This is a genomic window from Sandaracinomonas limnophila (assembly GCF_004005965.1).
Lineage (GTDB): Bacteria > Bacteroidota > Bacteroidia > Cytophagales > Spirosomataceae > Sandaracinomonas > Sandaracinomonas limnophila.
Map to the genome: position 1 here is coordinate 230,685 of NZ_SACY01000003.1, position 115,343 is coordinate 346,027.

General features: G+C 36.0%; 103 protein-coding genes and 2 tRNA genes (2 of these 105 cut by a window edge). 44 read left to right on the forward strand and 61 right to left on the reverse strand.

The features are described 5' to 3' along the window. The 8 genes from EOJ36_RS07135 to EOJ36_RS07170 form a co-directional block, all read right to left on the reverse strand. Window positions 1-2,546, reverse strand: the 5' portion of a protein-coding gene (locus tag EOJ36_RS07135) for a PQQ-dependent sugar dehydrogenase (RefSeq protein WP_127803817.1). The gene continues 292 nt to the left of window position 1, outside the view; the window shows 2,546 of its 2,838 coding nt (coding positions 1-2,546); it begins with the start codon at window positions 2,544-2,546; the stop codon falls past the left edge of the window. A 131-nt stretch (window positions 2,547-2,677) separates the two neighbouring features. After that, window positions 2,678-3,895: a DUF3570 domain-containing protein gene (locus EOJ36_RS07140; protein ID WP_127803819.1), complete on the reverse strand. Its 1,218-nt coding sequence runs from the start codon at window positions 3,893-3,895 to the stop codon at window positions 2,678-2,680. 14 nt (window positions 3,896-3,909) lie between these two features. Further along, a complete protein-coding gene (locus EOJ36_RS07145; protein WP_127803821.1) occupies window positions 3,910-4,128 on the reverse strand; it encodes a DUF4266 domain-containing protein in 219 nt (72 codons plus the stop codon). Then, entirely contained in the window at window positions 4,125-5,069 is a 945-nt protein-coding gene (locus EOJ36_RS07150) for an FAD:protein FMN transferase (RefSeq protein WP_238944433.1), read from the reverse strand. Before EOJ36_RS07150 ends, EOJ36_RS07145 begins: the two co-directional genes overlap by 4 nt. Then, window positions 5,066-5,497, reverse strand: a complete 432-nt coding sequence (locus EOJ36_RS07155; protein WP_127803823.1) for a thioredoxin family protein — start codon at window positions 5,495-5,497, stop codon at window positions 5,066-5,068. Before EOJ36_RS07155 ends, EOJ36_RS07150 begins: the two co-directional genes overlap by 4 nt. Continuing rightward, entirely contained in the window at window positions 5,497-6,054 is a 558-nt protein-coding gene (locus EOJ36_RS07160) for a Rieske 2Fe-2S domain-containing protein (RefSeq protein WP_127803825.1), read from the reverse strand. Before EOJ36_RS07160 ends, EOJ36_RS07155 begins: the two co-directional genes overlap by 1 nt. 104 nt (window positions 6,055-6,158) lie before the next feature. Continuing rightward, on the reverse strand, window positions 6,159-7,595 hold the full coding sequence (locus EOJ36_RS07165; protein WP_127803827.1) for an amidohydrolase: 1,437 nt from the start codon (window positions 7,593-7,595) through the stop codon (window positions 6,159-6,161). A 50-nt stretch (window positions 7,596-7,645) separates the two neighbouring features. Further along, window positions 7,646-8,074: a CBS domain-containing protein gene (locus EOJ36_RS07170; RefSeq protein WP_127803829.1), complete on the reverse strand. Its 429-nt coding sequence runs from the start codon at window positions 8,072-8,074 to the stop codon at window positions 7,646-7,648. Window positions 8,075-8,239: 165 nt separating this feature from the next. On the opposite strand from EOJ36_RS07170, the gene EOJ36_RS07175 reads away from it, so the two are divergent. The 4 genes from EOJ36_RS07175 to EOJ36_RS07190 are packed head-to-tail and all read left to right on the forward strand — an operon-like array spanning window position 8,240 to window position 12,855. Beyond that, window positions 8,240-9,499 (forward strand): MFS transporter, encoded by a 1,260-nt coding sequence (locus tag EOJ36_RS07175; protein ID WP_127803831.1) that lies wholly within the window; start codon window positions 8,240-8,242, stop codon window positions 9,497-9,499. Between the two features lies 1 nt (window position 9,500). Continuing rightward, the gene (locus tag EOJ36_RS07180; RefSeq protein WP_127803833.1) at window positions 9,501-10,448 is read left to right on the forward strand and encodes a carbohydrate kinase family protein; all 948 of its coding nucleotides are present in this window, start codon (window positions 9,501-9,503) and stop codon (window positions 10,446-10,448) included. A 5-nt stretch (window positions 10,449-10,453) separates the two neighbouring features. Continuing rightward, window positions 10,454-12,397, forward strand: a complete 1,944-nt coding sequence (locus tag EOJ36_RS07185) for an alpha-amylase family glycosyl hydrolase (protein ID WP_127803835.1) — start codon at window positions 10,454-10,456, stop codon at window positions 12,395-12,397. Next, entirely contained in the window at window positions 12,397-12,855 is a 459-nt protein-coding gene (locus tag EOJ36_RS07190; protein WP_127803837.1) for a DUF1569 domain-containing protein, read from the forward strand. Before EOJ36_RS07185 ends, EOJ36_RS07190 begins: the two co-directional genes overlap by 1 nt. A 28-nt stretch (window positions 12,856-12,883) precedes the next feature. Here EOJ36_RS07190 and EOJ36_RS07195 read toward each other — a convergent pair whose 3' ends face one another. From EOJ36_RS07195 to EOJ36_RS07210, 4 genes are all read right to left on the reverse strand, one after another. After that, window positions 12,884-13,600, reverse strand: a complete 717-nt coding sequence (locus EOJ36_RS07195; RefSeq protein ID WP_127803839.1) for a peptidase associated/transthyretin-like domain-containing protein — start codon at window positions 13,598-13,600, stop codon at window positions 12,884-12,886. 143 nt (window positions 13,601-13,743) lie between these two features. Further along, window positions 13,744-14,574 (reverse strand): phosphatidate cytidylyltransferase, encoded by an 831-nt coding sequence (locus EOJ36_RS07200; RefSeq protein ID WP_238944434.1) that lies wholly within the window; start codon window positions 14,572-14,574, stop codon window positions 13,744-13,746. 4 nt (window positions 14,575-14,578) lie between these two features. Then, window positions 14,579-14,773 (reverse strand): hypothetical protein, encoded by a 195-nt coding sequence (locus EOJ36_RS07205; protein WP_127803841.1) that lies wholly within the window; start codon window positions 14,771-14,773, stop codon window positions 14,579-14,581. 103 nt (window positions 14,774-14,876) lie between these two features. Further along, entirely contained in the window at window positions 14,877-15,788 is a 912-nt protein-coding gene (locus EOJ36_RS07210) for a CPBP family intramembrane glutamic endopeptidase (RefSeq protein WP_164847865.1), read from the reverse strand. A 75-nt stretch (window positions 15,789-15,863) separates the two neighbouring features. Between EOJ36_RS07210 and dusB the strand changes: the two genes are divergently transcribed. The 3 genes from dusB (at window position 15,864) to EOJ36_RS07225 (ending at window position 18,671) form a co-directional block, all read left to right on the forward strand. After that, window positions 15,864-16,850, forward strand: a complete 987-nt coding sequence (gene dusB, locus EOJ36_RS07215; protein ID WP_127803844.1) for a tRNA dihydrouridine synthase DusB — start codon at window positions 15,864-15,866, stop codon at window positions 16,848-16,850. Window positions 16,851-16,937: 87 nt separating this feature from the next. Continuing rightward, window positions 16,938-18,164, forward strand: coding sequence for a DUF2851 family protein (locus EOJ36_RS07220; protein ID WP_127803846.1), 1,227 nt, complete (start codon window positions 16,938-16,940; stop codon window positions 18,162-18,164). 84 nt (window positions 18,165-18,248) lie between these two features. Then, on the forward strand, window positions 18,249-18,671 hold the full coding sequence (locus EOJ36_RS07225; RefSeq protein WP_127803848.1) for a QcrA and Rieske domain-containing protein: 423 nt from the start codon (window positions 18,249-18,251) through the stop codon (window positions 18,669-18,671). Window positions 18,672-18,733: 62 nt separating this feature from the next. Here EOJ36_RS07225 and EOJ36_RS07230 read toward each other — a convergent pair. From EOJ36_RS07230 to EOJ36_RS07240, 3 genes are all read right to left on the reverse strand, one after another. After that, window positions 18,734-18,804 (reverse strand) — tRNA-Gln (locus tag EOJ36_RS07230). Window positions 18,805-18,906: 102 nt separating this feature from the next. Next, entirely contained in the window at window positions 18,907-19,788 is an 882-nt protein-coding gene (gene fabD / locus EOJ36_RS07235) for an ACP S-malonyltransferase (RefSeq protein WP_127803850.1), read from the reverse strand. A gap of 113 nt (window positions 19,789-19,901) precedes the next feature. Continuing rightward, a complete protein-coding gene (locus EOJ36_RS07240) occupies window positions 19,902-22,775 on the reverse strand; it encodes a T9SS type B sorting domain-containing protein (protein ID WP_127803852.1) in 2,874 nt (957 codons plus the stop codon). Between the two features lie 151 nt (window positions 22,776-22,926). Here EOJ36_RS07240 and EOJ36_RS07245 point away from each other — a divergent pair, with 151 nt between their 5' ends. The 12 genes from EOJ36_RS07245 to EOJ36_RS07300 all read left to right on the forward strand — a co-directional run bounded on the left by EOJ36_RS07245 (window position 22,927) and on the right by EOJ36_RS07300 (window position 34,427). Beyond that, window positions 22,927-23,592 carry a succinate dehydrogenase cytochrome b subunit gene (locus EOJ36_RS07245; RefSeq protein WP_127803854.1) on the forward strand — a complete coding sequence of 222 codons (666 nt, stop codon included), beginning with the start codon at window positions 22,927-22,929 and terminating at the stop codon, window positions 23,590-23,592. A 21-nt stretch (window positions 23,593-23,613) separates the two neighbouring features. Continuing rightward, window positions 23,614-25,593 (forward strand): fumarate reductase/succinate dehydrogenase flavoprotein subunit, encoded by a 1,980-nt coding sequence (locus EOJ36_RS07250; RefSeq protein WP_127803856.1) that lies wholly within the window; start codon window positions 23,614-23,616, stop codon window positions 25,591-25,593. 19 nt (window positions 25,594-25,612) lie between these two features. Continuing rightward, a complete protein-coding gene (locus EOJ36_RS07255; RefSeq protein ID WP_127804421.1) occupies window positions 25,613-26,359 on the forward strand; it encodes a succinate dehydrogenase/fumarate reductase iron-sulfur subunit in 747 nt (248 codons plus the stop codon). 48 nt (window positions 26,360-26,407) lie between these two features. After that, the gene (locus tag EOJ36_RS07260) at window positions 26,408-27,001 is read left to right on the forward strand and encodes a thymidine kinase (RefSeq protein ID WP_127803858.1); all 594 of its coding nucleotides are present in this window, start codon (window positions 26,408-26,410) and stop codon (window positions 26,999-27,001) included. Next, complete coding sequence (locus EOJ36_RS07265) at window positions 26,994-27,449, forward strand: YkgJ family cysteine cluster protein (RefSeq protein WP_127803860.1); 456 nt, start codon at window positions 26,994-26,996, stop codon at window positions 27,447-27,449. The genes EOJ36_RS07260 and EOJ36_RS07265 overlap by 8 nt, the downstream gene beginning before the upstream one ends. 54 nt (window positions 27,450-27,503) lie before the next feature. Continuing rightward, window positions 27,504-28,424 carry an ROK family protein gene (locus EOJ36_RS07270; protein ID WP_127804423.1) on the forward strand — a complete coding sequence of 307 codons (921 nt, stop codon included), beginning with the start codon at window positions 27,504-27,506 and terminating at the stop codon, window positions 28,422-28,424. Window positions 28,425-28,590: 166 nt separating this feature from the next. After that, complete coding sequence (locus tag EOJ36_RS07275) at window positions 28,591-28,827, forward strand: acyl carrier protein (protein WP_127803862.1); 237 nt, start codon at window positions 28,591-28,593, stop codon at window positions 28,825-28,827. 105 nt (window positions 28,828-28,932) lie between these two features. Next, window positions 28,933-30,180, forward strand: coding sequence for a beta-ketoacyl-ACP synthase II (gene fabF / locus EOJ36_RS07280; protein ID WP_127803864.1), 1,248 nt, complete (start codon window positions 28,933-28,935; stop codon window positions 30,178-30,180). Window positions 30,181-30,185: 5 nt separating this feature from the next. Continuing rightward, window positions 30,186-30,929, forward strand: a complete 744-nt coding sequence (rnc, locus tag EOJ36_RS07285) for a ribonuclease III (protein WP_127803866.1) — start codon at window positions 30,186-30,188, stop codon at window positions 30,927-30,929. Window position 30,930: 1 nt separating this feature from the next. After that, window positions 30,931-31,848: a hypothetical protein gene (locus tag EOJ36_RS07290; RefSeq protein WP_127803868.1), complete on the forward strand. Its 918-nt coding sequence runs from the start codon at window positions 30,931-30,933 to the stop codon at window positions 31,846-31,848. Between the two features lie 61 nt (window positions 31,849-31,909). After that, entirely contained in the window at window positions 31,910-33,862 is a 1,953-nt protein-coding gene (locus EOJ36_RS07295; RefSeq protein ID WP_127803869.1) for a helix-hairpin-helix domain-containing protein, read from the forward strand. A 76-nt stretch (window positions 33,863-33,938) separates the two neighbouring features. Then, window positions 33,939-34,427, forward strand: coding sequence for a hypothetical protein (locus EOJ36_RS07300; protein WP_127803871.1), 489 nt, complete (start codon window positions 33,939-33,941; stop codon window positions 34,425-34,427). Here EOJ36_RS07300 and kdsA read toward each other — a convergent pair whose 3' ends face one another. Genes kdsA through EOJ36_RS07320 form a run of 4 tightly spaced genes read right to left on the reverse strand, consistent with a single transcriptional unit; the run spans window position 34,428 to window position 38,211 of the window. Then, window positions 34,428-35,237, reverse strand: a complete 810-nt coding sequence (gene kdsA / locus EOJ36_RS07305; RefSeq protein WP_127803873.1) for a 3-deoxy-8-phosphooctulonate synthase — start codon at window positions 35,235-35,237, stop codon at window positions 34,428-34,430. It lies immediately after the preceding gene. Window position 35,238: 1 nt separating this feature from the next. After that, a complete protein-coding gene (murB, locus tag EOJ36_RS07310; protein WP_127803875.1) occupies window positions 35,239-36,267 on the reverse strand; it encodes a UDP-N-acetylmuramate dehydrogenase in 1,029 nt (342 codons plus the stop codon). Between the two features lies 1 nt (window position 36,268). After that, window positions 36,269-36,997, reverse strand: coding sequence for an ABC transporter ATP-binding protein (locus EOJ36_RS07315; protein ID WP_127803877.1), 729 nt, complete (start codon window positions 36,995-36,997; stop codon window positions 36,269-36,271). Next, entirely contained in the window at window positions 36,994-38,211 is a 1,218-nt protein-coding gene (locus EOJ36_RS07320; protein ID WP_127803879.1) for a bifunctional 3,4-dihydroxy-2-butanone-4-phosphate synthase/GTP cyclohydrolase II, read from the reverse strand. The genes EOJ36_RS07315 and EOJ36_RS07320 overlap by 4 nt, the downstream gene beginning before the upstream one ends. 77 nt (window positions 38,212-38,288) lie before the next feature. Between EOJ36_RS07320 and EOJ36_RS07325 the strand changes: the two genes are divergently transcribed. Further along, on the forward strand, window positions 38,289-38,993 hold the full coding sequence (locus tag EOJ36_RS07325) for an ABC transporter ATP-binding protein (RefSeq protein ID WP_127803881.1): 705 nt from the start codon (window positions 38,289-38,291) through the stop codon (window positions 38,991-38,993). Here EOJ36_RS07325 and EOJ36_RS07330 read toward each other — a convergent pair. Genes EOJ36_RS07330 through EOJ36_RS07340 form a run of 3 tightly spaced genes read right to left on the reverse strand, consistent with a single transcriptional unit; the run spans window position 38,990 to window position 41,894 of the window. Beyond that, entirely contained in the window at window positions 38,990-39,763 is a 774-nt protein-coding gene (locus EOJ36_RS07330) for an amidohydrolase (protein WP_127803883.1), read from the reverse strand. The genes EOJ36_RS07325 and EOJ36_RS07330 overlap by 4 nt on opposite strands. Window positions 39,764-39,769: 6 nt before the next feature. Beyond that, window positions 39,770-41,125 carry a DUF4270 family protein gene (locus EOJ36_RS07335; RefSeq protein ID WP_164847866.1) on the reverse strand — a complete coding sequence of 452 codons (1,356 nt, stop codon included), beginning with the start codon at window positions 41,123-41,125 and terminating at the stop codon, window positions 39,770-39,772. Then, on the reverse strand, window positions 41,094-41,894 hold the full coding sequence (locus tag EOJ36_RS07340) for a glycogen/starch synthase (protein ID WP_127803887.1): 801 nt from the start codon (window positions 41,892-41,894) through the stop codon (window positions 41,094-41,096). The genes EOJ36_RS07335 and EOJ36_RS07340 overlap by 32 nt, the downstream gene beginning before the upstream one ends. Window positions 41,895-42,025: 131 nt before the next feature. Between EOJ36_RS07340 and EOJ36_RS07345 the strand changes: the two genes are divergently transcribed. From EOJ36_RS07345 to EOJ36_RS07355, 3 genes are read left to right on the forward strand one after another with little or no spacing between them, the layout of a single operon-like run. Then, window positions 42,026-43,018, forward strand: coding sequence for a lysylphosphatidylglycerol synthase transmembrane domain-containing protein (locus tag EOJ36_RS07345; protein ID WP_164847867.1), 993 nt, complete (start codon window positions 42,026-42,028; stop codon window positions 43,016-43,018). After that, on the forward strand, window positions 43,002-43,487 hold the full coding sequence (gene rfaE2 / locus EOJ36_RS07350) for a D-glycero-beta-D-manno-heptose 1-phosphate adenylyltransferase (protein WP_127803891.1): 486 nt from the start codon (window positions 43,002-43,004) through the stop codon (window positions 43,485-43,487). The genes EOJ36_RS07345 and rfaE2 overlap by 17 nt, the downstream gene beginning before the upstream one ends. Window positions 43,488-43,546: 59 nt before the next feature. Then, a complete protein-coding gene (locus tag EOJ36_RS07355; protein WP_127803893.1) occupies window positions 43,547-44,236 on the forward strand; it encodes a zinc metallopeptidase in 690 nt (229 codons plus the stop codon). Between the two features lie 62 nt (window positions 44,237-44,298). On the opposite strand, the gene EOJ36_RS07360 is transcribed toward EOJ36_RS07355, so the two are convergent. Continuing rightward, the gene (locus tag EOJ36_RS07360) at window positions 44,299-46,005 is read right to left on the reverse strand and encodes an amino acid permease (RefSeq protein ID WP_127803895.1); all 1,707 of its coding nucleotides are present in this window, start codon (window positions 46,003-46,005) and stop codon (window positions 44,299-44,301) included. A gap of 91 nt (window positions 46,006-46,096) precedes the next feature. Here EOJ36_RS07360 and EOJ36_RS07365 point away from each other — a divergent pair, with 91 nt between their 5' ends. Further along, the gene (locus EOJ36_RS07365) at window positions 46,097-47,092 is read left to right on the forward strand and encodes a glycosyltransferase family 2 protein (RefSeq protein ID WP_127803897.1); all 996 of its coding nucleotides are present in this window, start codon (window positions 46,097-46,099) and stop codon (window positions 47,090-47,092) included. Here the strand turns inward: EOJ36_RS07365 and EOJ36_RS07370 are convergent. Next, on the reverse strand, window positions 47,089-47,310 hold the full coding sequence (locus tag EOJ36_RS07370) for a PspC domain-containing protein (protein ID WP_127803899.1): 222 nt from the start codon (window positions 47,308-47,310) through the stop codon (window positions 47,089-47,091). The genes EOJ36_RS07365 and EOJ36_RS07370 overlap by 4 nt on opposite strands. A gap of 112 nt (window positions 47,311-47,422) precedes the next feature. On the opposite strand from EOJ36_RS07370, the gene EOJ36_RS07375 reads away from it, so the two are divergent. Beyond that, entirely contained in the window at window positions 47,423-47,617 is a 195-nt protein-coding gene (locus EOJ36_RS07375) for a cold-shock protein (protein WP_127803901.1), read from the forward strand. Between the two features lie 105 nt (window positions 47,618-47,722). Here the strand turns inward: EOJ36_RS07375 and lysS are convergent, their stop codons facing one another. Beyond that, a complete protein-coding gene (lysS, locus tag EOJ36_RS07380) occupies window positions 47,723-49,438 on the reverse strand; it encodes a lysine--tRNA ligase (RefSeq protein ID WP_127803903.1) in 1,716 nt (571 codons plus the stop codon). A 185-nt stretch (window positions 49,439-49,623) separates the two neighbouring features. Between lysS and EOJ36_RS07385 the strand changes: the two genes are divergently transcribed. After that, entirely contained in the window at window positions 49,624-51,108 is a 1,485-nt protein-coding gene (locus tag EOJ36_RS07385) for a Do family serine endopeptidase (RefSeq protein WP_317125904.1), read from the forward strand. Window positions 51,109-51,250: 142 nt separating this feature from the next. Here EOJ36_RS07385 and EOJ36_RS07390 read toward each other — a convergent pair whose 3' ends face one another. After that, a complete protein-coding gene (locus EOJ36_RS07390; RefSeq protein ID WP_127803905.1) occupies window positions 51,251-52,231 on the reverse strand; it encodes a pyruvate dehydrogenase complex E1 component subunit beta in 981 nt (326 codons plus the stop codon). Window positions 52,232-52,373: 142 nt separating this feature from the next. Between EOJ36_RS07390 and aroB the strand changes: the two genes are divergently transcribed. Further along, a complete protein-coding gene (aroB, locus tag EOJ36_RS07395) occupies window positions 52,374-53,402 on the forward strand; it encodes a 3-dehydroquinate synthase (protein WP_127803907.1) in 1,029 nt (342 codons plus the stop codon). 1 nt (window position 53,403) lies between these two features. On the opposite strand, the gene gatC is transcribed toward aroB, so the two are convergent. Genes gatC through EOJ36_RS07415 form a run of 4 tightly spaced genes read right to left on the reverse strand, consistent with a single transcriptional unit; the run spans window position 53,404 to window position 55,748 of the window. Beyond that, a complete protein-coding gene (gene gatC, locus EOJ36_RS07400) occupies window positions 53,404-53,691 on the reverse strand; it encodes an Asp-tRNA(Asn)/Glu-tRNA(Gln) amidotransferase subunit GatC (RefSeq protein WP_127803909.1) in 288 nt (95 codons plus the stop codon). Next, the gene (locus EOJ36_RS07405) at window positions 53,681-53,869 is read right to left on the reverse strand and encodes a hypothetical protein (protein WP_127803911.1); all 189 of its coding nucleotides are present in this window, start codon (window positions 53,867-53,869) and stop codon (window positions 53,681-53,683) included. The genes gatC and EOJ36_RS07405 overlap by 11 nt, the downstream gene beginning before the upstream one ends. A gap of 1 nt (window position 53,870) precedes the next feature. Further along, the gene (gene gltX / locus EOJ36_RS07410; protein ID WP_127803913.1) at window positions 53,871-55,370 is read right to left on the reverse strand and encodes a glutamate--tRNA ligase; all 1,500 of its coding nucleotides are present in this window, start codon (window positions 55,368-55,370) and stop codon (window positions 53,871-53,873) included. 3 nt (window positions 55,371-55,373) lie between these two features. Beyond that, the gene (locus EOJ36_RS07415; RefSeq protein ID WP_127803915.1) at window positions 55,374-55,748 is read right to left on the reverse strand and encodes a Rid family detoxifying hydrolase; all 375 of its coding nucleotides are present in this window, start codon (window positions 55,746-55,748) and stop codon (window positions 55,374-55,376) included. Window positions 55,749-55,816: 68 nt separating this feature from the next. Here EOJ36_RS07415 and EOJ36_RS07420 point away from each other — a divergent pair, with 68 nt between their 5' ends. After that, window positions 55,817-56,716, forward strand: a complete 900-nt coding sequence (locus EOJ36_RS07420) for a DMT family transporter (RefSeq protein ID WP_164847868.1) — start codon at window positions 55,817-55,819, stop codon at window positions 56,714-56,716. 173 nt (window positions 56,717-56,889) lie between these two features. Here EOJ36_RS07420 and EOJ36_RS07425 read toward each other — a convergent pair whose 3' ends face one another. After that, window positions 56,890-57,984: a chorismate mutase gene (locus EOJ36_RS07425; RefSeq protein WP_127803919.1), complete on the reverse strand. Its 1,095-nt coding sequence runs from the start codon at window positions 57,982-57,984 to the stop codon at window positions 56,890-56,892. A 114-nt stretch (window positions 57,985-58,098) separates the two neighbouring features. Between EOJ36_RS07425 and EOJ36_RS07430 the strand changes: the two genes are divergently transcribed. The 3 genes from EOJ36_RS07430 to EOJ36_RS07440 are packed head-to-tail and all read left to right on the forward strand — an operon-like array spanning window position 58,099 to window position 60,596. Next, window positions 58,099-59,274: a proline dehydrogenase family protein gene (locus tag EOJ36_RS07430; RefSeq protein WP_127803921.1), complete on the forward strand. Its 1,176-nt coding sequence runs from the start codon at window positions 58,099-58,101 to the stop codon at window positions 59,272-59,274. After that, a complete protein-coding gene (locus tag EOJ36_RS07435; RefSeq protein WP_127803923.1) occupies window positions 59,271-59,858 on the forward strand; it encodes a lipoprotein signal peptidase in 588 nt (195 codons plus the stop codon). The genes EOJ36_RS07430 and EOJ36_RS07435 overlap by 4 nt, the downstream gene beginning before the upstream one ends. A gap of 3 nt (window positions 59,859-59,861) precedes the next feature. Next, window positions 59,862-60,596 (forward strand): sulfite exporter TauE/SafE family protein, encoded by a 735-nt coding sequence (locus EOJ36_RS07440; protein ID WP_127803925.1) that lies wholly within the window; start codon window positions 59,862-59,864, stop codon window positions 60,594-60,596. Window positions 60,597-60,676: 80 nt separating this feature from the next. Here EOJ36_RS07440 and EOJ36_RS07445 read toward each other — a convergent pair whose 3' ends face one another. From EOJ36_RS07445 to lhgO, 14 genes are all read right to left on the reverse strand, one after another. Next, a complete protein-coding gene (locus tag EOJ36_RS07445) occupies window positions 60,677-61,279 on the reverse strand; it encodes an OmpH family outer membrane protein (protein ID WP_127803927.1) in 603 nt (200 codons plus the stop codon). A gap of 23 nt (window positions 61,280-61,302) precedes the next feature. Continuing rightward, window positions 61,303-61,866, reverse strand: coding sequence for an OmpH family outer membrane protein (locus EOJ36_RS07450; protein ID WP_262707593.1), 564 nt, complete (start codon window positions 61,864-61,866; stop codon window positions 61,303-61,305). 12 nt (window positions 61,867-61,878) lie between these two features. Continuing rightward, window positions 61,879-64,521, reverse strand: a complete 2,643-nt coding sequence (gene bamA, locus EOJ36_RS07455; protein ID WP_238944436.1) for an outer membrane protein assembly factor BamA — start codon at window positions 64,519-64,521, stop codon at window positions 61,879-61,881. 25 nt (window positions 64,522-64,546) lie between these two features. Next, a complete protein-coding gene (locus EOJ36_RS07460; RefSeq protein ID WP_127803930.1) occupies window positions 64,547-65,296 on the reverse strand; it encodes an isoprenyl transferase in 750 nt (249 codons plus the stop codon). A 74-nt stretch (window positions 65,297-65,370) separates the two neighbouring features. Then, window positions 65,371-66,069 carry a DUF6089 family protein gene (locus EOJ36_RS07465; protein ID WP_127803932.1) on the reverse strand — a complete coding sequence of 233 codons (699 nt, stop codon included), beginning with the start codon at window positions 66,067-66,069 and terminating at the stop codon, window positions 65,371-65,373. Beyond that, entirely contained in the window at window positions 66,035-66,997 is a 963-nt protein-coding gene (locus EOJ36_RS07470) for a hypothetical protein (protein ID WP_127803934.1), read from the reverse strand. The genes EOJ36_RS07465 and EOJ36_RS07470 overlap by 35 nt, the downstream gene beginning before the upstream one ends. A gap of 60 nt (window positions 66,998-67,057) precedes the next feature. Next, on the reverse strand, window positions 67,058-68,200 hold the full coding sequence (locus EOJ36_RS07475) for a 2-isopropylmalate synthase (protein ID WP_127803936.1): 1,143 nt from the start codon (window positions 68,198-68,200) through the stop codon (window positions 67,058-67,060). A 226-nt stretch (window positions 68,201-68,426) separates the two neighbouring features. Then, window positions 68,427-69,428, reverse strand: a complete 1,002-nt coding sequence (gene ilvA / locus EOJ36_RS07480; protein ID WP_127803938.1) for a threonine ammonia-lyase IlvA — start codon at window positions 69,426-69,428, stop codon at window positions 68,427-68,429. A gap of 61 nt (window positions 69,429-69,489) precedes the next feature. After that, window positions 69,490-70,533: a ketol-acid reductoisomerase gene (ilvC, locus tag EOJ36_RS07485; RefSeq protein WP_127803940.1), complete on the reverse strand. Its 1,044-nt coding sequence runs from the start codon at window positions 70,531-70,533 to the stop codon at window positions 69,490-69,492. Window positions 70,534-70,571: 38 nt separating this feature from the next. Next, on the reverse strand, window positions 70,572-71,105 hold the full coding sequence (gene ilvN / locus EOJ36_RS07490) for an acetolactate synthase small subunit (protein WP_127803942.1): 534 nt from the start codon (window positions 71,103-71,105) through the stop codon (window positions 70,572-70,574). A gap of 8 nt (window positions 71,106-71,113) precedes the next feature. After that, window positions 71,114-72,847 (reverse strand): biosynthetic-type acetolactate synthase large subunit, encoded by a 1,734-nt coding sequence (ilvB, locus tag EOJ36_RS07495; RefSeq protein WP_127803944.1) that lies wholly within the window; start codon window positions 72,845-72,847, stop codon window positions 71,114-71,116. Between the two features lie 94 nt (window positions 72,848-72,941). Continuing rightward, on the reverse strand, window positions 72,942-74,618 hold the full coding sequence (gene ilvD / locus EOJ36_RS07500) for a dihydroxy-acid dehydratase (RefSeq protein WP_127803946.1): 1,677 nt from the start codon (window positions 74,616-74,618) through the stop codon (window positions 72,942-72,944). 121 nt (window positions 74,619-74,739) lie between these two features. After that, window positions 74,740-76,485: an ABC transporter ATP-binding protein gene (locus EOJ36_RS07505; protein ID WP_127803948.1), complete on the reverse strand. Its 1,746-nt coding sequence runs from the start codon at window positions 76,483-76,485 to the stop codon at window positions 74,740-74,742. Window positions 76,486-76,580: 95 nt separating this feature from the next. Then, window positions 76,581-77,780, reverse strand: a complete 1,200-nt coding sequence (gene lhgO / locus EOJ36_RS07510; RefSeq protein ID WP_127803950.1) for an L-2-hydroxyglutarate oxidase — start codon at window positions 77,778-77,780, stop codon at window positions 76,581-76,583. 50 nt (window positions 77,781-77,830) lie between these two features. Between lhgO and EOJ36_RS07515 the strand changes: the two genes are divergently transcribed. From EOJ36_RS07515 to EOJ36_RS07530, 4 genes are all read left to right on the forward strand, one after another. Beyond that, a complete protein-coding gene (locus EOJ36_RS07515; protein WP_127803952.1) occupies window positions 77,831-79,027 on the forward strand; it encodes an anhydro-N-acetylmuramic acid kinase in 1,197 nt (398 codons plus the stop codon). 8 nt (window positions 79,028-79,035) lie between these two features. Then, window positions 79,036-79,752, forward strand: coding sequence for an RluA family pseudouridine synthase (locus tag EOJ36_RS07520; protein WP_127803954.1), 717 nt, complete (start codon window positions 79,036-79,038; stop codon window positions 79,750-79,752). Window positions 79,753-79,763: 11 nt separating this feature from the next. Continuing rightward, window positions 79,764-79,835: transfer RNA gene (locus EOJ36_RS07525), tRNA-Arg, on the forward strand. A 104-nt stretch (window positions 79,836-79,939) separates the two neighbouring features. Next, window positions 79,940-81,070, forward strand: coding sequence for a glycosyltransferase family 4 protein (locus EOJ36_RS07530; RefSeq protein ID WP_127803956.1), 1,131 nt, complete (start codon window positions 79,940-79,942; stop codon window positions 81,068-81,070). A gap of 8 nt (window positions 81,071-81,078) precedes the next feature. On the opposite strand, the gene EOJ36_RS07535 is transcribed toward EOJ36_RS07530, so the two are convergent. Further along, window positions 81,079-82,245: a helix-turn-helix domain-containing protein gene (locus EOJ36_RS07535; protein WP_127803958.1), complete on the reverse strand. Its 1,167-nt coding sequence runs from the start codon at window positions 82,243-82,245 to the stop codon at window positions 81,079-81,081. Window positions 82,246-82,274: 29 nt separating this feature from the next. Then, window positions 82,275-83,006, reverse strand: a complete 732-nt coding sequence (locus EOJ36_RS07540) for a glycosyltransferase (protein ID WP_164847869.1) — start codon at window positions 83,004-83,006, stop codon at window positions 82,275-82,277. A 171-nt stretch (window positions 83,007-83,177) separates the two neighbouring features. On the opposite strand from EOJ36_RS07540, the gene uxuA reads away from it, so the two are divergent. The 3 genes from uxuA to EOJ36_RS07555 are packed head-to-tail and all read left to right on the forward strand — an operon-like array spanning window position 83,178 to window position 88,371. Then, window positions 83,178-86,366, forward strand: coding sequence for a mannonate dehydratase (gene uxuA / locus EOJ36_RS12080; protein WP_317125905.1), 3,189 nt, complete (start codon window positions 83,178-83,180; stop codon window positions 86,364-86,366). 1 nt (window position 86,367) lies between these two features. Next, on the forward strand, window positions 86,368-87,126 hold the full coding sequence (locus EOJ36_RS07550) for an SDR family NAD(P)-dependent oxidoreductase (RefSeq protein WP_127803962.1): 759 nt from the start codon (window positions 86,368-86,370) through the stop codon (window positions 87,124-87,126). Further along, on the forward strand, window positions 87,127-88,371 hold the full coding sequence (locus tag EOJ36_RS07555; protein WP_127803964.1) for an MFS transporter: 1,245 nt from the start codon (window positions 87,127-87,129) through the stop codon (window positions 88,369-88,371). Window positions 88,372-88,474: 103 nt separating this feature from the next. On the opposite strand, the gene EOJ36_RS07560 is transcribed toward EOJ36_RS07555, so the two are convergent. From EOJ36_RS07560 to EOJ36_RS07570, 3 genes are read right to left on the reverse strand one after another with little or no spacing between them, the layout of a single operon-like run. Further along, window positions 88,475-90,610: a DUF4954 family protein gene (locus EOJ36_RS07560; RefSeq protein WP_127803966.1), complete on the reverse strand. Its 2,136-nt coding sequence runs from the start codon at window positions 90,608-90,610 to the stop codon at window positions 88,475-88,477. Next, on the reverse strand, window positions 90,607-90,999 hold the full coding sequence (gene gloA2, locus EOJ36_RS07565) for an SMU1112c/YaeR family gloxylase I-like metalloprotein (RefSeq protein ID WP_127803968.1): 393 nt from the start codon (window positions 90,997-90,999) through the stop codon (window positions 90,607-90,609). Before gloA2 ends, EOJ36_RS07560 begins: the two co-directional genes overlap by 4 nt. Before the next feature lies 1 nt (window position 91,000). Then, window positions 91,001-92,110 (reverse strand): glycoside hydrolase family 130 protein, encoded by a 1,110-nt coding sequence (locus EOJ36_RS07570; protein WP_127803970.1) that lies wholly within the window; start codon window positions 92,108-92,110, stop codon window positions 91,001-91,003. Between the two features lie 21 nt (window positions 92,111-92,131). On the opposite strand from EOJ36_RS07570, the gene EOJ36_RS07575 reads away from it, so the two are divergent. Continuing rightward, a complete protein-coding gene (locus EOJ36_RS07575; RefSeq protein WP_127803972.1) occupies window positions 92,132-93,346 on the forward strand; it encodes a BaiN/RdsA family NAD(P)/FAD-dependent oxidoreductase in 1,215 nt (404 codons plus the stop codon). 46 nt (window positions 93,347-93,392) lie between these two features. Continuing rightward, window positions 93,393-94,118 carry a sugar transferase gene (locus EOJ36_RS07580; protein ID WP_127803974.1) on the forward strand — a complete coding sequence of 242 codons (726 nt, stop codon included), beginning with the start codon at window positions 93,393-93,395 and terminating at the stop codon, window positions 94,116-94,118. 72 nt (window positions 94,119-94,190) lie between these two features. Here the strand turns inward: EOJ36_RS07580 and glmS are convergent, their stop codons facing one another. Next, a complete protein-coding gene (gene glmS, locus EOJ36_RS07585; protein ID WP_127803976.1) occupies window positions 94,191-96,026 on the reverse strand; it encodes a glutamine--fructose-6-phosphate transaminase (isomerizing) in 1,836 nt (611 codons plus the stop codon). Between the two features lie 205 nt (window positions 96,027-96,231). Here glmS and EOJ36_RS07590 point away from each other — a divergent pair, with 205 nt between their 5' ends. Beyond that, a complete protein-coding gene (locus tag EOJ36_RS07590; RefSeq protein WP_127803978.1) occupies window positions 96,232-98,073 on the forward strand; it encodes a glycoside hydrolase family 13 protein in 1,842 nt (613 codons plus the stop codon). After that, window positions 98,074-98,448 carry a DUF7793 family protein gene (locus EOJ36_RS07595; RefSeq protein WP_127803980.1) on the forward strand — a complete coding sequence of 125 codons (375 nt, stop codon included), beginning with the start codon at window positions 98,074-98,076 and terminating at the stop codon, window positions 98,446-98,448. On the opposite strand, the gene EOJ36_RS07600 is transcribed toward EOJ36_RS07595, so the two are convergent. From EOJ36_RS07600 to xylA, 3 genes are read right to left on the reverse strand one after another with little or no spacing between them, the layout of a single operon-like run. Then, window positions 98,445-99,110 carry a DNA alkylation repair protein gene (locus EOJ36_RS07600; protein ID WP_127803982.1) on the reverse strand — a complete coding sequence of 222 codons (666 nt, stop codon included), beginning with the start codon at window positions 99,108-99,110 and terminating at the stop codon, window positions 98,445-98,447. The two genes, EOJ36_RS07595 and EOJ36_RS07600, sit on opposite strands and share 4 nt — an antisense overlap. Next, window positions 99,107-101,830 (reverse strand): glycosyl hydrolase, encoded by a 2,724-nt coding sequence (locus EOJ36_RS07605; protein WP_127803984.1) that lies wholly within the window; start codon window positions 101,828-101,830, stop codon window positions 99,107-99,109. Before EOJ36_RS07605 ends, EOJ36_RS07600 begins: the two co-directional genes overlap by 4 nt. 11 nt (window positions 101,831-101,841) lie before the next feature. After that, window positions 101,842-103,170 carry a xylose isomerase gene (gene xylA / locus EOJ36_RS07610; RefSeq protein ID WP_127803987.1) on the reverse strand — a complete coding sequence of 443 codons (1,329 nt, stop codon included), beginning with the start codon at window positions 103,168-103,170 and terminating at the stop codon, window positions 101,842-101,844. Between the two features lie 109 nt (window positions 103,171-103,279). Here xylA and EOJ36_RS07615 point away from each other — a divergent pair, with 109 nt between their 5' ends. Beyond that, window positions 103,280-105,619 carry a M1 family metallopeptidase gene (locus EOJ36_RS07615; protein ID WP_127803989.1) on the forward strand — a complete coding sequence of 780 codons (2,340 nt, stop codon included), beginning with the start codon at window positions 103,280-103,282 and terminating at the stop codon, window positions 105,617-105,619. A gap of 88 nt (window positions 105,620-105,707) precedes the next feature. Here the strand turns inward: EOJ36_RS07615 and EOJ36_RS07620 are convergent, their stop codons facing one another. From EOJ36_RS07620 to EOJ36_RS07630, 3 genes are read right to left on the reverse strand one after another with little or no spacing between them, the layout of a single operon-like run. Next, window positions 105,708-106,445, reverse strand: a complete 738-nt coding sequence (locus tag EOJ36_RS07620; protein WP_127803991.1) for a sulfite exporter TauE/SafE family protein — start codon at window positions 106,443-106,445, stop codon at window positions 105,708-105,710. Window position 106,446: 1 nt separating this feature from the next. Then, window positions 106,447-107,262, reverse strand: a complete 816-nt coding sequence (locus EOJ36_RS07625; RefSeq protein WP_127803993.1) for a phytoene/squalene synthase family protein — start codon at window positions 107,260-107,262, stop codon at window positions 106,447-106,449. Continuing rightward, entirely contained in the window at window positions 107,255-108,724 is a 1,470-nt protein-coding gene (locus tag EOJ36_RS07630) for a phytoene desaturase family protein (RefSeq protein WP_127803995.1), read from the reverse strand. Before EOJ36_RS07630 ends, EOJ36_RS07625 begins: the two co-directional genes overlap by 8 nt. Window positions 108,725-108,885: 161 nt before the next feature. Here EOJ36_RS07630 and EOJ36_RS07635 point away from each other — a divergent pair, with 161 nt between their 5' ends. Continuing rightward, window positions 108,886-111,219 (forward strand): TonB-dependent receptor, encoded by a 2,334-nt coding sequence (locus EOJ36_RS07635; protein WP_127803997.1) that lies wholly within the window; start codon window positions 108,886-108,888, stop codon window positions 111,217-111,219. Here EOJ36_RS07635 and EOJ36_RS07640 read toward each other — a convergent pair. The 4 genes in view from EOJ36_RS07640 to EOJ36_RS07655 are tightly spaced (at most 15 nt apart) and all read right to left on the reverse strand, a layout consistent with a single transcriptional unit that may run on beyond the window. Then, window positions 111,209-112,621: a murein hydrolase activator EnvC family protein gene (locus tag EOJ36_RS07640; protein ID WP_127803999.1), complete on the reverse strand. Its 1,413-nt coding sequence runs from the start codon at window positions 112,619-112,621 to the stop codon at window positions 111,209-111,211. The genes EOJ36_RS07635 and EOJ36_RS07640 overlap by 11 nt on opposite strands. A gap of 2 nt (window positions 112,622-112,623) precedes the next feature. Beyond that, on the reverse strand, window positions 112,624-113,484 hold the full coding sequence (locus tag EOJ36_RS07645) for a DUF4292 domain-containing protein (protein WP_127804001.1): 861 nt from the start codon (window positions 113,482-113,484) through the stop codon (window positions 112,624-112,626). 15 nt (window positions 113,485-113,499) lie between these two features. Then, window positions 113,500-115,206: a tetratricopeptide repeat protein gene (locus EOJ36_RS07650; RefSeq protein ID WP_127804003.1), complete on the reverse strand. Its 1,707-nt coding sequence runs from the start codon at window positions 115,204-115,206 to the stop codon at window positions 113,500-113,502. Between the two features lies 1 nt (window position 115,207). Then, window positions 115,208-115,343, reverse strand: the final stretch of a protein-coding gene (locus EOJ36_RS07655) for a hypothetical protein (protein WP_127804005.1). Its footprint extends 884 nt past the window's final position; 136 of the gene's 1,020 nt are visible here — the last part of the coding sequence; its start codon lies beyond the right edge, outside the window; the stop codon is at window positions 115,208-115,210.

Consider the following 115,343-nt stretch of genomic DNA (forward strand, 5'->3'; position numbering starts at 1 on the left):
GTTGTTTTTCCAATTACAGGACCATTTGGAGAATCAATTCTAATTTCAACTACACCACCTGCTGCTGAAGTTCTTGCTTGTGCAGAAGCCCCAATTTCAAATGATGAGATACCGGTTAAATCAATTGCTTTATACATCAAATAAGGATTTTTACCCACCATGTTTGTAGAACGCATAGGAGTAATTAATTGCTGAATTCCACTTGTTACATCTGCTTTTTCAACATCCATTTTTGGATTTCTCAACATAACCCACTTCTCAGTCTGAGCAGAAGGGATTTTGTTTTTACCTTTATCCATGTAAGTTGCACGAATTACATACACACCTTTAGAATTTGTAAACTTAGCAGGAACCTTCAAATCTAAATCGCCTTTCAAAGCAATTTTATTCGAAGCTTGCGCCTCTCCTAAACTCATTATGTATTCTACCATTAATTTAGTATCTGCCTTAGTTAAAGAAGGGTGCGCGCTCATTGCATGCTCTCCCCAAACTCCAGATCCACCTGTAATGATTTTATTACTTAATTGTTCTACAACATTTTGACCTTTATATTTCTCTGCAACTTCTTTGTAAGCTGGCCCTACCGAGCGAACTTCTTTCAAGTGACAAGATTTACAGTCATTTTTGTTGATCAATTTCAAACCAGCGGCAGCAAATAAATCTGAATCAGCTTTACGGTGAGATTGAGACATTTCAATTGGATCGTAGGTATCAGGAATATAATCTAAAGTTGTAGCTACAGACTCCTCTCCTATTTCTTTTCCTAAACTGCCATCTTCTTTATCAGTAACTTTTACTTGATAATTAATTTTCTTGTTTGGCATGTAGAATGTCTGGTTTGCACCTTGTAAATCTACATCTACCTGTGGAGGCTCATTACCTGCCAATAATTGAAGAGCCGCCACATTACTCAATCCTTTAGGATCTTTCACAGTCAACACTACCATGTACTTACCAGCTGTTGTCAAATTTAAGTTCGCCTTTTCACCAGTTAAACTTTTAACCAACTTCCCATCTTTTTTAACCGTCCAAGTATAAGTTAATTTATCACCATCGTAATCTTTTGAACCTTCTGCAGATAATGTTGTACTCATTGGCAAAGAACCTTGTGTTTTGCTAGCACCTGCAACTGCCACTGGCTTACGGTTTCCACCTTGGTATTCTACCTTAACAATCCTAGCATTATCGTTTCCTTTGAACCATGCAGAACCATATTCTAACACATATAAATCGCCATCTGGACTAAATTTCATATCAATTGCACTACCAAAAGAAGTATTTGGCATGAAACGCTCCATTGACTTATAATTTCCATTTTCATCTAAGGTGATCGACATAATCCAGCCACGCATAAACTCAATGGCTAACCATTTGTTCTCGTAATAGGCTGGAAATGCACGTTTTGCATTAGGAAAATCCGAACGGTGATAAACAGGTCCACCCGTTGCACTTCTACCCGAAGCACCTACTAATGGGAATTCCTCAGACAATCCATACGGATAATAAATCATGGCACCTTGTGCAGGAGGTAATTCTCTTAAACCTGTGTTGTTTGGAGAATCGTTAATTGGATGTGCTGCATCAAACTTTGGACCAATAGCCAATGTTTCGAAGTTCACATCGTTATATGCTTTGTTATTACCGATAAAATATGGCCACCCGAAGAAACCAGGACCTTTTGCTTGGTTAAACTCATCGTATCCTCTTGGACCTCTTTCGTTGTCTACAGAAGCATCTGGACCAACTTCTCCCCAATAGATATAACCTGTTTTCGAGTCAACACTTACTCTCCAAGGATTACGGTGTCCCATGGTGTAAATTTCAGGCTTTGTTTTTGGAGTGCCTGGAGCAAATAAGTTACCCTTTGGAATGGTATAAGAACCATCTTTTTCAGGATGGATACGTAAAATCTTTCCTCTGTAATCATTTGTATTTGCCGCACCACGTTGATCATCCCAATAAGCCTGACCTGGACGCTCATCGATTGGAGCATATCCGTCTGAATTACTGTTTGAAGTATTGTTACCAACAGTCAAGAATAAGTTTCCTGAATTATCGAAAACCATTCCACCACCTGTATGGCAACATTCTTCACGTTGAACAGGAACATTTAACATCACTTTTTCTGAGTTAAGAACCAATTGCTCGTCTTTGTATTCCATACGAGATAACACGTGGTTAGTCTCTGTTGGATGTGCATAATACACATAAACCCAATTGTTGGTTTTAAAGTTTGGATCAGCTACAATACCCATCAAACCCTCTTCTGCTTCACGTACCTGACCTAAACGGTTTTTGTATTTCGTATTCGTATTGATATGTCCAACAACTTTCGTTTCCTTCGTTTCTGGATCATATTGTTTTACATCTCCTTTTCTTTCAACAAAAAGAATTTTTCCTCCTGTGATAAAAGTAAACTCCATAGGCTCATCCAGTTTTTCAACCAAAACGGATTTAACGAAACGATTTTCGTCTGGTGCTTGGGCTAAAATAACTGATGATGTAGAAAATAATAAGGCACTGATTGCCAGTAATTTTTTCAGCATAGTTCTAGATTTAATTGTTAATTTACAAAAATGATACAATAAGAGGAGAAATGAAAATGATTTATCCTGAAAAACTACCAATTGTCAAAATTTTGCTACGAAATACAAAAAAAATAGTCCATTTGAATGGACTATTTAATTTTTATTTGCAAACTGACGCTGTGCCCAACCATCCCATTTGACCTGTGATAATACCCATAGCGCAATTCCATCGAATTCCAATTCACCACTTTAGCTATACCACCCGGAGGTGCCATTCGAACTCCCATTCCAACAAATTCGGAAATGAAAGTCGACAAATCATAATCCGAGGTATAATACGTTTCATTGGCATCGTGCATTCCATATTTGTTAAAATACTTGGAGGCCGTTTGATTATTTACCCGGTAAAAAGGCATTACTGAAAAGAAAGGGCTAATTTTATAAGGAATTTCTAAATTGGCCGTATGAGCCACCATTCCCCAATTGTCGATATAAAAACGATAAAAACCTCTTACAACAACCTTATCACCTGCAAAATAGCTTAAACGAAGTCCAACAGGGAGTTTGATTTTTGTACTTGGTAATTTCTCAGTGGTATGATTTCCATTTGTAAAATACACCCGGTGAAATGGAGTACTTAGTAATCCTTCTTGATAACCCGGTTCAATAATCCCCATTACTTGCAAGCGCTGATTAATAACCTGAGCAATGGAAAAGGATCCAGAAAAGGTATTCCTTGGTTTGTAGGCTATACCCGCCTGATCACGATGTGCACCAGATGGATAATCAGCTGGTCGCAGTTCAGAAGGTAAAATACACATATATGTATCTAAATAGGCTGAACCTTTCAAAGCATATTCAGTATTTTTATCCTTCGACAAAAAAGTTATTCCTCCATTAAATCCATGTGAACGATAATCATACTCAGTTGAAAATGCATAGCCTAAAGATTTAGTAGTTCGGGTAACATCGTCTTTAACCGACCAATTGATACTTGGATAAATATGGGTATCTTCTTTAGATGCGGATGACTTTGTTAATGGATCAATATTGTCTGAAGAAGCTGATGTATATCGATCAATATTAAAATCAACATTCAACGTATGCAAGCGATTGTATCTGTCTAATTTGGAAAATGTAATATCGAATGAATTGGCCAAATCGGTCAATTTTTCTGTTCCTATTCCTCCTGTAATGGCTGAATTATTACCATCTTGAAAATAGTAACCTGTTACAATATTTGCCTCCTCGAATTTTAATTTTCTCGATTTATAATTTGTTGTGTCGCCGTAATACGTACTTAATTGAGCTTTTCCTGCATGAAGAAAACTAGCATATAGTCCAATGGCTAAAATAACTTTTTTCATTTCTACAGGATTAATTAATTACAACCACAGCCTCCGCCACTTTTTCCCCCATTGGCTCCCGAAGCACCCTCTCGATATAGGTAAAATGCTTGTTCAAACTTTTCGCTTTTACGCGACGACAATTCCATGTCTGAATCGTTGATTCGGCTTTTTTGGTATTCCTTTACACTGGTACATGAACTAGCTACAGCTAGCAAACCAACAAAAGCTAAACCAAACTTGATTGTTTTCATATCTTTTCGGGTTCAAAAATCTTAGAATTTAAATTCTTAGTGGTATATAAATTATTTTGATCATCTATAATTACAGCTGCAATCCCATTCAATTGGTTTAGCATATTCAATCCATCTTGAATTCCCATTACAGCAATTGGGGTGGTTAATGCATCCGCTAATTCTGCAAAAGGCGCCAAAACCGTTACTGATTTTACACCTTTTACGGGATAACCGGTTTTAGGATCAATGGTATGTGAATATTTCTCTCCTTCTATCCAAACGAACTTTTCATACGTGCCTGAGGTTGCCACTGCATAATTTTTCAAAGGAATTTGGGCGATGATTTCCTCTGGAGCATCTGGATTAGCCAAAGTAATCTTCCAATCATTTCCATTTTCATCCTTCCCCCAACAACATAAATCGCCTGAAGCATTTACAATACCATTTTCAAAACCTTTAGCAATCAATAATTTTTTGGCTTGGTCTGCGGCATAACCTTTTCCTATTCCTCCAAACCCAATTCTCATGCCTTCTTTTTTTAGAAAAACGGTCTTTTCTGCAGAATTCAACTCTATGTTTTTAAAATTTATCAATTCTACTGCCTTTTTTGCATCCTTTGGATGAGGCAATTGAGTCATTTCTCTATTAAAATTCCAAAAATCTTTGTCCAATGATCCATAACTCAAATCAAAAGCCCCTTCAGTTAAATTAGAAATTTTTTCAGCACGAACCATTAATTGGAAAAACTCCTCTAATACTTTAACGGGAGACTTACCTGCATTCAAATTAATTTGATTGGTTATACTCGATTCGCTAAAAGTGGTAAATAAGGCTTCAATTCGTTTGATTTCATTCACGGCCTCCTCTAATGCTTGATTTGCCAATTCCTCATCTTCTCCAACTACTCCTAAGATGAAGCGGTTACCCATCAAACGTTCTTTTCGCCTAAAAATTCTCATTTAGAGCTTTCTATTTCTTGAAGGAATTTGGAAATATTGGGTTGAAACCCCTCCCATTTGTGAAGAACTTTTCCATCGGCATTAATCAATACCGTAAGAGGAAATTTTCCATCCTGGTTGTATTTTTCAGCCATTAAATCGTTTTTGGCCTGTTGCGATTTTTCCAATTGATTTTTTTTCAAACGAGGAAAATCTGCTCGAACCAACACCAATTTTGGGCCTGCAAAAGTTTTGAATGTTTCAGACTCAAACACCTCTTTTTTCAACTGAATACATGGTCCACACCAATCGGAACCAGAAAAATTCAATAAGATTAATTTATTTTCTGCTTTGGCAGTTTTTTGGGCTTCCGCAAAATCATTCCCCCAACCCTCGCCACCACCTAGCACCTGAAAACTAACAAACAATACCAATATAAATGCTTTCATTAGGCTGTAACTGATAAAATATTTCCGTTTACTTGTGTTTTATAAACTGTCAAACTCGACCGAGCAACAGTGTTTAATGTCTGTCCATTAAGTGCAAATCTTGCACCGTGGGCAGTACAAAAATATTCTGTTTTATTTAAAATGATTTGTCTTTTAGGCTCATGCGTACACACTACTGAAGCAGCCACATAGGCTCCAGCAGTTGTTTTACCCACAACATACATATTATTTACAATGATATACCCTCCAGCTGTTTTCAAATTACTTGCAGCAGATGAATTTAAATCTATAGAAACTAATGCATTTACAGAAGGAGTCGTTGGTGTCGTGGGTGTGGTGGGTGTGGTTGGCGTTGTAGGAGTAGTTGGAGTAGTAGAAACATTCACCGGAGAAGTTGAACTCAAATCCGAAACAGTATCTCCATTTGTATTTACTACCAATGCATTTACATTAAAATCTTCATTTTGTGTACAACTTCCTAAAACAGCCATTAATGCAGGACCAGTAAATCCAACTTTTTTCAAAAACTCATACCTGCTATACTTATCTTTTTTCATAGGGTTAATTTCAATTCTTCAAAAATATACAAATTAAAGTTAAGCCAAAATACATGTTGACCAACTGAATAGAAGAATAGATGAAACTAACCAATTTGATGACTTTAATCTCTATAGTTAAGTGCTGGTTTTCGGTTACCAAGTAAAGATTCATATTTGAAATCAGGTCCTCTTCTTGAATCCAGTTCCTCTTTGGCTTTTTTCAAAACTTCTGGAGATTGAAATAAATCGATTGCAGTAGAAGCAATTGTTTTTGCAGCTACCATCATTCCCTTTTTACCAATACTCATTCCACCTGCAGCAACTGCCTGCCAACTATGAGCTGAAGTACCAGGCACCCAGGTAGCAGTACCAAGGCCAACTGTTGGCACTGTCCAACTCACATCGGCCACATCAGTAGATCCACCACCACTTGGGTCTGGTCGGCCTAAGTAGGTTTGTTGCGTACTGTTTAAATCAACTTTTTGCATTCCAGGGGTTTGCTGAATGGTTTTTGCAAATTCCATTTCTTTGGCGTCCAATGAATAACCACCTACTTGTTTCAAATTATCACCCATTACTTTCACTAGGGCATCATTTGGTAAAACTTCATATACTCCCCCTATCAATTCCACTTCATATCGAGTACTTGTACCTAAAGTCGCCCCTTCAGCAGCCTTTTCAATACGGCTCCAAACATCTTTTACTACATCTCTTTTTGGAGAACGCACATAGTAATAAACCTCTGCAAAATCTGGCACAATATTAGGAGCCTTTCCTCCATTTGTAATAACATAATGTATACGCGTTGAACTTGGCACATGCTCACGCATTAGGTTTGCCATGTAATTCATTGCCTCCACAGCATCCAAAGCAGAACGACCCATCTCTGGTGATGCTGCTGCATGTGAAGCTAATCCATAAAATCTAAATTTCCCTGCTTTATTGGCTAATGAAGATGTACTAGCAACCGTATTTTCATCATTCGGATGCCAATGCAACATCGCATCTACCCCGTTAAATAAGCCAGCACGCACCATGTATACCTTGCCAGAACCCCCTTCTTCAGCAGGACAACCATATACCTTTATTGTACCTTTTTGACCCGTTTCTTTCATCCACTCTTTCACGGCAATCGCAGAGGCTACAGAGGCAGTTCCAAATAAATGATGTCCACAGGCATGTCCGCCAAGTCCTCCTACGGATTTTTTTTCAGGAATTGAGTCTTGCGACATCCCAGGTAGCGCATCATATTCAGCCATAATTCCAATGACTGGTGAACCTGATCCAAAACTTGCTACAAAGGCAGTTGGTATTTCGGCTACTCCTGATTCAACTGTGAATCCGGCATTTTTCAAGGTTTCCTGCAATAAATTTGAACTTTGTTTTTCCTTGTACCCTACCTCAGCAAAGTTCCATATCTTTTTGGAAATTTGTCCATAAAAGGCAGATTTATTGTCTAAATTTTTAAGCACTTTCGCTTTTGGCGACTGGGCATAAATTGAGCTAATTATAAAAAATAGACAAAAAGCAAATGAATTAATAAACTTCAAGTGTTTCATAATTTAGTTTAGATGAATTTAAAAAGACAATTTAACCAGATTTTTCAAATTTACATCTGAATATAATTTTTTAAATGTTCTATTGTTTCCAGGTGGCCTTTGATCGTAATGGTTATTAGGTCATTAATAGATACAATTTGAAGGAATATACCATTTTCCACAACGGGCAAATAACGAATATGTCGATCCGACATAATAATCATACACATTTCAACGGTCGTTTCACTGTCAATTGCAGGCAAATCAGTGGTCATAATTTCTTCAACAGAAGCGTCTATGGAGCTCTTTCCCATTAAAATCACTTTCCTAGCATAATCACGTTCAGTAAAAATGCCAAGATAAGTAGAACCATTCATAACAATTACAGAACCAATATTATGCGTTTGCATCAATTGCAAAGCCTCAATAACTTTCGCGCGAGGAGAAATACTAATCACCGGCTTGCTTTTAGAAGCTAAAATATCTTTAACCTTTTTCATATTAAATGAGATTTAAATGGTGAAAAATGAAATACTCATAAATATAGTAAAAAACAGCCTATAACAGTTTGATTCCCAAAATTGAATTATTTAAATTTAATTTTGAATAAAACCTTACCTGTGAAACTTTCTAAACCTTCTTTAAGCTTTAGCCAAATAATCAATATGAATGTTGGTTTTTTTGGCATACAATATTCCTTTGGACTTCAACAAAGTGCTATTAATCCCATTTACGATTTCCTAGGAGCTAGCCCAGATCAAATACCTATTTTAAACATTGCTGGTCCTGTAACCGGACTGCTCGTTCAGCCTATCATTGGTGCATGGAGCGACCGTACCTGGCACCCGAAATGGGGCCGCAGAAAACCATTTTTCTTAGTAGGCGCATTATTATGTAGTCTCTGTCTGTTATTATATCCATTCAGTTCAAGTCTATGGATGGCCGCCGGATTATTGTGGGTTTTAGATGCAGGCAATAATACTGCCATGGAGCCCTACAGAGCTTTTGTTGCAGACAAATTAAATGAGGACCAACAAGGTACAGGCTTTCAAATGCAAAGTTTTTTTACAGGGTTGGGACAAACCTTGGCTAATTTATCCTTGTTTATTTTTCCATTAATATTTGTAGGAAAAACAGGATCCTTACCCACCTGGGTATATGCATCCTTCTTTTTAGGTGCCATTTGTTCGGTTGGAACCATATGGTGGAGCATGAAAACTACTCCAGAAATTGAACCCGATGCAGCTGAATTGGAACATATTAGAGCAAATAAATTAAGTCCTTCTGGCTCCATTAAAGAAATTTTTAGTGCCATTTTAGAAATGCCAAAAGTTATGTGGCAATTAGCCTTGGTTTATTTATTTCAGTGGTATGCACTATTCTGTTATTGGCAAAACTCCTCAAAAAGTATAGCACTTTCGGTTTGGAATGTTACCCCAAAAGATAATCCAAAATTATATGAAGAGGCCGTTTCTTGGACTGGATTAGTCAATGGTTGGTACAATATTGTCACTTTTTTAACTGCCTTAATTTTGGCGCGCTATGCACAAAAACATGGTGCAAAAATGGTTCACATGGTTTGCTTATTATTAGCAGCCATTGGCTTCATTACTTTCCCAATGATTGGTGACAAAAATTTGTTATTTTTTGCCATCACAGGTTTTGGAATAGGCTGGGCAAGTATGATGGGAATCCCTTATTTGTTAGTTGTAAATGACATACCAAAGGAACGCTATGGGGTTTATATGGGCATTATCAACATGATGATCGTCATCCCAATGATTCTTCAAAACCTAACTTTTGGCTATATATTAAAGAATTTCTTAGGAAATGATTCCCGTAATGCCATTACCTTTGCAGGTGTGTTGTTGCTTTTAGCATGTATCGCAACGAGTAGAATTAAATCAAAAAGTATAAAAAATTGATATGAGTGTATTGTGTATTGGCGAGGCCTTGATAGATATGATCTGTACCGACAAAGGAAGTTCGCTTTCAGAAGGTCAAAATTTCTTAAAAAAACCTGGAGGAGCTCCCACCAATGTTGCAGCAGCCATTGCCGCCTTGGGTGGATATGTTAGCCTTAGTGCGAAAGTTGGTGATGATCCATTTGGAAAACAACTGGTAGAGGTAATGAAAGATTTTGGGGTAAATACAGACCATGTGCATTTGGACAAGGACAATTTCACAACCTTTGCTTTTGTATCCTTGATGTTGGACGGTGAAAGAGATTTTGTTTTTAACCGTGGAGCAGATGCACATTTAAATAAAGCAGATATTCAGAAAATAGATCTAAACGACTTTTCAATTATTCACTTTGGCTCAGCCACCGGATTCTTGGAAGGAAGCTTAAAAGAAGCCTATTATTATTTATTAAAGGAAGCGAAAAAAGCAAACAAAACCATTAGCTTTGACCCCAATTATAGGCATTTACTTTTTGGAGATAAGCAAGATCTTTTTATCAATTGTTCCCAGGACTTTCTAAAAATTGCCGATTTCACTAAATTAAGTGATGAGGAGGCGATTTTAATCACAAGAACAAAGACATTGACAGAAGCAACTGAAGCTTTGCTGAAAACTTGTCCAGGTGTATTTGCCATAACTCTTGGAAAAGATGGTACTTTATTAGGTTTTAAAGGTCAAACGATTACCATTGGTTCAATTCCTATTCAGGCAGTTGACACCACGGGTGCAGGAGATGCATTTGTGGGTGCTATTTTGTATCAATTAGATCAATTAAATAAAAAGCCAAATGACCTTTTAGAAGAGGAATGGAAAAATTTAGTTCAAAACGCCAACAAAGCTGGTGCCAGAACTTGCGAATTTCTTGGGGCAATGGAGGCCTTTAAACATTTAAATAATAGCATTTTTAATTAGATATCGTGTATAATATTACCCTAACACAACATTTACAAGGTCTTGCTAAAAAATTCAAACTTGGAAAAACGGCAAATGACCAACAATTCCTAACACATTTCATTGCTAACATCGATGAAATTCAGGCCATATTTCACATGATTTATGGCCAACATCCAAATTATTCAACTTTTTTTGAACAGCTTTTGGAAAGCATTTTTGAGACTCATGCTGCAAGAAGTAAAGCATTGAAGGAAAGAGATGAAGAAAAGGCTAAGCAAGGATTTTGGTATTTAAGTAACCAATTGATGGGTATGAGCCTTTATGTTGACCGCTTTGCCGGAAGCTTAAAAGGAATGAAATCTAAATTAGATTATCTTGAGAATTTGGGAGTAAATTATTTACACCTAATGCCCATTTTTGAAAGTCCAGAAGGTGAATCAGATGGTGGATATGCAGTTTCTGACTTCCGGAAAGTAGATAAGCGATTTGGCTCAAATAAAGACTTGATCGATCTGCAAAAAGAATTACAAGCCAAAAACATGTATTTGATGATTGATATTGTGCTAAATCACACTTCACATCACCACGAATGGGCTAAAAAAGCAAAAGCTGGCAACAAAGAATATCAGGATTATTTTTATTTCTATGATGATAGAAAAATCCCAGACCAGATGGATGAAACCATGCCTGAGATTTTTCCAGAAAGTAGTCCTGGTAGTTTTACTTATATACCAGAAGCTGACAAATGGGCCATGACAGTATTTCATCATTACCAATGGGATTTAAATTACACAAATCCGAAGGTATTCTTGGAAATGCTTTCAAACGTATTCCATTATGGCAATTTGGGTGTAGATGTATTGCGAATTGATGCACCCGCTTTCATTTGGAAGGAAATGGGTACCACTTGTCAGAATTTACCCAAAGCACACAAATTACTTCAATTAATTAAATTATGTACGGAAGTTGCCACTCCAGGAATGGCGCTGTTGGGAGAAGCAATTGTAGCTCCAGCCCAAATCATGGAGTATTTTGGAACTGGTAGATTTGTAAATCACGAATGCGATGTTGCCTACAATGCGACTCAAATGGCGGTCCAATGGGATGCATTGGCTACTGGCGACACCCGAATTATGTTGGCTGCCCAACAAGAATTACAGAAAAAACCATTGGGGGGAACATGGATCACCTATACCCGTTGTCATGACGATATTGGATTGGGATACGACGATTACATGATTGAACAGGCAGGTTTTACTCCCTATTTGCATAGACATTATTTAAAAAATTATTACGGAGGTATTCAAACTGATTCTCCTGCAGCAGGAGCTTTGTTTGCAGTGAATCCGAAAACGAATGATGCAAGAATCTCTGGCTCATTGGCTTCCTTGTGCGGTTTAGAAAAAGCAAAAGCAGACAAAGACAGCAAAAAGATTCAGGAATCCATTCAAAAAATCATTTTAATGCAAGCCCAAAGCTTCCTTTTAGGTGGTATTCCAATTATTTTTTACGGAGATGAGGTTGGCTATGAAAATGATTACTCCTACTTAAAAGATGCTGGAAAAAGTTATGATAACAGATGGATGCATCGCCCTATTATTGATTGGAAAAAAAATGCTCTTGCGGAAAAAGAGGGAACCTTCGAAAATCAAATTTTTTCAGCCACCCAAAAATTAATTCAAATCAGAAAACAATTTGAAGCTTTCGGTGATTACAAAAACATTGAATGGTTGCATTCTCATAACAAATCGGTTGTTGGATACAAAAGAACCTTGCGAAAGGAAACATTTATTTGCTTATTCAATTACAGCAATCAAGATCAGGGTTTAACCTATTATGTTTTTGAAGAAAATGGAGAAAAACCCAAAAAGGTAAAAGACCTTTGGACCAACAAAAATATTACTATTTCCTATGATCACGACCACTTAAATTTCAAACCTTACCAATTCTATATCTTTAAATTATAATGGCACTTCCTAACATTTTTTCAAAAGAAGTTTGTGATTCAATTATTCAAAGACTCAATCAAATACAACCCGATTCAAAACCTAATTGGGGTACAATGAATGCGTCTCAGATGATGGCTCATTGCTGTGTGACCTACGAAATGGCATTTGAAAACATTCACAAACAACCTCCTGCAATCGTTCGATTCTTCTTGAGAAAATTTGTAAAGCCAATGATTGTCAATGAAAAAAAGTATGGCAAAAATCTTAAAACGGCAAAAGAATTCATCATTGCAGACGATAAAGAATTTGACAAGGAAAAAACAAGACTAATTGCCTACATCAATAAAGCGAAAGATTTAGGACCTGAATATTTTGAAGGAAAGCCTTCATTAATCTTTGGAAAGCTTACAAGTGTTGAGTGGAATAATATGTTTATTAAACACTTGGAACACCATTTGGAGCAGTTTGATGCATAATAAACGCGCTATGCGCGTTTATTATTATCTAATTTTCAACTTTTAATTTATTCAGGTATTCCTTCGTAGTCACATTCTCCTTCGGAGCCAATTTATAAGCCTCCTGGTAGTCCTTACGTTTTAAATCCCCATTCTTGATAGATTTCAAAAAGCTCATCCATGCAAATGGATTGGTTAAGGAAAGATATGCGTTATTGTAGAAATTCTTATTGGCTAGATTATAAACCATTTGATCTGAAAAATTCCTAAAATTGGCTGCAGAACCCATCCCAGCTTGCATGGCCATAATTTTTAAATCTGATTTATCTAAGTTTCTGTTGGCATTATCACGCATTTTTTGATTAGGTAATTTCATATCCAAAAATGCTTGTTTAAATTCCGATTCGTCCGAATGTCGATATACCTTCACCTCTGCCAACATAGTGGATTCTTCCTCCATTTTTATAACTGTCTGATGGATCTGCTCATTATCTTTTGGAACGATGTACATTTTCTTTTTAAAACCTACATAAGAAAAAACCAAGGTATCGCCAGGAAAAACCTGCATCTCTACAACACCCAAATTATCTGAAATAGCACCGCGACCAGCTACTGGATTATACAAATAGGCCAAAGGCAAATATTCAGCATTACGGGATGACACCACTCTTGCTTGAAAAAATACAGTTTTATCTTGTCCTTGGGACATCACATCTGAAATACCAAACAAGAAAAAAAACGTAAAAAGTACAAGCCAAAATTTCATACTGCAATTTGACAAAAAATCGAATTCAAAGTGATTAAAAATTGTTAATGTTTGTTAGCATTTAAAAATTCCTATTTTCCTATATTCCTATTTTCCTATATTCCTATATTCTAAAATTCTTAGATTCTTACATTCTCATGCTCTTAAACCAACTTCAATAAAGCAATTATAAATGGAATAGATAACAATAAGCCATCAAAACGATCTAGAAAGCCTCCATGTCCTGGAATGGTGTTTGCAGAATCTTTAATATTTATACTTCGTTTAAATAGAGATTCAACCAAATCTCCATAAGTACCCGCTACTACAATAATCACACCAATTGATATCCATTCGATTAAGGTATAATTGGTAAAAAACTTACCCAAAATAAAGGCGACTAGCATAGCAGAAACAAATCCCCCGATGCTACCTTCCCAAGATTTTTTGGGAGATACCCGCTCAAATAATTTGGTCTTACCGAATTTAGTCCCGGCAAAATAAGCCCCAGAATCACTTGCCCAAAGTAAAAACAAACATCCCAAAATAATTTGTGGATCATAGTTTTCATTTTTAACAAATGCCAAAACCGTTAATAAAGCAAAAGGAAGGGCCACATAAATTAAGCCTAAAAACGTGTAGGCAATATTTTGAAATGGATTTACATCTTGCTTTTTATATAATTTTATAAAAAATATTAGTGTTAATAAGGGAGAAAGGATGTAATAATTTTGATAAGCCAAAACCCCTTTTTCAATAAAAAAGGTCAACAAATGCATCACAATTCCACAAAAAGTACCAAAAAAGGTTAATGGCAAATTCCCTTCCATAGAACCGATTAATTTATAAAATTCTAATTGAGCTAAAGCTCCAATGATTAAGAACAACCCTAAAAAAGTATAATCACTAAATTGTATGCAAAAAATTAAAAATGGAACTGCAATTACTGCGGCAATTACCCTTTGCATCAAATTTGACATATCCTTTAATCCCATAAATCTATTTTTCTAAATATTCTTTCGCCAGATCAGCCTCCTGATTTGGTACCAATAATTCTCCAAAACCTATTTGATAGCCGCTTATTTTTTTATTCAAAACAATTGCATCAATTGCACAATTTTCCTTTAAATTTATTTTTAACATCTCTAAATGCTCTAAGCTCTCAGATTTTGCAACTACAGTCCAGTTATTCATTCTAATTGTTAATGGTTAATTGTAAATTGTTAATGGTTAATTGTAAATTGTTAATTAAAAATATGAATTCATAACTCATAACTCATAACTCATAACTCATAACTCATAATTTATAATTATAAAGTCTTCTCACATAAAACACCACCAATACCAAAGAAAGCACAACCATATAATATTCTGAATTAATTGTGCCTGATAAAGGATCTGTATCAATAATTTTTTGCTGGTACAAATAAGAAGATACAACACCTAGGGCATTATTAAAAAAATGGCATATAATAGGAATCCACAAATTTCTGTACCAAACATAAAGATAACCAAAAAAGGCACCTAATAATACTCTAGGGAAAAATCCTAAAAATTGAAAATGTATAAAACTAAAAATAATGGCTGTTGACCAAACAGCTACATGACTATTCAGCGAATACTTTTCAATGATATTTTGTAAAACTCCTCTAAAAAATAATTCTTCACCTAGAGCAGCTAGAAAACCAATTGTCATCAAACCTAAGACGAAATCTACGGGGGTTTCAAAATTCAACAAAGTTTGTGTTACCTTGTCCATCGCCAATTCCTGGGTTTTCATCCAAACCTCTAAAGTGTGATAACCTGCGGGTAAAGCAATATTTTTATTTAAATTTATGATAAACTCCATCAAGGGCATCCCTACAATTAAAGCAACTACCGACCACACATAAATATGCCATGAAACTTGTGTATTCGGTGACAAATCAGAAAGAGTCTGTTTCAAACGATATTTATTATACGCCCAAGCCGACCCAACAAAAGTACCTAAGGAAGTAAACCATTGCATAGCCATAAAGGCTCTAGAACCATGATTAAAAGAATTAGGATCTTGAATAAAATTCATTAAAACTGCCTGTAATTTAGCAGGATCTGAACCTGATTTAATATTTAATTCTAGGATAAAGACAGACGCAAACATGCCAAAAAACTGTCCAATAAATGCCCCTAAAATTAGAAATCCTGCTAAAACGAAAAGTTTAGATATCATTTCTAGCATTCGAAATCCTAAAAAATTGTTATTTTCTCCCATATTGCTCGTAAATTTACGGAATTTTTGAAGAGTATGGTAAAAATTGGTCAGATAGAGCTTGGAGAGTTTCCCTTATTGCTTGCCCCAATGGAGGATGTTTCAGATCCGCCCTTTCGTGCAGTATGCAAATCCAATGGTGCAGACCTCATGTATACCGAATTTATTTCTTCAGAAGGACTCATCAGAGACGCTGCTAAGTCAGTTCAAAAATTAGATATTTTCGACTACGAAAGGCCCATCGGAATACAGCTTTTTGGAAGCAATATTGAAACCATGGCTGAATGTGCCAAAATTTCAACCGCAGCAAATCCTGATTTAATCGACATCAATTACGGATGCCCAGTCAAACAAGTGGCTTGTAAAGGTGCTGGTGCAGCATTGCTTCAGGACATCCCAAAAATGGTAGCTATGACCAAAGCTGTTGTTGATTCAACCCATCTACCCGTTACTGTTAAAACTCGATTGGGTTGGGATGATTCTACAAAAAACATTGAAGATGTTGCCGAGCGCTTACAAGATATTGGCATAAAAGCATTAACCGTTCACGGAAGAACTCGAGTTCAAATGTATAAAGGTGTTGCCGACTGGACGCTCATTGCTAAAATTAAAGATAATCCTAGAATCAACATTCCCATTTTCGGTAATGGAGATATAGATTCTCCCGAAAAAGCATTGGATTACAAAAACAAATTCGGAGTAGATGGTATTATGATTGGCAGAGCTTCAATTGGTTATCCCTGGATTTTTAATGAAATCAAACATTTTCTAAAAACCGGTACCCATTTACCTGCCCCGAATTTAGAAGAACGCATAAAAGTCTGTTTACAACATTTAGAATTTTCCATCAAGTGGAAAGGTAACCACGGTGGAATCGTAGAAATGAGAAGACATTATGCTAATTATTTCAAGGGATTAGACCATTTCAAACCTTTTAGAGCTCGACTAGTTACAGCTCCTACTTTTGAAGAAATCTTAGATATCGTGGAGGAGGTCCGAAATTACTATCAAGAACCAGCCTAGTTTTATCAACAAATTGGTAATTTTTCACGGTTCATTATTTTATCAGACAACTTTTAAAAATCCATTTTAGATTGTGTCTAAAAAAGGATGAACGAAGAATTGTTGTATAAAATTTGGCAAGGAAAAAAAATATTAGAATTACCCCTTACCACCCAATCAGGCGAAAGCATACAAATTTTAAATGCAGGGTCTAGAAATCTCTATTCTGGACCAGATTTCTTGGAAGCAAAAATTAGACTAGATAATACAGAATGGCAAGGTTCTGTTGAAATTCATGTTAAAGCCTCCGACTGGAATTTACACAAACACCAAACTGATCAGGCCTACTTAAATGTAATTTTACATGTAGTATGGGAAAATGACCAAGATATTTTCGACGAAATCGGCTATAAAATCCCTTGTCTTTGTTTAAAAAAATTTATTGCCAACCCTAATGATTTCATTTCCAATTCGAACAGTTCCTTTATATGTCTGCAACTTTTAGCAGATGTACCTTTTAAGTATTTAGAAGTAATGAAAGAAAACTGTTTGCAAAAAAGGTTGGCCGAAAAAACATCTGGGGTCCAAAAACTTTGGGAATCAAATCAAAAAAATTGGGAAGAAACTCTTTACCAAACTTTAGCCAAAGCAATGGGATTTCAACAAAATGCAGAACCCATGTTACGATTGGCACAATCAATTCCTTTGTCATTAATTTACAAATACCGCGATTCAAACCTACGAATACAAGCCTTATTTTTTGGAATGGCGGACCTCATTGAACTTTTTCCAGAAAAACATTTAATTGAAAAACTACAAAACGAATTTAATTTTTTGAAAATTAAACATCAATTATCTGACAATTTTATCAATAAATCTCATTGGAAATATTTCAAATTAAGACCACACAATTATCCAAACATTCGAATATTTGAATTGGGTAAATTATTACAAAACAATGTAAATTTACTATCATTTTTTCTTGATATTCAGGAGCTGAAATCCTTGAAAATATTTTTTGAAGTGCATTCTAAAAACAAATCAAAACCATTTGGAGAACAAGCATTCAAAAGCATTTTACTAAACGCAATCATTCCCATTTTACTACTTTATGGCAAGCACAAAGGAAATATGAGTTATGAGAAAAGAGCTATGGATTGGTTAAACCAATTAAAACCTGAAGAACATTTTATCGACAAAGAATTTACCAAAATCGGATTTCCACCAAAAAATGCTGCAGATTCCCAAGCATTTATTTTTTGGTGGAAAAATTATTGTCAATTAGAAAGATGTTTACAATGTGAGGTAGGAAAGTTTTTGTTTTCAAAAAGCTAAATTATCTTCATGAAAACAGATTTTATCTACTTGAATATTTTAATCAAATAAAAAATTGTAATATGCTAAAAATTAAACCTTCCCATGGATAACAAAATTAACAGAAACGAATTTTTAAAAAATTTAGGCTTTAGAGGTGCCTCTTTAGTGGCCCTGTATTGTACAAGTAAAGGATTAAGTTCTTGTTCAAGCGATAATACAGTTGTGCCAGCTAGTGTAGATTTAACAGTTGATTTAAGCACCACCACTGCACTCGCAAATACAGGAGGATACACCATTGTATCAAATGTTGTTATTGCAAATACGGGAAATGGAAATTACGTAGCAGCGTCGATTACTTGTCCCCACGAAAACAAAAATGCCATCAAATATCAAGGTTCCTCCTTCTATTGCCCAGAACACGGAGCCACATTTTCAACCAATGGCACATGTACCAATGGAATTACTGGAAAAGCCTTGAAAATTTACACTGTAACCAAAAGCGGAAATACATTAAAAATCACTTAGATTTTTTTTAAAAACTTTATAAAACAAAAAAGCCTCAGAATTATCTGAGGCTTTTTAATTTGTTGACCTACCAGGACTCGAACCTAGAACGACTGAACCAAAATCAGATGTGTTACCATTACACCATAGGTCAATCACAAATCGAGTGCAAAAATAAGACCTTTCGGCTAAATTATCAAATACAGAAGCAAAAAAATCGAATTATTTATCGACAATTCTGCTAAACCCTTGAATTTTAGTTTATTTCAGCAGAAGAAACTAAAGCCTCCGCATTTATTTTCTTTACTAATCCTTGTAATACCTTACCCGGACCACATTCGATAAATTCCGAAGCTCCGGCAGCAACCATGGCCTCCACAGATTGTGTCCACAATACTGCACCCGTTAATTGATCAATTAAATTCTTTTTAATTGTTGTTGGATCTTGCGAAGGCTTAGCATTTACATTTTGAAAAATAGGACAAACAGGTGCCATAATTTCAGTTTGTTCTATCGCTGCTGCCAATTCAACACGCGCTGGCTCCATATAGGGCGAGTGAAAAGCTCCACCTACAGGTAATGGCAAAACACGTTTTGCTCCTGCAGCCTTTAATTCCTCCCCTACCTTTTCAATCCCATCTACACTTCCCGAAATAACAACTTGTCCCGGACAATTAAAATTAGCAGCAACAACAGCACCATTCGACTTCGCACAAATCTCTTGAATCGTCGCATCAGGTAGGCCCAATACAGCAGCCATCGTACTTTTTTGAATTTCACATGCTGCTTGCATTGCTAATGCACGCTTTGAAACCAAACGTAAACCATCCTGCCAAGACAAAGCCCCTGCTGCAACCAATGCAGAAAACTCCCCAAGGGAATGTCCCGCAACCATATCAGGCTTAAAATCTTTAGCCAATTTGGCAACTAATACCGAATGTAAATAAATGGCTGGCTGAGTAACTTTTGTTTGTTTTAATTCTTCATCTGTTCCCTCGAACATAATTTTTGACAATGAAAATCCTAAAATTTCATCTGCTTCCTGTACAATAGCTTTTGCTAAATCTGAACTTTCGTACAAATCCTTTGCCATCCCTGAAAATTGTGATCCCTGACCGGGAAAAATATATGCTCTCATTGATAATTATTAATTGTTAATTGTTAATTGTTGGTTGTGGATGGTTGATGTTCCCTGAGCTTGTCGAAGGGGCTCACCTGCTCACTCGCTAACTTGCTCACAAAATAACTATCTTACTTAACAAGCTCCACCCACCCTTTTATTACTTTTCTCTTTTGGTTTTCATCTAAAACATCAAAATCTACCTGACATTCATAAAAGTAGGTAGCAGCAGGCATTAATTTCCCAGATTTATTCTTACCATCCCACACAAAACCATTTATTGACCCAGAATAATCATACACTTCTTGGCCGTACCTATCAATTATTTTACAAGTAAGCTGGCTGACAAATTTTGGACAACGCATAGGTAACCATGTATCGTTTAATCCATCTCCATTGGGGCTAAACAAGTTTGGGAGCTCAAAATTCGCACAATTTTCCAAACATACCAAATTACTCAGCGGACTTTCCTTCTTCCCTATATTCACTGCAGAAACCGCATAACAACCTCTAATCCCATCTGTTTTTATATGTTGGTAAAAGGTATTTTGGGTAGAATCAATTTTAACGAACTTTCCTGAAGGGCTAGCTTTATAATAAATCCTATACAAAGTAACATTTGGATCACAAGTACTTGAACTAACAGGTTTCCAGCTCAAATTATTCGTAAATTTATCATAAACACAGTTGGATACTTTTTCCATCAATGCACAATCTTGATTATCTACTGTCAAAACCGGGGCACATGGTGCCAAATTGGGATCCACGGGATTATCGGGATCTGTATTACCACCATTTGTTCCCCCTCCTGCTGTAAAACAAACCTTTTGAGAGGCATTTACCAATCGAACATTGGTCAATAATTGTTGATAGGTACCAACGGTTTCTACAATATAACAATAAGTAGAATCTTTTTTAAAAGTATAGTCTGTAGCACCATCTTGGGTAAAATAATCCTTGCCATTATCGGTAAAGGTAAAAGTATTTGCACCTGCCACTGAAACTTCAGAGATTTGATTATAAACTCCCGATTTTCTTGGATATTCCCTGTAAATTCGATGCAATTGGTATTCATTATTCCAAGGTGAATCTACAATCCAGGCTAAATTTATTGCCGTACTACTTGTACTTTGTCCATATAAATAAACATTTCCTCCTGGAATGGTATTTTCCATTAAAACGGGCTTACCATTATCTGTGTAATAAAATCCTACTTTGTACGAATAAATTTTATTCTGAGTATTTACTCCAATATCTACAAAACTTGTGTCAGAAATTGCTGGTTTGATTTGTGCAGGTAATAGAGCTGAAACATTTTTAAAAACATTATTTGAATTACCATCTGCTCGTTGAACTTGGTAAAAATAAGGGCCTTTAAAGATAGTAGTATCCAATTTAAATGGTCGTGACCATCTAATCAGCAACTCACCTGTGGTGGCATTGGTTTTGGTTACCGAAACATTTGTAAGAAGCGGAGTTGAAGAAGGTATAAAAATACAAGATGAATTAGACATCGGACTCACATCCTCTACTCCATTTTTGTAGGAAAACACAACAACGGCTACGTACACGTAATTTTTATTGTTTTGAATTGCCTTATCCTCATATTGTGTTTCTGTACTTTTTAAACGTGCCAATTCCGAAAATCCACTTAAATTCATACCAGTTCCACAGCTTGTATTAACTGCTTCTTGGCAATTTCCTTGTTTTTTATAAAGTACAATTTCAGCATTTAACAAATTACAACTGTAGGCATCCCAACTAATTAAAACGGATTTTGCGCTTGTTTTTACGGCGGAAACAAGGTTTTTTAAGGAAGGTGCCAAAACTTTTATTTTCCAAATTTTGCTATCTACTAATTTATCAACCTCATTATTGAATGCAGGTGGATTATCTGTCACCTTAAAAAAGACATCATAAGCCTCTTTTCTGATATGGTAGCAATTAGTTTGCCAGTCAAAATTTCCTTTGGCAGTTCCAACGGTTTGGTTAGCTAAAACAGTAAAGGTTGCATAGGTGGGTTTAACTGCATAAACAGTATCAATTTGATATACATTTCCTGTTGACGACAAGGATAATGCATCTATTCGATTTGTTTTGGAGGGGGAATCTTGGGCAGTAATGGTACCGGTTACCCGTGTACCCGCCACCACACAACGATCGGCAGGAATAGTAATTTTGGGCGCTCGATTATCTGAATCTTTTACCTCAATTTGCATATCGCGTACAGTTTCAGAAATTTTAACACCATTTCTCCACTCTTCCACAATAAATGCACAATTGTATAATCCTACCACATGAGGAGAATCCCAAATTAAATCACCTGTTTTGGAATTTATCGTAAAAGTTGAAAGGGAATCGTTGGGCTGCTTAAACCCTGGAGCCATAATTCCTCTATTTTGACCTGTACAAACGGATTCATCTCCTGTTTTAGATACTGTTAAACGATAAGCCAAGCTATCCCCTTCCGCATCAACTGCGTTGGCATTATGTATAAAAGGTTGACCAACAACTGCAGTAAGATCTACTGCGGGATTCAATAATAAAGGTGTTGAGTTTTGACCTAATCCGGAATTAATTGAAAATGAAGTTTCTACATAAAAAGGAACTTCTACCGACCGCGTAATATTTAATACCCCTTCATTTCGATTGGGAATAGCCACAGAAACCTTATAGGCTAAAGATGCCGCAGGATATGTATAGGTATATTTATAAATATTTTTCATGGTCCCATTTCCAATGGAAACAGGTGTATTACAACATCTAGGCACCTTAACAATACCCGAACCATCACCAAAACAAAAGTTAACTGTGTTTTGCTCCTGGTTAGCTGGATTATTCTCGGTGTAGGTTGTTAAGGTAAATTCAAATGTTAAAGTTTTGTCCGAAACACGCTTAACCGTAATTTCTCCACCTTTTAAGTGAGTGGCAAAATTGGGAATACTAATTAGCGTTCCAATTAAAACAAAAAGTAAAAATGAATATTTTTGAATTTTAGCGGACATGTTTTTGATTCAGATTTTTGAATTTACTATCAAAAAACGAAAAAATTTAAAAAATCTTCAATTTTTGATGAATTAAATTTGATAGACAAGGTTTTGAATTGTAGTTTTGATGTCAAATTTTAAAATTCAAACTCAATAATAAATTTTAACTATGTCTTGGTTAACTAAATCGCTCGGATCCTCCTTAGGGAAAAAGCTATTGATGTCCCTTACCGGATTATTTCTAATTAGCTTTCTATTGGTTCACTGCACGCTGAATGCCCTGGTCTTTTTACAAGATGGAGGTGAAACTTTCAACAAAGCCGCTGAATTTATGGCGACTAACCCTGTCATCCGTACCATGGAAATTGTTTTATTTTTAGGATTAATCGTTCACATGGTGGATGGTTTAAGACTTCATTTTGAAAACAAATCGAAAAGACCTGTTGCATATGCCGTAATCAATGGTAAAAACAGCACTTGGTACTCTCGTTCAATGGGTTTACTTGGCACATTATTATTATTGTTTTTGGTGATGCACCTTTCTCATTTTTGGTTCAATGCACGTATTGCGGGTACTATTCCAGAACAAATGACGATGTTTGAAAAAATGAAAGAGGTGTTTGTAAGCCCAATTCCTGTAATTGTTTATGTAATTGGATGTGGTTCATTAGCTTACCATTTAATGCATGGATTTCAAAGTGCGTTCCAAACCATTGGTTGGAATCATCCCAAATACATGCCAACTATTAAATGCATTGGTAATATTTATGCAATTGTAGTTTCCTTAGTTTTTGCTGCAATGCCAATTGCTTTTCATTTAAACTTGATTAAATAATCCTCAGCCGATACAATTGATATGACAAAAATAGATGCTAAAATCCCGGAAGGCAATCTTGCCGAAAAATGGACCAAATATCGTTCAAGCGTACCTTTAGTAAACCCTGCTAACAAAAGAAATCTAGAAGTAGTAGTGGTTGGCTCTGGATTAGCTGGTGCTTCTGCTGCAGCTTCTTTGGCTGAATTAGGCTATAAAGTAAAGGTATTTTGTTTCCAAGATTCTCCACGTCGTGCGCACTCAATTGCTGCACAAGGGGGTATTAATGCTGCAAAAAATTACCAAAACGATGGGGACTCAACTTATCGTTTGTTTTATGATACAATTAAAGGTGGTGATTACCGTGCTAGAGAAGCAAACGTTCATCGTTTAGCAGAGGTTTCAGGTAACATCATCGACCAATGCGTTGCACAAGGTGTTCCGTTCGCTCGTGAATATGGCGGATTACTTTCAAACCGTTCATTCGGTGGTACGCAAGTTCAACGTACATTTTATGCTGCGGGACAAACTGGTCAACAGTTACTTTTAGGTGCTTATTCTGGCTTACAACGCCAAGTAGGCATGGGTACGGTTGAAATGTATACTCGCCATGAGATGTTGGATGTTGTTATTATCGACGGAAAAGCTCGTGGTATTATTGCACGCGATTTGGTTACAGGTAAATTAGAAAGACATTTCGGACACGCTGTATTATTATGTACAGGTGGTTACGGAAACGTATTCTATTTATCAACCAATGCGATGGGCTCAAACGTAACAGCAGCTTGGAAGGCACATAAAAAAGGTGCATTCTTCGCAAATCCTTGTTACACACAAATTCACCCAACTTGTATTCCAGTTTCAGGAGATCATCAATCGAAATTGACTTTGATGTCTGAATCTTTGAGAAATGATGGACGTATTTGGGTTCCAAAAAAACAAAATGACCCACGTAAGGCAAATGATATTCCTGAAGACGAAAGAGATTATTACTTAGAAAGAAGATATCCTGCTTTTGGTAACTTAGTTCCTCGTGATATCGCTTCTCGCGCTGCAAAAGAAAGATGTGATGCTGGATACGGTGTGGGAACATCAAAAATGGCTGTTTACTTAGATTACGCTGCTGCTATTGTTCGTTACGGTAAAGCAGAAGCTAATAAGAGAAATATCCATAATCCTTCAGACGAAGAAATTAATGTAATGGGTAAGGAAGTTGTAGCTGAAAAGTACGGCAACTTATTCGATATGTATAAGCAAATCACTGGTGAAGATCCTTACGAAGTGCCAATGCGTATTTATCCTGCAGTTCACTATACAATGGGTGGACTTTGGGTAGATTACAATTTGATGACTACCGTTCCAGGACTTTACGCTTTAGGTGAGGCTAACTTCTCTGATCACGGTGCAAACCGTTTAGGAGCATCTGCCCTAATGCAAGGTTTGGCAGATGGTTATTTTGTAATTCCTTACACAATTGGTAATTACTTAGCATCTGAAATCAGAACTCCAGCCATTTCAACTGATTCTGAGGCATTCGTTGCTGCAGAAAAAGCAGTTAGCGACCAATTGAACCAATTGATGAACATCAAAGGTTCTAAACCCGTTGATTATTTCCACAAAAAATTAGGAAAAATCATGTGGGACAAATGTGGTATGGCAAGAAATGAAGCTGGTTTGAAAGAAGCTATCCAAGAAATTCAAGCGCTTCGTAAAGAATTCTGGCAAGACGTTCGAATCCCTGGTGAATTAGACAACTTAAATCCTGAATTAGAAAAAGCTGCTCGTGTGGCTGATTTCTTAGAATTAGGAGAATTGATGTGTAAGGATGCTTTAAACAGAAACGAAAGCTGTGGAGGTCACTTCCGTGAAGAATTCCAAACTGAAGAAGGAGAGGCACTTCGTGACGATGAAAATTATGCTTATGTGGCTGCTTGGGAATTCAAAGGCGAATCAGAATTCGAATTACACAAAGAAGAATTGAAATACGAAAACATTAAAATTGCTCAAAGATCTTATAAATAATACAACCATGGAAGGAAATTTGAACCTTACTCTTAAAATTTGGAGACAAAAAAATGCCAATGAGGCCGGTAAATTCGAAACCTACCAGGTAAGTGGTATTTCTGAAGATATGTCGTTTTTGGAAATGATAGACGTGTTAAACAACCGTTTAATCGAGGAAGGCGACGATCCAGTTGCGTTTGATCACGATTGCCGTGAAGGTATTTGCGGAATGTGCTCAATGTACATCAATGGTTCACCACACGGACCTAACAAAGGTGTAACTACTTGTCAATTACACATGCGTAGCTTCTCAAATGGAGAAACAATTACCATTGAACCTTGGAGAGCTGGTGCTTTCCCAGTGATCAAAGACTTGGTAGTTAATCGTTCTTCATTTGATAGAATCATTGCTGCAGGTGGCTTCGTTTCAGTTAATACAGGAAATGCACAAGATGCAAACAACATTCCAATTCCAAAAGAAGATGCAGACGAGGCTTTTGCTGCTGCCGCTTGTATTGGTTGTGGAGCTTGTGTGGCAGCATGTAAAAATGCTTCTGCAATGTTGTTTACATCTGCAAAAGTTTCTCAATTAGCCTTGTTACCTCAAGGTCAAGTTGAAAGAGCTAAACGTGCGCAGGCTATGGTTGCACAAATGGATGAAGAAGGATTTGGTGCATGTACCAACACAGGTGCTTGTGAAGCGGAATGTCCAAAAGGAATTTCAATTGAGAACATCGCTCGCATGAACCGTGAGTATTTCTCAGCTGTTTTTGCTGCAAAATAATTTTAAATTTAATGAGCCCTCCCCCAAAGGAGGGCTTTATTGTGTCCAATGTTTTTAGAACCTCAATTATTTACTCCCCTTCAAACTCCTTCCTCAAGCGGCTGGATAGAAGTTATTTGTGGTTCGATGTTTTCGGGTAAAACGGAAGAACTAATTCGTCGATTAAAAAGAGCTAAAATTGCTCAATTACGAGTAGAAATCTTCAAACCTATTGCCGACACCAGATATCACGATGAAGATATCGTTTCCCATAATCATAATAGCATTCGCTCAACTCCTGTAAATAGTGCCGCAGAAATACTATTATTAGCGGGTGATTGTGATGTAGTTGGTTTAGATGAAGCACAATTTTTTGATGATAGCATTGTAGAAGTTTGCAATAATTTGGCCAACCAAGGTAAAAGAGTTATTGTGGCGGGATTAGATATGGATTTCAAGGGGGTACCGTTTGGCCCCATGCCCAATTTAATGGCTATTGCAGAACATATCACCAAAGTGCATGCTGTTTGCATAAGCTGCGGTGGCGTTGCACACTACTCGTTCCGAAAAGTTGCTAATCAATCTACTGTACTTTTAGGTGAAAGTGATTCTTACGAAGCTCGATGTAGAGCCTGTTTTCAGAAAGAGCAAAAAAATGCCTAAAGATCTTCTACATAAAAAAGTATTTCAAAAAATTAAGGCAAAAAAGCCCAAAGATTTGGATGCCCAATTTCACAAGGTTCATGAGGAAGTATTTGAAGACTTCGACTGTCTAACTTGTGCTAATTGTTGCAAGACTACGAGTCCCATTTGGAACGAAACCGACATTCAACGAGTAGCCAAATCATTTCGTATGAAAGTATCGGATTTCTTAGACCAATATTTACAAAAAGATTCCGATGGAGATTGGGTTTTCAAACAAGCTCCTTGCCCCTTTTTAGGAGGTGATAATACCTGTCAAATTTATGAAGACCGACCTAGGGCTTGTAGGGAATATCCACATACAGACCGCAAAAATATGTTGGGAATTTTGAATCTTACAGCCAAAAACGTTGCAGTTTGTCCGGCAGTTGAACAAATGATGGAAAAATTAGAGCGGGTTTACCTTTAAAAATTTGAAATCAAGTCAAAATTGACGAAATTTGCAGCTAATAATACCAATTACATGTCACAATCAGAAGAATATTTAGGAATTGACGTTGGAGGAACGGGAGTTAAAATGGGGGTTGTTCACCCGGATACAGGGCAAATCAACCATTTCCAAAGTTACGACACCGCAACTTGGCGGGAGTCGCACCATTTTTTAGATCGTTTTGCAGATGCAATTGCTTTGTTTTTATATCAGCACAAAAATATTCACAAAGTTGGAATTGGGTTACCGGGTACATTAACCAAAAACCGGAGAACTTTAATTGAAATCACTGCAATTCCTGAAATTGATGGGGCAAATATCATTGATATGCTGGAAAACAGATTCCCTGATCACCAATTTTTCATGGAAAATGATGCAAATGCAGCAGCTTTAGGAGAATTTTATTTTTCTCCTGAAAAATCATCAATGCCTGAAGATTTTATTTTCATCACCTTAGGTACGGGTGTTGGAGGTGCAGCAGTTATTGACAGAAAAATCTTCTTAGGTGGCGATGGAAACGCTATGGAGCCAGGACATGTACCTTCTAGAAACAAAAAAGTTTTAGAAAGAAACATTGGCAAAAAAGAATTACTGCAATTAGCAACGCAAATGCGTGCAGAATATACAGGTAAAACAACTCTAGCATCCGACGGAACCATATCCACGACTGCCCTTGTTGTGGCAGCTGAGGAAGGAGACGAGTTAGCATTGGCAATTTGGAATGAAGTTGGTACGATGTTAGGTGAAATGTTAGTGAGTTTGATCCGAGTTTTGGATATCAAAAACATTTTTATCGGAGGCGGATTGTCAGCTTCTTATGATTTTATTTTACCTAGTATTGAAGCTCAATTAAACTATTGGTTGACTCCAGCTTATTTAGAAAAACTATCAATTAAGAAAGCTTTACTAGGAAATGATGCAGGTCTTTTAGGAGCTGCTTCTCTTTGTTTTTAATGTTTAACCGGGCATAAAACGAAAAAAAATAAAAATTATTTCACTGATTTTCAGATTTTTCAATAAAATTTATTTTTAAAGTACAATTTGATTGAAAATTTGTTTGATAATTTAGGTTTTATTTTTAATCTTTGCATCGTTTTTGAAACCCAAAATCTTTTATAAAATGTCAGATATTGCAGAAAAAGTAAAGAGCATCATCGTAGAAAAATTAGGTGTTGAAGCATCAGAAGTTACAACTGAGGCGTCTTTTACAAATGATTTAGGAGCAGATTCTTTGGATACTGTTGAATTAATCATGGAATTTGAAAAAGAATTCAATGTTTCTATTCCAGATGATCAAGCTGAAAACATTCAGACTGTTGGTCAAGCTATTTCTTATTTGGAAGAAAACGCTAAGTAATCGAAACTAAATAAAAAATCATGTCAATTGGTATAGAATACCGTTGAAGACTTATCTTCGCAATATTCTTTACAAATTGACATTTTTTTTGAAAAATATATTATCATGGAGCTAAAACGAGTAGTAGTTACTGGATTAGGAGCATTGACTCCCATCGGAAATACAGTTAAAGAATATTGGGAAGGCCTTGCAGCCGGTAAAAACGGTTGTGGACCCATCACAAAATTTGACGCAGAAAAATTCAGAACTCGTTTTGCCTGTGAATTAAAAGACTTCAAAGTAGATGATTTCATCAATACCAAAGAAGCCCGCAAAATGGACCCATTCACTCAGTATGCAGTTGTAGCTTCAGATGAAGCAATTGCTGATGCTGGTTTTGATATGGAAACCTTAGATAAAAATAAGGTTGGTGTGATTTGGGGTTCTGGAATTGGTGGATTAAAAACCTTTGAAGACGAAATGATATATTTCGGGAAAGGGGATGGAACACCAAAAATCAATCCATTCTTTATTCCAAAAATGATTGCAGACTCAAGTTCAGGACAAATTTCCATCAGAAATGGATTCCGTGGTCCAAACTACGTAACCGTTTCGGCTTGTTCTTCAGCAAACAATGCAATTATTGATGCATTCAATTACATTCGTACGGGTCGTGTGAAAGTTTGTGTTACCGGTGGCTCAGAAGCCCCAGTAACCATTGCTTCTGTTGGTGGTTTTACTGCCATGCATGCCATGTCTACTCGTAATGATGACCCATCTACAGCTTCTCGCCCATACGATCAAGATCGCGACGGTTTTGTTGTTGGAGAAGGTGCAGGTGCATTAATATTAGAAGAATACGAGCACGCAAAGGCCCGTGGTGCTAAAATCTATGCAGAATTGATTGGTGGAGGTTTCTCTTCAGATGCCCATCACATCACCGCTCCTCACCCAGATGGTTACGGTGCTTTACTTTCAATGCTAGATGCTTTGGATGATGCACAAATTAAGCCAGAAGACGTTGATTATATCAATACACATGGAACTTCAACCCCAATTGGAGATCCTCAAGAATTAAAAGCCATCGTTGATTGTTTCGGTGACCATGCTTTTAATGTTAGTATTTCTTCAACCAAATCTATGACTGGACACCTATTAGGTGGCGCGGGTGCTGTAGAAGCAGTCGCTTCTGTTTTAGCTATCCAACACCAATTTGTACCTCCAACCATCAACCTTTTCAATTTAGATTCAGAAATTGATGCAAGATTTGACCTGACACCAAACATTGGAAAGTCAAGAAAAATCGATATCGCATTGAGTAATGGATTTGGATTTGGTGGACACAATGCAACTGTAATTTTTAGAAAAATCTAGAATTAATGCCGCTCAAATCTATCTTACAAGGATTAAATTTAGCCCCTTTAGACGAGCGAGAGAAGTTTTTGAAGAAATCTGTCAAGCATTTGTTGGGAACCAAACCTTCAAATTTACAATTGTACAGATTAGCATTTTTGCATTCTTCAGCTTCTAAAGATAGCATTGCAAAATCCTACAAAGAATCTAATGAACGACTAGAATTTCTAGGCGACTCAGTTCTTGGTATGATTACCGCTTCCTACCTATTCAAAAAATTTCCGTTTAAAGACGAAGGGTTTTTAACTGAAATTCGCTCAAGAATGGTCAGCAGAGACTCTTTGAATATTCTTGGCAGAAAAATAGGTTTGGATAAAATCATTGAACACGAAAACCAAAATCGTGCCTCTCTTTCTCGATCAAGTATGTATGGAGATGCCATGGAGGCATTTATTGGCGCAGTATATTTGGACAAAGGATTTGCCTTTACCCAAAAATTCATCATTAAAAAAATCCTTACGCAACATTTCGACCTCGAAACCGTTGTTCAAAACAACCCGAATTTCAAATCAATTTTGATTGAATGGGGGCAGAAAGAAGGCAAAAAAATAACCTTTGAAATAAGTGAAGAAGGACATCACCACAACAAGGAATTTACTGCTGTTATTCTAGTAGACGGAGAAAAATTAATCGAAGGAAAAGCTTATTCAAAAAAGAAAGCTGAACAAACCGCCTCGATGAAAGCTTGCGAAATCTTAGCCATCAAATAAAATGACCTCACCGAATATATACTCCGACTTTTGGGCAGATGATTCAAACAAAATCACTTTCCAAGAAGTTTTGACATGGGATATCCCCACTGAAACTTTAGAAATAATTCAACAAGAGCTTTATAAGCAATTGGTCACTGATAAAATTGCCGACCTTTTTCCAAATTTAGATTGGAGCAATGCACGTACCTTTGAAAAATGGGAACAATTTGCAGAATCTATTTTGTTGCACATCGCTTTTCCAGAAAATGTTTGGGTAAAATGGTTAAATCAGCTTCAACCCTTGGGATTGAAGAGTGAGCAAAGTGAGCAAAGTGAGCAGAGTGAGCAGAGTGAGCAGAGTGAGCAAAGTGAGCAGAGTGAGCAAAGTGAGCAGAGTGGATTTAGTTTTTTGGAAAATCCATTCCCGGCCTATGAAGAGCCAGAATTAACTCCAGAAAACTTTCTTGAAGCCGAAGTATACATGATTCAACCTGATGAATTGGAAGAAATAGAAGAAGAGGAGGAAGACATAGTTTTTGAAGAAGAAGAAATTATTGAAGAAGAAAATATTGAAGAAGAAATTAATCTGTCAGGTGATACATTAGTAGAAGATTTAGATTTAAATACTGAGCCAGAAAACAAAAAAGTATTTGAGTCTATTGCACAAGATTCCAATCCATTATTTAAAATGGTAGAAAACAAAATGGTAGATAATTTGGCTACCAATATTAGCTTGTACCAATCCATTCAATTTACTAAAGACCTTTTCGATAGCAATCCACAAAAATTTCAAGAGTTTATTCAATTTGTGGATGAACAAACAAATGCTATTTCGTGGAAAAATGACCTATTAAATGCCTTTCCTGAATTATTTGAGGGAAAAGACCCCGAAACACTAGAAGCCTTATTACTTCTGGTTGAAAAGAAATTCAGTTAATTGATTTTCATTATCAATTAACTGAAACAGTTACCAAAGCCTAATCATTAGCTTTGGTGAAATGAAAAATACCTTCCTAAGCCTTTTCTTTTTTTTTGCATTATATAGCCTCTATGCACAAAACAGTGGCCAAGAAATGGACGTAGATGATGCATTTACAAATACGTACCAATATTTAATCAACAACCCAATACCCCTCAATACTTGCACCTTAGAAGAGCTTTCTCAAATTCCATTTCTAAGTCCGATACAAATCAATGCTTTTTTTGCTTACCGTAAAGAACAAAAATATCTTTTACATATTTTTGAGCTTCAGGTGATTCCTGAATTTGACATAGGAACTTGTCGAAAATTACAATCATTAGTTTTTGTAAATATAAATGATTCTGGAAAATTCAAAATTGCTCCTAATTTCATCTTATCACGATTTGAAACCACACTAGAAAACCCTATTGGATTTACTGAAAATGGCAAATCAAGTCATTATTTAGGTGATAAACTTAAAGAGTTCATCAAAATCAAAAATAATCAAAACCCGAAAATACATTATGGCTTAATTTTACAAAAAGATGCCGGAGAGACCCAATTGAATGACTTTACCTCTGCCTATCTTGAAATAAATCCAAAAAAAATATTTCAAAAAATAATTTTTGGGGATTACTCTATTCAATGGGGACAAGGCTTGGTACAGGCTGGTGGATTTTCATTAGGAAAAAATTATGAAAGCATTAAATCAACTCAAAAATTTCATTTAGGTGGGCTTCCCTACTCTTCAAGTTCCGAGGCTAATTTCAACCGAGGAATATACTTCCACAAAATCATTTTTGATTTTTTAGCCCTTCAAGGATTTCTCTCAAGGAAAAAATTAGATGGAAAATTATATAAAATTGGTGACCAGGAAGGCTTCAAAAGTATCGATTTAGATGGTTATCACAGAAACCTTTCAGAAATAACTAATCAATCGAGCATCGAGGAAATTAAATATGGTTTGAGTGTACAATTCCTTCAAAGCCAAAGATCATCATTTCATTTAAATTATGTAAACACAAACTATGATTTACCTAAAATTCCTTCGGGAATTGATTACAAAAAAATGGAATGGACTGGTAGGCAAATGGATTTATGGAGTATTTCAAATACATTTTATCTTAGAAATATAAGATGGAGCTCAGAAATTGCATTTCAGAGTTCCAAGGGTATTTCTTTGATCCAAGGATTTGCCCTTTCCATTTCCAAAAAACAGGATGCTAGCATACTATTTAGAAAATTTGCAAGTGGATTCTACAATCCAGATGGCAACGCTTTAGGAGAAAATACTAACAATGAAAACGAATATGGACTATTTATAGGACACCAATTTCAAATCACAAAACGAAAAAGATTGTCGAGCTATTTCGATTTTTTTTATTTTCCTAATTCAAAATACCAAGTAAGTCAAGATAAAACTTTTGGCTGGGAATTTCTCAATCGTTACCAACTTGAGAAAAAAAACACTTTTAAATTTTTTCAACAAATTAAATGGACTTTTAAGCAAGAAAATGCTTCAGATTATAAACTAACAAATAATCTCCAAAATGTTCATGATATCCAAGAAAGTGTTGATTTCCAAAGAACGATTTTAAAAAAAATTCAATTCCACAATAGAATATCCTTGCATTACTTACATAAAGATGAATTAGATTTTTTGGGATTTATGATTTTACAAGATTTAGGATATTTATGGCGTAAACTTGAATTCAAATCCAGAATTGCCTATATCCAAACCCCCAGCTACGACACGAGATTGTATGCCTTTGAACCTGGCTTACCCTATTCATTTTCCTTATTTTCTTATTTCGGAAAGTGTATTAGAAATACCATTTGCCTAGAATATCCAATCCATAAAAATTTTCAATTGTCTTTTAAAATTGCCCGAACAAGCTATTTTGATCGAGAAACTGTTGGGTCAGGAACCGACCAAATAAACCAAAATCACAAAACTGATTTGAGTTTTCAATTAGTTTACAAGCTTTAAAATTTAAATCACAAGGGTTAAAAATATTTTTTTAAATAATAAATTTGTATCATAAAACACTACTAAGATGGATATAATGATTAAAGAAATTAGGGCAGAAATTAAAGAAATGAGAGCTAATGCTGATAAAACTGAAAAAACGCTAAGAAATTTAGGGTTTAACATTGGCGATAGTACGGAAGAGATATTTTTTAGTTCATTAGAAAAAACCAAAAAATTTGCTGGGATAAAATTCAAACATATTTTAAGAAATATCCATGTTTTCAGGCCAGGGCTTCAAGATGAATTTGATATTGTCTTGGTAAACGACTCACTTAAAAAAGTAGGTCTAATCGAAATTAAACATAAAGTTTGTAAAGAAGATGTGGAGAACATGTTATACAAAAAACTTCCAAATTATAGAGCTTTACATGATTTCCATAGTTATTATGAAATTTATTTAGGACTTGCCGGGGCCTCCATCGAAGCGAAGGCAAAAAAATTAGCAGAACAAAATGGTATTGTCCTGCTAACCCCACTTGGAAAACATATAGAAAACCAAGGTAAAATATTTACTGCCTATTAATTACAAAACAGCTTTTCTAACTTTCATTAACTTCTCCAAAAGCCCTTCCAATTGATCCAATGGAAGCATATTTGCTCCATCTGATTTTGCAATGGCTGGATTCGGATGCGTTTCAATAAAAATCCCATGCGCACCAGTTGCAATAGCAGCTTTTGCGATGGTTTCTATCAAGGCAGGTTGCCCACCTGTAACACCTGTAGTCTGATTTGGTCTTTGCAAAGAATGCGTACAATCCATAATCACTGGTACATTAAATGCTGCCATTTCTGGTATATTTCTATAATCTACAACTAAGTCACCATAACCAAAGGAATTCCCTCTATCAGTCAAGTAAACGGTAGCATCTGGGTTCTCGTGCATAACTTTTTCCACTGCAAATTTCATAGAATTGCCTGACATAAATTGACCTTTCTTGATATTTACGGCTTTGCCTGTTTGAGCAGCCGCTGCTAATAAATCAGTTTGGCGACAAAGAAAGGCAGGAATTTGCAAAACATCCACATACTCAGCGGCCATAGCTGCTTCTGCACTTTCGTGAATATCTGTAACGGTAGGCAAATTAAAATGAGCACCCACTTCTTTTAAAATTTCCAAAGCAGGAATATCACCAATTCCAGTAAATGAATCTATTTTGGTACGGTTTGCTTTTCGGTATGAGCCTTTGAAAATATAAGGGATGCCCATATCCTTAGTCATTTTATTGATCTTTTCAGCAATTTCAAATGCTAAATCGCGACTTTCAATGGCACAACTACCTGCCATTAAAAAAAAGGGACCACCTGCAACAGTATCTAAATTGGGTAATTTCATCTTACATTATATTTACTTCCGTTTCTAATTGAATACCAAACATATTCCAAACGGACTTTTTTATTTCTTCTGATAACTCTACAATTTCCTTGCCTTTTGCCATACCATAATTCACTAAAACGAGAGCTTGTTTAGCATGAACTCCAGCATCTCCTTTACGGAATCCTTTCCAACCCGACTTTTCAATCAGCCAGCCTGCAGGGAATTTAACATCGGAAGAACCTTCCACCGCATAACTCGGAATTCCTGGAAAGTTTAACTTTAATTTATCTGCAAGCTCCTTTGAAACCGTAGGGTTTTTAAAAAAACTTCCAGAGTTTCCAATATCTTTTGGATCTGGTAATTTACTTTTCCTAATTTCTATAATTGCTTGAGAAACATCTTTTATTTCAGGATTAGAAATATTTTTTTGCTTTAAAACCTCCTGAATTGCACCGTAGGATGTACTTATCTCTGCTTTTTTTCGAAGCTTAAAACAAACTTTAGTAATTAAATACTGACCTTTTCCACCTCTCTTAAAATAACTCTCACGGTATCCAAATTGGCATTGAGCACCATTGAATTTTTCAATTTCTAAGGAATTAATATTTACTGCATCTAGAGATTCAAAACAATCTTTAATCTCCACGCCATAGGCTCCTATATTTTGCATAGGTGCCGCTCCTACGGTCCCCGGAATTAAAGACAAATTCTCTAATCCAGCCCAATGATTATCCACTGTAAATTGCACAAAATCGTGCCAAACAACTCCACCTCCTGCTTCTAACCAAACAAACTCATCAGATTCCTTGACTTTTTCAATTCCCAGAATCTCATTTTTAATTACTATGCCAGATACATCATGTGTCAACAACAAATTACTTCCCCCACCCAATATGAATAATCCTTTTTCAAAAAGTTTCTGATGATTTTTCTTTAAATCAATAAAATCTTGAGCACTATTAATTCGAACAAAATTATCTGCAAGAACGTCCAAACCAAATGTATTGTAAGGTTTTAATGAAATATTTTGCTGAATATCCAATCCCATTTTACATTAATTTGGTTGAAATAAATTCTTGTAATGCTGGCAATTCCGCTTGCTTTATGTTTTGATTTGTACCCTCCCAAACCTTTTTGCCATCTTTTAAAAACATAATATATTCTCCCATTCGCATCACAGAATTCATGTCATGACTAATCACAACAGTTGTAATATTAAACTCATCCGTAATTTCTTGAATCAATAAATCGATTTTTAGAGCGGTCAATGGATCCAAACCAGAATTAGGTTCATCACAAAATAAATATTTAGGATTCATCACAATGGCACGAGCAATACCTACCCTTTTTTTCATTCCGCCTGAAATCTCTGAGGGCATTTGATGGGCAGCTTTCTCCAAGCCTACGCGTTGCAAACAAATCATAGCCTGCTCATTTTTCTCAGCCAAGCTTTGATTTGTTAATATATCCAAAGGAAATCGAACATTTTCAAGAACAGTTTTTGAATCAAAAAGTGCGCCTCCCTGAAACAATACGCCCATTTCTCTCCTAATTTCTTTTACAACCTCAGAATTGGCAGTAAGCATATTGCGACCATCAAATAAAACTTCTCCTTTTTCTGGACTCAAAATACCAATCATGCATTTCAACAATACACTTTTACCAGTCCCTGATCCACCAATAACCATAGAGGTCGTACCTTGTTGAAATGTACCACTGATACCATCCAAGACCACACGTCCGTCAAATTCCTTATGGATATTGTTAATTTTTATCATAATTTCAACTTATGCCCCAACTTCTCTTTTTTGGTCTTTAAATAGTCCTCATTATGAGGATTTGCAGGGATTTCAATGGGTAAACTATCGACAATTTCAATTCCGTACCCTAACAATCCTGCACGTTTTTTCGGATTATTGGAAATCAATTTGATTTTTTTCAAACCTAAATCACGTAAAATTTGAGCCCCAACTCCATAATCTCTTTCATCGGGCAAAAATCCTAATTCCACATTTGCCTCTACCGTATCTCGACCCATTTCCTGTAGTTTATAGGCACGTAATTTATTCAAAAGGCCAATACCTCTTCCTTCCTGGAACATGTATAAAATAACCCCTTTCCCTTCTTTTTCAACCATTTCCATGGCTTTATGTAATTGTCCACCACAATCGCATCTACAACTACCAAAAATATCTCCTGTTACACAAGAACTATGCACGCGAACCATCACCGGTTCATTTTCATTCCATTCACCTTTTATTAATGCCAAATGAGTATCGCCCGTATTTTTTTGTTTAAAGGCAATCAATTCAAAATTACCCCATTGAGTAGGCATTTCAACGCCGATTTCTCTAACAATAAGAGACTCAGTCTTCAAACGATATTCAATTAGGTCCTTTATGGTAACCAATTTCAAATTATGCTCATCGGCAATTTGGCGTAAATCCGCCAATCGAGCCATTTCTCCATCGGGTTTCAACACTTCGCACAAAACGCCCGAAGGTTTTAATCCTGCCAATTTAGCAAAATCTAAAGCAGCTTCTGTGTGACCAGTTCTTCTTAAAACTCCCTCATCTTTAGCTTTCAAGGGGAAAATATGTCCGGGTCGACCTAAATCAGTGGGTAAAGTTTTAGCATCCACTAAAGATTGAATCGTTTTAGATCTATCTGAAGCAGAAATACCTGTTGTGCATCCGTGACCTAATAAATCGACAGAAACAGTAAATGGAGTTTCGTGAGAGGTAGTATTTTGCTCAACCATCATTTCTAATCCCAGTGCATTGCATCGATCCTCGGTAAGTGAAACACAAACCAATCCACGACCCACTGTCACCATAAAATTTACCATCTCGGGAGTGGTTAATTCTGAGGCACAAATAAAGTCGCCTTCATTCTCTCTATCCTCATCATCCGCCACAATAATTATCTTTCCATTTCGTATATCCTCAATCGCCTCCTCAATGGAATCTAACCTAATTTTATCCTCTTGCATAATTTTTAAACCTAAATACAAAGTTAATTAGAATTCATGCCATTTTACCTACCTTTGCAATTAAAATTCCATACATTATGACAATTTCTGTTTCTAAGCTTTCCAAAACTTATGGCGCTCAAAAAGCAGTCAACTCCATTAGTTTTGAAATAAAGGAAGGAGAAATAGTAGGATTTTTAGGACCCAATGGGGCCGGGAAATCAAGCACCTTAAAAATGCTCATTGGTTTATTACCTATTGAAGAAGGTTCTATTGAAATCAATGGTTATAAAATGCCAGAAGACCAATTAAAAATTAAAGCACAAATTGGTTTTTTAGCCGAACATAATCCGATGTACAAGGACATGTACATCCGAGAATTTCTAGAATTTGTAGGAAGCATTCGCAAAGTACCTAATTTAAAAGTTCGTATTGAAGAGGTAATTAAAATTACAGGATTGAGTTCTGAAGCTAACAAAAAGATTGCTGAACTATCTAAAGGGTACCAACAACGTGTCGGAATTGCTCATGCTATAATTCACAATCCTCCAATCCTAATTTTAGATGAACCAACCAGTGGACTTGATCCTAACCAAATGCTGGAAATCCGAAATTTAATCAAGCAATTAGGTCAACAAAAAATAATTCTATTTTCTTCCCACATCCTAAGCGAAGTAGAAGCAATTTGTGATAGAGTTTTACTTATCAACAAAGGAAATTTAGTGGCAGACACTAAAATGTCAGAAATCCAGGCTAAAAAAGGAGGATTAGCTAAATTCTTTGAGGAGAAAACAAAAAACTAGTCAAGGGAGAAGGGATCTGCATCCAAATGTGCAGGAAATTTCTCTCTAAATTCTAGTAGGTCTTTTTGAAAAATCTCAAAGGTTTCAATCGACTTTCGGTCTGCTAAATTTAATAAAGCTTCACCTTTAAAATTAATTAGCGCCGAATCACCTTGGTATTTCAACAGATTTCCATCTTCGCCTACAATATTTACGCCTGCAACATAGCTCAAATTTTCAATGGCACGTGCCTTCAATAAAGTTTTCCATGCTTCTGCTCTTGCGGCAGGCCAATTGGCAACAAAAACTGCTAAATCATATTCTTGATTTTTATTTCGAATCCATACTGGAAACCTTAAATCGTAACAAATAAATAAGGCTATTGAGAAGCCTTTATAGTTAATTATTTGTCTCTTAGTACCAGATGAATACACTTCGGGTTCTTGACCCATTCGAAACAAGTGTTTTTTATCATAGCTAGCAAAATTTCCATCAGGGAAAACGGCAAATAGCCGATTATACAACTTTCCAGATTCTTTACATTTGATACTCCCCAACACAAGTGCATCCAGACGATTTGCGATCAACTGCATCCATTGCAAACTCGGACCCTTTTGAAATTCCGAACCTACTGAATTAATAGAAAATCCGGTTGTAAACATTTCGGGCAAAATAACTACATCCGTATTTCCCTGCAAATGATTTAGCTCCTCTTCTAAATTGGCACAATTAGCCGTGGGATTTTCCCAAACCAATGAAGTTTGTACCAAGGTAATGCGCAAGGAGTTCATTTTAACCTATTTATTGATATAGGAATAATATAAACGAATCTTAGTTTTTAAGGCATTCAAAGCTACATAATTCACCTGATCACCTACAAAACCAGTTTCCGAAGTTGAAATAGCTGAAATTTCTGGAGTAATCAAAATTTCATCTGTCAATTCTCTTCCAGACAAAATATTTTGAACCAATGAGGTTATATTAAAAGTGTAATTTTTTGCAGATGAATTATAAGTTGCAGTATTAAATCCAGACGCCCCTTCTGATAAAAAATAGGATAGACCGTAGGCATTACGTATAGGTCTGTTTTTCCCTGAATTTCCTCTAATTAAAGACAATTTGGTCAAAAACAGATCACTTGGAACATCAGAAGTTGGTTCTACAATTAACTCAGCCTTATTGATAGCGATGTATTTATTTTGCCTTAATTTATCTAAATATGGTATTTTCAATTTTGTTCCCAATCCTAAACCCTTCTGAACAAATGTTTTATTTTGGGATTGACTAGCAGGAACTGATTGTCCAGGCATTTGTAAATTACTAATTAAACTTCCTGATCTATTTTTATCAAATTGATTATATTTTGCCAAAACTTCTGTTTGTGAATAGGTTGACAAAGAGAAGTGGAATGGAGCATAATACTTTGTCGTATCATTTGGATTCAAATACCTGAAATCCAATCGAGAAATCCCCGAATGAAAACTTAAAATTGCACCATTAGGAGCTGAAGAATTTTCAAAATAAAATCCTTTAAAAATCTTTCTGAAAGCAGAACCCCCGTTGCTAGTTTCAACATTTTTGGAAAAAGCCATAAACTCTTTACCCAATTCATTTTTTAAGTCAATTTCTAATGTATCCATTGAAACGGTATCACCATCTGCAATAAAACGCTTTATCGGACGAGGATAAAAAGAAATTGTTTTAATGGGTGCACTTTCAATATTCGACTTGTTGTTGCTAAAATAAGGTATTGAGCGCGAAAGCGTATCGGTCAATTTATAAATTTTCATTGTTTGCAATTTTGTTGTATCTCCTCTATAGGATGAATACACCAAACGCAATTTTAATTCAGTCAAAGTTGCATTATCCTTAGCTCTTAAGGTGTCAACATTGCTAATCTGCGTATAAAAATTTGAAGAAATTTGCCCAACATTAGCATCCTTCAAAGAACCAAATAAGAAAGCAGATGGACCACTCGTATATGTTGAGTCCAATTGTATGGTTGAAGACTGAATAGACAACGTATCTGTGTAATTCAGACCTACTTCTACACTAAATAAATCGGATCCAATTTCTTTGGCAGTATCGCAGCTACTTACAAGAAAAAATAAAACCCAAATACTATGAATTACCAGCCAATTCCTTGTACACATTTTCGAAAAATTCGACATCATTCTCGGCAATATTTTGGTGAGTTTTATCTTTAAATTCATTTACTACTTTATTTGTACGCTCTTCAGCATTTTCTAAGGAAATCACTTTATCCGCATATTCTGACCCAATTCGAATGAAAGAGTCATAATTTGCCTCCGCAAGACTTCCTAAATTTTCATCTTCTATGTCCCCCATTTTGACCATTTCAAACAAATTGTTTTTATCAAACGTAAAATCAAATGAAGAATTGTGTGGGGAGAAAATTGTTTTGGAATCTTTAAAAATTGGGTGATTTCTAAAATGGGTGGCAATATACATCGGCACAAAACTTGTCATCCAATCGTTGCAATGGATAACGTCTGGTGACCAACCTAATTTGATAACTGTTTCTAAAGCACCTTTGCAAAAGAAAATAGCGCGTTCATGATTATCGGCAAAAAACTCCCCATCCTTATCAGTTAAAGCCGATTTTCTTTGGAAATAATCTTCATTATCAATAAAATAAACTTGCAATTTTGCCGCAGGAATACTCGCAACTTTAATCGTCAAAGGCTTATCTTCCTCTCCCATTGGGATAGTGATTCCTGATAATCTAACTACTTCGTGCAATCGATTTTTTCGCTCATTAATAAGACCAAAACGAGGCACTAAAATTCGTATTTCAATCCCCTTTTCCTGCATAGCAGTTGGAAGATTCCTAACAAAATCAGCAATTTTTGAGGTATTTAAAAAAGGATCTACCTCACTTGACACATAAAGAATTCGCATAATAGCCTATTCTACTTTTAAATTTTGGGCACACTGACCCAAAAAACTCTGCAAAAATACAAAAAAATACTCAATATACCTTCATTTATTTTAGCTAAGTTCTTATTTTAGCTTTTTGAATCATTCATCTATTGAAATCTGTTTTAAAATACCTTTTCTCCACTGCCTTAGCGGCCGGACTCCTTTATTGGGCTTTTTCTTCTAGCCACTTGAGCTGGGAGGACCTCTTAAAGACATTTCAAAACGCCGACTACAATTGGGTAGCAGTTTCTCTCCTATTTTCTGTCATTGCCCATTATCTACGTGCCGTTCGATGGGGACAATTATTGGCTGTAATGAATTACAAACCCGGCAATACAAGAACACTTTCAGCAGTACTTATTGGCTATTTTGCTAATTTCTTGATTCCAAGAATGGGTGAAGTAACCCGGTGCGGATCCCTCCAAAAAACAGCTTCTATCCCTTTTGAAAAATCCTTTGGAACGGTAATTACTGAAAGAATCATTGACCTAATTTGCCTGGGACTTGCCTTACTTATTAATATTTATTTCGAATTAGAGCCTTTAAAAAATTACCTATTTCCCAACCTCCACCTACCCGGAAATACGCTATTAGTCACAGGCATAGCAAGCGCAGTGTTCGTATTCGGATTATTCTATGTTTTCAGAACACAAATTTCTGAAACCTACAATAAAATCATTCAATCTTCAAAATTGGGTGCCATTATTGCCGGCTGGGTAGATGGCATCAAATCGGTTTTTTTAGTAAAAAATCCAATCTTATTTATCTTTTATAGTCTTGGAATTTGGATATGTTACTATTTAAATGCCTATGTTTTATTATTAGCATTTCCGGAGTCAGCAAATTTGGGACTTGGTGCCGCTATCACAATTTTAGTCATGGGGTCCTTCGGAATGGCCATGCCAACGCAAGGCGGCATAGGCGCATACCATAGCCTTGTCGGGTCCACGTTAATCTACTATGAAATTGCACAATCCAATTCTGCTGCACTTGCAACTTTTTTCCACGGAACTCAAATGGTTTCTATTTTGTTACTTGGAGGTATTAGTTTTATCATAACTTTATTTTTACCAAAAATTGATTCCCTTGAAAAATTGCAGTGATAAAATTGTAAGTTTGAAAGAAGCCCAAAAAATTAGGGCTGATTGGAAAAACAAAAACGAAAAAGTTGTTTTTACCAATGGTTGCTTCGATATCCTACACCTCGGCCATGTTGATTACCTTGAAAAAGCAAAAAACACAGGAAATCGAATGATTGTAGGATTAAATACCGACAAGTCTGTAAAAAAATTAAAAGGCCCGGAAAGACCTATTAATAACGAATATGCTCGTGCCCGACTTTTAGCAGCCCTCGCCTTCGTTGATGCCGTGGTTTTGTTTGAAGAAGATACTCCACTTCAATTAATTACTCAACTTCAACCAGATATTCTAGTAAAAGGAAATGATTATTCAGTAGAAACTATCGTTGGCGCAAAAGAAGTTATCGCAAACGGCGGTCAAGTAAAAACAATTGAACTAGTACCAGATTATTCAACAACTAAAATTTTGGAGAGACTAGAGACGAGAGACTAGCATAATTCATAATTAACAATTTACAATTAACAATTTACAATTAACAATTAACAATTAATATGAGCGGCTTATATCTATTAACACTTTTATTCGGGGTAATCGGAATGATGATTTCCTGGCGATTAAAATCAAAATTTCAAAACTATTCGCAGGTTCCATTGCGCTCAAATTTGTCGGGTCAAGAAATTGCCGAACAAATGTTACGCGACCACGGGATTTACGATGTTCAGGTAATTTCAGTAGAAGGACGTTTGACTGACCACTACGATCCAAGCAAAAAAACGGTCAATCTTAGTCATGATGTTTATTATGGCAGAAATGCAGCCGCGGCTGCCGTTGCTGCCCACGAATGCGGACACGCAGTTCAACACGCGCGGGCGTATGCTTTTTTACAATTTAGAAGTGCCATGGTACCTGCTTTAAGTGTTGCTAATGGCTTCATGCCCATTTTATTAATGATTGGCATGATGATTCTTTATTCTACAGGAAGTGGAACCATTTTAGCCATAGGAGTTGCCCTTTTTGCAATTGCCACTTTGTTCAGTTTTGTTACCTTACCTGTAGAATTTGATGCTTCAAACAGGGCATTAAAATGGATTAAAGAACAAGGAATTGTTAATTCTGAGGAATACGTGATGTCTAAAGATGCCCTATGGTGGGCAGCTATGACCTACGTTGCCGCTGCACTAGGAATGCTTGCTCAACTTTTATATTATTTGAATTTGTTGGGCGGTAGAAGAAACGATTAGAATTATGAGTTATGAGTTATGAGTTATGAATTTTTAACAACCCATAACTCATAACTCATAACTCATAATTTCAATTTACTTCTCTTGTATCCGTAGGCAAAATAAATAACCACACCAACCAAACACCAATAAATAAATCGCTCCCAGTTAGCCGACCCCATTTGGGTCATTAAATAAAGGTTAACTAATAACCCCAAAACAGGAATTAAAGAAAGATTTTTGGTGTAACTAAAAAATGCAAGCACAAACCAAGCCACAAAAAACAAAGACATTATCCAGCTATCTGCTTTTGCATTTCCAGTAAAATGTACATTAAACCAATCGCCAATAGATTCAGGATAAAAAAGGTACATTGCTACTAGCAAACTACCTCCCACTACATACTTTGCATTAATATACGGTATTTTGAATTTGGATTTTTTCTGATTTTCTGGATTCAAATCTAAAATAAGCACACCTCCGCAAACCAATACAAAAGCGAACAAGGTACCAATTGAGCTTAAATTAATTACCTCTTCTAAATTGGCAAAAAGAGCAGGTAGGCCTACTAAGACTCCTGTCATAATTGTTGAAAAAGAAGGCGTTCTGTATTTTGGATGAATTTTTGAGAAAGCCTTGGGTAATAAACCATCTCTCGACATCGTCATCCATATTCTTGGTTGCCCCAATTGATACACCAATAAAGCACTTGTCAAAGCAATAACTGCACTTGCTGCCACAACCCCTGCTACTCCGTGCAATCCAACAATGGTAAACATATAGGCCAATGGATCTTCTATGCCGGCTAAACCTGCAGAGGGGACAATCCCCGTTAAAACCAAGGTTACTAAAACATATAATATGGTACAAATACCCAAAGCCCACATCATGGCTCGAGGAATATCTCTTTGTGGATTTTTACACTCCTCTGCAGTAGTTGATATTGAATCAAATCCGATATAGGCAAAACAAACAGCAGCTACACTTTTCAAAACACCAGCTATACCGTTGGGAGCAAAAGGACTCCAATTTTCAACTTTTACGTAAAAAGCCCCTATACCAACCACTAGGGCAATCACGAGTAACTTCATCACCACCAAAGCATTGTTCATATTCTTACTTTCTTTGATGCCTATATAAACCAAATAAGTGATACAAATTGTTATAAATAAAGCTGGTAAATTGGCAACAAAATGCCAACCTAAAAACACAGGAGCCTCTAAATAGGCGGTATATCCTTCGCGAAGATTCACAGACAATTCCGACAATTGTTTTCCTGAATTTATCAAAGGCTGCACCTCTGTAAAGGCTCTTTTGGCAGAAAGAAAATCCATGGTAAGGTATTCAGGAATGTGTAATCCAAGTCCTTCACACAGATCTACAAAATATTTCGACCAAGAAATTGCTACTGCAACATTGGAAATGGCATACTCTAACAACAAATTCCAGCCCAAAATCCATGCAATTATTTCTCCTAAAGAAGTATATGCATACGTATAAGCACTTCCCGAAATAGGAACTGTTGCAGCAAAACGAGCATAACAAAAGGCCGTAAACAAACAGGCCACTGCTGTAAAAACAAACAAAAGGGATACGGCAGGACCACCATTTGCAGAAGCTTGACCAATAGCAGAAAATATACTTGCACCAATAATTGCGGCTACTCCTAAAAAGGTTAAATCTCGTACACCCAAATTGCGCACCATAGATGCCCCTTCCAAGGCTTCCATTTCCTGCTGGTCAGAAATTATTTTTTCAATAGATTTTTTTCGGAATAGACCTGATGCCATATAGTTTGATGAAAAATGAATTGACAAAAATACATTTTTAATTAAAATTCTAATTGAATGCTTTTCTTTAACTTTGTACAATTTTAAAATTATGCAGATAGCCATCGTCATTTTGAACTTTAACGGTCGAAATTTTTTAGAAAAATTTTTACCCAAGGTTATACAAAATTCAAAAGGTGCTTCTATTATAGTTGCAGATAATGCTTCAACCGATGATTCTGTTTCCTTTTTAGAAAAAAAATTTCCAGAAATTCAATTATTGAAATTACCCTTCAATAGAGGTTATGCTGGTGGCTACAACGAAGCATTGAAAATGGTTAATGCTGATTGGTATATTTTAATGAATTCCGACATTGAACCTTTACCTAATTGGCTAGATAACTTAACAACATATCTTCAAAAAAACCCTTCTGTAAAGGCCGCTCAGCCCTTTATTTTACAAGAAATAAATCCTTCAAAATTTGAATATGCAGGTGCCGCTGGAGGTTATTTGGACTATTTAGGATATCCTTTTTGCAGGGGACGTTTATTCGATATCTGTGAAAATCAGCAGGAGCAATACCAAAGTATCAATGATCTACATTGGGCTTCAGGTGCTTGTTTGGCAATTGAACGAGAAATTTTTTGGAAAGCCGGTGGATTTGACGAATACCTATTTGCCCATCAAGAGGAAATTGACTTATGTTGCCGAATCAGAAAATTAGGGCATCATATTGCCGCCGTAGCCAACAGCCAGGTTTTACATGTTGGTGGCGGAACCCTACAGGCTGAAAATCCACAAAAAACCTATTTAAACTTCCGAAACAATTTAATCCTATTATATAAAAATTTTAATGGACCCAATCAATTTATATTGATTTTCCTGCGACTAATTTTAGACGGCTTAGCTGGAATTAAATTCTTGTTAAATAAAAAAAGTGCACATTGTTGGGCAATTTTACAAGCTCATTTTGGCTTTTACAAGTATCTACTTACAGTAAAAGAAAAGCACATAATTTATCCAAGTAGGAAAATAGAATTTTATCCCAAATCAATTATTTGGCAATTTTTTGTCAAAAAAATCAAGAAATATTCTGATTTACCCTAAATATCCCAAACGGAAGGATGATTTCTTTCGCGTAAATACCTGCGAATGTTCATCCAGAAAGCTAAAACCAAATAAATAATTATAGGGGAACCCATGGTTAGAAAGGATGTATAAATAAAATACAATCGAATACTGTTTGTATTTATTTTAAATTTTTCTCCTAAATGTGAACAAACTCCAAAGGCCTGAGACTCAACGTAGTATTTAAGTTTTTCCATTTTGGTTCAATTTTCTACAAAAATAACTTATATTTTTTGAAAAAAAACTACAAAAAAAATTGTATTGGGTATTTTTTTTGATACATTTGACTTTTATTACTAAAATTATTTTATGCAAACTGGCAAAGTAAAATTTTTCAATGAAACCAAAGGATTTGGTTTTATCGTTGACGACCAAACTGGTGAGGACATTTTCGTTCACGTAACTGGCTTAGGTGGTGTTACTATTCGCGAAAACGATTCAGTTTCTTTCGAGGTTATCGATGGAAAGCGTGGTGCGAATGCAACAAACGTGAAGAAGATCTAATTTTCTTCCCAATTTTTGATAAGAGTTTTCATTCCTGAATATAACAGTACAATTGATCTCTATCAAAGAGAAAAGATAAAGGCTACCAAACGGTAGCCTTTATTTTTAACCATGTATCCAAGCCTGAACTTCTTCTTTTAAAGGCATAGGCTCATCAATTTTCATTTTCTTTCGCAAGCCCCCTAAATCATTGAATACCTTATTAGGATTTGCCTCTTTTAATTGCTCAATGGTTAAAATACCCATTTTTTGCAAGGCAGGAATCCATATTGCATCAACCCCGGCATCTACAAAATCCTGTTCAGAATCTACTTCTTTAATTACCTCCGGACGCATTTGAGGGAAGAATAATACCTCCTGAATTGAAGATTGATTAGTCATCAACATCGTTAAACGATCAATTCCAATTCCAATTCCTGAGGTTGGTGGCATTGCATATTCCAAAGAACGAATAAAATCATGATCCATTGCCATGGCCTCATCATCCCCTCGTTCAGCCAAACGCAATTGATCTTCAAATCGCTCTTTTTGATCTATTGGGTCATTTAACTCTGAATAAGCATTTGCAATTTCTTTACCATTTACAAATAATTCAAAACGCTCTACCAAACCTTCTTTACTTCTATGCTTCTTTGTCAATGGCGACATTTCCACAGGATAATCGGTAATAAACGTAGGCTGAATCAAATTTGCTTCTACTTTTTCACCAAATAATTCGTCTATTAATTTGCCTTTTCCCATCCCTTCATCAACTTCCATACCAAATTCAATACATTTAGCACGAAGTTCATCTTCCGAAAGTGCATCAACATCAACTCCTGAATATTGCTTAATTGCTTCTGAAATACTTAAACGAGGATAAGGACCAGCAAATTCAATTGTATTTTCACCTACCTGAACTGCTGTTTTACTGTGTAAAGCTTCTGCAACCGTCTGGAAAATCAATTCTGTTAAATTCATCATCCAGTTGTAATCTTTGTAAGCAACATAAAATTCCAAAGATGTAAATTCCGGATTATGGGTTCTATCCATTCCTTCATTTCTAAACATCTTACCGAACTCATACACCCCATCAAATCCACCAACAATTAATCTTTTTAGATACAATTCATTTGCTATACGCAAATAAAGCGGCATATCGAGGGTATTGTGATGCGTTTTAAAAGGTCTTGCTGAAGCACCACCATGAATTGCCTGCAAAACAGGAGTTTCTACTTCTAACCATCCCCTATCATCAAACATGCGTCGCATCGTTGAAATGATCTTTGCACGCTTGATAAAAATATCTTTAACTTGACTATTAACGATTAAATCGACATAACGCTGACGGTAACGCATTTCTGGATCAGAAAATGCATCAAAGGTCTGACCATCTGCTTCCTTTACAATTGGAAGAGGCTTTAAAGCTTTTGATAAAACAGTAAATTCACGCACATGGACAGAAATCTCCCCCATTTGTGTCGTGAAAACATATCCTTTAACTCCGATGATATCGCCGATGTCCAACAACTTTTTAAATACTGTATTGTACAAAGTTTTATCTTCGCCCGGACATAGGTCATCTCTTCTAAAATATAACTGAATACGACCAGCGGCATCTTGCAATTCGGCAAAAGAAGCATTTCCCATGATTCGGAAACTCATCAATCGACCTGCTAAACAAACTTCTTGAAAATTGTTTTTTTCAGCGGAATATTCATCTATTATTTGTTTCGACAAAGTATCAACTGGAAATTCTGCAGCTGGATAGGGGTCAATGCCCAAGGCCATGAGGTCTAATCTTTTTTGTCTTCGAAGTTGCTCTTGCTCACTTAAAATCATAGGATGAATTTTTTATCAAGCTGCAAAATTAGCCAATTTAAGCGGCATTTAAAAAAATCAAGTTCTATAAGCAGGCAATCGAACAAAATTTTCTTAAATAATGTTAAAGAATCGATTAAACTTAATTGAAAAACAAAAATTAAATTAAATTCGTATCAATAATTAAACTTAAAAGCTTAAGTGTTATGGAAATTAAAAATCAAATCAAGCCACTTTTATTGGTGGGCCTAGTTTCAAGCGGATTGACCTTAGGTGCTTATCATTTATTAAACATCGACAATTCGTCATCCATAGGAAATGCCCCTTCAGCATTTACCACAAATGTCTCATCTGTAAATGTTCCGGGTAATCCAGGAGAATTCACTTTTGCAGCGGAGAAATCAACCCCAGCTGTTGTGCATATCAAAACAAAATCAGCACCAAAGTCAATGGGCAGACAATTTTCTAGTCCTTTTGATGATTTCTTTGGTTTTGGTGACCCATTTGGTGGTGGCGGACAGCAAAGAAGAATGCAACCGCAAGAGGCTTCTGGTTCAGGAGTAATCATTAGTGCTGATGGTTACATAGTTACTAACAATCACGTGGTTGAGGATGCAGATGAAATTACAGTTGTATTAAATGACAAAAGAGAGTTTAAAGGAAAGATTATTTCCACTGACCCTTCTTCTGATTTGGCCGTGGTACAAATCAAGGCAGAAAATTTACCATTTTTAACTTTTGGGGATTCGGACAACCTACGCGTTGGAGAGTGGGTTTTAGCAGTAGGTAATCCGTTTAATTTAGAATCTACAGTTACAGCAGGTATTGTTTCAGCTAAAGGACGTCAGAACATCATCGACAGGGATCCAGAAGGTAAAACGAATCCATTAGAATCCTTCATCCAAACTGATGCGGCGGTGAATCCAGGAAATTCGGGTGGTGCATTGGTAAATTTAAAAGGCGAATTGGTGGGAATTAATACCGCAATTTATTCTCGTACCGGACAATTTGCGGGTTATTCTTTTGCGGTTCCGGTTAGTATTGTGAAAAAGGTTTCGGGAGATTTAATCAAATACGGAAACGTACAAAGAGGTTATTTAGGCGTTCAAATCATTGAGGTAAATTCTAAATTGGCAGAAGAAAAAGATTTGAAAACTACTAATGGGGTATATGTTGGTGGTTTCTCAGAAAATTCAGCTGGTAAAGAAGCTGGATTAAAAGTAAATGACGTTATCACTAAAGTAGATGGCGTTGAAACCAAAACTTCTGCAAAATTGATGGAAATCGTGAATCGTAAGCGTCCGGGTGAGGTAGTTGATGTAACCGTTAATCGCGATGGTGCTAATAAAGAATTTAAAGTAACTCTTCGCAATTTGGATGGAAATACCAGCATTGTAAAAGGTTCTACCGGAGAAACAAGTAAATCTGATTTCTTAGGAGCTAAATTTGGCACATTATCTCAGGCAGATAAATCGAAATACAAAGTTACTGCTGGAGTTAAAGTTACTGAAATTGATGCCGATGGGCGATTGGCAATGTATGGAATTGAAAAAGGTGTAGTTATCACTAAAATCAACGATAAAGCTGTAAACTCTCCTAATGAAGCCATCGCTGCCTTAGAAGGCAAGAAAGGCCGTATTAAATTAGAAGGGGTTGATGTGGATGGTTCGAGGTTTATATATGTGTTGTAGGAGTGAGCAGAGTAAGCCAGTGAGCAAGTGAGCAGAGGTTTGATAATAAAAAAGAGCTAGTTAGAATTTCTAATTAGCTCTTTTATTTTTGTTCTTAATCTAGTTCACTGGCTCACTTTGCTCACTGGCTCACTTTGCTCACTTACTTATACATCACCGCCTTAACAGCAGCAATTGTACGATCTACAGAAGGTAAAATCTCTTCAATTAAAGTTGGAGCGTAAGGTAAAGGTAAATCTTTAGAGTTTACACGAATAACCGGAGCATCTAAGAAATCGAATGCCCAACGCTGTACATTGTAAGCGATTTCAGAAGAAATAGCTGATAAAGGATTAGCTTCTTCAACTACTACACAACGATTTGTTTTCTTTACTGATTCTAAAACTGTATCGTAATCAATTGGACGAACCGAACGAAGGTCGATTAATTCAACTGAAATACCCATTTTTTCTAATTCTAACATAGCCGGAACCACAACTCGAGAGATCATCTTACCGAAACTAACAATCGTCACATCTTTCCCTTCTTGAACTACAGCAGCCTTACCTATTGGAATTAAAAATTCACCATCTGGAACTAAGCCCTTATCACCATACATCAATTCTGATTCCATGAAAATAACCGGATCATTATCGCGAATAGAGGCTTTCAATAATCCTTTAGCATCTGCTGGGTTAGATGGAACTACGACTTTCAAACCAGGTGTATTGGCATACCAATTTTCAAAGTTTGAAGAGTGTTGAGAGGAAAGTTGTCCAGCGTTACCAGTAGGTCCACGGAAAACGATTGGACAAGAATATTGTCCACCAGACATAGACATCAACTTAGAAGCTGAGTTAATTACTTGGTCAATTGCAACCAAAGAAAAGTTGAAGGTCATAAATTCAACAATTGGACGAAGACCATTTGCAGCTGCACCTACCCCAATTCCACCGAAACCTAATTCAGCAATAGGAGTATCGATTACACGCTTGGGACCGAATTCATCCAACATTCCTTGTGAAACTTTATAAGCTCCATTGTATTCTGCAACCTCTTCACCCATTAAGAAAACGGATTCATCACGGCGCATTTCCTCTTGCATTGCCTCACGTAAGGCTTCTCTAAATTGAATTTCTCTCATATTTTGATTGAAAAAGAATTATTCTTTTCCGGGTGCAAAATTAGGCAAGAATTTCTATAGAACAAAACCTAATTTATGCACTTTAAGCGCATAAATTAATTATTTAGATGTAATTTTAGGTTTTGGAACCAAAGAAAAGCCAATGTCCGTTCAAATTGCCCCTATTTCAAGCTCGCTTTCAGCCTTTTTACAAAAGAATTCATATTCAAGAGTTGTTGTTTTGGTAGATGAAAAAACAAATAAATTTTGTTTTCCCAAAATAAAAGACAGCCTTCCAAGCAATACGGTTAAAATTCAAATTAAATCAGGTGAAAACAATAAAAACCTTGACACTTGCACAAAAATTTGGGAAGCTTTGACCCATGCCAAATTAGATCGACATGCCTTATTAATCAATTTAGGTGGTGGTGTTATTGGAGATATGGGTGGATTTTGTGCCTCAACATATAAAAGAGGCATAGACTTTATTCAAATTCCAACTACGCTACTTTCGCAAGTGGATGCGAGTGTGGGAGGAAAATTAGGTATAGATTTCAATGGTTTCAAAAATCATATTGGCGTTTTTCAATTGCCAAAAACTGTTTTGGTTGATCCAAGTTTTACCAACACATTACCAGAAGCAGAAAAAAGATCCGGTTTTGCAGAAATTATTAAGCATTGTTTAATTCGTGATGCTAAAATGTGGGATGTCATCCGCAAAATGGATTGGTTTGAAAATAATTTTGCCGAATTAATTCAACATTCCATTGAAATCAAACAAAAGATTGTTGAAGAAGATCCCAAAGAAAAAGGACTAAGAAAAATATTGAATTTCGGCCACACCCTTGGACATGCAATAGAAACATTTTTGTTGGACAAAGGAAAAAGGAAAATTTTACACGGGGAAGCTGTTGCAGTAGGAATGATTACGGAAGCCTTTTTAGCTGAAAAAAGAGGTTTGATTTCCCCTCAGGAATTGGAGGATATTGAAATTTATTTGTTTGAAACCTATGGAAAAGTACACATTTCAACAAATGAAATTGAAGAAATTGTTACTTTAACCCTTCAGGATAAAAAAAATAAAGGAAAAGAAGTGCTCTTTTCCTTGTTGACTGGCATAGGCGATTGCGGCTATGATATTCCGGTTAGTAAAAAGGAAATGCAAGAAGCATTAGCCTTTTACATCGGTTAAGTTATTCAATTACCTGAGGAACCTTAAAGTATTGATCATTGGTGTCTGGACCTAAATTCAGGGCTTTTGTACGATCTAAAGTAGGTTTTGCCTCATCAGGTCTGAAATTGTTTAAGGCTTCTGTAATATGTACTAATGGCTCAATACCATCTGTATCAACCTCATTAAGCGCTTCCATCCATACCAACACCTTTTCCACCGAACTTCTCATCTCCTCTTTTTGCTCATTGGATAATTCCAGTCGGGCCAAATGCGCAATTTTTTCTATTTCTTCTGTACTAATCTTCATCTGTATTATTTTGCAATTTTTTGTCTTCTGGCAAATGTTTATCTAAAAACTGATTGATTTTATCTCGATCAATTGAAGAAACTATTTGTCCAAATGAATCAATATTCAATTCAAATCCTTCCAATTCAGGATGAACCTTAGGTGCTTTTTTACCTGATTTATTCGATTCCTTTGCCATATTATTTTGGAAATTTATCTAAGGCCAATTTCAAACGTTGAAACACTGAATCCTTTCCCCAAAGTTCCATTGAAATCATTAAATCAGGACCTGCACCATTACCACTTAAGGCAACACGTAATAACTGCATTACCTTCCCCATTTTAATTCCAGACTCCTCTAAAATTTGATGAATACCTTCTTTTATAGATTCTGCATTCCAATTTGAAACTGAATCGGGTAATTTATCACAAATCAATTCAAGAGCTCTGCGTGATTCCTCATTCAATTTATTGGTTACTACCTGCTCATCATAGGTTACCGGCATTTCAAAAAACTCTACAGCAAGGGTCTTTAATTCATTTGGAAAGGTAATCCGATCCAAATATAATCCAACAAAAGCTTCTGCTTTTGAGGTTTCCAAATGTTCTACATATTGTTTAGCAATAGATTCAATTGGTTGATTCCTCAAATATTGCTCATTGAACCATTTGGCTTTTTGCACATCAAACTTTGCACCTGCCTTGTTTATTCTTTCCAATGAAAAAGCGGTAACCAATTCTTCCAAACTAAACAGTTCTTGTTCAGTACCTGGATTCCAACCTAAAAATGCCAAGAAGTTAATTGTTGCTTCTGGCAAATATCCTTCCTCTCTAAATCCTTTTGCTTTTTGCCCAGTAACTGGGTCTGTCCATTCTAATGGAAAAACTGGAAAACCTCCTAAATCTGCATCTCGCTTAGATAATTTACCATTCCCTTCTGGTTTCAACAACAATGGCAAGTGGGCAAAAGTAGGTGGAGTCCAACCAAAAGCTTGATACAATAATATATGCAAAGGTGCAGAAGGCAACCATTCTTCCCCTCGAATCACATGCGTAATCTCCATGATATGGTCATCCACCACATTCGCTAAATGGTATGTTGGCATACCATCCGATTTCATTAATACCTTGTCGTCGATACTTGAGGTGTGCACATGCACCCAATCACGAATGCTATCTTGAAAACGAATTTCCCCTTTTGCTGGCACCTTCAAACGTATCACATACGGCGAATTTGAGGCTAACAAAGCTTTTGTTTCCTCTTCAGAAAGCGATAAAGAATTTTTTAATTTACCTCTAGTGGCAGCATTGTATTGAAATGCCCCACCCTTACTTTCATAGGTTTTACGAATAGCATCTAATTCTTCGGCGGTATCAAATGCATAATAAGCCTTACCACTTTTCAAAAGCTGGTCGGCATATTCCTTATACAAATGTTTCCTTTCGCTTTGACGATAAGGTTCATGTGGACCACCCACGCCTACGCCTTCATCGGGATTTATACCCAACCAATTTAAACTTTCTAGAATATATTGTTCAGCACCTGGCACAAAACGTGTTTGGTCGGTATCTTCAATGCGAAGTAAAAACTTTCCGCCAGTTTGTTTGGCTAACAAATAATTATAAAGGGCAGTACGTACACCTCCAATATGTAAAGGTCCGGTAGGACTTGGGGCAAAACGAACACGAACAGGATTCATAAATTAAGATAAATGGGCAATACAAGAAATTTCTACACGAACATTTTTAGGCAAACGAGCTACCTGAACAGTTTCTCTGGCAGGCGGATTGTTTGGAAAAAACTGTCCATACACTTGATTTATTATTGCAAAATCATCCATATTTTCAATAAAAATAGAACATTTAACAACATCCTCAAAAGTAGCACCGGCGGCAGAAAGAATGGCCTGCAGGTTTTTCATTACCTGAAGGGTTTCCTCTTCAATACTTCCACCGGCCTCAAAAACCGCCAAAGCAATTTGACCTGAGACGTATAACGTTTGTCCAGCTTGAACAGCCTGTGAATAGGGACCAATAGCTGCCGGAGCAGCTTCGGTAAAAATTATTTTCTTCGTCATAATTTGAAAAGAGATGCAAGTTACCAAAAATTTGTGGGGAATCTTAAATGATTTTTGCAAATTTGAATATGCTAAAAATCAAAAAACTCATTGAAAGCAAAAAAGGCATTGGATTTATGCTGCTATCTTCCTTATGTTTTTCAATTTTATCTGCTTTAGCAAAATCAATGAATTCCCGGTTCCCTTCCATTGAACTCGTATTCTTCCGAAGTGCAGTTGGTTTACCTTTTTTATTTTGGAGTTTGTGGAGAAACCCACCCATCCAACAAATTGGTGGAAAATTATTGTTTTTAATTTATCGTGGCATTTTAGGAGCCTTTACTTTGTATTGTTTGTTTTATGCTTTAGAACATTTAGGACTTTCCCTAACCAACACTTACGGACAAGCCTTTCCGCTTTTTATAGCCGTTTTTACCTTCATTTGGATTCCGACCGAAAAATTAACAGGTAAGCAATTTTTATTTTTGTTAATGGGATTTTTCGGAATCTTGTTAATTTTCAGACCAGATGCCTTGGTTTCATGGCAAAAACACAGTATTGGCATTTTATATGCCATCGGAACAGCCTTGGGTTATATGGCCATTAAGGAGGCGCAAAAATATTATGATTCTCGCTGGGTTATTGTCTCCTTTATGGGAAGTGGGTTTATTGCCTCAATCATTTCATTGGGAATAGGTTCCTATATAGAATCGGAGCCAGGTTTTTGGTCGGCTCAATGGGTGCAGCCACAGGGTATTGAATGGATTCAAGCCTTTATTTTAGGCTTATTAGCTTTAGGAGTACAAGGGTTTACTACTCAGGCTTTAAGGTATGAAAAAACGACTGTTGTGGGAGCAGTAGGTAATTCATCTGTTTTATTTTCAATTGCCATTGAAATAATTTTAGGAAAAGGATTACCCGAATGGTTTGTATTATTAGGGATGGGTTTAGTGGTTTGGGGAAGCGTTAAAGTGAAAAGTGGAAAGTGAAAAGTGGCAACCCTTGTGGTTGCCTTTAAGTACCAACCCTTGTGGTTGCCTTTAAGTACCAACCCTTGTGGTTGCCTTTAAGTACCAACCCTTGCGGTTGCCTTTAAAATAAATAAAGCCAGTGGATCTTAAAAGAAACACTGGCTTTTTCGTCAACCACAAGGGTTGCCGCTTTAAACCGTTGCAGAATTCATTACTTCTGTCTGCTTTCTGATAGATTCAAGGTGAACTAATTTAAACATTTCTTCAATAAATTCAGGATATAGGCCTAATCCTTTTGCTTGATTAGCTCTATCGGCGTGTAATTGCTTCCAACGATCCAATTGTAAAACGGCAACGTTGTTATCGCGCTTATACTCTCCTAATTTTTCAACAACTGACATACGAGCTGCCAAAACCTCCATCAATTCACGGTCGATGTTGTCAATTTTCTCACGTAATTTGGCTAATTCGTCTGAGAAATCAGAACCATAATTTGCTTTACGTACTTCTAATTCACGCAACATTTCACCTAAAGCTTCTGGAGTTAATTGCTGAGAAGCATCAGACCAAGCCTCGTCCGGATTGCGGTGGGTTTCAATGATCATACCATCGTAATTCAAATCTAAAATACGCTGAGATAATTCATTTAAATAAGCACGCTTTCCAGCCATGTGAGAAGGGTCACCAATTAAAGGTAACTCTGGGAACATTCTTTTCAATTCTACAGCAACAGCCCACATTGGAGAGTTTCTGTATTTAGTTTCTTGTGCGTTAGAGAAACCACGGTGAATAGCACCTAATTTCTTAATACCTGCACCTTGTAAACGCTCAAATGCACCAACCCAAAGAGCCAAATCTGGATTCACTGGATTTTTTACCAATACAGGAACATCTACACCCTTTAAAGCATCTGCAATTTCTTGAACGTTAAAAGGATTCACTGTAGTTCTTGCTCCAATCCACAACACATCTACACCATATTTTAAAGCTAATTCAATATGTTCTGGAGTAGCAACCTCAACAGCAGTTGGTAAACCGGTTTCTTTTTTAGCTTCTACTAACCATTTCAATGCAGGCTCTCCGTTCCCTTCAAAACTTCCTGGACGGGTACGAGGCTTCCAAACTCCAGCACGCATAATGTGTGCATAACCTTCTGCTTTAATTCTTCTAGCAGTTTCTAATACTTGCTCTTCCGTCTCAGCTGAACAAGGACCTGCAATAATCAATGGCTTTCCATTGGTATTGATCCAGTTCTGCATCGGCACTACATCTAATTTGGCATTCATAATATTTACATTTATTCGGATATATACTTCCGGGTACTAAAATTTTAATTTATAAAAACAATTCACTTATATTTGCATCCTATTTTCAAAACCAGCAACAAACTTGCTCCGTAAATGAAAGAATTATCATTTGAGGATACCCAAATTGCCTTTGAAGCTAAAAGTGATTTTCAACTCAAGAAGGCTTATTGGATTTTTGCCACAATGAACCAAAATTGGCTTGTAAAGTTAGGGACTTTTTTTATCAAATTGCTCCTTTTTTTACATTTTCCCATAAAAAAACTTATAAAAATCTCGATTTTCCAACAATTTTGTGGTGGAGAAACTATAAAAGACTGTGAATCAACGATTCTTAAGTTAGGCAAATCCAATATTGGTACAATTTTAGACTATTCTGTAGAGGGGGAAGAAAATGAAAAATCTTTCCAAAAAACAAAAGAAGAAATCATTCTGACCATCTTAAAAGCTAAACAAGATTTACACATCCCCTTTGCGGTTTTCAAGCTAACAGGAATTTTCAAATCCGAATTACTTGAGGCATATCAAACTGAAGCTGGTATTCAAACAGAAGAGGAAGATGCAGAATTTCAACACAGCAAAGAAATCCTCTTAGAAATTTGTCAAAAAGCTTATGACGAAAAGATAAAACTATTTATTGATGCAGAGGAAAGTTGGATTCAAAATTCCATTGATGAATTGACGTACGAAATGATGGAAAAATTCAATCAAAGCGAAACCATCATTTTCAATACCTTTCAAATGTATCGAACAGATATGTTAGAAAACCTGAAAAAGATAACTGCAATTGCCCAAGAAAAAGGATTCACTTTAGGAGCCAAATTGGTAAGAGGTGCCTACATTGAAAAGGAAAGATTGAGAGCGCATGAAGATGAATACTCCGAACCTATTCACAAGGATAAAATAGATACAGATAGAGATTTTGATGCAGCCATACAGTTTTGTGTAGAAAATTTAAATACCATCAAATTTTGCATAGGGACGCATAATGAAATAAGTTGCAAATTGTTGTGCAAATTAATGGAGCATCAAAACTTGCCGCGCAACCACGAAAGTATATTTTTTGCTCAATTATTGGGCATGTCAGATAATATTTCTTACACGTTAGCAAAGTTAGGATACAATGTGGCAAAATACGTCCCCTATGGTCCGGTTGAGTCAGTTATGCCCTATTTATTTAGAAGAGCAGAAGAAAACACTTCAATTGCTGGACAAACATCTAGAGAGTTTAGCTTGTTACAAAAAGAGGTTTTGAGAAGAAAGAAAAAATGAAATTACCCTTACGATTTTATTACATTTTAGCATTTATCATCATTCTGATGGACCAGGCAATAAAATTGTCGGTTCACTTTTTCATGGATCCTGGATTCCCAGGACAAATAGAAATTATTGGCTTTTTCAAATTGCATTACACCTTGAATCCAGGTATGGCATTTGGTATGCAAATTGGATCAATCTATGGAAAATTATTCCTAACTAGTTTTAGGATTTTCGCCATGTTTGGCATAGGTTATGGCCTTTACTTTTTACACAATAAAAAATCACATACAGGTTTATTAACTTGTGTGGCAATGATTCTGGGTGGCGCAATAGGAAACTTAATCGACTCCATATTTTATGGAAAATATTTAGGGAATGCACCCTATGGAGCACCCATGCAATGGTTTCACGGCCAAGTAATTGACATGTTCTTTTTCGACTTCTGGGAGGGTATTTTACCTGAATGGATTCCAATTTGGGGTGGCACTTATTACTCAACCCCTATTTTTAATTTTGCTGATGCTAGTATTTTTTGCGGAGTAGTTGCTATATTGATTTTTCAAAATCATTTTTTCGACAAAAAAGCAAGCATATAACAATTGGAATTACACGATATTCTTTTCTTTTTCTTGGCATTGGTGGCAGAAATTGTTGGAACCGTTAGTGGCTTCGGATCTTCCATACTATTTGTACCCTTGGCATCTGCTTTTTTCGATTTCCAAATCGTTTTAGGTATCACTGCTGTTTTTCACGTATTTTCTAATATTTCAAAAATCTATTTATTCCGAAAAGGAATCAATAAAGAAATTGCTATCAAACTGGGAATTCCTGCTGTTATTTTTGTAATTCTAGGTGCTATTTTAACGAAATATATTCCACAACAAGAAATTGAATTAGGCATGAATTTAATCATCCTAAGTTTGGCAATTTATTTACTTACCGGGCATCATAAAAAACTCAAGCAAAGCAATCAAAATTTATATGCAGGTGGCACCGTTTCGGGATTTCTTGCAGGATTAATTGGCACAGGAGGTGCCATAAGAGGAATTACTTTAGCTGCATTTCAATTAGAAAAAAATGCATTTATTTCAACCTCGGCAATCATCGATTTTGGGGTTGATTTTAGTCGGGCAGGTATTTATATTTACAATGGATTTTTCAAATCAGAATACCTGATTTTTATGCCATTTTTAATTCTAATAAGTATTTTGGGCACTTATCTCGGAAAGAGAATTTTGGAGTATTTATCTGAAAAATTATTTCAAATAATATTATTGAGTATCATTTGCCTTACGGCAGGGGTGCAATTGGTGCACTACTTTTTTAATTGTTAATTGTTAGTTGTTAATTGTTAATTATAAAAGATATTTTTAAAACTATCAATAATTAACAATTAACAACTAACAATTAACAATTATTTCTTCGGTGCTGCTGGCTTTGGAGCTGCTGCCGGAGCTGAGGCTGCTGGTGCGGCAGCTGCAGTTGCTGGCTTAGGAGTAATTCCCATTTTCTTCAACACTAAATCAGACATATTTGCATCTGCAGGAAAGTGTAACAAAATTGGAGCTGTTCCCATACCTGCATCATAATTGAAGACATATGTAAATGCATTTGCATCTGCTACTGCGTGCATATTCTCTTCAATTTTCTTCAACAAAGGTTGTAATAATTGAGCTTGTTTCTTTTGCAAAGAAGTTTGAGAATTTTGTTGAAATTCTTGAATTGAAGATTGTAAATTCTGTAATTCCTTCTCTTTATCTTGCTTAATTACGTCAGAAGTAGTAGCTGGTAATTTTTCAAAAGCAGCTAATTTATCTTGGAAATCTTTTACCTTACTTTGGTATAAAGTTTCGTATTGTTTTTGTGTATTTTTTAAGTCTTCCTCCACTTGTTTAGCCTCAGGCATTTGAGCTAAAATGTAGTCAGCGTTAATAAATCCAATTTTTACTTGCGCCGTTAAAGGCATTGTTGCTAAGCCAAAAATAAGGCCTAAAGCCAACACAAACTTGTTTTTCATTGTTTTAATTTAATTGTTAGTTTTTATTTTTTATTATCCTTTGCCTTATCAGCAATATTGGGATCTAATTCAATCCCCAATTCTTCAATTACATAATCTGAATAATCATGAACTGGGTTGGTATAAATTAATGCAAGTCCATCACTTGCTTTGTCGAAAACGAAATCCAATCTTTTAGCACGAACAACTTTTTCTACTGCTTTAGAAATTTCATCTAAAATAGGCTTTAGTGCAGCTTGTTTTGCTTTAAACAATTCACCTTCTGGACCAAATATTTTATTTTGCAAATTGATTACTTCCTGCTCCTTTGTTTTGATTTGATTTTGGCGTTGCTGTTTCAAATCCTCAGTCAACAAAACTTCCTCTAACTTCAACTCTCTTTCCAATTTACTTAAATCCTCTTGCTTTTGATCAATTTCTTTCATCCAAGCCTGTGTTTTTTGTTCAATTTTTTGTTGAACACTTTTATATTCAGGCATTTTGGAAGTAATAAATTCAGTGTCAATATACCCAAATTTTTGAGCAAATGCACTATTCCCCACAAGGAATAACACCAAAATTACTAAAAAATTTAACTTTTTAATCATGATATCAGGGTCTTATCTAATTTGTTGACCAATGGAAAAGGTAAAGGCTTGTCGACCAAAATCAGAGTCTCCTGGTCTAGGTTTATCAAATCCAAATCCATAATCGATACCAATCATACCAAAAGCTGGCATAAAAATTCGAGCACCTACTCCCGCTGATTTATACAAATTAAATGGATCGTAATCTTTTAAAGATGAGAAGTTATTACCTCCTTCAGCAAATGCCAACATAAAGATAGTTGCGGATGGATTTAAAGAAACAGGATATCTAACTTCCATCACAAATTTATTATAAGCAACCCCTCCATTACCATAAGTACCAGATGGTCCAATCACACGGTCTTTATAGCCTCTTAAGCCAACGATGTCTCTGTTAAATGAGAATCCTTGTACCATACCCGAACCTCCCAAATCGAAACGTTCAAAACGGGTGGTTTCACGACCACCATAAGAACCTAAAAATCCTAAATGTGCTCTGGTATGCAATACAAATTTACCTATTAATAAGGAATACCATGAAGCATCAAACATCCATTTGTGGTACTCAATTAAATTTCCACTTGTATTTCCTCCCATTAAGGAATAAGGTGGTGTTAAAGAGGCGGTCATTGAAAAGGAAGAACCACTTCTAGGGAAAGTTGGATTGTCCACTGAATTTCTTGAGAAATTGGTCATGAAGGTAATCGAAGTCGATTTACCTTGCGGATATGCCCATGTATAATAACGATCTACATCGTATTGAGCTATTGAAATGGAATTACTTAAAGAGAAATAATCATCTGGCCATTTCAATCTTTTTCCCAAACTAAAAGTTAAACTATTTACGTTGAAGTGAGCTGTTAATAAAGAATCAGGTACCGAGTAGGATGAATAACCACCGTAACCACCATATCCTCCATATCCTCCATATCCTCCATATCCTCCGTATCCTCCGTAACCTCCATAACCTCCATAACCATATCCACTTCCATAGCCACTACCGTAATTTGAGTATCCGGCAGAACGGAATTGATAGGGATAAGAAATACTACTGTTTAAACTAACAGAAAATGAATTAGGTTTTTTACCGCCCAACCAAGGTTCTGTAAAAGTTAAGCTATAGTTTTGATAGGCAGCTCCATTTGCTTGTAAACGTAAAGAAAGTTTTTGCCCATCCCCTGCTGGCAAGGGTCTCCATGCCGACAAATTTGTAACATTTCTTGCAGAGAAATTATTGAAAGTCACCCCTAAGGTACCTACAAATCCGATGTAACCTCCCCAACCACCTGACAATTCAATTTGATCAGAAGGTTTTTCCTCTACATTATATTCAATGTCTACAGTACCATCAGCGCGTGGATTTGGCTTAGGTTCAATTTTTTCTGGATTGAAATAACCTATTGTTGAAAGCTCTCGAACTGTACGAATAATGGCAGATTTGTTAAATTTCTGACCTGGTAAGGTTCTTATTTCACGCATAACCACATGGTCAGAAGTTTTGGTGTTACCATTTAAAATAACCTTGTTGATAGTAGCCTGTTTTCCTTCAGAAATACGAATCGTTAAATCAATCGAATCTCCTTCAACGGTTGTTTCTACTGGTTCTGCGTTATAATACAAATATCCATTATCCATGTAAACAGAGCTCAAATCCTCACCTGGATTTCCGCCCATTCGCTTGTCTAATTCTTCTGTATTGTAAACATCTCCTTTTTTAACCCCTAATACCTCATTTAAAACTGAATCGGGATAAATGTAATTACCCTCAAAATTGACATTTCTATAATAATATTTATGTCCTTCTTCGGCTTTAATTTTAATAGATACATGCGTTTTTCCCTTCTTTGAAATTGAATCAGAAATAATTCTAAAATCGCGATATCCTAATTTGTTCATGGCTGTCAACAATTTTTCTTTGTCTTCCTCCCATTTTTTAGGAACAAATTTTGAAGGCTTAAAAATTCTACCAAAGCGCTGTTGCTTAGTATTTTTCAACTTTCTCAGCAATAATCCTCTATCCTTTGGATTAATTCCATCGAAATCGATTCGGTCCACTTTTACCTTTTCTCCTTTATCAATTTTAACAATTAATACCGCATTATTACCTCTTAAAGTATCTGTATTGACAACAGATTTAACCACTGCATTCAATCGACCTTTTTCTTGGTAATATTTAGAAATGGCTAATTCTAAGTTTTTGCGAAGTGTTTCGGTAATAATTTTACCTTTATACGTCTTAACTTTTTCAGAGATAGCATCTCTTTCTCCCTTTTTTATTCCTTGATAGGTAATAGAATACAAACGTGGTCTTTCTTTTAAGTGAATTTCTAGCCAAACCTTCTCTCCCTCTACCTTATTCGCATAAATTTGGACATCTTCTAAAATCCCCTGTTCCATTATTTTTTTAATGGCAGATGCCAAAATATCACCCGGAATTTTCACTTTATCCCCCACCTGTAATCCAGAAATACTAATCATGGAATTTCCATCATAGAATTTTGAACCTGTTACAATGATATTTGCGATCTCATAATCTTTCGGATCTGCATAAGAAAAGCTAGAGGTGCTTTGACTTGGAGCGGTATTTAATAACCTTCTACCTAAAACTTGGGAAAAACCTTTTGGAGAAAGGCCTGCCAATAAAATAACTACAAAAACAAAAATTCTTTTTACCACTTTGGTCTAATTTCTTTTAATTCAATTACCCTTCACTTTTTACTTGCTCACTGGTTTTGCCAAACCTTCTTTCACGCATTTGAAAATCTACAATTGCTTGATGCAAATGGACTTTTCTAAAATCTGGCCAAAATAATTCTTCAAAAATATACAGCTCGGCATAGGCCAATTGCCAAAGCATAAAATTACTTATTCTGTGATCTCCACCAGTCCGAATCATCAAATCTGGATCAGGCATATCACCTGTTGAAAGCATTGATGCAAATCGCTCAGTATTGATATCTTCTGGATTAATAATCCCTTCTAAACAATCATTTGCTAACTTTTTTGCCGCTTGAACAATATCCCATTTACCTGAATACGACAAGGCTAAATTCAATGTCAACCCCTTATTTTCGGCCGTCAAATCCAAGGCATATTGCAATTCTTTTTGCGTTGATTGTGGCAAGGTACTTACATCCCCAATGGCTTTCAAGCGAATTTGGTTTTTCATCATCGATGGCAATTCATCCTTGATTGTACCAATCAATAAACTCATTAAAGCCTTAACTTCCGTTTGGGGTCTATTCCAATTTTCTGTTGAAAAAGCATATAATGTCAAATAGGACACTCCCAATTCCCCACAACCTTCTATTGTTTCGCGTACTGCTTGAATTGCGTTTCTGTGTCCAAAAATTCGATCCGTGAAACCTTTTTGCTTAGCCCATCTACCATTCCCGTCCATAATAACGGCAATATGAGTAGGAAGATTGTTTAGGTCAATAGATTCTTTCACAGCAATACGCTTTTATTCAAATTAAGCAACAAAGGTAATCATTTCAAGCTGAATATTTTGAATTTTAACAGATTTTAATCCAAGGCCGGACAAATGTTTACTGGAATGTAATACACATAAGAAATTGACAGTGTTAGGTACTGATCTGTTCCCGTTTTTGGAATTTCAATTCCATCTAATTTATCATTAAAGGTCTTTTTTGCCAATCCTTCAATCCGCACCAATGACAACCTATTCACCTTCCATTTTATACCCATCCCATAATTAAGGGTTGGAGAACTGGATTTAAATTTTGTTGCAGCTTCACCAGACTCGAAATAATATCCTAATCCCCCAACAAAATAAGGTGTAAAACCTACTTTTGAATCTTTTCGATTAGTAAAATCCAAAAAATTATAATCTCCCAAAAAATTTACATCTGTTAATACTGAATTAAACGTTGTAGGGTCAGAAGGTCTTATATTTGGCAATTGCTTCACATTTGCATCTCCACTTAACATACCTATACTTGCCCGAATTCTCAAGTCAAAAGCAGTATTTAATTGTATTCCTACTTCTCCATGAACAGTTGGTCGTAAGGTTTTCAGAATGCCGGCACTAGGCAACATATTCCATGATTGAATATCACCCTTCATTCCATTCAAACCAACTCCTAATCCATACAAATAATATCTAGTTTGTGAAAAACCGACTTGTGCTATAAATAATAAGAAAAATATGGTTTTTAACTTCAACATATTACCAACTTCCAGCCTGGGATTTACCGGCTGCATTACCAAAATGTAAAATCAATTGAATCTGGGTGGTGAAATAACTATCTTTTCCGCTGCTAGTAACCAAATCTGTAGTTGGAGTAAAAGAAGTTGGTAAGGCTTTTAGGGTATTGGCAGCAATTTTTTCTCCGGAACGAATTGTAAAATCATTAATGGGGGCATCGATAGTATTTCTTTCGTCTGAAACATCATCTAGATAATCGGAAAAAACAAATCGATAAGTGACTTCAAATCCTAAATCTATGTATTTATCTAATTTGTATCTTATTCCAAATCCTAAGGGAATTGCATAAGTAAATGGAGAATAGGAAACTCCTTCTGTCCCTTTTTGAGAAAAACTATAACCTGCTATATTTCGCAAGCTCACCCAATTGGCAGCTGTACTTGGATTAGTTGTCATTCCTCTGGCTTGGGGCTCACTCAAAAGAATAGCGAATCCTGCAAAAACATAAGGCGAAACATCAGGGCGCTTCATTCGATAAGGCGTTTGACGCTTCAATTCATAAATTCCAGATAAAGCTAGCTCCTTCAAATCGTTTCGAAAATGCAAATTTCTAGCAAAATTAGCTGCAAAATAAGTACCCTCATCCCCAGTTTTTAAATTATAATAATTATCGTCTCCAGCGATCCGAATATAACTTAATGAGGCTTTGTAAGAAAAACGCTTATGAAAATGCTTAGTATAAGTTAAACCAAGATTCCAACGGGTGGAAAGCAATGAATTTGAACTAAAAATGGTGTTAGGGACTAATTCTCCAAAATAATTGCTGCTTCCAGCACCAAAAGAAATAGTTGCATAAGGCACATATTTAATTGCCTCATAAGGTTCTTTTTTGCGCTGACCTAAAAACCAAAAGGGAGATTGTGCATTAATATTTCCTGCAATTAAAATAAAAAACGCTAAAATTTTGGCTTTACTAATTCGCATAAAATTTAAATATGAATTAAAATCAGATTCAAAACGAAAATTACTACATTTTCTTATATTTTATCCTACTAATTCTTTTAAATCTTCATCGTGAATCATTTTACGCTCATCAGCCATTATCAAAAATCTAGTGTAAATTTTATCCAATTCAGGCTTCTCAAAATCAAATCCTAATAAACTTAAACGATGTCTTAAAGCAGCACGACCGGAACGCGAAGTTAATACGATTGCCGAAGAAGGAACGCCTACATCTTCTGGATTCATAATTTCATAATTCTGGGCATGTTTCAAAAATCCATCTTGGTGAATTCCTGATGAATGTGCAAATGCATTTGCACCTACAATTGCCTTGTTCGCCTGAACAGGCATTCCCATTAAATTAGAAACTAATAATGAAGTTGGATATAAGTATTTTGGATTAATTCCTGTTACAAATCCTAAGTCTTTGTGAACGTTCAAAATCATTGCAATTTCTTCCAAAGAGGTATTTCCGGCTCTTTCTCCAATTCCATTGATGGTAACCTCAACCTGTCGAGCTCCTGCCTCAATACCTGCAATGGTATTGGCTGTAGCTAAACCTAGGTCATTGTGATTATGCATAGAAATAGTTGCCTTATGGATATTTTTAACGTTTTCGTACAAATAGGAAATCCGTTGATGCATCTGGTGTGGCAATAAATAACCGGTAGTATCCGGCAAATTAACTACGGTTGCACCTGCATCAATTACTGCTTCTGTCAATTTTGCCAAAAACTCTAAATCTGCTCTACCTGCATCTTCTGCAAAAAACTCTACATCTTCTACAAATGATTTGGCATATTTTACAGCCCAAACTCCTTGTTCAACAATTTTTTCACGAGTTGAGTTGAATTTATGTTTGATATGCACATCAGATGCACCAATTCCTGTATGTATTCTAGGTCTTTTGGCCGACTTCAAAGCGGCAGCTGCTGCATCAATATCTTCTTTTTTGGAACGCGTAAGTCCACATACAGTAGCTTCCTTAACCGTATCTGCAATAGCTTTAACCGCATCAAAATCACCTGGGGAGGAAATCGGAAAACCCGCCTCAATAATATCCACACCAAGCAATTCCAATTGCTTAGCCACCTCAATTTTTTCCTCTTTGTTTAATTGACAACCTGGAACTTGCTCTCCATCCCTTAAGGTTGTGTCAAAAATTTGAATACGATTATTACTCATAAATTATTGCATTTTCAGACACAAAACTAACTTTTATTACATTAGCAAACAAGCAATTTTTTTCTAACAAATGCCTAAAATTTAGATTAAAAATCTGATTGGTTTGTAAAAAATATTACCAAAAGATTAAAAATCTATTTTTGAAAAATAAAATAGATTAATGATTTGAAATTGAATTTTCACTTAGAATTTAAAATTTTGAATTAAAAATGATTTTTTTACAATTTTAGGGAAGATTAGCTAATTTACCGATTTCCGGAAACCGTTTGGGGTCAAAATTACCCCCTGAAATTATACAAACGACCTGTTTTCCTTTTATTTCTGAAGTTAATTCTTCTAAGGCTGCAACACTTAAAGCCCCGGCAGGTTCTGCCAAAATCCCTTCCTTTTGATATAAATCCAACATGGTACGACACAAGGATTTTACCGAAATCTTAAGCACCTGGTTGACTTGTGATTTTGAAATCTCAAAGGTCTTATCTCCTATTCGTTTAACGGAAGCTCCATCCACAAATCGATCGATAACGGAAAGTTCCAATACTTTGTTTGCCTCTAAACTTTCTGAAAGTGAAGGAGCTCCTTCTGGCTCTACAGCAATCAGTTGAATGCTTGGTGCCAAATATTTTTTAACCAGGCCCAATCCCGCACTTAAACCTCCTCCGCCAAATGGAGAAATTATAAAATCGGGCATTTGTTGCATTTGATTCAACAACTCTAATCCCACACTGGCTTGACCAGCAATTACATCGTAATCATCAAACGGATGAATAAAAACAGCCTGATGCTTGATAGCAAAATCTAAAGAAGCCTTATAAGCATCGTCATAAGTATCTCCGACCAATTTAATGCGGGCATAATCTTTAGCAAAAAATCGAACAGCCTCTATTTTTTGTAAGGGTGTAGTTTTGGGCATAAAAATGGTGCCCTTGATTTTCAAACTTGCACAAGCATAGGCAACACCTTGTGCATGATTGCCTGCAGAGGCAGCAACCACACCAATGGCTTTTAGGTCTGTCGGCAAGTTCACTATTTTATGATAAGCACCACGTAATTTATAGGAGCGAACTTTTTGTAAATCTTCCCGTTTTAAATAAATAGAAGCCCCAAATCGTTCAGAAAGGCTGTGAGAATATTCTAAGGGCGTTTGATAAACGACTCCTTCTAATTGCTCTTGTGCTTGTTTTAATTGATGAAGATTGGGAACCTCTGTAAATCTACTAAATTCCATGTTGGAAGATACAAAAAAAAGGCAGACTTACGTCTGCCTTTTCTATAAAAGCTAATAAAAATTAGTTTCTTTCAGGACGTAAGCTTCTTACGGCAGCACCTGCTTGCCACATTTCAGACTCACGCAATTCTTTCAATTCAGCTTCTAATTTCACACGGTAATCTGCTTGTGAGTTCAAATCAATTGAACGAGCAGCTTCAGCTTGAGTTTTAACTGAATCATATAATTTTGCAAATACTGGCTTAGTAGCATCTTTGAAAGGTCTCCACCAATCCAATGCACCACGTTGTGCAGTAGTAGAACAGTTTGCGTACATCCAATCCATTCCGTTTTCAGCAACTAATGGCATTAATGACTGAGTCAATTCTTCAACAGTTTCATTAAATGCTTCTGATGGAGAGTGACCGTTTTCACGTAACACTTCGTATTGTGCTGCGAAAATACCTTGAATAGCACCCATCAAAGTTCCACGCTCACCTGTTAAGTCAGATGTTACTTCTTTGTAGAAATCTGTTTCGAATAAATAACCAGAACCAACTCCGATTGCCATTGCGATACATTTTTCACGAGCTTTTCCTGTTGCATCTTGGTAGATTGCGAAAGAAGAGTTCAAACCTTTACCTTCAACGAATAAACGACGAAGAGAAGTACCCGATCCTTTTGGAGCAGCTAAGAACACATCTACATCTGCAGGAGGAACGATACCTGTTTTTTCTTTATAAGTGATACCGAAACCGTGAGAGAAATACAATGACTTACCAGCAGTCAAATATTTCTTTACAGTTGGCCACATTTCAATTTGAGCGGCATCTGATAATAAATAACAAATGATAGTTCCTTTTTCTAAAGCCTCTTCAATTTCGAATAAAGTTTGACCTGGAACCCAACCATCAGCAACTGCTTTGTCATAAGTTTTTCCTTTTCTTTGACCAACAATTACATTCAAGCCATTGTCTTTCATATTCAATGCTTGACCTGGTCCTTGTACACCGTATCCAATTACAGCTATTGTTTCATTTGCCAATACTTGTCTGGCTTTTTCTAATGGAAACTCTTCACGAGTTACTACATCTTCAACTACCCCACCAAAGTTAATCTTTGCCATGTTTTGTTTTGTTTAATTTATCTAATCGTAATTCTTTTTTATACTATTTCCCAATTGCCCTCAGGCAAGTATTCTACCAAGCCTTTCTCTGTTTTTCCAACAGCTACTCGACCTGATTTAATATACTCTAAAATATCCCACTGCTTCAAATACTGGTAAAACTCACCAATTTCCTCCTCTGTACCGTTTTTTTCTACTACAACATAATCCATTCCAAAATGAACCACCTTTGCATTCCAATCCAAGTTAATTGCCTTAGCATCAATCGGCTTCCCTCCAGAGGGTGATGCCAATTTAAATAGTGCTATTTCATTAAAGACAATTTCATTATCCAAATACCCAAAAACTGCAAGAACATCTGTAATTTTTCTAATTTGGCGAACCAATTTCTCTACAAATTCTCTACTTTCACTTTTTATAACAATAGTAAAGCGAGAAACCCCTTTTCTTTCCGTTTCAGAAACTGTCAACGACTCAATATTCAATCTTCTTCTGGTAAAAACGATTGTTATTCGATTCAAAAGTCCAACAGTATTGGTTGTAAAAATGGATATCGTGTAGGTAGTCTTCATTTTCAATTCTAATCTAATCTTACATTCGTTACACAACCTCCGGCTGGAACCATTGGAAACACATTTTCTTCTTTTTCACAAACAATTTCCAATAAATAAGGCTTATCTGAATTCAATAAAGTATCTAAAGAATTAGACAATTCTGCTCTATCTTTCACGGTATGTCCAGCAATTCCAAAGCCTTTTGCGATCGTGATAAAATCAGGATTTTGTAATTCCACAAAGGAATAACGATTGTCAAAAAACAATTCTTGCCATTGACGAACCATACCCAAGAAATTATTATTCAAAATAATAATTTTTACCGGCAATCCACTTTGTGCAATAGTTCCCAATTCTTGCAAAGTCATTTGAAAACCTCCATCTCCAATTACTGCAACTACTTCTCTTTCTGGCACCGCAACCTTAGCTCCAAATGCGGCAGGCAAGGCAAATCCCATGGTACCTGCGCCACCACTGGTTACAATTGAATTGGCTTTTTTAAATCTATAATAACGATTGGTAATCATCTGGTGTTGTCCCACATCGGTTACAACTACGGCTTCACCTTTTGTCTTTTCCGACAACATATTCACCGCCTCACCCATTTTTATTTGATTTCCCTCGTGGAATAATTCCTTTTTATTTATTTTCTCGTACTCTTCTTGATCGTATTTTTCAAATTCCTTTCTCCATTCCGAACGATCTTTTTGTTCAATCAAAGGCAATAAAGCACGCAATGTTGCTTTAGCATCTCCTACGATTGGTGCATCCGCCTTCACATTTTTATCAATTTCAGAAGGATCAATTTCTATGTGAACAACTTTGGCTTGTTTGGCATAAGTATTCAAATCGCCCGTGATACGATCATCAAAACGCATACCGATAGCAATTAGCACATCACAAGAGTTTGTAAGCACATTTGCCCCATAATTTCCATGCATACCTGGCCAGCCTACAAATAAAGGATGATCTGCATCCATAGCCGACATCCCCAATAAAGTAGTTGCAACTGGAGCGCCTGATTTCTCAACAAAGGCTTTCAATTCTTCTTCTCCACCTGAAATCAATACGCCGTGTCCGGCTAAAATATAGGGTTTTTTTGCTGCATTGATCAAATCTGCGGCAGCTTGTAAATGTTCTTTCTTAGGCTCCACCCTTGGGCGGTAAGAAATAATTGAATTACATTTTTCATAAGAAAATGGTACAGTCATCACATCAGTCTGTGCTGTACGCGTAATATCAATTAAAACTGGACCTGGCCTTCCACTTTCTGCAATATAAAAAGCTTTAGCAATCACATCAGGAATTTCATTTGGATCTACTACCTGATAATTCCATTTCGTGATAGGCATTGTCATTCCTATAACATCACACTCTTGAAATGCATCTGTTCCCAATAAATTACCTTTCACTTGTCCAACGATACACACCATTGGAGTAGAATCCAACATGGCATCTGCAATTGGGGTAATCAGATTAGTTGCTCCCGGACCTGAGGTAACCATACAAACACCAGCCTTGTTTGTCATTCGAGCAAAACCCTGCGCTGCGTGTCCTGCACCTTGTTCATGACGAACTAAAATATGTTTTAATTGATCTTGGTAATCATATAGGGCATCATAAGTTGGCATGATTGCACCACCAGGATAACCGAAAATCGTGTGCACACCCTGCTCTACAAGAGATTGCATGATGGCTTGTGCACCTGTTAAAAAACGGTTTTTTTCAATTTCGGATGTGCTGCTCTGGGCCTGTCCCATAATTCAATATCAATTTATTTTTTTCTCAAAAAAGTATTCGAAAAAGCTAATTTAAAGGTTTCTATTGTGTTATAAAAACCCTTTTATTGTTTTTTTACAAATCTGTAACGCAACCTAAACTAGCAGAGGATACATTTTTAATATATTTTCTCAAAACGCCTGTTGTAAAAGGAGAAGGAATTGGTTTCCAATTCTTTCTTCTTTCAGCCATTTCCTCATCAGAAATATGTAAAGTCATGGTGTTAGAAACAGCATCAATGGTGATTTTATCTCCATCTTTTACCAATCCAATTGGACCACCTTCTTGTGCTTCCGGCGTTACGTGTCCTACCACGAATCCGTGAGAACCACCAGAAAAACGACCGTCAGTAATCATTGCAACTTTATCTCCCAATCCGGCTCCCATAATTGCAGAAGTTGGTTTCAACATTTCTGGCATACCTGGTCCACCCTTTGGACCTTCGTTACGAATAACGATTACGTGTCCAGCTTTGATTTCTCCTTTTGACAAAAATTCAATAATTTCTTCTTCCCTCTCACAAACCTTTGCAATTCCTTCAAAACGTTCGCCCTCTTTACCAGTAATTTTAGCTACAGAACCTTCAGGAGCCAAGTTTCCAAACAAAATTTGTAAGTGTCCAGTTTTCTTGATTGGCTTATCCAAAGGCATCACAATTTTTTGATTTTCGAATTCTAAATCTTCCACATCAGCCAAATTCTCTGCCAAAGTTTTTCCAGTTACAGTCATACAATCGCCATGCATGTAACCTTCTTTTAATAAATATTTCATTACCGATTGAACACCCCCAATAGAAAGCATATCTTCCATGAAGTATTTTCCGGAAGGTTTCAAATCAGCAATTAAAGGAGTTCTATCAGAAATAGCTTGAATATCTTGTAAAGTAAACGAAACTCCTGCAGCGTGTGCAATGGCTAAATAATGCAATACGGCATTTGTTGAACCACCTAAAGCCATCACGATCGTCATCGCATTTTCGAAAGCCTTGCGAGTCATAATGTCTTTTGGACAAATATTTTTCTCTAAAAGCACTTTCATTGCAGCTCCGATGGCTAAGCACTCAGCTTTTTTGCCTTCGTGAGTAGCTGGATAAGAAGATGAGTTTGGCAAAACCAATCCCATTGCTTCCATTGAAGAAGCCATTGTATTGGCAGTGTACATTCCTCCACAGGCTCCTGGACCTGGGATTGAATGCTTAATCACACCTTCATAATCTTCATCTGAAATATTACCTGCAAATTTTTGGCCCAATGCCTCAAATGCAGAAACAATATCTAATTTCTTTCCTTTGTATTCTCCACTTCTGATCGTTCCTCCATACACCAACATTCCTGGTCGATTCAAACGCGCTAAAGCCATCATGGCTCCAGGCATGTTTTTATCACATCCTACTACAGCAATTACACCATCATACCACTGTGCTCCCACTACATTTTCAATTGAATCTGCTATGATATCACGTGAAGGCAGTGAATAACTCATTCCATCATTTCCGTTGGTCATACCATCAGAAACACCAATTGTATGAAAGATTAAACCTACCATACCATTATCTTGGATTCCCTTTTTCACATGAACTGACAAACCATTCAAGTGCATGTTACATGGATTTCCCTCATAACCCGTACTTGCAATACCGATTTGAGGTTTATTCATATCATCTTCAGTCAAACCAATGCCATATAACATTGCTTTTGCCGCAGGATTGGTAACTTCTTGGGTTAGTGTTCTTGAGAATTTATTAAGAGCCATATTGGAACAAATTTTTACAAACAACAAATATACGCAATCGGATTTGCATAAACAGACAATTTACCGAATAAAAATTGGGTAAATTGAATAAAAACAAACAAAAATCAGTAAAATTATATTATTATGCTTCTCCGACCTGCTGCCTCCACATGGCATAATATAATCCTTTGGTTTTCAGGAGTTCTTCGTGACTACCTTGTTCTACAATTCTCCCTTTTTCCAAGACGTAAATTCGGGTAGCATGCATGATAGTGGAAAGTCGGTGTGCAATTAATATTGAAATCAAAGTCGAATTTTGGGATACCGTTCGAATGGTTTCGGAAATCTCTTCTTCTGTCAAAGAATCTAAAGCAGAGGTTGCCTCATCAAACACCAACAAATTAGGATTTCTCAACAAAGCACGTGCAATACTTAATCGTTGTTTTTCTCCACCCGAAACCTTCACACCACCTTCCCCTATCAATGAATCAATTCCTTTATCAGCACGATTTAACAAAGGCTGGCAGGCGGCCTTTTGCAACACCTCCATACACTCTTCTTCGGTTGCATTTGGATTCACAAACAACAAATTCTCTTTGATTGACCCTGAAAACAATTGGGTATCCTGGGTTACAAAACCAATTTTCTTTCTCAATTCATCAAAATCAATAACATCTCCTGCTAATTGATTGTAAAATACTTGTCCCTGTTTGGGTCGATATAAACCAACTAACAATTTAACTAAAGTAGATTTTCCTGCACCTGATGGACCAACAAATGCGATACTTTCCCCACCCTTAACCTTAAATGAAATTTCATTCAAGGCGTTTTGATTGGCCGACTGATGTTTAAAACTCACTTCCTTAAATTCCAACTCATTGATATCTCCCAAAGGCTTAGGATTTGTGGGCTTAACCTCTTTCGGGATTTCAAAAATTTGGGCAAAATTTTGCATGGAAACCTCCGCCTCACGATAGGTATTTACTACATTACCAATTTCTTGTAAGGGTCCAAACAAAAAGAAGGAATAAATATTGAGGGAGAAAAATTGTCCAATGGTAATTTGTCCTTTATAAATTAAAAATATCAACAGCACCACCATGATCATTCGCAAAAGGTTTACGCATGTACCTTGCACAAAAGACATGGAACGCACATAGCGCACTTTTTTCAATTCTAAGCTAAGAATCTTTTCCGTAGTTGCATTCAATTGAGCTATTTCCTGTTCCGCTAATCCCAAAGATTTTACTAATTCAATATTTCGCAAACTTTCGGTTGTAGAACCAGCCAATCCAGCCGATTCTTTAACTATTTGAACTTGAATTGTTTTTATTTTTTTTGATAAAACCGAAGAAACGAAGGCGATTAATGGTCCTGTCACCAAAAACAAAGGCATCACAGCCCAATGCACAGAAAATGCGTATACGGAAATAAAAAGTAAGGCAATGACACTTTGAAATAATATATTTATACCTACAGTAATCAATTTCTCTACATCCACTCGTACCTTTTGTAATTTCCCTAAGGTTTCACCCGAGCGCTGATCTTCAAAGGTTTCATAAGGTAATTCCAAAGAATGTCGGATACCATCTGAATACAATTTTGCTCCTACTTTTTGAGTAACGGTATTGATGACATAATCTTGAAAGTTTTTTGCCACACGAGAAACAAATGCCACTCCGATAGATGCTAAGGCTAAAGGCCAAATAGCAGTCACAAATTGCTCAAGCGTATGCGTTTCTTGTCGATAAATACTGGCTACATCGTCGATAATCTTACGAAACACATAAGGATCCAACAAGGAAAACACCTGATTTGTGGCAGCTAATAGCAAGGCCGCAAAAACACGGTATTTGTATTCAGAGAGGTATTTGAAGAGGACTTTCAAGACTAATTGTTAATTGTTAATTGTAAATTGTTAATTGTTAATTGTTAATTAAGGCTGTACCTTATACCTTATACCTTATACCTTATACCATATATCTAAAACCTACTTATTGCCATTTCTGCCACGGTTTTTCCAATAGATAAACTGGAAGTTGCGGCGGGACTTGGAGCATTTAGGATATTGATCACTTTTGCGTCTTCCACAATGGAGAAATCGTCTAATAATCCACCGTTTCGGTCACAGGCCTGCGCACGGACACCCGCTCCACCTTCCACTAAATCTGATTCTTGTATTTCTGGAATTAATACCTGTAGCGCCTTGGTGAATGCCGCTTTTGAGAAGGAACGATACATTTCCCCGAATCCGGTTTCATAATACTTAGCAGCCACCTTTTGGAAACCCGGCCAAGAAAGAGTTTCCCACAATTCTTTTAAATCAATTTGACTTTTCTTGTACCCTTCCTTTTTAAAAGCTAAAACTGCATTGGGTCCAGCTTCTACCCCACCTCTTTTCATACGGGTAAAATGGACTCCAAGAAATGGAAAATTTGGATCAGGGACCGGATAAATCAAATTCTTTACTAGATATTCCTTGTCTTCTCTCAGTTTAAAATATTCACCTCTAAATGGTACAATACGAACATCTAAAGGTTCTCTTTGCGTCATTTGCGCAATTTTATCGGAATACAATCCACCACAATTGATCAACAATTTGGTTTCATAAGTTCCCTTGGTAGTTTCTACTATGGATAAGGTTTGCCCTTTAGTAATAGATAAAACTTGCTCTCCTAAATGCATTTCCACACCTTTCGACTCATTTAACACTGCCAATTTCGCAGCAACAACTCGATAATCAACAATACCTGTTTGCGGAACCCACATACCTTCAACTCCAGTCACATAAGGTTCAATTTCACGCATTTCACCCACAGATATTTTCCGTATTCCCTCCAACCCATTTTCTTGTCCGCGCACAAACAAATTATTCAATAAAGGTTTTTGATCTTCGGTAGAGGCTACTACAATTTTACCTGTTATTTCGAAAGGAATTTGATGCTCTTCACAAAAGGAAATCAATTGATGGTAACCATCAATGCAATTTTTGGCTTTTAAGGATCCTGGTTTGTAGTATAATCCCGAGTGAATTACTCCCGAATTATTTCCTGTTTGGTGCATTGCAACCGCTTTTTCCTTTTCAAACAATGCGATTTTCAAATTTGGATTTTGCTCCAATAAACGGTGTGCCGTGGCAAGTCCCACGATACCTCCACCAACAATAATTACATCTAAAGCCATAAGTAAATAATAATCCCACAAAGATAGGATTTAGTTTTGTATCTTGCAGTATGAATCCTATTCTTGAAAAATTAGTTCAAATTGGTAAAAAAGATTCCAAGATTATCCTTGGTTTGATGTCGGGAACCTCAATGGATGGTCTTGATGTTGCGCTATGCAAATTCATAGGATCTGGGACGGATACGCAGGTTGAAATTCTTCAATTTGAATCGGTACCTTTTGACGAAGCCTTTAAGAAAAAAGTGCGAACCATATTTGCCAAAGAAGAAATTCATTTTCCAGAGCTTTCAACACTGAATGTTGAAGTGGCACAAAAACATGCAAGTATTGTAAATGATTTATTACAAAAATGGAATATCGAAAATGATTCAGTAGATGTAATTGCCAGTCACGGACAAACGGTAATGCACAGACCCATGCGAGATCATTCTCGTCCGCATTCAACCATTCAAATAGGCGATGGAGATCACCTAGCCTACCAAACTGGAATTATTACGCTTTCTGATTTCCGACAAAAACATATAGCTGCAGGTGGAGAAGGGGCTCCATTGGCAGTTTTTGGCGATTATCTATTGTTTTCTCAGAAAAGTGAAAACCGAATTTTGTTAAACATTGGAGGCATTGGAAATTTCACATACATCCCCGGCGATTTGGATCCACATGCTATTCGGGTTACCGATACAGGTCCTGGAAATACTTTGATTGACGCATTGGTGAGAAGATATTTCCCTGCACAGAGTTTCGACAAAGATGCAGCCATTGCCAATAAAGGAAAAGTTTCAGAAGATTTATTGCATCTCATTTTAAAGGATGATTTTTTCAAAGAAAATTTTCCAAAAAGTACAGGTCCTGAAAAATTCAATTTAGATTGGCTGAACAAAATTATGTTGGATGGAAACATTCATTTATCTCCAGAAGACCTCATTTGCACCATCAGTGAACTCACAGCCCGATCCATTTCTGATGCCATTAACCAATATTTGCACATCGACAACACATATCCAACCCGCTTGTTAATCAGTGGAGGCGGCAGTAATAATCCCTTCATCATGAAACGATTGAGTGAATTAAATCCAAATTTCAATTGTGAGGATTTTGATGTATTGGGATTTGATTCAGGTGCAAAAGAAGCAGTCCTTTTTGCCTTATTAGCTAATGAGACTTTATCGGATGCAACTGTTTACAAAAATAGAAAATTGGGCGATACCCCTTGGCCAAGCTTAGGAAAAATTAGCCTTCCTCTGTAAATTGCAGTATGAAATTAAAATTTCAAGATCTTATTTTATTTGAGGATTCCGATTTTATCGTCATCAACAAACCTTCTGGTATTTCAACATTAGACGAACGAAAAGACGATTTTGCCCCTTCTATTTTGCGAATGGCAAAGGCCTATTCAGAAGATGCACAAATGGGTCATCGACTTGACAAAGAAACTACTGGTGCATTGGTCATTGCTAAAAATCCAGAAGCATACCGTTCCATTTCTATGCAATTTGAGCACAGAGAAACGGCAAAAAGGTATCATGCGGTAGTGGAAGGAATGCACGATTGGGATGGAATTATGGTCAATCTGCCTATTTTTCCACTAAAAGATGGCAAGGTCATTATTGATAGAAACAAAGGCAAACATGCGGAAACTTGGTTTAGATCCTTACAAGTTTTTAGAGGTTACACCTTGGTTGAATGTTTACCGATAACAGGTCGTATGCACCAAATCAGAATTCACTTGACTTGCCTAAAAGCTCCGATTGTATGTGATGAAATGTATGGTGGACATTATTTCTTTTTATCGGACATGAAAAAGAAATTTAACCTAAAAAAAGAAACGGAGGAATTACCACTCATGCGAAGAGTTGCTTTGCATGCTTACAGCTTAACCTTTAAATTAATGAATGGAGATGTAAAAGAAGTTATTGCTCCGTATCCAAAAGACTTCAATGTATTGGTAAAGACATTGGAGAAGAATTCCTAAATTTGTGCCCTGGCCCCTTAGTTCAATGGATAGAATGTAGGTTTCCGGTACCTAAGATACAGGTTCGATTCCTGTAGGGGCTACTTTAAGTGAAAAGTGGAGAGTGAGGAGTGGTAAGTGACAAATGGAATGAGGACTTTATAGCTTAATCAAAGGTTTATCCTATCGAGATTTGTAAATTAGTTTTATGAAAATTGGATTTGATGCGAAGCGACTTTTTTTAAACAATACAGGACTTGGAAATTATTCCAGGTTTGTTGTAGATTCTTTAGTAAAAAGTCACCCGGAAAATCAATACTTTTTATATACACCCAATACAAGAAAAAATAAAGGTACAGAACATTATTTTTCAACATCTAATGTTCATATCATCCAACCAAAGGGACTTCTAAAATTCGGATTTTTAAAATCTATTTGGAGAACCTTTTTTATTTCTTTTGATACATCAGTAAAAGAATTAGACGTTTTTCATGGATTAAGTCATGAATTACCATTGGGACTTCCTCCGAATGTAAAAAAAGTATTAACAGTCCATGATGTCATTTTTCTTCGATTTCCCGAATATTTTCCGGTTATCGACCGTTTTTTTTACAAATTAAAATTGGCATCGGCCTGTGAAAAAGCCGATTTGATTATTGCCATTAGTGAAGAAACTAAAAAAGATATCATTGCATTTTTTCAAGTAGATGAAAGTAAAATACAAGTAATCTATCAAGGATGTAATGAGATATATTTCGACAAAGTTTCAGATGAGAGGAGAGCAATCATCATGCAAAAATATAATTTGCCAGACAAATACATTTTAAATGTGGGCAGTATTGAGGAACGAAAAAATGTGGGTTTACTCATTGAGGCGCTTGCTCAAATTCCCGAAAATGATCGACCAGATATTGTTTTAATTGGAAAAAGAACTCCTTATACGCAAAAAGTAGAAAAATTAATTCAAAAATATAAGTTAGAAGCTAAAGTCCACATTTTACCTTTTATTAGTTTTGAAGATCTATCGGGCATTTATCAGCAAGCAAAATTATTTGCCTATACTTCAAAAGTTGAAGGATTTGGAATCCCTATTTTGGAAGCTATGGTTTCAGAAATACCCGTATTAGTTCCTAAGGGATCTTGTTTCACAGAAGTGGTTGGTCCAGATGGGGTTTATTTTGAACCTGAAAACAGTTTAGATCTTGCAAATAAAATTCAGCATATATTAAAATCTGAAACTGCTGAATTAATAAGTTATCAAACTAATTACGCAAAGAGGTTTTTTGAAGATTCTCAGAAGAAATATTATAAGCTATTAGAGGATTTATTGAAAAAATAATTTTAGCATTATTTTTTCATTTGAATTTTAAAATACTCTTTCGGTGAAATATTTTTCAACTTCTTAAAGGCTAAGTAAAAATTAGCTCTACTTCCAAAACCAACTTTAGAGCAAAGCCCCTCAATGGTATAATTTTTGGAATTAGAACCATCTTTTAAAATCTCTTCTAAGTACTTAATTCTCCAGGTATTTACATAATCTTTAAAAGACAAATCCGTAAATTCCTTTATAATAGTAGAAATTTTTTTACTTGATAATTTCAAATCTGCGGCAATAATATTTTGATTAAAATCTGGATTTAAAAACATTTTTCTAGTGGCAAAATAATCATCAATTTTTTGATAAATCATTTGACTTTCTTCTGAAAGTTCAGGTTTATTTTCAAGTTCCTTTTTTATATGAAAACTTTGAAGCACTAAACTTTTTAAAAGGATACCATCCAAAAGTTTTGGATTATAAATTAAAAATAAAACTAAAACAATGTAATCAATAATTTTAAATAAATCGGGCCAATTAAATATCAATTCATTTTCATAAGGGAAAATAAAAAAATAAAAATTAATGGAAATCGTAATGAATTTCAATCCAATATCGCCAACTAACCAATATATCAATAATCGATTTTTATGTTCTATTTTGATTCCATTTACTTCAAAGAATCTTTTTAAACGAACCATCATCCAAATTAGATAAATGAAAAATTGAATTAAGCGAATTTTGGAATGTGTAGAACCACTCAGGACGTAAAAGGATTTAATAGGGTAAACTAATAATGAATTTTGCTGAATCATTTCTTTGAAAAATTCCATTTTCAATTCCCTACTACTAAAATAAACAGGAAGTAATTCAATAAAATTTAAAATGAAAGGCAAAAAATGCAAAAGGTAAATGGGTTTGAATTTCTTATTCGGGAACAACATAAATTCCTGAAATAGGAAAGCCAATGGGAATAACAAATAAACGAAAGGAGAGCTCACTCGATACAAATGAGGGAATTTCATCATCCATTCGGGAGTACTGAAAAAAGAAAGAAGGATAAGCCCTGTTAATATGAGCAGGTTTAATCCGAGAATTTTAGTTGCAACTAAGCCTTTTTGAAAAATTAATTTTATTCCAAAAATTAAGAACAAAAGGCTAATTCCAAAATGAAATAAATTATATAAAATTGCATCCATATTGGAATTTAAAAAAGAAGTAAGATAATTTAATTTGAACTGGTCATCCAAATCTTACTAAAGTTAAACAATTCTGTTACAATTGTTTTCAATTTCATACTGGAAAAATGTACACCTTCTCTTACTTGCACATAAATCCAATCTGTTTTTACTTCGTGTGCCTTTGAAGCCAACACCAAAAACTCCATATCAAACAAAAAAGCATTGATTTGAGTTTTCAAAAATATGGATTTTCCCTTTTGATTAAATCCTTTCAAACCAGATTGCGTATCCTTTACCTTTAATTTTGGAAAAAACAGATAGTTCATCAACTTAAGACTGAGTGAGAAAATCTTTCTCCTCATTGGCAATTGATCATAATATTGTTCATCCCTAACTCCTACCACAATGTCGGATTCTCTAGACTTTAATTTATCCAACATATCCCATGCATTTTCTAAAATATAAGGATAATCAAAATCAGTATAGATGATAAATTCCGATTGACAATTCTTCATTGCTTCCCGCAATGCTGCCCCTTTCCCCTGATTGATGGGCAATTCTAAATAAATAAATTTTTGAATTTTACTTTTTAAAAAATCTATTTCGGAAACATGAATTCCATGAGAGCTGCCATCGTTGACCAAGTAAAGCGTAATTTCAAATTCCTCCTGAATTGGTTTTTGAAAAGCTGAAAAATAAAACCACAAATCTTCTGCCCATCCTTTTTTGGGATTGTAAATTGGATGTACCAGATCTAAAGTCAATTTGGAATTTTTCATTATTGTCGACACAAATTTATCATTCATAATTCATAATTCATAACTCATACTTCGACAAGCTCATGAACCATTCATAATTCATAATTCATAATTATAAATAGTTTTGATTAGAAATTAGATTTTCGAATCTTTATAGAATAATTAAAATTGTAAACCTATTTAAATTCAACTATGATTCACACCATGCGATGGTTTGGTCCTAATGACCCAGTTTCCTTGATGGATATTCGTCAGGCGGGTTGTACGGGAGTAGTTTCTGCACTTCATCAAATTCCTGTAGGAGATGTTTGGACAAAAGATGCCATTCAAGAACGAATTCAAATCATCGAAGCTGGCAATAAAGATTGGTCGGATTTAAATTGGTTGGTCGTAGAAAGTTTACCGGTTCATGAAGACATCAAAAAAGGTTTACCAAGTCGCGAAAAATACATTGAAAATTATAAAATTAGCCTACAAAATTTAGCCGATTGCGGTATAAAAACAGTCTGCTATAACTTTATGCCCGTTTTAGATTGGTCTAGAACCAAACTATTTTATGAACTTGAAAACGGCGCAACTGCGCTTCGTTTTGTGTGGGTGGATTTTTCCATTTTTGATTTGTTTATTCTCAAACGTCCAGACGCGGCATCAGACTACACAGAGGAAGTGCAAAAAGCTGCTTTGGAACGATTTGAAAAAATGAGTCAAGTCGAAATTGATGAGCTGAAAAATACGGCTTTATTAGGTTTACCAGGCTCCAACGAAGCCTTTCATCTAGAAAATTTCCAAAGTTTATTAGACAATTACAAAGAAATTGGCGCGAAAGAATTAGAAGAAAATTTGCATTATTTCATACAATCCATTGCTCCTTTTGCAGAAGAATTAGGCATCAAATTATGTATCCATCCCGATGACCCTCCTTTTCCCTTATTGGGACTTCCTCGCGTAGTGAGCACCGAAAAAAACTTAGCCGATTTAATGGATGCTTCTCCGGTGAATGCCAATGGAATCACTTTTTGCACCGGCTCTTTGGGAGTGCGTGCCGATAATGATTTACCGCAAATGATTCGTCGATTTGGCGATCGAATCCATTTTGTCCATTTAAGAGCTACCAAAAGAGAACAAGATAATCCGCTCATTTTCCATGAAGCAGACCATTTGACCGGAGATGTACCTATGGTAGAGGTCATTAAAGAAATTGTTACTTTAGAAAAAATAACGCAAAAACAATTGCCTATGCGACCAGACCACGGACATCAGATGTTAGATGATTTGCATAAAAAAACATATCCAGGCTATACGGGCATAGGTCGTTTAAAAGGTTTGGCAGAATTGCGGGGGGTAGAACTAGCGGTTAGGTCGATGTTAACTCTTTTGCTTTTCTTTTGCTTTAATCTACGTGCAGATGATGGGTATCGACTTTGGTTGAAGTATGATAAATCGGCTCAGCCACAAAAATATGTTTCTGTTTCCCGTAAAATCGTAAATAATTTTGGACCATCTGAAGTAATTCAAACAGCTGAAAAAGAATTACTCAATGGTTTAAACGGTATGCTGGGAAAAGACAATTCAAGCCCCAACTCAAAAAATATTTTGTTTGAAAAAAATCCAGCAATTGCCAATCAAGGCTTCAAAATAGAATTACTTTCGAACAAAATTAGCATCCAAGCGTCTGAACCCAATGGGATTTTATATGGAGTTTTTGCCTTTTTGAGACAAATTCAACAGGAAGAAAATTTACATTCTAAAACATCTATACCCAAGATACAATTACGGATGTTGAATCATTGGGACAATGTATTGGGAACAATCGAGCGTGGCTATGCAGGATCCTCCTTGTGGAAATGGTATGAATTACCAGAAACAATTGATCCACGTTACACTGAATATGCTCGAGCAAATGCTTCTATTGGCATTAATGCGGTGGCAATTAACAATGTGAATGCTAGTGCTAGATTTTTAACCCCAGAATATTTATCAAAAGTTAAGGCACTTGCCGATGTTTTCAGAAAATACGGAATTAAGGTGTACCTATCTTTAAATTTTGCCTCACCTAAAATTTTAGGAAAATTAAAAACCTCAGATCCCTTAGATCCACAAGTTAGACAGTGGTGGAAAGATAAAACAAAAGAAGTGTATCAATACATGCCCGATTTTGGTGGGTTTTTAGTTAAAGCCAATTCAGAAGGCGAGCCTGGTCCACAAGAATATGGTAGAACCCATGCCGATGGCGCAAATATGTTAGCAGAGGCCATTTCACCATTTGGTGGAAAGGTTATTTGGCGTGCATTTGTGTACAGCCCAAACCCAAATGGGGACCGATTCAAAGAAGCATTCAATGAATTTAAACCTCTAGACGGACAATTTGCAAAAAATGTAATTGTACAAGTTAAAAATGGACCAATTGACTTCCAGCCGCGAGAGCCCTTCCATCCCCTATTTGGCGCAATGCCAAAAACCCCATTGGGCTTAGAATTTCAAATAACTCAGGAATATTTAGGTTTCTCAACCAATCTATTTTACCAATCGGTTCTGTTCAAGGAAACACTTGATGCAGACACCTATTCGAAAGGTAAAGGATCAACTGTTGCCAAAGAAATATCTATGATTGCTGGAGTAGCTAATACGGGTTCAGACAGAAACTGGACCGGACATTTGATGTCGCAAGCCAACTGGTATGCATTTGGCAGATTGGCTTGGGATTATGAGTTGAGTTCGGAAAAAATTGCTCAAGAATGGACAAAAATGAGTTTAACAAAAAATGAAAAATCTGTCCAAACCATTGAAAATATGTTGATGAAATCGAGAGAAACCTATGTAAATTTCACAACACCTTTGGGCTTACATCACATCATGGGGCAATCGATCCACTGGGGACCAGAGCCTTGGTTGACAAGAAGTCAGCGACCAGATTGGACTTCTATTTATTACCACCGAGCAGATAGTTTAGGACTTGGATTTAACCGAAAAGAATCTGGAAGCGCTGCTTTGAGTTTGTACCATCCGGAAGTTCAAAAACAATGGGCTGACCCCAAAACTACCGATTTGAAATTTTTGCTTTGGTTCCATCATGTGGCCTGGAATGAAAAACTGAGTAGCGGAAGAACTCTTTGGAATGAACTTTGTTTTCGATATTATACGGGTGTAGAAGAAGTAAGACAATTGCAAAAAGATTGGGAATCTGTAAAAGGAACGGTTGATGAGGAAATTTTCAATGATGTAAAAGGTCGATTAGCTGTTCAACACAGAGAGGCTTCAAATTGGCGAGATGCTTGCTTGTTGTATTTTCAAACTTTTTCAAAAATGCCTATCCCATACGAGGCGCCCAAGAGAAGCTTGGCAGAGATGAAAAAATTAGTAGAAATTTATCAATTAAAATAATATGAATAACCCATTTTCATTAGAAGGAAAAGTAGCCCTGATTACTGGCGGAGGAACTGGCATTGGTTTAGATATGGCCAAATGTTTTGTACAATCAGGTGCGACTGTGATCATTACTGGAAGAAGAGAAGAGGTATTAAAAGAAGCGATAGCTGAAATTGGTTCCAATACACATTATGTGGTAAATGATGTAAGTGATTTGAGCCAAACAAAAACCTTAGTGGAAATTATACTTGCAAAATTTGGAAAGATTGATGTCTTAGTCAATAATGCAGGTATCAACATGAAAAAACATGCGGTGGAGGTATCTGACGAAGATTTTTCCAGAATAATTCAAACGAATTTAAATGCAGTTTTTGCCTTAACAAGAGAAGTTGGCAAGCACATGTTGGAAAGAAAATCGGGGTCTATTATTATGATATCCTCCATGGCAGCCTATTATGGAATTGACCGAGTGGCGGCCTATGCTTCATCTAAAACAGGTATATATGGTTTGGTAAGAGTCTTGGCTTCAGAATGGTCACAATATGGACTTCGAGTAAATGCCATAGCACCTGGATTCATTGAAACTGCCATGAGCAGAACAGCCATGAATTCGGATCCTGACAGAAAACATAAGGCAATGGACAGAACTCCGGCAGGGCATTTTGGAAAGCCTGAAGATGTAGCCTGGGCGGCAGTATATTTAGCCTCGGATGCTTCAAGTTATGTAACAGGTGTTTCTTTGCCAGTAGATGGCGGTAATTCAATCGGATTTTAAATGAATAAGAACTTTCGTTGGGTAGTAGTAGCCCTTTTGTTTTTTGCAACAACGATCAATTATTTGGATCGTCAAGTAATTGGATTGTTGAAACCTACTTTGGAAAAAGAATTAAACTGGTCGGAAACGGATTACAGTTTTATTGTGATGTGTTTCACGGCAAGTTATGCCGTAGGATTATTGTTATTTGGAAAAATTATTGACAGCATTGGCAGTAAATTAGGTTACACTATTTCCATTATCATTTGGTCCATAGCCGCCATGGCACATGCCTTGGCAAAATCATCTTTCGGATTTGGGGCAGCAAGAGCAGCATTAGGTATTGGAGAAGCGGGTAATTTTCCGGCGGCCATCAAATCAGTAACCGAATGGTTCCCAAAACATGAACGTGCATTTGCTACGGGTATTTTTAATTCGGGAGCAAATATTGGAGCCATGGTAGCACCAGTGATGGTCCCATGGATTCTGGGTGCCTATGGTTGGCAGGAGGCCTTTTTGATCACAGGAGCTATTGGATTTATCTGGTTAATCTTTTGGATCATCTTTTACGAGCTCCCAAGTAAAAAAGGAATTGTTGTAAGAGAAATTGCAGAAGAAACAGAGACTGACGATGTAAAAATTCCGTATGCAAAATTGTTTACATTGAAACAGACATGGGTATTCATTGTTGGTAAATTTTTTACAGATCCCATTTGGTGGTTCTTTTTATTTTGGCTGCCGTCTTATTTTAATACTACATTTGATTTAGATTTAAAGAAGCCAAGTATACACCTTGCAGTTTTGTTTACTTGTACATCTATTGGGAGTATAGGCGGTGGATTTATTCCTGGATGGTTGATGCGAAAAGGATGGCCTGTTTACAAGGCAAGAAAATATTCCATGTTGTTTTATGCACTGTTAGCCGTACCCATTTTCATGGCAAAATATGCCACTAATATTTGGGAGGCTGTGGCACTCATCAGTTTAGCTGCTTCGGCGCATCAGGCATGGTCGGCCAATATATATACAACGGTTTCCGATATGCTACCCAAATCGGCAGTTAGTTCAGTAATTGGAATCGGTGGATTAGCAGGATCTTTGGGAGGCGTTATATTTCCCTTAATTATAGGCCTTATTTTAGAGTCATATAAATCAAATGGACAAATCACAGAAGGCTACAACCTAATTTTTATTATCTGTGGAATGGCTTATGTTTTTGCTTGGGGATTGATACATGTAATTAATCCGAAACTGGTAAAAGTGTAAAAGGGATAAGGGATGAGGGATGAAGGATTAGGGATTAGGGATTAGGGATGAGGGATAAGGTGTTAGGTTTTAGGGAAAATTATTATACCTTATACCTTATACCTTATCCCTTAAATATCTTCCAAAGTTTTTCTACAAACTCCTTGTTTGCCTTTTCTGCTTGAAGAATAAAATCATTTGATTTCCAATCTCCAATAACTTTTTTCATTTCTTCCTCATTACCAAACATGGCTAATCTGAACGGATCTTGAAAATCCTTTTTACGAGAGTTTTTAATCCCATCTGCTAGATTTTGTGAAACGATTATGGCTTTATTTAACCAAGCAGTAAATGTTTCCTTTTCGTAAAGTTCTTTTTTACCAAGAACCTGAATTAGACCATTCAAGGCATTTTCAAATTTTTGGTCTGGATATAATTTAGCTTGTGCTTGATAAAATTGATGTACTTGTAACCAAGAATTTACTTTTCCAGATTTTATATTATTTTTCAATTCCTGCAATGCACTTTTAGGAATTAATTGTCCACCAACATTTTCCCAATCAACAATCGGTGTACTTTTCGAAATGGTTTCTTTTAATAATAGTATTGGGTCTTTGGATTGATTTCTCTCCATTGTTGCCAATAATTCTTTTGCAGCGTGGTAATATAAAATATCTTTAAACGCATGATAGGCTTTGTATACCTTGGCAATTTTGGTTTTCTTTTTCGAATTCTCAATTCCATCCACATATAACTCTAGATTTTCATTGGCATTCTTCGGGTCATTCAACCATTCCTGTCCTGCCCATTTTTCGAATAAATTAATGGCATTCAATAATTCAAAAACGGTATCTGGTGCGAGGTAATCAAATTCTAATAAATCGTCTTTTACCAAACGCTGATCTCGAGCCTCAAATTTCCATGCATTACGTGCAATCGCATACATGTTGTATAAAAACCAATAAGCAGGAATAATTAATAATCCGCCTGTTTTATCATCATTTCCAATCAAAGAAAATGGAATAGGATTGTGAATTTCTGCTGGATAATTTCCTTTAGAGATCAGGTTAAAGGATGCAAATTTAGAGTTATGCTTCAAAGCAACAGACAAACCAGGCCAAAATCCACGGCCCGCTTGCAACTCTCCATCCGCTCCTCTTGAGTTATGGTTTGAACCTAAGGTTGCTCCAGCAGCCATATTACTTTGCCCCTGAACCACGGCCGCACATAAAAACGAATTGTTATGGTGTTGTTCATGGGCGGGATAAATCAATGCATTTAATACTTCACAGCATGAAATAGTTGAATTACTTCCTAGATAAGAGTTAATCAATCGAGCACCGTATTTCAATTGAGAATGGGCCGCTAATATAAATCGAACAGCTTTAACGCCATAAAAAATCCGACAACCTTCATGGATTATACCGTTTACCAATTCACAACCTTCCCCAATTTGACTAGGTGCCTCAGGCACAGACAAAATACTTAAATTCTTTAATTTATTGGCTCCCTTGATGTAGGTATCAGGACCCATATTTACATCTTTGATGATACCCGTATTTTTAATAACTGTACGGTCGCCAATTTGTCCATAAAATCCTCTTTCACTAGAAAACTCCTTCAAAGTCATTTCTATATACTTTTCTTGAAGTGCTTTATCATCTCTGTTTCTTGTCCACAAATAGGCATCTCCTGGTTTCATTTGTAAAAATGGAATTACCTTTCGACCACCATTTTCATTTCCTAATTCCAACCAAATACGTATTTTTTCTTCCTCACCTTTTTTTACACTTCCGTTTCCAAATTTTGCTGTGGCGGTAGTTGCCAATTCATTTACCTGCAAAATCATCACTTCGTTTCCCACCTGGTAATGCGACAACATATTGACCCTATCAATGGCCACGTTATCTGCAAAATCGCAAGAAATAATAGTTGAATTATACAAACCAACCGGCATTCGAAGATTTTTAAATTCAAGAAAACAATTTTCTAATTTTCCAATTCGGTTGATGCCAAAAAAACGACAATTTTTTACCAAATGCGCATTAAATCCTTCTTTTACGAAAATGTCTTTCCAGTTTTCTGCCTCATTTAGGTTAGATTCTAAAATATTTATTTCACGAATAGACAAGGGTCTAAAAATGGATTTGTCAACTTTTTGGTCACGAAAAACAAACTCATCTGCACCTTGCTGCAAATAATCTCCACTAACAAATTGAAAGCCTAACTCAGCTAAGGGTTTTTTATAAATTTTATTCATTTTTCGTATAATTCTAAGGGTAGAAAATCGGGATCTTCAAAAAAGGTGAATCGTTTGCCAGTAAACTCATCTACTCGAATGGGCTCAGTGGAAATTCCTAAACTTTGCAAATGCTCAATACTTTTTTCGATATTATCTACTTCAAAGGCGAGATGTCGCAAGCCGCTTGCTTCGGGTCTACTTGGTCTTTGGGGTGGATTAGGAAATGAAAACAATTCAATTACATAATTGTCACCAATGGCCAAATCCAATTTATAGGAATCTCGTTCTTTCCTATAAATTTCCTGAACGATTTTTAGTCCAAGTCCATCCACATAAAAGCTCTTTGATTTTTCGTAATCAGAACAAATTATGGCAATGTGATGTACTTTTTTTAGACCTAAACCCATTTTATTTATCCTTAATGGCTACAGCAATTTTAGAATCAGCTGTTCCGTAATATAAATACCACTTTTTGCCCACATGTGCTAAACCTTCAATGAAACAAACCTCATTGACCTCTCCTACTTTTTCGTAATCCTTATTGGGCCAAATAAAAGGATTATCTGTTCTTTTCAATAACTTATAGGGTTCTTTTGAGGAGAATAAAGCCTGACCAGCTGAATAAGTAAACTTTGGAAATTGAGAAGTTCCAAAATTTAAAGAATTACTTCCATTATATAGCATTAAAATGCCCTGTTGGGTTAATAAGGCATACGGGCCTGGTTCTACCAAACGACTATCAAAATAACCTTTCCTTGGTCCCAAGACAGCAATTCTTTCTTTATTTTCTTCATCTTCACAAATCTCCCAATTCTTCAAATCAGTTGATTTAGCTAAAAACAAATTTGTATCACCGAAATACATCCAATAAAACCCATTAATTTTTTTGGAAATCATAGAGGTACCTATATTCTCCACCACTAAAGCACCAGATTTAGACCAAAGGTTGATGTATTTTTCAGACTTAAAAAGTGGGCCAATCTTTGTCCAAGTAAGTAAATCTTTAGAAAACGCTCCACAAAGCCTAGCCGTCTTCCCATCATAGGAAGTATAGGTTAAAAAATATCCACCGTCTTCGGTTTGGACAATTCGAGGATCTTCAATTCCTCCTTTTTGTTCATATTTCAAAAATTCGTCTTTATCAGGGAAAAGTATAGGTTTTGGATTTTTCTTAAAATGAATACCGTCTGAAGAAGTTGCTAATCCAATTCGCGACATCCCTGTTGAATCTTGTGCTCGATAAAGCAAACAAAATACTTTACTTTCCACTTTGCTCACCTTGCTCACTTTGCTTACTAAAACCACGCAAGGATTCAACACATTCCTAGCTTCCCAAAAAACTTTTTTACCAGAAACGGGGCAGAGAAATTCTTGAGATAAGGATGGTGACAAAATAGGATTTTGATTATCCTGTTTTTTAAAATTGTTTAGTTGCCAATTTTGGGCAAAAAGAAAATTAATCGTACACAAAAATGTGAAAACAAGAACGAAAAGTCTATTTTTACGAATCTGAATCATAAACAAAGTTATTAAATTTCATTGAAAGTTGTCATAATAGGAGGAGGAGCTGCAGGATTTTTCGCAGCATTGTCAGTAAAAAAACACCATTCAGGTGCTGAAGTTACCATTTTAGAAAAATCCAGTAAGTTTTTGGCAAAAGTCAAGGTTTCGGGTGGCGGAAGATGTAATGTAACTAATGCGACATTTAATAACCGAGTTTTGTCAGAAAAATATCCTAGAGGTGAAAAATTTCTTAGAAAGGCATTTGAAGAATTTAATGCTAAAGACACCTTTGAATGGTTTGAAACAAGAAATGTTGCCCTTCACACTTATCCTGACAATTGTGTTTTCCCAAAGGCAAATGACTCACAAGTTATCATCGACTGTTTCATGCGAGAAGCACATCGATTAGGAATAGACTTATTTACAAGTGAAGGGGTAAAAGAAATAAAAAAATCAGGTAATAATTTTCTCCTAATTACTCAAACTGGTGAATATACTGCAGACAAGGTTATTTTAACTACTGGCGGACAGCCAAAAATTGAAGGATTTAGCATATTATCAAATTTTGACTTACAAATAATTCCACCTGTCCCATCACTTTTCTCTTTCAATATTTCTGATACAAAATTACACATGTTAATGGGTAATGTAATTGAAAATGCAAGTGCAAGAATTGAAGGTTTAAAATTGAAAGGAATAGGACCTATCTTAGTAACGCATTGGGGTTTGAGCGGGCCATCAATTTTACAATTATCTGCATGGGGGGCACGAGTATTAAATGAAAAAAATTACAAATTCAATTTACTCGTTAATTGGCTAGGGGATTTCACAGAAATGCAAACAAAAGAAATTCTAGAAAATGCAATTATGAGCCATGGAAATAAATTACTTTTAAATTTTTGTCCCTTCCCTTTCACCAATAGATTTTGGGCTTATTTATTAGAAAAAAATAATTTTACTGAAACTCTAAAATGGAAAGAACTTCAGGGGAAATTATTCAACAAATTACTAAATACCTTGATCAATGACCCTTTTAAAGTAGAAGGAAAAACGACTTTCAAAGAAGAATTTGTCACTGCAGGAGGAGTTTCTTTGGAAGAAATAGATGTTCAAACGATGCAATCGAAAAAAGTGCCGGGACTTTACTTTGCAGGAGAGGTCATGGACCTTGATGGCATAACAGGCGGATTTAATTTTCAAGCAGCCTGGACAACAGGATTTATTGCCGGAAAACTCAAGCCAATTAAATAGCCAATTTTAATTATTATTATTAATTTTATAGCTTAATAATTTACCAATGACCGCTCAGATAGAAGAACCTATTGAAGCTTTTCCCTACACCCCTCCCACCGAGGAAATCAAAGCCAAATACAAGCATATTTTTGAATTGAAGGTCCCCATCAAGGTGCCCTTCCCAAAATTATTATTTGACAAAACCTTGGCTTTATTTTTCTTTTTGGCTACTTCACCAATTTTGATTTTTCTATGGATTTTCAATTTTTTTGAAGGAATACTAATTCCTGAAAATAAAGGACCCTTATTCTTTTATTATAATGGCGTTAGCCACGGAAAGGTATTCAAAAAATGGAAAATCAGATTGATTAAAGAAAAATACATTGACAAGGATCTTCAGGCAAAGGGCGATTGGCATGCCTACAAAAACGAATGGATGCCTGAAGCAAGAACCTATATGGGTCGATTCGTCAAAAAAACATACTTAGACGAAATTCCCCAATTTTACTTGATACTGAAAGGAGATATGTCTTTTGTAGGTCCTCGACCGCTAGCTGTTCATCACTACGAACGGGATTTGGCCCAAGGTAATGTAACCCGAAAATTGGTACGCGGAGGTTTATTAGGTTACGGACACGTTAGAAAAGGAACTTCTGATTTTGGAAAACCCGATTTTGAATACGAATACGTTCATCGATATCTGACTTTATCTCCTTGGAAACTTCTATTAACAGACCTGTATGTTATTTGGAAGGGAATAGTTGTGGTTGCAAAAGCAGGGGGGCATTAATAAGGTATAAGGTATAAGGGATAAGGTATAAAAATTAATCCCTTATACCTTATACCTTATACCTTATCCCTTTTATTCCACTGTAACACTTTTCGCTAAATTCCTCGGTTTATCAACATCTAATCCACGGGCAACCCCAATGTAATAAGATAGTAGCTGTGTTGGTAACACAGAAACTAAAGGTGCTAGCAACTCATCTGTTTCTGGTACCTCAATGATATCATCTGCCATACCTTTGATTAAATCATCGCCCTCTGTTACGATCGCAATAACCTTCCCTTTTCTGGCTTTAATTTCTTGAATATTACTCACAATTTTTTCGTAATAAGCATCTTTTGTCGCAACGAATAAAACAGGTAAGTTTTCATCTACAAGCGCAATAGGACCATGTTTCATTTCAGCAGCTGGATAGCCTTCTGCATGTATGTAGGAAATTTCTTTCAATTTTAAAGCACCTTCTAAGGCAACTGGGAAATTATATCCACGACCTAAAAATAAGAAATCGCGCGCATCAGCATATTTGTCGGCTACTTCTTTTACCTTCAAATGTGCAGCTAAAGTATTTTTTACTTTTTCTGGAATTTGACCTAATTCTTTGATCAAATGCTGATAAGTTGCTGCAGTAATAGTTCCTTTTTCCTTACCAATTTTCATTGCCATCATGGCCAAAACAGTCAATTGGCCTGTAAAGGCTTTGGTACTTGCAACCCCAATTTCTGGTCCAGCGTGTGTGTATGCACCTGCATGAGAAATACGAGATATGGAAGAACCCACCGCATTTACTACACCAAAAATAAAGGCACCTTGCTCTTTGGCTTTTTCAATGGCAACAAGCGTATCAGCGGTTTCTCCACTTTGAGAAATTGCAATGATTACATCACCTACGCCAATTACTGGATTTCGGTATCGAAACTCGGAAGCATATTCTACTTCTACTGGGATTCTGCAAAGCGTTTCAATCATGTATTCTGCAACCAATCCTGCATGCCACGAAGTTCCACAAGCAATGATTACAATTCGTTTGGCTTGAGCAAAAGCTGACAAGTTTTGTTCAACCCCAGCAAGCGTTAATATTCCGGCTTCTGGTTCTAATCTTCCCCGCAAACAATCCGTTAAACTATCTGGTTGCTCAAAAATTTCTTTCAACATGAAATGGTCATAGCCACCCTTTTCTATTTGGGCCAATTCCATATCTAATTGCTGAATATATGGTGTTACTGGCTCATTACCTAGGTTTTTTAAACTTACCTCATCACGAGAAATAATTGCTAATTCATAATCATTTACATAAATAACCTTTTTGGTGTATTCAATAATAGGCGACGCATCTGAAGCCAGAAAATGTTCCCCATCGCCAATTCCAATTACTAAGGGACTACCCTTTCTAGCTGCAATTAAACGATCCGGATAACCTTCCTCCATCACAATGATTACATAAGCACCAATAACTCTTTTCAATGCAAAGCGAATGGCCTCTTCTAAGGTTGAATTGTTGTTTTTCTGAATATCTTCGATGAAATTAACTAGAACTTCTGTATCAGTTTGCGACTTAAACTTGTACCCCTTTTGCTCCAATTCCTTTTTCAAAGAAGCATAATTTTCAATGATTCCATTATGAACCAAAGTCAATTTACCATTATTTGAAGTGTGTGGATGCGCATTTGCATCTGAAGGTTCACCGTGAGTGGCCCAACGTGTATGGCCAATACCAACTTGTGCCGTTTGCGTTACTGAATCTTTCCATGCTTCCAATTCACTTACCCTGCCTTTTTTCTTAAAACAGGAAATATGTTCATCAAAAAGGGCTATTCCAGAACTATCATATCCACGATATTCTAATCTTTTTAATCCTTTTAAAATAATTGGGAAGGCATTTTGAGAGCCAATATATGCAACAATTCCACACATAGTAATTGTATTTTTTTAATAATTTTTAAATTTCAAATAGGGCAATAATTTTACAAAATACACTTAAAATTTGGATTTAAACAAATAATATCTGAAATAATACTGACAATTTACTTCCTCATTTGAAATTGTATTCTTCTAAGTAATATTTTTTATTTCCTAAATTTATTCAAATTTTGCATCAAAATTTACAAAAAATAAACACATGAAATTAAGATTCTGTCTTTTAATCCTAACACTCCCATTTCTAAGTCTAGCACAAACCAATTTGCGTATTGAACCCATGAATTGGTGGGTAGGAATGAAAAATCCTGCTTTACAATTATTGATTCAAGGCAATGATATCAAAGGCGGGACAGTTATTTCTAAAAATCCCAAAATTAAAATTAAAAAGGTTCATCAAGCAGATAGTCCCAATTATTTGTTTGTCGATTTATTAATCGATAAAAATTTACCTGCTGGAAAATATCCTTTGCAAGTAATAAAAAATGGGAAAGTCATTCACGAAATTTCTTATGCATTAGAACAAAGAAAACCGCATTCGGCAGAAAGAGAGTCGTATTCTCCCAAAGATGTAATTTATTTAATCACACCCGACCGTTTTGCCAATGGTGATCCCTCAAACGATGCCGCACCGAGCATGGAGGAGCCAAATCCCAATCGTTCACACATGTATGGCAGACATGGTGGCGACTTACAAGGCATTATCGACCGCTTAGATTACATCAAGGAAATGGGCTTTACAGCCATTTGGAACATGCCTGTTGTTGAAAATAACCAAAAAAATGAAAGTTATCACGGATATTCAATTACCGACCACTACAAAATTGATCCACGTTTTGGAACAAATGAATTATACAAAAAACTTTCTGAAGAAGCAGAAAAACGTGGAATAAAAATGGTTTGGGATATCATTTTGAACCATATTGGTAGCAACCATTATTTCATGAAAGACAAACCTTTCAAAGATTGGATCAATTATAATGGCGAGTTTGTTTCAACCAATCACGTGAGAGAAACCCAACAAGACCCACATGCATCCAAGGCAGATTACAAAAAACAAGTAGAAGGTTGGTTTGTACCGACCATGCCCGATTTGAATCAAAAGAACCCCTTTCTAGCCAAATATTTAATCCAAAACACCATCTGGTGGATTGAATATGGGAATTTAGGTGGTTTACGAATTGACACCTACCCATATTCTGACCGAAATTTTGCCAATGCTTGGACTCAGGCCGTTAGTGCAGAATATCCAAAAATGAACATGGTGGGAGAAGAGTGGTCGAGTAACCCAATCATCACTTCTTATTGGCAAAAGGGCAAAATCAATAGAAATGGGTATGTTTCTGGATTACCAAGCCTAATGGATTTTCCTTTACAAAATGCACTTTCTGAAGGACTTTCTGAACCAGAAAGCTGGGGAAAAGGTTTATCAAAAATTCACAGTGTATTATCAAATGATTTGGTGTACCCGAATCCAGAAAATTTAGTGATTTTTGGCGACAATCATGATATGAGTCGATTCTTTACCCAAATGAAAAATGATAAGGCTTTATTCAAAATGGGGCTTTCGATGATTTCCACCTTACGCGGAATTCCTCAAATTTATTACGGGACAGAAATAAATTTCTCGAATCCTAATAGCACTGAACACGGTGAAATTAGAAAAGATTTTTATGGAGGTTGGAAAGGCGACTCGCAAGATGCAGTAAAGGGAATAAATTTAAGTGCCGACGAAAAAGAGAGTCAAGATTTTGTAAAAAAATTGTTAAACTGGAGAAAAGGTAACGATGCAATTGCAAACGGTAAAATGACCCATTTTGCTCCACAAAATGGTATTTATACCTATTTCAGATATTCTAATAAAAGCAAAGTGATGGTCATTGTCAATAAAAATGCTGAAACAAAATCGGTTGAGGCAAATTTGTATGAGGAGCTTTTACCTGCAAATGCAAAACTTAAAAATATATACAATGGCCAAACCTCTACATTAGGAAAAACCATAGAGGTGCCTGCAAAATCAGTACTTATTTTGGAGGTAAACTAAATGGGCAATTTAATTAAAGGTACCATTGCCGATTATAAATTTGAGGATCAAAAATTGCTAATTTCCTATTCAAAAAGTATCCAACGAACCGTTGAAAATATTTCAGAGAATGTTGAATTGGTCAAAAGTATCACGGGGAACAAAGCAGTTCCCCTATTAATCTTTTTAAAACCTTCTCCTTTGCCCGATAAGGCTACTCGGGAATTAAGCAAACAAAAATTACCAGAAATTTATACCGCCATGGCCATGGTTTCTGAAGGAAATTTAGGTGCTTTTATTATGAATTTGTTGTTTAAATTTCAGCAGTCGCCAATACCAATGAAAAGTTTTTCAAATGAAGCGGATGCTCGAAAGTGGTTGCAACAATATCTTTAAGATTTTAAATGCTTGAGTGCTTCCCGCTTACTCAAAGCAGGCAAAGAACTGTTCTGAACAAATTGTAACACCCAATTCGGATTGGTTCTAGCGTATTGTCTAAGCACCCAACCAATGGCCTTTTGAATGAAAAATTCTTTGGAACTTGCTAATTGTAAAATGATTTCCTGCAAATCTGCTGTATCGGTTTTGTCCTTATAATCGAGAACATAAATGATACACATACGTTGTAACCAGAAATTATTGGATGCCATCCAACGGTCTAAATAATTAGATTTTTGTTGGGGATATTTCAAAAAATAAGGTCCCAGAATTTTAGGAGCAAGTACATCTGTCACATCCCACCAAGGATATCTCAAGGCTGTTTTTTCTACCCAATCTAACACATTTTCATCCCAATCCTTTTTCAATTTTTGAACCAAAACCATCGCCAAATAATGAAATTCGTGCTGAGGTAAATCCAGCATTTCATTGGGAATTTCAAGGTAATTTTGGGGAAAGGGATAGGATTTAAACAACTGTTTAAAAACCTCCATTTGTTCTGGTTTTTTAACTCCCAAAAATTGAAATTGATTACGCATGTATTTTGTCATCCAATATGCATTTTCCTTATTGGACTTCGCCTCTAAAGCTATTTTCAATTGCTCAAGCCAAGGACTCATCGATTGGAAAGGTTTATTTTACCTGCGAATCCAGCTGGCTCAACAGGCCACTTGGAGGCATCAAACGACTCATATCGAATATTCACAAAATTGATTTCATGGAAATTTTTCCATAAAACTTTTTGTTGATCCAAATAACGAATGCGGTTTGCTGAAACATTACCGACTTCTAATTCTAAAACATTTTCTTCTTTCAACAAATTAGCCGGAACCTCCAATTTAAATGGAATAGCCCAAACATTTCCTAACTCTTTTCCATTTAATCGAACCTTTGCCCAGTCTCGAATATCAGTAAACTGAATAAATTTACTTTGCTTCAAAGCCAAACTATCCAATTTAAACTTCAGTGTATATTTTCCTGTACCTGAAAAATATTGAGTAGTGCTATCCACTGTCCAAAATTCTGGATTTAAAAAAGATAATTTTTGAGGCAAATTAGGCTCACCCTTCATAAAATCAATTTCAACGTTGGGTTCTAAAACCACTTCTTGGCGCCAATATGGATTTGTTAGTTCCAATTTCTTCCCTGTTTTTGCAGAGTAATTTTCGATAAAAACAGACTCACCAGGTTCTAAGCGAAGACTTAAGAATTTTTGTTTTGTTGAAATTTGTCCAAAAATTTCTTTTTGAGTTAAAGGATAAAAAATTCGGTATCCACCTCTTATTTTACCTAAATTGATCTCAGAATCTTGGACATTTGCGCTTAAATTTGAAATAAAATAGAGTGAACCATTAGCTGTCTTTTTTCTGAAATAAGTTAAATTATTTTCAGACAAATTGGTTTCTCGAACAACGCCATGCCTTTGCATTACATCTCTTGGATCATGAATCACCTTTAATTTCAAATGCTCAACGGCATCCTGCCAACGAGCCTCCAATTCATTGCTCCAATTAAATGTATTATGATTTTGTGGCCAATGCTCTAAGAAATAAATAGGATAGCCTTGTTTTACCCACAAAGAAACTCTCTCCAAAGTTTCCAAGGAAAGATAATCTACAGCAGGTAAAAACAGAATTTTATAGGACTGTCCGGCAGGAGAAATAAACGTTCGGTTGGGTCCCAATTTGATTTGTTTTAACAATTCGTCTGAAACATAATCTGCTTGGTATCCATTGTTTTGAAACAAATCAGCCCAATAGCCAAATCGAGTATTTTTCATCCAAATTTTACTTTTGGCATGTAAATCCAAGGTATGAATCTTTCCCTTGCCATTTTCTGCATGCCAGATATCTTCTATTGGAAAATACAAAAGTACCTCCGAATCAGATTTTGAGTTTTGTAATTTGGTTTGACAACGATCAATATAGGCATTCAATTCAGGCAACATACCCCAGAAATGACTATTGTAATTGAAATTCGTACTAGCATAAAACAACCAACCTGGCCATTTTACTTCGGGCGGAGAATATGTCGCGCCATGATAAAACAAATGATTTACTCCACCTAAAAACACCTCATCAACGATGGGCTTAACCTGCGCCAAAGAAACCTTGAAATGATTTCCCAACCAGGTGGCGGTTTCACTTGTCACCAATTTCTTTCCTAAAAAATGTGCAGGCGAAGAAGCCAATTTAATAATTTTAATATCCGGAATTCCAAAAGTTGTAGAATCATAATCTGGATCGATTCGATATCCGGGAATTGGATAAGGTTTCGATCCAAAAAATTCGGATTCAGGAATATCTACGGAAGCATATAAATCAATTAGGTTTCCGGGACTACCATGTGCTTGATCTCTGCTTTTCACCCCTGAATGATGTGCAAAATCATTGAAAGAAAGGGTAAATTCTTCTTTGACTAATTTCCCAAGAGTTCGGTGGTAATCTGCCCAAATTTGATTTTCAGCTTCATTTTCTACCTTTTCTTTGACTAAAACAGGCAATTGGGTTCGCAAATCATAGCCATTTTCTTTTTGGAAAATATCCCAAAAATGCTCCGTCCAATTGGCGCCATACACCTCATAAGAATCCGAATAGATAGCTCTTAAATTTCCATTGGCGGCTTTTAAAATTGGTTCAAATGCTTTTTTGTAGTGATTAAAGGCATCTTTTGAGAAATGATCCAAGACCAATCCTTCGCCACCGGGTGCTGCACGTTTTACTTTTTGTTGTGTAAAAGTTTCATAAACCACATAAATAATGGGTTTTTCTTCTTTTATTGAATAGGTTAAATAGTGAGTAGGTTCTTTTTCAGAATATAATTCTTTATGAAAAGTAGATCCATCATAAATGGAAATGGAAATAATTTTCGAATCGGGTTGCTTAGCTGTTTGAGGAGAAATGACTGGAATTTTATCTCCTTTAGCAAGCGAAATGGTTTCAATTTTGAATGATTTGGCAGCTTCTTTGGTAGAAACTTGCGGACCACCAAAGGGCCACCCAGTCCCTAAGGTCATATCAATGCCCAAATGCAAACGCTTTGCTTCCTTTAAAACAAACAAAAATTGCTTCTCCCAAGCGGGTGATAAATAAGGCAAAAATTCCTTTTCAAATCCTTTGGCTCCGTAAATTGGAATGATGTGCAAACCTCCAAATCCGGCCTTTGCATATGCCTCTAATTGAAAGGTAATGCCTTTTTCATTAACCGCACTACCCGGCCACCACCAGTAAGTCCAGGGTTTGGTGGTAAAAAAAACATCAGGACCTTGTGGTCCTGATGCGAATAAATTCATAGAGAATAATAGGCAAAGAATTAAAATCTTAGAAAATAATTTCTTCATAAAAGTTCATTTTAAACAAAACGACCCAATAAGTTTTCTAAATATTCTTGACGACCTGAAAGCATTGCTGGCTCACCAACCGAAACAGCGATTTCAAACAAATCTTCTAATTTTAATTTTCCTGCAACATAATCAGCCCCTTTTCCAGAATCAAAAGAAGCATAACGAGCTGCCTTTAATTTGTCAAATTCGCCATGTTTCTGGATTTTATCTGCGATCAATAAAGCTCTTGCAATGGTATCCATACCACCAATGTGTGCATAGAATAAATCAGCTGGGTCAGTAGAATTTCTTCTTCTTTTGGCATCAAAATTGATACCTCCACCTGCTAATCCACCTTGCTTTAAGATAATCATCATCGCCTCAGCCCACTCGTAAATATCAGTTGGGAATTGGTCGGTATCCCAACCATTTTGATAATCACCTTTGTTGGCGTCAATTGATGCTAACATACCTGCATCAGAAGCGACCTGACACTCATGTGCAAACGTATGTCCAGCCAAAGTAGCGTGGTTTACTTCTAAATTTAATCCAAATTCAGACAATAAATCAAACTCTCTTAAGAAACCAATTACAGTTGCAGCATCATAGTCATATTGGTGCTTCGTTGGCTCACAAGGTTTTGGCTCAATGAAGAACTTACCTTTGAAACCATTTCTACGAGCATATTCTACACAAGTATGCAACATTCGCGCAAAATGCTCACGCTCACGCTTCATATTGGTATTCAATAAACTCATATAGCCTTCACGACCTCCCCAGAACACGTATCCATCACCCCCTAATTTGATTGTCGCATCAATTGCACCCTTCAATTGAGCACCTGCATGTGCAAGCACTTCAAAATTCGGATTGGTTGAAGCACCATTCATATATCTTTCGTTAGAGAACAAATTGGCGGTTCCCCACAATAATTTCACACCTGAATCCGCTTGTTTTTTAGCGAAAATATCAGAAATAAATTCTACACGAGAAGCAAATTCTTTCGGATCATTGTGTCCGTCAATTGCGTCCACATCGTGGAAACAATAATAAGGAGCACCTATTTTCGTAATAAATTCGAAAGCAGCGTCTGCTTTATCCTTCGCGCGTTGACGTGCATCAGAGGCTACATCCCATGGATAATGATGGGTACCTGGTCCAAATGGATCTGAACCATCTCCACAAAATGAATGCCAATAGGCAATTGCGAAACGCAAATGCTCTTTCATTGTTTTACCAGCAACTACCTGATTTTCATCGTAGTATCTAAATGCTAAAGGATTATCCGAGTTCGGGCCTTCGAATTTTATTTGACCTATACCTTTAAAATATTCCTTTTCTCCTATTAAAATATTCATATTTTTTGTATATTTATTTTCTTTTTCAAATCAAAACTACTGATTCGCAATCTAATAACCTAATATTTTTCAAATTATTTTAGCACAGTATAGCATAGTTAGAAAACTTATGAAGAAAATTTTCTTAATCTTATCGATTTTAGGGATATCCTTAACAATCAAAGCACAACAATCATCAAACTACAATGCAAACAATAGATTCGAGCAATTAGAATCTACACTTCCAACGCCAAATACCTACAGAACAGCGAGTGGTTCTCCGGGTAAAGATTATTGGCAACAAAGAGCTGATTATGACATCAAAGTAGAATTAGATGATATCAACAAAAAGATCATTGGTTCAGAAACCATAACTTATTTTAACAATTCTCCTGACGACCTACCCTATTTGTGGATTCAATTGGACCAGAATTTATTTGAAAAAAACTCTTCTCGTAAAACTGCCGGTACTGGTGGTATTACAGCCAATGGAATCTCGGCTGACGCATTCAAAGATTTAACAGATCCGAAAGAATACGGCTATAAAATTACTTCGGTTAAAGATTTGAAGGGGAATCCATTGCGACACACTATCAATCAAACCATGATGCGTATCGATTTACCAAGTCCGGTTCGTTCGGGACAAAGTGTAAGTTTTAGCATTGATTGGAATTATTTGATAACTGCTTATTATGGCCGTTCGGGTTATGAATATTTTGCCAAAGATGGCAATTCCAATTATTTCATTGCACATTGGTTCCCGCGTTTAGCCGTTTATAACGATGTGTATGGCTGGCAGCATAAACAATTCATGGGTCAAGGAGAATTCACTTTGAATTTCGGAAATTATAAAGTTGCTATCACAGCACCCAATGACCATGTTGTTGGGGCCGGTGGTGAATTATTAAATCCTAATCAGGTTTTGACTCCCACACAACTGAAACGTTGGGAACAAGCAAAAACTGCAACTCGACCAGTTTTAATGGTTACCCAAAAAGAAGCGGAAGCTGCAGAGAAAGGCAAACCAACAGGAAAGAAAACTTGGATTTACAAGGCAGACAATGTGCGTGATTTTGCTTTCACCTCTTCTCGTAAATTCATTTGGGATGCAATGCAAGTGGATGTTGAAGGCAAAAAGGTTTGGGCAATGTCGTATTTTTCAAAAGAGGGAAATCCACTTTGGGAAAAATACTCGACCATGGTAGTGGCTCACACACTTCGTTCTTATTCAAAAAGAACAGTTGCCTATCCATATCCAGTAGCAATTTCTTGTCACTCAGGTGTAGGTGGTGGAATGGAATATCCAATGATTTCTTTCAATGGTGGTCGCCCAGAGGCAGATGGAACCTATTCTGAAGCAGTAAAAAATGGTATGATTGGTGTTATTATCCACGAAGTGGGACACAATTTCTTCCCAATGATTATTAATTCAGATGAAAGACAATGGTCGTGGATGGATGAAGGTTTAAATACTTTTTGCCAATATTTAGCAGAACAAGAGTGGGACAGAAACTTCCCTGCACGCAGAGGAGAACCGCAAAGCATTGTGCCTTACATGCGTTTAGACCCAAAGAATCAGGTGCCTATCATGACCAATTCAGAAAATATCATGGACTTTGGCAACAATGCATACGCAAAACCAGCCACAGCATTGAATATTTTACGTGAAACCGTAATGGGTCGTGAATTGTTCGATTATGCTTTTAAAGAATACGCACGTCGTTGGGCATTCAAACAACCCTATCCGGCCGATTTCTTCCGTACCTTGGAAGATGCATCTGGTGTAGATTTGGACTGGTTTTGGAAAGGATGGTTCTATGGAGTTGAGCCAGTAAATCAATCGATTGAAACCGTAGAATGGTTTGGAATTGATGATCAAAATCCAATCCTTAAAAAACAAAAAGACAAAGAAACCTTTGAAGCAAAGCGTCAGACCATGTCTAACATCCGAAACAAAACGGATATTAAGGAAACGGTTGTTGAGAAAGAAAAAGACATGAATGATTTCTACAATACGTATGATCGTTTTGCTACGACGGATGAAGAGAAAAAGAAATACCAAGATTATTTAAGTTCATTATCTGAAGAGGAACGTAATTTGGTACTTTCTGGAAAGAATTTCTATGTGGTAAACTTCAAAAACAAAGGTGGCTTACCAATGCCTGTGATTGTGAAATTGCAATTCGAAGATGGAACTGACCAAGTACTTCGTTTCCCTGCCGAAATATGGAGATTGAATGATGTGGGGGTTAAGAAAATCATACCTACCGACAAAAAAGTTGTTAAATGGACGCTAGACCCATTTTATGAAATAGCAGATATTGACACAGACGACAACAGTTTCCCACGTGAGCCTGCACAACCCACTCGAGTTCAATTGTTCAAAATGCAAAGAAATGCAGCTCCGAATCCAATGCAGCAACAAAACCAACGCAATGGTGCGGGGGCGATTGGAGGGGCGAAGAATTAAATTATGAGTTATGAGTTATGAGTTATGAGTTATGAGTTATGAGTTATGAGTTTTGAGTTATGAGTTATGAGTTATGAATTTTTCAAAATTACGTAAACATTAATTTCAAACTAGCTACAGCAAGCACTAATGCCAACACAATTTTAAGCCAAAATGGGGATGCTTTATTAGCTCCCCAACGGGCTCCTAAAAATCCACCAACGGTTGCAATACCTACTAAAAACATCAGTTCATTGTGAGCAAAAGGGACCCATTTTTTTAGACCAAATAATCCTGATATCGAATTTACTAAAATAAATAAAGCTGATACTGTAGCTGTTTCTTTCATATTTGCCCAGTTTAACAATAGCACAACTGGACTCAAAATAATTCCTCCACCAATACCAATCATTCCAGATAATAGTCCTATTCCAGCTCCAACTAAAACCCCAGCCCAAATAGGTACTGCTACTGTTTCTTTGGTAGATTTGGTTTGAAATAATAAACGGATGATGGAAAGAATTAAACAAACTGCTAAAATTTTCTTGTATAAAGAATCTGCAATTGGCCACTGAGCACCAATATAGGCCATCGGTATAGAACCCAATGCAAAAGGCCAAAAATTACGCCATTTGAAATAGCCTTTTTGATAAAAACTATAAGCCGCCAAAAGCGAAACTGATAAATTAAGCACCAAGGAACTTTGCTTCATTAAGACTGGCTGAACTGCAAACAAAGCCATCACCGCCAAGTAACCACTTGCCCCTCCATGACCTACAGAGGCATATAAAAAGGCCATCAGGCCTATCAAGATTAATAGTAAAATAAAAGATGTACCTAAAACCATGTTAAATAAATAAACGTATATAAATGTATAATTTTTGCCAATTGGGAACCCTAATTCTATTTTGCTTCAAATCTTCAACACTTGCCTTTTTTACTTTTTCTAGCAGGCAAACGTAATAATTGTATGCAAGCATAACACCTTTTTTGGCATTTTGAGGCAATTTTTGGATTCCTTCAAGGCCTTTTTTGAAATCTTTTTCGATATCTTGTTCAATCGACTTTTTATCAGATTCCATAAAATTTTCGTAATCCAATCCTGGAAAATAAATCCGACCCCTTTCTTCAAAATCAGATTTGATATCTCGTAAAAAATTGATTTTTTGAAAGGCTGAACCCAAGGCACAAGCCTCACCTTTTAATTGTTCAAAAGTTTGATCATCGCCTTTACAAAACACTTTCAAACACATTAATCCAACCACCTCAGCAGAACCATAAATATATTTTTCGTACTCCGATTGATCATAATCTTTTTTCGACAAATCGACCTCCATCGAATAAAAAAATGCCTCAATATATTCCAAAGGGATTTTATAGGTATTAACTACCTCCTGAAATGCCTGTAAAATGGGATTTAAACTTATCCCTTTTTCAATAGACTGATAGGTATCTTTTTTAAATTGGTCAAATAATTCTGCTTGATTAAACCCGTAAAAAGTATCAACTATTTCATCTGCCACGCGCACAAATCCATAAATTGCATAAACTGGATCATGCACTTCCTTAGCTAGACAATTTATTCCAGAAGAAAACGAGGTAGAATAGGCATTTGTCAACACCTTACTACAAGCCACAGAAACCTTATTATAAAGATTAATCATTCAATTCGTCATCTAATTGTTTAGCAACTACTAATCCGGAAATCAAAGAAGGTGGCACACCGGGACCTGGTACAGTCAATTGACCTGTATAATACAAATTCTTTAATTTTTTATTCTTCAAAGAGGGTTTAAATATAGCAGTTTGCATCAAGGTATTTGCCAATCCATAAGCATTTCCCTTAAATGCATGATAGTCTTTCTTGAAATCTTTGTGGGCATAAGAGCGCTTATACACGATATGATTTCTTATTGTCTCACCGCAAAATTCTTCTAATCTGGATATCAATAAGTCAAAATACTTTTCTCTTATTTCTTCGGTATCTTTTAAATCTGGTGCTACCGGAATCAATAGAAATAAATTCTCCATTCCCTCTGGTGCAACTGAATCATCCGTCTTTGAAGGTGCGGAAGCATAAAACAATGGATCTGAAGGCCATTTGGGATGTGTATATATTTCATCCGAATGAATTTCAAAATCCCGATCAAAAAACAAATTATGATGCTTTAATTTGGGCAATTTTTTATTGATCCCTAAATAAAATAGTAAGGATGAGGGTGCCATAATTCGGCTATCCCAATAGTGTTCTGAATAATTGCGATATTTTTCTTTCAGCAATTGCTCCACATGGTAATAATCAGCACTTGCCACTATAGCATCAGCTTCAATGGTTTCTTTTCTAGTAATTACTCGAGAAATTCGAGAATTAGCATACTCAAAACCTGTTACCTCATCAGCCAAATGAAAATTTACCCCTTTTTCTTTTGCCAATGATACCATTCCTTCAACAATTTTATGCATACCGCCCATTGGGTACCAGGTACCTAATTTAATTTCTGCATAATTCATCAATGAATAAAGCGCAGGAGTATTTTTTGAAATGGCACCTAAAAACAAAATAGGAAACTCTAATAATTTCAATAAAGTTGGATTTTTAAAATACTTTCTAACATGAGCATGAAAAGATGCAAAAACATCCATACGGATAGCATCCCTGAGCAATTGAAAACTCATAAATTCCTTGTATTTCAAGGAAGGTTTCCATACGAAGTCTTTTATTCCAACTTCATATTTATATGCTGCTTGTTGTAAAAAAGCTTCTAATTTTTCTCCTGCACCCAAATCTATTTTCTCAAACAAAGCCTTTAACTCTTCAAAATTTGCTGGCATATCTACCACCTCTCCCCCATCTAAAACAACAGAATAAGAAGGATCTAATCGAACCAAATCATAATAATCACTTGTTTTTTTACCAAACCGTTCAAAATATTGGTCAAAAATATCTGGCATCCAATACCAACTTGGACCCATATCAAATACAAACCCATCTTGAGAAAAAACGCGCGCGCGCCCTCCTAAGGATTCATTTTTTTCAATCAAGTGAACATCATAGCCTCTTGAAGCTAATTCAGTAGCGGCAGATAAACCGGAGAAACCTCCACCAATAATTATTACTTTTTTCAAATTTCTATTAAATACTATTCCAATTTAAGCATTTTTGTCGACCAAAATAGTCAATTCATGGTCAAAATTATTTCAACAATCTTTAAAAGAAATTTCAAAACAACTTATTCCTTAAAAATGTGGTAATTTTATACTTTGGCTACAAAAGTCAATTTTACCAAATGTTAAAAAAGTTAGTATTCTTTCTTGTTCTAATTTTGCTCAATTTTGGAGGTTTTAGCCAAAACTGTCAAATTAGTTTAAAAGGCATAGTTCTTCAAAAATCGAACAAAGAATCAATTCCGGGTGCCGTAGTATATCTCAAAGGAACCAAATTTTATTCCCAGACTACAAATCAAGGGAACTTTTCCATTCAAAATATTTGCCCAGGAACTTATACCATAGTTTGTGAAATCAGTGGATTCTCAAAATTTGAAATGGGCATTGATTTAAAATCCAATACTTCACAAACCATTTTATTAAATGAAAAAATTGAAGAATTGGAAGAGGTTACTGTTCATGGCCACGAAACAGAGCACACAACCCAAATGTCGAGCCATCTGACTGAACAGGAAAAAAATGAACGCAGTGGATTGAACCTGGGAGAAATGCTAAAATCTGTAGCTGGGGTTCAAAGTTTACAGACAGGGAGTAGTATTTCAAAACCTGTAATTCACGGAATGCACTCATCAAGGGTTGTCATTTTAAATCAAGGAGTGCGTCAGGAAGGTCAACAATGGGGTAGCGAACATGCTCCTGAGATTGACCCCTTTGTTTCTAAAAATATTCAAGTAATTAAAGGTCCTGCCGGACTACGTTATGGCGGAGATGCCATTGGAGGTATTGTCATGATGGAACCTGACCCATTACCAGATACAGTGAAGTTGGGTGGACAGATACAAACCGTTTATTTTACCAACGGAAGGCAATATGTAGGATCTGGATACTTAGAAGGGACTATTTCAGGCATTAAAGGCTTAGCTTGGCGAGTTCAAGGCACTTTAAAGAATGGAGGAAATATCAATACTGCCAATTATTATTTAGCCAATACGGGGGTTCGTGAACAAAATTTTTCAACAGAAATTGGCATAAAACGTAAACTTTGGGCTAGTAATTTTTACTTCAGTCGGTTCCATTCAATCATTGGTATTTATGCCGGATCTCATATTGGAAATGTTGGAGACTTAGAAAATGCCATTGAGCAAACAAGTCCACCTGCGGTTTTTACTCCAGAAGAATTTACCCGAGATATCGATCGCCCGAATCAAGACGTTATCCATCAAATGTTGAAATGGAAAGGTCAATATAAAATTGGTAATAACAATTATTTGAGAGGAAATTTAGCCTTTCAATTAAATGACCGATTGGAGTTGGATGTTTTACGAGCAGGCAAAAATGTAAATACCCTGATGTTCGATTTGAAGACTCTATCCGGCGAATTATTATACGAAGAGACAGGAATGGATTCACCTTGGAAGGGCCAATTTGGCTTAACCTTTCAAAACCAATCCAATTTAACTTCGGGACCCGATATTCGTACCCCAACTATTTCAAATGGTCTTTTACCCAATTATTACCTTAATTCATTTGGACTTTTTGGAATTGAAAAATTAATTAAACCCAAGTATGAAATTGAATTAGGCCTCCGATTTGATTCCAAAAATTTTGAAACACATCGGGTAAGGGTAAGTAACACTCGACAATTTTTTCAAGATTTTAGAAATTATTATGGAATTTCAGCAAGTATTGGTGGCACTTATCGCTGGTCAAAATTCTTTGAACAACATTTAATACTTGCCCAGGCATTTCGTCCACCCAATGCAAGTGAATTATTTTCAAATGGAATTCACCATGGTGCAGCTGCCTATGAAATTGGAAATCCATTTTTACAAGGTGAACAGGCAAGAAATATTAGTTTAACTTCCTATTATCAGGATGAGAAATTAGAAATTGAACTTGGACTTTACACCAATTTTATCAATAATTTTATCTATCTGCGCCCATTAATTCAACAAGGAATTCCAATATATTTTATCACTGTACGAGGTGCATTTCCTGGATTTCAATATGAGCAAATCAATGCCAATTTCTCTGGTTTTGATAGTAAAATCAATGTGCATTTTTCACCTAGATGGAGCCTTCAGCAAAAAATTGACATCGTAAATGCAAAGGATACTCAAAACAATCAATACTTGGTTAATATTCCACCATATAGGTACGATATTTCTTTGAAATACACCTTTCCAAGCGACAAACAATATGTAAGCCTTGGCCTAACCCGAGTGGATAGACAAAATCGTGTTGAGGAAAATTCAGACTATTTAACACCACCTCCTGGCTATCAATTAGTGGAAATCAATTGGGGGCTCAATTACAAACAATTCGACTTTGGAGTACGAGTAAGTAATGCACTAAACAGCGCATATCGCGACTACATGAACAGATTCAGGTATTTTACCGACGACCAGGGCAGAAATATAAGTTTTCGATTGCTTTATAAAATTCCTAACGTCTAAGCCAAGATTCAGGATTTTGTCGAACCGTGTTTTTCCAAACTTGGAAATTGATCTCAGCGGTTCCATCCTCATCTGAAGCGACAGAACCAATTCGTTGACTGGTACGAACTCTTTGTCCCGCACTTACAGAAGCATTTGCTAATTTAGAATAAACAGTGAAATAATCACCATGTTGAATAGCAACAACTGTACCTAATCCAGGAATACTTACAACAGACATTACTACCCCTTCATATACTGCATGAACTGGCGCTCCAGGTGAAGTTTGAATATCTACCCCATTATTGTTAATCATAACACCTTTTAACAAAGGGTGTTTGTGGACACCGAAATGGTCTGAGATGAATCCGCTAGGCACTGGAAAGGGCATTCTTCCGCGCAATGCACCAAACGAAGAGGCTAATTTAGCTTCATCTGCATTCATATAATAGGTATTTCTTTCCAATTCAGGCTCTTTTTCAATTTTTGGTTGAGCAGCTACAGGTTTGGGAGATTCCTTTTCTGGCGATTTTGCACTTGGTTTAGAAGGTTCTGCCTTGGCAACTTCAGCCCCAGAATTTGAAGAAGACTTTTCAGGAATTTTTATAATATCGGTATTCAATTTTGGCAAAGAAGGTTTTGAAACCGCCAATTCTTTTGCTTTTTTTGTTTCACGTAAACGACGTTCGCGCTCAATACTTTTACGAATTTCTGCTTGAACAATTGAGGCAATTAAATTGTCTAACTTTCTATTGGCCAATTTTTTGCGCTCTAATTCCGTTTTCAATTTCTTTTCTTGTTGAGTAAGAGCAGTTACAACCTTATCCTCCTTCACCTTCAAAACTTCTAATTTCTGCTTTTCCTTTTCCTTTTCAACAATAACCTTTTTTTCTTCCTCCTTTTTGAAAACAACCTGTTGCTTTTTGGTCATCAAGTCTTTACGTGTAGTAAAAATTTTATGTGCCTGTTCTTTCCTATTGGTTGTAAAATGTCTCAAATAATCGATTCGTTTGATGAAATCACTATACGTTTTAGACAACAACAAAAATGCCATTTTGTTATAAACTGTGGATGTTTTTTGAGCCTCATATAACATGACAGCATAGGCTTTTTTCAAGCGTTCCAACTTCGCCGCCAACAAATCACTTTCATGCGTTAAATGCTCTGCTTCTTTTTGCAAAACCTGTTGATTTTCATTTAATACATTGATTTGTTTTTTCTGAACACCAATTTGCTCTTTCAATACATTCAATTTTCCAATAGAAACATTTTTCTTTTTGGAAGTTCTAGAAATAATTGAATTCAATTCCTTTATTTTAGCCAAATTATCCTTTTTCTGTTGCTCCAATTGCGTTTTCCGATCAGTTTGCGCACAAACAACTATATTGAATAACAAGAAAATTCCTACGATATAATGTCTCACCTTTACTTATTTTTTAGGTATTTTTCAGGCACTTTAAACGGAAATGCAAGTGGGGTTTCCAACAATTCCACCTTTGAATACTTGATACTTATTATGGTCTTTTTTAACTCATTTTCCTTATTTTTAACATCAAGGGTGATTTGACTAGAAAACGGAAAAAGAGATTGATTTATTTGAGAGAAGTCTTCAAAATCTAATTGCATTTTGTTTTCAGAGGCATCCTCCTTCATCAACAATTTCTTTAATTTTCGGTTCGGGCCAACAAAATTGTCAATTTTTACCTTGCCTTCTTCCTGTTGAATTATGAAATTTTCATTTTCTCTAATTACTCTAGAATTATTCTTTTTAAAAGGTTCGTTACCAATAATTAAAGATTGAATAATACCAAAATCGACCTTGAATCCAAGCATAGTGCTCAAACTATCATATGACCATGATAAATACTTGTCGTTGATTTTATCATAAAATTGTACCTTTTCCTTTGTAAATAACCCATTAGCGCCAGAAATCATTGACACTGAAATATTCATCCAAATGATACTATCTTTTTTGGCGCGGATATCAACCGTATAATTATCTGTGTTTTTATCAGATTTCCAAGAAACCTTAGATTTGGCCTTCAAATAGGTGAAACTTAATTCGTCCAAAATATTTTTAGAATCAGTAACAGGCTCAACTAAACTAGACTTTTCTGGTTCAACTGCCTTCAAAGAGTCGACAGATCGTATTACTTGCAGAGATTGAACTTCAGTTGAGTCTGAAAAAGTTTGGGGGCTAAGTGTCTGTTTTGCGCAGGAAGTCAAGACTAACATGGCAAAAATAAAATAGAATCCAGTAAATTTAGGCCTTTTAACAAGATACATAAATGTAAAATTACCTCAATTTTCAATAAAATCTTTCTTTTGGATTTTTTTCTCCAAGATTTTATCCGAATTATCTTTTTTAAAGGCTTCTTTCCAATATTTCAAAGCCTCCTTGGGTTTATTTAATTTAAAAAATACATCGCCCAAATGCTCAATAATTTCAGCGGAAGGATTTTCTGAAAGTTGAAAAGCCTTCAAAATAAAAGTATAGGCAACATCATATTTACCCATTTGAAAGCAAACCCAACCATGCGTATCCAAATAGGTTGGCTCCTCTGGCAATGCATCGATCAACTTTTTAGACATGTTATATGCCTTTTCAAGATTCTCTTTGCGCAAGGATAAAAAATAACTGTAATTATTCAACACATGGTCATCTTCTGGATTTTCTTTCAATGCTTTTTCGAATGCCTCATCAGACTCCAACATTTTATTTACAGCATGGTAGGCATCACCTAACATGGAATAATAATTGACATAAAATCCCATTCCACTTGTCAAAAATGGCAAACCAGCTACTAAAGTCTTTATTTCCTGTTCGGTTTCTTCGCGATTGGCAAGAACAAATCCTTTTTGAAAAAAGAAAAAAGGATTACTCGGGAAAACGGCAAGTGCACGCTCTGCATGTACCAAAGCAGAATCCTTTTGTTCCATTTGCATATCTAAGCTAACCAATTCTGCAAAGGCTTCTGGGTGCTTACTGCCCAAATTGATGGCCTGTAAATATTTTTCTTGGGCTAATTTATGATCCATATTTTGTCGAGCAATTTCTGCCGACAAATAAACAATTTCTGCATTTTGAGGAAATTTATCCTCAATGGCCTTGCTTAAAGGTTTTAGTTGAAAACTATCCTTATTTTTGGCTAAACCTTTCATAAAATCTGCCAAAAAATAACCATAAATCTCTGCATCAATTCGTTCATCGGAGAGCGATTCCTTTAATAAATTTTCAACTTCTTGATATTTTCGAGAAGCCAATTTATTATTCGCTTTGATCAAATCAATTTGTTTCATACCAGGATATAGACTTTGCAGGGAATCCAACACGGGCATATATTGAACACTGTCGGCCGGATTAAAATACTCCAATAATGGCCAATCGAGTAAATTTTCTTCAGGAAAATTCTCTAAAAATGGAATGGATGCAGCCGCAAATTCTTTAAACCGCTTCTGCTTCAAATAAATAAACTGTTTGGTTTTTATAATTGCTGGAAACTCGCCAATGTAGTGATTGGATTTCTCTAGAGCCTTTAATGCCTCCTCCCCTTTCTCCAAAAACAAATAAGCTTGAGCCAAACGAGTATTCACTTCAGGTTGAGATTCATCAAATGCCGAAATTTTAGTCAACACCTCAATGGCCTCATTAACTTTGTTTTTTTTCAGCAACAAATCGGCATAAAACAAACCATAATCTAAGGAAGCTGGGGAAAGTACATGCGCTTTCTCGGCATACAAAAAGGCATTGGATTCATTGGATAAAATTGCATTTGCTTTGGCCAAGTAAAAATACAATCCTGGATCATTTTTCTTTTCACTGACTAAAGATTCCCAAATGAGCAGCGCTTCTTGGTAATCTTCCTTCAAATAAAATCGCATGCCTTCTATAAATTGACTTTCGATGTCTCGAGTATTTATACGCGGCAAAGTTTTTTTTTGGCCATTAGAAACAAATGAAACCATCAATATAAATAACCAAAAAATTCCCTTATTTATCTGCTTCATTTCAATTTTTACCAAAACTCAACAAAGTTTCATTCACCAAACTCCTATATTTTTCCGCTCCTTTCAAATTCCAATGTGAATCTGAACGATAAAAATTTTGTTCTGCATTTTTCGACAAAACTGGCAAAACATTCACA

Excerpts from the sequence above, each read along its gene's own strand:
- EOJ36_RS07140 (WP_127803819.1), bottom strand. The coding sequence starts at position 3,895 with ATGAAAAAAGTTATTTTAGCCATTGGACTATATGCTAGTTTTCTTCAT.
- EOJ36_RS07145 (WP_127803821.1), bottom strand. The coding sequence starts at position 4,128 with ATGAAAACAATCAAGTTTGGTTTAGCTTTTGTTGGTTTGCTAGCTGTA.
- EOJ36_RS07150 (WP_238944433.1), bottom strand. The coding sequence starts at position 5,069 with ATGAGAATTTTTAGGCGAAAAGAACGTTTGATGGGTAACCGCTTCATC.
- EOJ36_RS07155 (WP_127803823.1), bottom strand. The coding sequence starts at position 5,497 with ATGAAAGCATTTATATTGGTATTGTTTGTTAGTTTTCAGGTGCTAGGT.
- EOJ36_RS07160 (WP_127803825.1), bottom strand. The coding sequence starts at position 6,054 with ATGAAAAAAGATAAGTATAGCAGGTATGAGTTTTTGAAAAAAGTTGGA.
- EOJ36_RS07165 (WP_127803827.1), bottom strand. The coding sequence starts at position 7,595 with ATGAAACACTTGAAGTTTATTAATTCATTTGCTTTTTGTCTATTTTTT.
- EOJ36_RS07170 (WP_127803829.1), bottom strand. The coding sequence starts at position 8,074 with ATGAAAAAGGTTAAAGATATTTTAGCTTCTAAAAGCAAGCCGGTGATT.
- EOJ36_RS07175 (WP_127803831.1), top strand. The coding sequence starts at position 8,240 with ATGAATGTTGGTTTTTTTGGCATACAATATTCCTTTGGACTTCAACAA.
- EOJ36_RS07180 (WP_127803833.1), top strand. The coding sequence starts at position 9,501 with ATGAGTGTATTGTGTATTGGCGAGGCCTTGATAGATATGATCTGTACC.
- EOJ36_RS07190 (WP_127803837.1), top strand. The coding sequence starts at position 12,397 with ATGGCACTTCCTAACATTTTTTCAAAAGAAGTTTGTGATTCAATTATT.
- EOJ36_RS07195 (WP_127803839.1), bottom strand. The coding sequence starts at position 13,600 with ATGAAATTTTGGCTTGTACTTTTTACGTTTTTTTTCTTGTTTGGTATT.
- EOJ36_RS07200 (WP_238944434.1), bottom strand. The coding sequence starts at position 14,574 with ATGGGATTAAAGGATATGTCAAATTTGATGCAAAGGGTAATTGCCGCA.
- EOJ36_RS07205 (WP_127803841.1), bottom strand. The coding sequence starts at position 14,773 with ATGAATAACTGGACTGTAGTTGCAAAATCTGAGAGCTTAGAGCATTTA.
- EOJ36_RS07210 (WP_164847865.1), bottom strand. The coding sequence starts at position 15,788 with ATGATATCTAAACTTTTCGTTTTAGCAGGATTTCTAATTTTAGGGGCA.
- dusB (WP_127803844.1), top strand. The coding sequence starts at position 15,864 with ATGGTAAAAATTGGTCAGATAGAGCTTGGAGAGTTTCCCTTATTGCTT.
- EOJ36_RS07220 (WP_127803846.1), top strand. The coding sequence starts at position 16,938 with ATGAACGAAGAATTGTTGTATAAAATTTGGCAAGGAAAAAAAATATTA.
- EOJ36_RS07225 (WP_127803848.1), top strand. The coding sequence starts at position 18,249 with ATGGATAACAAAATTAACAGAAACGAATTTTTAAAAAATTTAGGCTTT.
- fabD (WP_127803850.1), bottom strand. The coding sequence starts at position 19,788 with ATGAGAGCATATATTTTTCCCGGTCAGGGATCACAATTTTCAGGGATG.
- EOJ36_RS07240 (WP_127803852.1), bottom strand. The coding sequence starts at position 22,775 with ATGTCCGCTAAAATTCAAAAATATTCATTTTTACTTTTTGTTTTAATT.
- EOJ36_RS07245 (WP_127803854.1), top strand. The coding sequence starts at position 22,927 with ATGTCTTGGTTAACTAAATCGCTCGGATCCTCCTTAGGGAAAAAGCTA.
- EOJ36_RS07250 (WP_127803856.1), top strand. The coding sequence starts at position 23,614 with ATGACAAAAATAGATGCTAAAATCCCGGAAGGCAATCTTGCCGAAAAA.
- EOJ36_RS07260 (WP_127803858.1), top strand. The coding sequence starts at position 26,408 with ATGTTTTTAGAACCTCAATTATTTACTCCCCTTCAAACTCCTTCCTCA.
- EOJ36_RS07265 (WP_127803860.1), top strand. The coding sequence starts at position 26,994 with ATGCCTAAAGATCTTCTACATAAAAAAGTATTTCAAAAAATTAAGGCA.
- EOJ36_RS07270 (WP_127804423.1), top strand. The coding sequence starts at position 27,504 with ATGTCACAATCAGAAGAATATTTAGGAATTGACGTTGGAGGAACGGGA.
- EOJ36_RS07275 (WP_127803862.1), top strand. The coding sequence starts at position 28,591 with ATGTCAGATATTGCAGAAAAAGTAAAGAGCATCATCGTAGAAAAATTA.
- fabF (WP_127803864.1), top strand. The coding sequence starts at position 28,933 with ATGGAGCTAAAACGAGTAGTAGTTACTGGATTAGGAGCATTGACTCCC.
- rnc (WP_127803866.1), top strand. The coding sequence starts at position 30,186 with ATGCCGCTCAAATCTATCTTACAAGGATTAAATTTAGCCCCTTTAGAC.
- EOJ36_RS07290 (WP_127803868.1), top strand. The coding sequence starts at position 30,931 with ATGACCTCACCGAATATATACTCCGACTTTTGGGCAGATGATTCAAAC.
- EOJ36_RS07295 (WP_127803869.1), top strand. The coding sequence starts at position 31,910 with ATGAAAAATACCTTCCTAAGCCTTTTCTTTTTTTTTGCATTATATAGC.
- EOJ36_RS07300 (WP_127803871.1), top strand. The coding sequence starts at position 33,939 with ATGATTAAAGAAATTAGGGCAGAAATTAAAGAAATGAGAGCTAATGCT.
- kdsA (WP_127803873.1), bottom strand. The coding sequence starts at position 35,237 with ATGAAATTACCCAATTTAGATACTGTTGCAGGTGGTCCCTTTTTTTTA.
- murB (WP_127803875.1), bottom strand. The coding sequence starts at position 36,267 with ATGGGATTGGATATTCAGCAAAATATTTCATTAAAACCTTACAATACA.
- EOJ36_RS07315 (WP_127803877.1), bottom strand. The coding sequence starts at position 36,997 with ATGATAAAAATTAACAATATCCATAAGGAATTTGACGGACGTGTGGTC.
- EOJ36_RS07320 (WP_127803879.1), bottom strand. The coding sequence starts at position 38,211 with ATGCAAGAGGATAAAATTAGGTTAGATTCCATTGAGGAGGCGATTGAG.
- EOJ36_RS07325 (WP_127803881.1), top strand. The coding sequence starts at position 38,289 with ATGACAATTTCTGTTTCTAAGCTTTCCAAAACTTATGGCGCTCAAAAA.
- EOJ36_RS07330 (WP_127803883.1), bottom strand. The coding sequence starts at position 39,763 with ATGAACTCCTTGCGCATTACCTTGGTACAAACTTCATTGGTTTGGGAA.
- EOJ36_RS07335 (WP_164847866.1), bottom strand. The coding sequence starts at position 41,125 with ATGTGTACAAGGAATTGGCTGGTAATTCATAGTATTTGGGTTTTATTT.
- EOJ36_RS07340 (WP_127803887.1), bottom strand. The coding sequence starts at position 41,894 with ATGCGAATTCTTTATGTGTCAAGTGAGGTAGATCCTTTTTTAAATACC.
- EOJ36_RS07355 (WP_127803893.1), top strand. The coding sequence starts at position 43,547 with ATGAGCGGCTTATATCTATTAACACTTTTATTCGGGGTAATCGGAATG.
- EOJ36_RS07360 (WP_127803895.1), bottom strand. The coding sequence starts at position 46,005 with ATGGCATCAGGTCTATTCCGAAAAAAATCTATTGAAAAAATAATTTCT.
- EOJ36_RS07365 (WP_127803897.1), top strand. The coding sequence starts at position 46,097 with ATGCAGATAGCCATCGTCATTTTGAACTTTAACGGTCGAAATTTTTTA.
- EOJ36_RS07370 (WP_127803899.1), bottom strand. The coding sequence starts at position 47,310 with ATGGAAAAACTTAAATACTACGTTGAGTCTCAGGCCTTTGGAGTTTGT.
- EOJ36_RS07375 (WP_127803901.1), top strand. The coding sequence starts at position 47,423 with ATGCAAACTGGCAAAGTAAAATTTTTCAATGAAACCAAAGGATTTGGT.
- lysS (WP_127803903.1), bottom strand. The coding sequence starts at position 49,438 with ATGATTTTAAGTGAGCAAGAGCAACTTCGAAGACAAAAAAGATTAGAC.
- EOJ36_RS07385 (WP_317125904.1), top strand. The coding sequence starts at position 49,624 with ATGGAAATTAAAAATCAAATCAAGCCACTTTTATTGGTGGGCCTAGTT.
- EOJ36_RS07390 (WP_127803905.1), bottom strand. The coding sequence starts at position 52,231 with ATGAGAGAAATTCAATTTAGAGAAGCCTTACGTGAGGCAATGCAAGAG.
- aroB (WP_127803907.1), top strand. The coding sequence starts at position 52,374 with ATGTCCGTTCAAATTGCCCCTATTTCAAGCTCGCTTTCAGCCTTTTTA.
- gatC (WP_127803909.1), bottom strand. The coding sequence starts at position 53,691 with ATGAAGATTAGTACAGAAGAAATAGAAAAAATTGCGCATTTGGCCCGA.
- EOJ36_RS07405 (WP_127803911.1), bottom strand. The coding sequence starts at position 53,869 with ATGGCAAAGGAATCGAATAAATCAGGTAAAAAAGCACCTAAGGTTCAT.
- gltX (WP_127803913.1), bottom strand. The coding sequence starts at position 55,370 with ATGAATCCTGTTCGTGTTCGTTTTGCCCCAAGTCCTACCGGACCTTTA.
- EOJ36_RS07415 (WP_127803915.1), bottom strand. The coding sequence starts at position 55,748 with ATGACGAAGAAAATAATTTTTACCGAAGCTGCTCCGGCAGCTATTGGT.
- EOJ36_RS07420 (WP_164847868.1), top strand. The coding sequence starts at position 55,817 with ATGCTAAAAATCAAAAAACTCATTGAAAGCAAAAAAGGCATTGGATTT.
- EOJ36_RS07425 (WP_127803919.1), bottom strand. The coding sequence starts at position 57,984 with ATGAATGCCAAATTAGATGTAGTGCCGATGCAGAACTGGATCAATACC.
- EOJ36_RS07430 (WP_127803921.1), top strand. The coding sequence starts at position 58,099 with ATGAAAGAATTATCATTTGAGGATACCCAAATTGCCTTTGAAGCTAAA.
- EOJ36_RS07435 (WP_127803923.1), top strand. The coding sequence starts at position 59,271 with ATGAAATTACCCTTACGATTTTATTACATTTTAGCATTTATCATCATT.
- EOJ36_RS07445 (WP_127803927.1), bottom strand. The coding sequence starts at position 61,279 with ATGAAAAACAAGTTTGTGTTGGCTTTAGGCCTTATTTTTGGCTTAGCA.
- EOJ36_RS07450 (WP_262707593.1), bottom strand. The coding sequence starts at position 61,866 with ATGATTAAAAAGTTAAATTTTTTAGTAATTTTGGTGTTATTCCTTGTG.
- EOJ36_RS07465 (WP_127803932.1), bottom strand. The coding sequence starts at position 66,069 with ATGCAGCCGGTAAATCCCAGGCTGGAAGTTGGTAATATGTTGAAGTTA.
- EOJ36_RS07470 (WP_127803934.1), bottom strand. The coding sequence starts at position 66,997 with ATGCGAATTAGTAAAGCCAAAATTTTAGCGTTTTTTATTTTAATTGCA.
- EOJ36_RS07475 (WP_127803936.1), bottom strand. The coding sequence starts at position 68,200 with ATGAGTAATAATCGTATTCAAATTTTTGACACAACCTTAAGGGATGGA.
- ilvA (WP_127803938.1), bottom strand. The coding sequence starts at position 69,428 with ATGGAATTTAGTAGATTTACAGAGGTTCCCAATCTTCATCAATTAAAA.
- ilvC (WP_127803940.1), bottom strand. The coding sequence starts at position 70,533 with ATGGCAAAGATTAACTTTGGTGGGGTAGTTGAAGATGTAGTAACTCGT.
- ilvN (WP_127803942.1), bottom strand. The coding sequence starts at position 71,105 with ATGAAGACTACCTACACGATATCCATTTTTACAACCAATACTGTTGGA.
- ilvB (WP_127803944.1), bottom strand. The coding sequence starts at position 72,847 with ATGGGACAGGCCCAGAGCAGCACATCCGAAATTGAAAAAAACCGTTTT.
- ilvD (WP_127803946.1), bottom strand. The coding sequence starts at position 74,618 with ATGGCTCTTAATAAATTCTCAAGAACACTAACCCAAGAAGTTACCAAT.
- lhgO (WP_127803950.1), bottom strand. The coding sequence starts at position 77,780 with ATGGCTTTAGATGTAATTATTGTTGGTGGAGGTATCGTGGGACTTGCC.
- EOJ36_RS07515 (WP_127803952.1), top strand. The coding sequence starts at position 77,831 with ATGAATCCTATTCTTGAAAAATTAGTTCAAATTGGTAAAAAAGATTCC.
- EOJ36_RS07520 (WP_127803954.1), top strand. The coding sequence starts at position 79,036 with ATGAAATTAAAATTTCAAGATCTTATTTTATTTGAGGATTCCGATTTT.
- EOJ36_RS07530 (WP_127803956.1), top strand. The coding sequence starts at position 79,940 with ATGAAAATTGGATTTGATGCGAAGCGACTTTTTTTAAACAATACAGGA.
- EOJ36_RS07535 (WP_127803958.1), bottom strand. The coding sequence starts at position 82,245 with ATGGATGCAATTTTATATAATTTATTTCATTTTGGAATTAGCCTTTTG.
- EOJ36_RS07540 (WP_164847869.1), bottom strand. The coding sequence starts at position 83,006 with ATGAAAAATTCCAAATTGACTTTAGATCTGGTACATCCAATTTACAAT.
- uxuA (WP_317125905.1), top strand. The coding sequence starts at position 83,178 with ATGATTCACACCATGCGATGGTTTGGTCCTAATGACCCAGTTTCCTTG.
- EOJ36_RS07550 (WP_127803962.1), top strand. The coding sequence starts at position 86,368 with ATGAATAACCCATTTTCATTAGAAGGAAAAGTAGCCCTGATTACTGGC.
- EOJ36_RS07555 (WP_127803964.1), top strand. The coding sequence starts at position 87,127 with ATGAATAAGAACTTTCGTTGGGTAGTAGTAGCCCTTTTGTTTTTTGCA.
- EOJ36_RS07560 (WP_127803966.1), bottom strand. The coding sequence starts at position 90,610 with ATGAATAAAATTTATAAAAAACCCTTAGCTGAGTTAGGCTTTCAATTT.
- gloA2 (WP_127803968.1), bottom strand. The coding sequence starts at position 90,999 with ATGGGTTTAGGTCTAAAAAAAGTACATCACATTGCCATAATTTGTTCT.
- EOJ36_RS07570 (WP_127803970.1), bottom strand. The coding sequence starts at position 92,110 with ATGATTCAGATTCGTAAAAATAGACTTTTCGTTCTTGTTTTCACATTT.
- EOJ36_RS07580 (WP_127803974.1), top strand. The coding sequence starts at position 93,393 with ATGACCGCTCAGATAGAAGAACCTATTGAAGCTTTTCCCTACACCCCT.
- glmS (WP_127803976.1), bottom strand. The coding sequence starts at position 96,026 with ATGTGTGGAATTGTTGCATATATTGGCTCTCAAAATGCCTTCCCAATT.
- EOJ36_RS07590 (WP_127803978.1), top strand. The coding sequence starts at position 96,232 with ATGAAATTAAGATTCTGTCTTTTAATCCTAACACTCCCATTTCTAAGT.
- EOJ36_RS07595 (WP_127803980.1), top strand. The coding sequence starts at position 98,074 with ATGGGCAATTTAATTAAAGGTACCATTGCCGATTATAAATTTGAGGAT.
- EOJ36_RS07600 (WP_127803982.1), bottom strand. The coding sequence starts at position 99,110 with ATGAGTCCTTGGCTTGAGCAATTGAAAATAGCTTTAGAGGCGAAGTCC.
- EOJ36_RS07605 (WP_127803984.1), bottom strand. The coding sequence starts at position 101,830 with ATGAAGAAATTATTTTCTAAGATTTTAATTCTTTGCCTATTATTCTCT.
- xylA (WP_127803987.1), bottom strand. The coding sequence starts at position 103,170 with ATGAATATTTTAATAGGAGAAAAGGAATATTTTAAAGGTATAGGTCAA.
- EOJ36_RS07615 (WP_127803989.1), top strand. The coding sequence starts at position 103,280 with ATGAAGAAAATTTTCTTAATCTTATCGATTTTAGGGATATCCTTAACA.
- EOJ36_RS07620 (WP_127803991.1), bottom strand. The coding sequence starts at position 106,445 with ATGGTTTTAGGTACATCTTTTATTTTACTATTAATCTTGATAGGCCTG.
- EOJ36_RS07625 (WP_127803993.1), bottom strand. The coding sequence starts at position 107,262 with ATGATTAATCTTTATAATAAGGTTTCTGTGGCTTGTAGTAAGGTGTTG.
- EOJ36_RS07635 (WP_127803997.1), top strand. The coding sequence starts at position 108,886 with ATGTTAAAAAAGTTAGTATTCTTTCTTGTTCTAATTTTGCTCAATTTT.
- EOJ36_RS07645 (WP_127804001.1), bottom strand. The coding sequence starts at position 113,484 with ATGTATCTTGTTAAAAGGCCTAAATTTACTGGATTCTATTTTATTTTT.
- EOJ36_RS07650 (WP_127804003.1), bottom strand. The coding sequence starts at position 115,206 with ATGAAGCAGATAAATAAGGGAATTTTTTGGTTATTTATATTGATGGTT.